The organism is Streptomyces sp. CB01373 (genome assembly GCF_002803075.1).
Classification (GTDB): Bacteria; Actinomycetota; Actinomycetes; order Streptomycetales; family Streptomycetaceae; genus Streptomyces.
The window spans coordinates 1-91701 of record NZ_NNBK01000027.1; the positions used below are offsets into that span (position 1 = coordinate 1).

Below are 91701 nucleotides of genomic sequence, written 5' to 3' on the forward strand. Positions count from 1 at the left end.
ACAAATTGTGAGAAAACCCCCGTGCCATGGCACGGGGGTTTTCTGCGTTTACGGCCGGCCGGCACTCGCTTAGGCTCGTACGCATGCGCTACGACCTCGTCATCTTCGACAACGACGGCGTCCTCGTCGACAGTGAGCCCATCTCCAACCGGCTCCTCGCCGCCTACCTCACCGAGTTGGGGCACCCCACCTCCTACGAGGACTCCATCCGTGACTACATGGGGTCGGCGATGCACCGAATCCACGATCTGGTCATGGAGCGGACGGGGAAGCGGCTTCCGGACGACTTCGACGACGTCTTCCACGCCCGTGTGTTCGCCGCGTTCCAGCGCGAGTTGAAGCCGGTGGCCGGTGCCGCCGACGTACTGGAGAAGCTCGCGGTGGACGGGACGCCGTACTGTGTCGCGTCCTCGGGGGGTCACGAGCGGATCCGGGTGGGGCACCGGGCGACCGGCCTGGACCGGTGGTTCGGCGAGGAGCGGATCTTCAGTTCGCAGGACGTGGGCCGGGGCAAGCCGGCGCCGGACCTGTTCCTCCACGCAGCCGACCGGATGGGAGTGGCCGCCGAGAAGTGCGTCGTCGTCGAGGACTCCCCGCTGGGCGTCCAGGCCGCCGTCGCGGCCGGGATGGACGTCTACGGCTTCACGGCGATGACCCCGGCCGCCAGGCTCGCGGATGCGACCCAACTCTTCTCACGCATGGAGGAGTTGGCCGACCTGCTGACATGACGCCGGCCACCGGCGTGGCACTGACAATTGTCATGCGGAGCTCCGGACGATCGTTTCTACTGGCGGGCCCCCCTCGCCCGCGAAGCTTTGAGCATGACGACGAACACGAAGCGCGCGAGTCTCGCCCCCCTGCTCGTGGATGTGGCGGTTCCGGTCAGCGGGTACTACCTGCTCAAGAACGGGTTCGGGATGAGCACGCTGGCAGCCCTGGGGTGGAGCAGCGTGGTCCCCGCCCTGCGCACCGGCTGGGCCGCGGCCAGGGAGCGCAGGGTCAACGCGCTCGCCGCGCTCATCCTGTTCGTCAACGTGGTGGGGCTGCTGCTCAGTCTCGTCGCCGGTGACCCGCGGCTGATGCTTGCCAAGGACAGCGGTGTCAGCAGCGCGATCGGCATCGGCATCCTGGTGTCCGTGGCGCTGGGCAGGCCGATGATGACCGCGGCCATGAAGCCCTGGCTGGTGAAGGGCGACGCGGGCCGGGAAGCCGCCTGGGCCCGACTGGCGGCCGGATCCGCGGACTTCCGGCGGGCGGAGAAGGTGTTCTCGCTGGTGTGGGGCGTGGTGCTGCTCGCGGAGTGCGTGGTGCGGGTCGTGGGTGCCTACACGGTGCCCGTGGACACCATGGTGTGGCTCGGCACCGTGATCCTGGCGGTCACCATGGTGCTCGGGTTCTTCCTGAGCGGTGCTCTGGCCGCCGGGCCGATGGCGCACATGCTGATCGCCGAGACGAACGCCGCAGCCGGGGGTTCCTCGCAGGTCCAGGAGCCCGCGCCGGCCCGGAAGGCCGCGAAGTCCCCGAACGGACTCGCCCTCGTTGGAAGCTGAGCCGAATTCACCTTTCACCGGACCTACCCACAGGTAGCCCAGGGCCCTACGCTCGCCGCCATGACTGATGTGCTGCGGCGCGGTAGGGCCTCGCTGGCGTTCAGCTTCTTCGCACAGGGCGTCGCCTTCGCTCTCCTCGTGACGCGCATCCCGGCCATCCAGGGCCGGTACGGGGTCTCCGACGCGCTGCTTCCGGTCTTCCTGGCCGCCGTGCCGATCCTCGCCGGTGTCGGCAGCACGGCCACCGAGCAACTGGTGAAACGCGTCCGGCCCAGCCGGCTGCTGCGCTGGTCCCAGCCCGTCGTCCTCCTGTCCCTGCTCGGTGTCGGGGCGGGCGACCGGGTCGCCGAACTGGCCGTCGCGCTGGCCGCGTTCGGGCTGGCCGTGGGGATGCTGGACGCCTCGATGAACATGCTCGGGGTGAGCCTCCAGCGGGCGTACGGCCGCAGCATCATGCTCGGCTTCCACGCCGTCTACAGCCTCGGCGGGATCCTGGGTGCCTCGCTGGCCTGGGCCGGGGCGCACTGGCACCTGGCCCTGTGGGTGTCGTACCTGCCGGTGGTGGCGGTGCTGCTGCCGGCGGTCCTCGTGGGCAGCCGGTGGTACGTCGACGCGGACTCACCCGCCGCACCGGAAAAGGCCGACGGGAAGGCCGCTGGCGAAGGCGGCGGGACCGTCGTGTTCCGGCTGCTGCTGCCGCTCTGCCTGGTGATGACCTTCGCGTACATAGGCGACTCGACCGTCTCCAACTGGAGCGCCAAGTACCTCCAGGACACGCTGGGCAGCTCCGAGCAGCTCGCTACGGTGCCGTACAACGTCTACATGGTCACCACGCTGCTGGGGCGGGCCCTCGGGGACACCGGGGTGCGGCGGTTCGGCGCCGTGGCCGTCGTGCGGCTGGGCGCGCTGGTGGCGGCGCTGGGGTTCGCGGTGGTCGCCGGGGCGCCCGGTCCCTGGGTGGGCATGCTCGGGTTCACGCTGCTGGGGCTGGGTCTGTGCGTGCTGGTGCCGCAGACCTTCGCCGCGGCCGGGCGTCACGCTTTTGACAACTACGGCCCGGGGGCGTCGGACCAGGCCGTCGCACGGCTCAACATCTTCAACTACGTGGGTTTCCTGGTCGGCTCCCCGCTGGTGGGCGCGCTGGGCGACGCGTGGAGCTACCGGGGGGCGATGCTGGTGCCCATGGCTCTGGTGCTGGTGACGTCGGTGTGCGCCGGGTCGTTCGCGCCGCGGGCGGACCGATACGGTGACGGGCATGAGCGGCCGCGCACAGCTGATGTGGGACGAGGCAGTAACGGGCTATGACTTCGGCCGGGACCACCCGATGGACCCGATCCGCCTCGTCCTGACCCGGAAACTGGTCGACGCGCTCGGACTCGACCGGGAGGCGCGGCTGGTGGCGGCCAGGCCGGCCGGCGACTCGACGCTGCGGCTGGTCCACCGGGACGACTACATCGCCGCGGTGAAGGCCGCGTCGGCGGATCCGGGATCGGCGGACGCGGCGTACGGCCTGGGGACGCCGGACGATCCCGCGTTCGCCGGGATGCACGAGGTGTCCGCGCTGATCGCGGGGCAGTCGGTGGCGGCGGCGGAGGCCGTGTGGCACGGGGACGCCCTGCACGCGGTGAACTTCGCGGGCGGACTGCACCACGCGATGCCGGGCGCCGCTTCGGGCTTCTGCGTCTACAACGACGCCGCGCTGGCCATCGCCCGGCTGCTGGAGCTGGGCGCCGAGCGGGTCGTGTACGTCGACACCGACGTGCACCACGGGGACGGGGTGCAGACCGCGTTCTGGGAGGACCCGCGGGTACTGACGATCTCGCTGCACGAGCATCCCCGGACGCTGTTCCCGCAGACGGGTTGGCCGCAGGAGACCGGGGCACCGTCCGCCGAGGGATCGGCCGTGAACGTGGCGCTGCCGGCGGGGACCGGGGACGCCGGGTGGCTGCGGGCGTTCCACGCGGTGGTGCCGGAACTCGTCGCCGACTTCCGGCCGCAGGTGCTGGTCACCCAGCACGGGGCCGACACGCACTTCGAGGATCCGCTGGCGCATCTGACGGTGTCGCTGGACGCGCAGCGGGCGGTGCAGATGGCATGCCATGAGCTGGCCCACGAGCACGCCGAAGGACGGTGGATCGCGCTGGGCGGCGGCGGATACGAGGTGGTGGACGTCGTCCCCCGGTCGTGGACGCATCTGGTGGGGATCGCCGTGGGGCGCCCGGTGGAGCCGGAGACGGTGATTCCGGAGAGCTGGCGGCAGGTGGTGTACGCGCGGACGCGGCGGTTGGGCCCGATGCGGATGACCGACGGGCGGTGGCCGGTGTCCTGGGCGGACTGGGAGGCGGGATACGACCCGGCGGACCGGCTGGACCAGACGATCCTGGCGACCCGGCGGGCGGTGTTCCCGCTGCGGGGTCTGCTGCCGTAGCACCGGCCCGGTTTTTTGGTTAGGCCGACTGTGCGGTGTTCCCGGGTTCCCGGGACGACCGCGGAGGCCGTGCGTCAGCATCGCTCGGGTGTTGAGCATCGCGGCGCTGCGCGCCCATCTGGTGAGGGCCCGTCTCGCCGGGGTGGTGGCCACGACGCGGGAGGCCGGTCTGCGCAGCTACCGGCTGTTCGCGGCCCGGGATCCCCGGGTGCTGATCGGAATCGACCCCGAAGGGCCCTGGCAGCAGCGGGACTTGATTGAGCTGATGGCGCGCAGGTGCGGCGTTTCGGCCGATCCGCTGCACACTCTCGGCCCGGACGTCATCGACCCGGATCTGACGCTGGCCGGGCTGGACGCCTTCGCGGACCGGCTCGGTGCGGCGGCGCGACGGGGTGCCCCGGTGCTCCTGGGCACCGGGCATCCGCACCGGCTGCTCGGTTTCTACGCCGCGCTGGCGGACGCCCTGTCGGCGGCGGGATGTACCGTCCTCACCCCCGCGCAGGGTCGCTCTGTCGACATAACGACCCGGTTCGGTCTACGCACGTACCGCCTCGAGTACGTCCGGGGAGTCGCCCTGGTCCGGCTTCCCGGCGCCGAACGCTCCGGTGGTGAGCCCGGCGCGCACACGCATTCACCGCTGCCGGTTCGGCTGGCGCTCGCGGCGGCGGCCGACGCCGGCGGACCGCTGCCCGGTCTGGTGATCGGGGATCACGGCTGGGTCTGCGGCGCAGGTCAGCTGGGGTTCGAGGCGATGGGCCCGGCCGACACGAACGACCCCGCGCTCTTCGTCGGGCAGGCGGAGGGGTGCGTGTCCGTCGTCGTTCCACTTGATGACGGCGTACGGGCCGCCTACTACCGCCCGCTGGCCCGCTACGTACTCAATCGCGCCTGTCTGTCACAGTAGGCCGCCGATGGTCCACCTCTTCCCCACTCGCATCACACGCCCCTACCCTGGGGAGTGAGCACGCAGCGACGAAGAGTCACCGGAAGGGGAAGCCGGTGGCCGTCGAGTGCGGAAGGTTCAGGTGTGTCATGGCTGCAGCTGGCGAAAGGCCTCTGAACGAGGTTCAGTTCCTTACCGTGGCGGAAGTCGCCTCGGTCATGCGAGTGTCGAAGATGACCGTGTACCGCCTGGTGCACAGCGGTCATCTGCCCGCGATCCGGGTGGGGCGGTCGTTCCGCGTCCCGGAGCAAGCGGTTCACGAGTACCTCCGCGAGAGCTACGTGGGGGTGGACACCGCCTGACGACGATCGGGAGGGGTCCGTGAAGGACAGTACGGAGCACTTCCGGATCCCTCCGGACACCTCGATTACGACCTCAGCCCTCGGGCGGGTAGGCTAGCCCCTCGTAGGTCGTGTGGGCCCATGGCGCCCAAACACCGAGTGATGAGAAGTGAGCGAGGGTAGTCGTGGGCTCTGTTATCAAGAAGCGGCGCAAGCGGATGGCCAAGAAGAAGCACCGCAAGCTGCTCAAGCGCACCCGCGTCCAGCGTCGCAACAAGAAGTAGACGCCGGTCGCGCGCGGTACGCGCCAACGCGAAAGCGTGTCTGTGACCCCCCACCATCCGGTGGGGGGTCGCGTGCGTTCGGGGCCGGCCGCCGTGGTGGCTCGATCCCGTTCGCACGCACGTACCTTGCGTCACGCGCGCATCGAGCCCCGCCGTGGCGCGGGCCCGACCCGATAGGTTGGCCGCACATGGGGAACCCGGCGGGAATCCGGGCGGGAAGGAAGGCGCTGATCTTGGGACAGGTCGTGCTCGTGACCGGAGTGGCCCGCCAGCTCGCGGGCCGGTTCGTGCGCCGTATCCAGCGTGACCCGCAGGTCGACCGGGTGGTCGCCGTGGACGCGGTGCCGCCCGAGCACCATCTGGGCGGCGCCGACTTCGTCCAGGCGGACATCCGGCAGCCCACGATCGCGCGGGTGCTCGCCGAGACGTCCGCCGACACCGTGGTGCACATGGACGTGACCGGCACCGCGCTGGCCAGCGGCAGCCGGGCCCTGGTCAAGGAGACCAACGTCATCGGCACCATGCAGCTGCTGGGCGCCTGCCAGAAGTCCCCGTCGGTCAAGCGTCTGGTGGTCAAGTCCAGCACCAACGTCTACGGCTCCGCTCCCCGCGACCCGGCGGTGTTCACCGAGACCACCCCGGCCAAGTCCCTGCCGTCCGGCGGCTTCGCGAAGGACACGGTCGAGGTCGAGGGGTATGTGCGGGGCTTCGCCAGACGGCGGCCGGACGTCGCCGTGTGCGTGCTCAGGTTCGCCAACATCCTCGGCCCGACCGCGGACACCCCGCTCGCCTCCTACTTCTCGCTGCCGGTGCTGCCGACGGTGTTCGGATACGACCCGCGGTTGCAGTTCGTGCACGAGGACGACGTGATCGAGGTGCTGCGGATCGCCTCGCACGAGCCGCGCCGCGCCACCCTCAACAGCGGCACGTTCAACATCGCCGGCGACGGCGTGCTGCTGCTCTCGCAGTGCTCCCGGCGGCTGGGACGTCCCACGGTGCCGCTGCTGCTGCCCGCCGTGACGTGGGCGGGCTCGCTGGTGCGTACGCTGGGAATGACGGACTTCTCACCCGAGCAGATCCGCCTGCTGACCCACGGCCGGGTCGTGGCGACGGACCAGATGCGCGAGACACTCGGCTTCGCACCCAAGTACACGACCGCGGAGACCTTCGCGGAGTTCGCCCGCAGCCACGGCCCCGGACTGCTGCCGCCGGAGGCCCTCGCGGGGGCCGTCGACCGGATCGCCGCGCTGTCCCACCCGGGCAGCGGCCACCCCCAGACGCAGAGCGCCAACTGAGGAGCGCAGCACCATGGCGGACGCCAAGGTCATTCCGTTCGACGACGACCGGTCCCGTGGGAGCGCCGGACAGCGGCCGTCGCGGCGCCGGGGCACGGGGAGCCGCCGCACCGGCGCGGAGCCGGCGGCGGTCGGCGAGGTGCAGCCCCTGCCCGGCATGGGGGCCGCGCAGGAGGACGTCCCTGTGACCGGTGAGGAGCAGCCGCCGAGCGGGCCGGCGGAGGACGGCGGCCTGGAGCGGCGCATCGCGAGCGGTCTGGCGTTCCTGCGCCGCCGTCTCACCGGGGACTACGACGTCGACGACTTCGGCTACGACGCCGAGCTCACCGACCAGCTCCTGATGTCCCTGCTGCGGCCGCTGTACGAGAAGTACTTCCGGGTCGATGTGAGGGGCATCGAGAACATCCCCGCCGAGGGCGGCGCCCTGATCGTCGCCAACCACTCCGGCACGCTGCCGCTGGACGGGCTGATGATGCAGGTCGCCGTCCACGACCGGCATCCCGCGGGCCGGCATCTGCGGCTGCTCGCGGCCGACCTGGTGTTCGTGCTGCCGGTGGTCAACGAACTCGCCCGCAAGCTCGGCCACACGCTCGCCTGCACCGAGGACGCCGAGCGGCTGCTCGGGCAGGGTGAGCTGGTCGGGGTGATGCCGGAGGGCTTCAAGGGCATCGGCAAGCCGTTCAGCGAGCGCTACAAGCTGCAGCGGTTCGGCCGGGGCGGCTTCGTGTCGACCGCGCTGCGCCAGGGCGTGCCGATCATCCCGTGCTCGATCGTCGGGGCCGAGGAGATCTATCCGATGATCGGCAACGCCAAGACCCTGGCGCGGCTGCTGGGCATCCCGTACTTCCCGCTGACGCCCACCTTCCCGTGGCTGGGTCCGCTGGGCGCGATCCCGCTGCCGACGAAGTGGACGATCCAGTTCGGCGAGCCCATCGCGACGGACGGGTATCCGCCGGAGGCGGCCGAGGACCCCATGCTGATGTTCAACCTGACCGACCAGGTCCGCGAGCAGATCCAGCACACCCTGTACAAGCTGCTGGTGCAGCGCAGGTCTGTGTTCTTCTGAGTTCTTCCGACGGTGCCACGACGGCGGGGGCGTCCCTTGGTGAGGGACGCCCCCGCCGCCGTGGGGCCGGCACCGCCTACTTCGTGTCCTCCGCGTTGATGCCGAGGCCGGGCAGCAGGCCGGGCAGGAGCGGCGGGATCGTCACGTCCGGGCCGCTGGGCGGCGACTTGGCCGCGGACGGCGAGGCGCTGCCGCTGGGCTTCGGCGGGTCGAGCAGGTCGCCGGTGGAGCCGCCGAGGAACCCGTCGCCCTCGCTGCCGGAGCCGGCCGAGGCGCTGGGCTCGTCGGCTCCACCGGAGTGGGGGCTGCCGGAGGATGCGTCGGCGCCGGTGCTGGGCTGGGCCGAGTGCCCGGCTCCGGGCGAACCGGCGGACGGCGTCGGCCGGGGGACGTGCTGCTTGCCGTCGCCGGCCGGGGCGGAGGGCTGGGGGAGCATCGACTGCAGCGGGGCGACCTCGTCGTCTATGGCGTCGAACACCGACGACACCTGCTGACTGACGTCGCCGAGCTGCACGGGCAGCCGGTCCCGGAGCGCGCCCCAGGCCTCACGGTGGGACCGCGAGAAGGTGGAGAGGGCCTGGATGGGACGCAGGGAATCGGGGTCGCGCTCGTACGCCTGGTGCAGCAGCCGGTGGCCCTCGGCGGCGTCGTGCTGCATCCCGGACAGGGTGCGGCGGATCTCGCCGATCGACTCGTGGTCGAGCTGTCCGCCGCGGCCGCGCTCCATCAGCCGGCGGGCCTCGCTCAAGCGGGTCGAGGCCAGATCGAGGTAGGCCTGGCCCTGCTCGTCGGCGCCGTCGGTCAGGTAGGTGAGCTTGAAGTCCTCGATGCCGCGCTTGAGCCCGTACAGCGAATCACCGGGGAGGGCGCCGGAGCTTGCGGCGGCCACTCCGCCGAAGGCTCCCGCGGCCACCCCCACGCTGAGTCCGCCGGCGGCCAGCGACTTGCTCAGCCGCGTGCGCGGCCGCAGTTTCCCCAGGCCGCTCGCCCGGTGTGCGCCGCGTCGCCTGGGCACTGGTGGGTCACTCGCCTCGCCCGCCGCGGTGCTCTCCTGGAGCATGGCCTCCATCGCGGCCACCAGGCGGGCCCGCTGGACGACCTTGACCTCGGGGTCCAGTTCCGGCCGCGGCAGCGCGTCCAGACCGGTGGCGAGGGCCAGCATGCGGCCCTGCTCGGTCCGTTCCGCGGCAGCCGGGGCCGGTGCCGGTCCTTCGGCCTGTTCGGCCGCCGTGCCCCGGTCGGACAGCTCTTCCAGGGCCTGGGCGAAGGCGTTCGCCCGCCGGTGCGCCGATACTTTCGCGATCACTGGCGGCACCTCCTCTCGTCATCACGGTCGACTCCCCGGGGGTCCTGAGGGTGCACGTCCACAGCCGCTTCTCCCGATCGGTCGATCAGGATTGGCCAGGGCGTGACCACAGGGAGCCTCTATCCCGCACAACGAGCGGCGCGGCACTTGGGTTACGGACCCGGGCGGATCGGATCGAGAAGTCAACGCGCCTCGACGGAGCGTGAGTTGAACGTCGCGGAGCGTATGTGCGGCTCAGCGCGCGTCGTCGGGGAGAAGCCGGGCCAGGGTGCGCACGGCCCGGTACTGGAGTGTCTTGATCGCACCCTCGTTCTTGCCCATCACCCGAGCCGTCTCCGCGACGGACAGGCCCTGGAGGAAGCGGAGCGTGACGCACTCCTGCTGCTGCGGGTTGAGCCGTCGTACGGCGTCCAGGAGGGCGGCGTTGGACAGGGATTCGAGGACGGAGTCCTCGGGGGAGCGCTCGACCTCGTTGGCGTCGAGCATCTCGCCGGTGGTGACCTCGAGCCGGAACCGGCTGGACTTGAAGTGGTCGGCAACGAGATTGCGGGCGATGGTGACCAGCCAGGCGCCGAAGTCGCGGCCCTGCCAGGTGAAGGTCCCGATGCGGCGCAGGGCGCGCAGGAAGGTCTCACTGGTGAGGTCCTCGGCCGTCGCCTTGCCGCCGACGCGGTAGTAGATGTACCGGTACACGGTGTCGCTGTACTGGTCGTAGAGCCGTCCGAAGGCGTCGGTCTCGCCGGCCTGGGCGCGCTCGACGAGCTCCATCATCCGGGCGCTGTCGCTGTCCGCGGCCGGGCGGCGGACGGTGGCCGCCGCGGCCGAGCGTCCTCGCCTGCCGGTCGCCCGCGCGTCGCCCGTCCGCCGCCCCTCGACCACGGCGCTGCGAGTCGGCACCTGCTCCATGCCGTCGGCCAGCGCGTAGCACGGGCCGACCGGCGTGGCGGTGGCGAATACGGGGCCGGCGTACGCGGTGGGGACGAGACCGCGCAGCAGGTCCAGGACCGTTGCGCGGAGCGTAGCCAGGCCCGAGGCGTCAACCCCGACGTGTGGGTACACGGGACTCCCAGAGGCAGAGCTTCCATCACGTGCAGTGCGGAACCGTTCACCCGTCGTAGCGACGATGGGGGACCGGTTTGCGTCTGAGGAGAATAACGCTTCGTATAGGCACTGCTACACCGAGTTGCTCAAATCATCGATTCCGTCGCTTCCCTGACCGATTTGCATGCCTTCGGGCGTCGCAGAGTGACCGTTTGCTGACCGGTCTGTTCCGTCTTCGGCTCATGTTGGGGGTGTTTCCTGGCGATGCACCGCCAAGTCGAATGGCCGGAACGGTATGGGCGTACGTTCGGTCAATTGCCCGCGGTTCCGGTGCGCCGCACGAACGTGATCGCCGAAGGCCCGTGCGGCCATTGGGCGGCACGGGCGCGTGCGGGGATCCGGGGGGAGAGAGAGCCGGCGGCGTGCCGGTGTCAGCGGCGGCGGCGGTGCAGGGCGATGGCGGCCGCGGTGCCGCCGGCCACGGCGCCGACGCCGGCCGCCGCGGGAATGCCGACCTTGGCCGCCTTGCGGCCGGTGCGGTAGTCGCGCAGGCGCCAGTCCATCTCGCGGGCGTGGCGACGGAGTTTGGCGTCGGGGTTGATGGCGTAGGGGTGGCCGACCAGGGACAGCATGGGGATGTCGTTGTGGGAGTCGCTGTAGGCGGCGCAGCGGCTCAGGTCCAGGGCCTCGGCCGCGGCCAGCGCGCGTACCGCCTCCGCCTTCGCCGGGCCGTGCAGCGGCTCGCCGACCAGGCGGCCGGTGTAGACGCCGTCGACGGACTCCGCCACCGTGCCGAGCGCGCCGGTCAGGCCCAGGCGGCGGGCGATGACCTGCGCGATCTCCACCGGCGCGGCTGTGACCAACCACACCTTCTGGCCGGCGTCCAGATGGGCCTGGGCGAGCGCGCGCGTGCCCGGCCAGATCCGCTCGGCCATGTACTCGTCGTAGATCTCCTCGCCGATCGACTTCAGCTCGGCGACCCGGTGGCCCTTCACGATCGACAGCGCCGAGTCGCGGGCGTCCTGCATGTGCTCGGGGTCCTCGACCCCGGCCATCCGGAACCACGCCTGCTGCCAGGCGAACTTGGCGAGGTCGCGCGTGTCGAAGAACTTCCGCTTGTACAGGCCCCGGCCGAAGTGGAACAGCGCGGCGCCCTGCATGACGGTGTTGTCCAGGTCGAAGAAGGCGGCGGCCCTCTCGTCCCCGGGCACCGGGAACTCCGAGGCCTCCTGCGCGGAGGGCGGGACGCCCTCTTCCTGCGAGGATTTGCGCGCTGCCTCCGCCGAGGCCTCGCCTGCCAACACGCTTCGCGCCGTGGCGGAGCGCCTACGGGAAGTGAGCCATCCGAGAGCGGCCATGGCGTGAGCATAGCCAGTTGGCGGGGTGCTTCCGGAGTCGAGAGGTTTCGCGGGCGGTGAACTCCGCGCGACGGCGGCGTTGCGCCGGCCCGCGCCGACCGGGTCCCGCCGCCCCGCGCCGACGGGGTTCCGCGGCGGCGTGCCGGAGCGACAATGGCCGACATGAGTCCCATCTTCCGCCGCAAGTCCCCCGGGCCCCAGGGGCGGCTCGTCACCCTGGTCCGCAAGCCGGGCTGCCATCTGTGCGACGACGCGCAGGCCGTCGTGGAGAAGGTCTGCGCCGATCTCGGCGTCGTCTGGGAACAGAAGGACATCACCCAGGACCAAGAGCTGTACGACCGGTACTGGGAGCAGATCCCGGTCGTACTCGTCGACGGTGAACAGCACACCTTCTGGCGTGTGAACGAGGAGCGACTGCGCAAGGAGCTCGGGGGTTGATCGAAGACTGACCGATGAGTTCAAAGTGGCCGGAAGTCGCCTAGGATCGATGGCGTCTTGGTCTCGGGGGCGGGGATCGTAGAGGAGAGTGTGCGGTTTTGCCCCCAACAAGAAAGGCGCGGCGGTGTGGATGCGACGGCTCCGGGCGTCCGCGTCGGGCATGCGTGACCCCGGTCACGTTGGCCGGGCAAATCGGACACCATCTTTGTGCACACGTTCACAAAGACATAGCCTGCTGTCGACGGGGCGGTCTGGGGACATATGACCGCCCGCAGCCCCGCTCTACCCGCAGGAGCACCGTGGCAACTGGCCGAACTCACCGACCGGCGACCCGTAGCCGAGGGATTCCCGAGGCCACCGTCGCCAGGCTTCCGCTGTACCTCCGAGCCCTGACCGCACTGTCGGAGCGCTCGGTGCCCACGGTTTCCTCCGAGGAGCTCGCGGCTGCGGCGGGGGTCAATTCCGCCAAGCTGCGCAAGGACTTCTCCTACCTCGGCTCCTACGGGACCCGCGGGGTGGGTTACGACGTCGAGTATCTCGTGTACCAGATCTCGCGTGAACTCGGCCTCACCCAGGACTGGCCGGTTGTGATCGTCGGCATCGGAAATCTCGGCGCCGCCCTCGCCAACTACGGTGGCTTCGCCTCCCGTGGCTTCCGCGTCGCCGCGCTCATCGACGCCGACCCCGCGATGGCCGGGCGGCCGGTCGCCGGCATCCCGGTCCAGCACGCCGACGAGCTGGAGAGGATCATCCGCGACAACGGCGTCTCGATCGGCGTGATCTCGACTCCCGCGGGCGCCGCCCAGCAGGTCTGCGACCGGCTGGTGGCCGCCGGTGTCACCTCCATCCTGAACTTCGCGCCGACCGTGCTGTCCGTCCCGGACGGCGTCGACGTGCGCAAGGTCGACCTCTCCATCGAGCTGCAGATCCTCGCCTTCCACGAGCAGCGCAAGGCCGGTGAGGAAGCCGTGGCCGACCGCGCGGTCCCGGCCGCCGCCGCGGTCCGTGACGAGTCCGCCGACCAGGGCCCGGACGGGGATGTCCCCGCCGTGATGCCGGCATGAGCCTTCTCGTCGTCGGACTGAGCCACCGCAGCGCCCCGGTCAGCCTCCTGGAGCGCGCCTCGCTGAGCGTGGACGGCCAGGACAAGCTGCTCCAGGACACGGTCGCCGCCGAGCCGGCCACCGAGGCCGCCGTGCTCGCCACCTGCAACCGCATCGAGCTGTACGCCGACGTGGACAAGTTCCACGCCGGTGTCGCCGAGCTGTCCACGCTGCTCGCGCAGCACAGCGGGGTCGGCCTCGAGGAGCTCACCCCGTACCTCTACGTGCACTACGAGGACCGGGCCGTCCACCACCTGTTCTCGGTTGCCTGTGGCCTGGACTCGATGGTCGTCGGCGAGGGCCAGATCCTCGGCCAGATCAAGAACTCCCTGGCCCGCGCCCAGGAACTGCACACCGCCGGGCGTCTGCTGAACGACCTGTTCCAGCAGGCCCTGCGGGTGGGCAAGCGCGCCCACTCCGAGACCGGCATCGACGGCGCCGGGCAGTCCCTGGTCACCTTCGGCCTCGAGCAGCTGTCCGCGGGCGCGGACGTGCGGACCTGGGCGCGCGGCAAGAAGGCCCTGGTCATCGGCGCCGGTTCGATGTCGTCGCTGGCCGCGGCCACGCTCGCCCGGATCGGCGTCGGCGAGATAGTGATCGCCAACCGTACGCAGGACCGGGCCGAGCGCCTCGTCCAGATCCTCACCGAGGGCGACGACACGGACGTGTCGGCCCGCGCGGTACCGATGGACGCGGTGCCGCTCGAGCTGACACGTGCAGATGTCGCCGTCTCCTGCACCGGCGCGACGGGACTCGTGCTGACCGCCGAGACGGTCACCGCCGCGGTCGAGGGCCGCACCGGGGCGCCCGTCACCGTGGGGCGGGCCGCCGGAGAAGAGCACGGCAGCGCTCGTACGGCGGTGCGGACGGACGTCCGTGAGACGCCCGTGCCGCTCGTGGGCGCCGCCGGTGCCGACGAGAACTGCCCGCTGGACCTCGCGGAGCCCGGATTCTCCCTGATGGGCGAGTCCGCCGTGGCCGGCATCGACGCCGCCACCCTGGAGCAGCACGGCACCTGGGTGGATGGGGGTACCGCCCTGCTCGAGCGGAGCCGGGAGCTTGGGGGAGGGACCGTCGACCGCCGCGGGTCCGCCCGTGCCGGGGCCGACCCGGAGACCGAGGCCGAGCTGATCACCGCGCTCGTCGCGACCGCGGCCAGCGCCGGCCGGGTGCCCGAGCACCGCAGGCCCGAGCCGGTCGCCGTCGCGCCGCGCCCCGAGCCGGTCCTCTTCGTGCTGGACCTCGCCATGCCGCGCGACGTCGAGGCGGCCGCGCACCGGCTCGCCGGGGTGCGCCTGGTGGACATCGAGTCGCTCGCGGAGGCCTCCGCCGACGCTCCGATGGCCGCCGACGTCGACCAGGTCCGCCGTATCGTCTCCGACGAGGTCGCCGCCTTCGGGGCGGCCCTGCGGGCGGCGCACATCACGCCCACCGTCGTCGCGCTGCGCACCATGGCCGCCGACGTCGTGAGCAGCGAGATCTCCCGCCTGGAAGGGCGGCTGCCCAGCCTCGACGACAAGCACCGGGCTGAGATCACCCAGACCGTCCGGCGGGTCGTGGACAAGCTGCTGCACGCGCCGACGGTCAGGGTCAAGCAGCTCGCGGCCGAGCCCGGCGGCGCCGGGTACGCGGACGCGCTGCGGACCCTGTTCGACCTGGACCCCGAGACGGTCGCCTCCGTCTCCCGGGCCGACCGCGATTCCGACGACTCCGAGAAGCACAGCAAGAACCGAGGGCCAGCATGACTGAGAAGGCACTGAGGCTCGGGACCAGGCGGAGCAAGCTCGCCATGGCCCAGTCCGGGTTGGTGGCGGACGCCGTGAGCCAGGTGACCGGACGGCCTGTCGAGCTCGTCCCGGTCACCACCTACGGCGACATCTCCCGTGAGCAGCTCGCACAGATCGGCGGCACAGGTGTGTTCGTGGCCGCGCTGCGCGAGGCGTTGCAGCGGGGCGAGGTGGACTTCGCGGTTCATTCGCTCAAGGACCTGCCCACCACGCAGCCCGAGGACCTGGTCCTGGCCGCCGTGCCCGAGCGCGAGGACCCGCGTGACGTGCTCGTCGCCCGGGACGCGCTGAAGTTCACCGACCTGCCCCGCGGGGCGCGCATAGGTACGGGCTCGCCGCGCCGCATGGCCCAGCTGAACGCGTACGCCCGCGCCCACGGCCTGGACATCGAGACGGTCCCGATCCGGGGCAACGTCGACACCCGCATCGGCTTCGTCAAGAACGGCGAGCTCGACGCGGTGGTCCTGGCCGCCGCCGGGCTGAACCGGGTCGGCCGGAGCGACGAGGTGACCGACTTCCTGTCGGTCGACACGATTCTGCCGGCCCCCGGCCAGGGGGCCCTGGCGGTCGAGTGCAGGGCGGGGCACACCGCCCAAGACGCTGCTCTCGCCGCCGAGCTCGCCGCGCTCGACGACCCGCACACGCGGGCCGCCGTGACCGCCGAGCGGTCACTGCTCGCCGCCCTGGAGGCCGGCTGCAGCGCCCCGGTGGGCGCACTGGCCGACCTCGCCCCGCTGGGCGACGAGCAGATTGTCAAGGAAATGCGCCTGCGGGGCGTCGTCGGCAGGCCCGACGGCTCCGCGCTGGTGCAGCTGTCCACCACTGGTCCCGTGCCCCAGACGCACGAGCAGGCGATGGCACTCGGTCGCGAACTCGCCACCGAGATGCTCGCCCAGGGCGCGGCCGGTCTGATGGGGGAGCGAGCACAGTGAGCCCCACCACCCTTCCCGCCTGTCCCGAACACGGGCACGTCACCTTCCTCGGTGCCGGACCCGGAGATCCGGGACTGCTCACACTGCGCGCCGTGGAGGCGCTGGCCAACGCGGATGTCCTCGTCGCCGAGCACGAGGTGCTCGACGTCGTGCGCACGCACGCCAGGCAGGGCGTCGCCGTCGTGCACACGGACCCGGGTCCTTCGGCGGACTCGCATCCGGGCACGGGCACGCCCCAGCTCACGGTTGTTGACGGCACGTCAACAACCGCTGGGATCCCCGCGGTGCGGGATGCCGCACATCTTGTCATGGAGGCCGCGCGGGGCGGCAGGCGGGTCGTCCGTGCGGTGTCCGGGGACCCGGGACTCGACACGTACGCCACGGAGGAGATGCTCGCCTGCGCCGCCGCGGGCGTTCCCTTCGAGGTCGTCCCCGGCATCGCGGCCGCCGTCGGCGTGCCCGCGTACGCCGGGGTGCCGCTGCGTGACGCCCACGGCACCGACGTACGGTTCGTCGACGCGCGTACCGCCTCCGACCGCTGCTGGACCGAGATCGGTGCCTCGGACGGCACGGTCGTGGTGTCGACCACGCTCGACTCGGTCGCCGCGGCGGCCGGCGAGCTGGTCTCGGCCGGCCGCAAGCCCGACACCCCGCTGTCGGTGACGGTCGCCGGTACGACCACCCGCCAGCGCACCTGGACGGCGACGCTCGGCACGATCGCGCAGACCCTGAAGCAGGCCAAGGTGCTGCCGTCCCCGGACGGCGGGCGCCCGGTGATAGCCGTGGTCGGCGAGCGCAGCGCGACCGCCCAGCGGGACCAGCTCTCGTGGTTCGAGTCCAAGCCGCTGTTCGGGTGGAAGGTCCTCGTGCCGCGCACCAAGGAGCAGGCGGCCTCGCTCTCCGACCAGCTCCGGTCCTACGGTGCCGTGCCGCACGAGGTCCCGACGATCGCCGTCGAGCCGCCGCGCACGCCCCAGCAGATGGAGCGCGCGGTCAAGGGCCTGGTGACCGGCCGCTACGAGTGGATCGCGTTCACTTCGGTCAACGCGGTGAAGGCGGTGCGGGAGAAGTTCGAGGAGTACGGCCTGGACGCCCGTGCGTTCGCCGGCATAAAGGTGGCCGCGGTCGGCGACCAGACGGCCAAGGCGCTGATCGCCTTCGGCGTGAAGCCGGACCTGGTGCCGAGCGGCGAGCAGTCGGCCGCGGGCCTGCTGGAGGACTGGCCGCCGTACGACCCGGTCTTCGACCCGATCGACCGTGTCTTCCTGCCCCGCGCGGACATCGCCACGGAGACCCTCGTGGCGGGTCTGATCGAACTGGGCTGGGAGGTCGACGACGTCACGGCCTACCGCACGGTCCGCGCCTCTCCGCCCCCGGCGGAGACCCGCGAGGCCATCAAGGGCGGCGGCTTCGACGCGGTGATGTTCACGTCGTCGTCCACGGTGCGGAACCTGGTCGGCATCGCGGGCAAGCCGCACAACGTGACGGTGATCGCCTGCATCGGCCCGGCCACGGCGAAGACCGCCGAGGAGCACGGCCTGCGGGTGGACGTGATGGCTCCCGAGCCGTCCGTACACAAGCTGGCCGAGGCCCTGGCCGACTTCGGCGCACGGCGCCGCCTCGCGGCCCTGGACGCGGGCGACCCCGTGACCCGGCCGAGCGAACGGCGCCCCGGGGCGCGGAGGCGCCGCTCGTCGACGTGAGATCGACGTGAGTGCGTCGGCGCGGCCCGCACCCGGGAAGCCGGGTGCGGGCCGCGCGCATTCGTCAGGTCAGTGACCGGCGGCGTACGGCAGGAAGTCCGCCCAGGTGGTGGGGGGCAGGGCGAGGCGGGGGCCGTCCGGGTTCTTGGAGTCGCGGACGAGGATGTGGTCGGGCGCGGCGGCCACCTCGACGCAGTCGGGGCCCTCGTCTGTGCTGTAGCTGCTCTTTATCCACTCCAAATCGGCAGTGGCTCGGCCGTAGGGCTTGAGGGTCATGTCTCTCCAAGCACTTTCTCGATGAGGGCCATCGACTCTCGGGGGCTGAGAGCCTGCGCGCGGATGGTCCCATAACGCATGTCGAGGAGTTGCACTTCTTTCGGATCGACGATCACACGGCTGATGTGCTGCACTTCGACGTGCCCGACCGTGGTGCCGTCCGTGAGCCTGAGCAACCTGAACGATCCGGCGAGGCCGGGGTTCTCCTCGTGACCCAACGGAAGCACTTGTAGATCGACGTTGCAGAACTGAGCGACCCCCAACAGGCGTTCGAGCTGTCCGCGCATGACCATCTTGCCTCCGATGGGCCGACGGAGCGTCGACTCGCACTGGACGAAACTGAAGACGGGCCGAGCCGTCGTATCGGTGACGATCTCCTGACGCGCTACACGGGCTGCTACCCGCTGCTCCAACTCGTCCGCGGTGTAGGGCGGCCGACGCGCACTGAATACCGCCCGCGCGTATTCCTTGGTCTGCAACAACCCATGAATCACGGAGTTGTTGTAGGCGCACAGCTCGACCGCCTCCGCCTCCAGCTTCTTCAGGTCCCGTACCTTCTTCGGGTACCGGGCCTCCGCCACGTCCCCCTTCATGGCCGCGATCCTGCCGCCCGCGTTCAGCACCTCGTCCGCCGCGTCCAGGTACTCGGGCCGGGGGATGCGCCGCCCCCGTTCCACGGACGAGACCAGCTCCTGCCCGTACCCGATCGCTGTCCCGAACTCCGCCTGGGTCATGTCTGCGGCCTCGCGCCACAGCTTCAACTGCCGGATGACCGCACGCATGACGGCCCCGGCCTCGTCGTCCTCCGGCTCCGCGTTCCAGTCGCTCACGTCCGCCACCACCCTTCGCCGCGCCTCTGTGCTCAACTGCGGCCGACGCGGGCCGTCACTGCGGACGAGCCGGACGGAAACCGGGCGTGTCCGGACGATCACCGTCCGCCCGGACACCGACTCTTCGCAGGCTACGCACACGCGAACACGCTGGGTGACGTGAATCAGGAAATCGCCACCCCGCGCACCTCGCTGCACCAGTTCTCCGTGCCACTCTGCGCGACCCGTCGCGGCGCCCGTCTCGCGGCCCGGCTGATCGTGGCCGAACTCGCGGCGAACGCCGCCGTGCACGGCCGTGTCCGCGGCCGGAGCTTCCGCCTCGCCCTCGTCGTCAACGAACCGGGGACGCCGCGCATCGAGGTCACCGACACCCGGGGAGCGCCCGCCGCAGCACGACGCCCCGAGCGGCGCCGACGGGTTACGCCCGTCCGTTGTGACGCCATGGCCGTCTCAAGGTGCCCAAAGCGGGCTCTGCGTCGCACTCGTCGGGATCACGGGAGGCCCAGGGCCCGGCGGAGGGGGAGCAGGATCAGCGGGGGGTGGTGGGTGTCGGACCAGGTGAAGCGGAACAGGGTCAGGCCGGGGAGGAGGGTGGTCAGGCGGTTTTGGCGGTGGCGGTCCTGGTAGAGGGCCTGGGGGGTGCTGTGGGGAGCCTCGCCGTCCGCCTCGATGCCCACCAGGTGGGCGGGCCAGCCCAGGTCGATGCGGTAGGAGCGGCCCTGCTCCGGGTCCCGGATGCGCCACTGCAGGACGGGTGGGGGCAGGCCGCCGTCCAGGCAGATGAGGCGCACTCGGGTCTCCAGGGGGGATTCGGCCCCGCCGTCGGCCAGGCGCAGCCACTCCCGGGCCCTGGGCGCGTGGGGACGGCCGGACAGCAGGGGCGGGATGGTGAGGAGGTCGGGCTCGGACAGCAGGCCCTGGTGGAGGGCCGAGTCCAGCACGCTCACCGCCTCGGTGCGCGGGAGTTGGAGTAGGAGGTCCGCGCAGGTGCGAACCGGGATGGTCACAGGGATGCCACGCAGTGTCATGCGGGCACTGGGAGGAAGGGCGCTCCGGTGGACGCGGATGCCTGGGCGGCTGCGGATCTCGTGACCCGGTGGAGCGGCCAGGTGCACAACACCGTCCTCCCGGGGGAGGCCCTGCATGCCCAGCAGGCGGGCGGCCGTGGGGCCTGCGGCCGCCACCTGGGGGCCGCAGGTGAGGAGGACACCCTGGACCCGGGACCGCAGTGAGGGGCCCCGGTCGTCCCGTCCCACCCAGTAGCTGCCTCGGGTCAGCGGAACCCACCGGCCCGACCTGACCATCCGCCGTACGGTGTTCCGGTCGACGTCGGCCGACCTGAGCTGCGGGGCCGTCACCACCCAGTCCTGCCGGGAGGCGGTGGCACGGACCCTTTGGAGGGCTTCGCTTTCGCTGGTGATCGTCATGCCGCACTATGGCGCGCGGCGCGGACGGTTTGCGTGGGGCTGTGGATAACTCCTGCTCCGCCCCACGTCAGGCGCCCCGGAGCCGCCGCCCGGGATTGCTGGATCCGGTGGGCCTGCGGCCGGGGCTGCGGGCGGTAAAAGACCAAAGAACCCTGGGGAAAAACCCACCCAACCAACCAAACCTTGCCGCGGTCACTCTGGCGGGTGAAACCGGTCGGTACGGGTGGCGTTCGGGTGGTTCGGACGGGCAGTCTCGGGCCGAGGCGACTCCACGTCGCCTCCACAACCCCACACATGCATCGGCCCCCGCCGGGACTGGCATCCCAGTGCGAGGGCCTGACCAACAAGGAAGAGAGCAGATCTTCCCCATGGCTGAGCAGAAGCCTAGCGCTGCCGTGCGCCCGAGTCAGGGTGTTCGACGGACCACCACCCACTCCGGTGTCACACACGTACGGACGTACCAGTCGGGCCGGTACGTGGTCGTGGGCAACCACCTCGCCCAGCACCGTGAGCTGTCGCTGACCGCGATCGGACTGGCCACACACGTCCTGTCGCTGCCCGAGGGCGCGCCGGTCGACATCCGCAGCCTCGCGGACCGCTTCCCCGAGGGGCGGGACCGGATCGCTTTCGCGCTGCGGGAGTTGGAGGCCCAGGGCTATCTGGAGCGGGTGCGTGAACGGACGGACGCCGGGCGTCTGTTCACGCGGACCTACGCCCATCACACGCCGGCCCGGACAGACACGGACCCCGGCTGCGGCCGTACCGCGGCGGCCCGCCCTCGGGCGGACGCCCAGGAACCGCCCCAGGAGCACGACCGGGCCCGGAAGCAGCCGCCACCGCCCCCGCCGACCGAGCCCACGCCCTCGGACGTACGGGAGGACGGCCCCGAAGCACCTGAAGCGCCCAACCCGCCCGCACCGCCGGAAGGCGACGGCACGCCACGCGATCGGCACTTCGACGAGGCCGTCACCCTCCTCGCGGGGCTCCGCCGCACCGACGCCCGTCTGACCCTTTCCCTGCGAGACGTGAACAGGTTGGCCCCGACTGTCATCGCCTGGTTCAAGGCGGGTGCCACGGCCGCCGTCGTCCACCGGGCCCTGACCATCGACGTGCCGGCAGACCTGCGGCACCCGGCCGGCCTGGTGGCCCACCGTCTTCGCGAACTTCTGCCCCCGCCGCTTCCTCCGGTCCCCACGCTTCCTCCGCCGACATCAGCGACCACCGGGACCCGCCACCGCTCCCACCCGCTCCAGAACTGCGACGGCTGTGAGCGAGCATTCCGCGCCCCCGAGCCAGGCCGCTGCCGCGAGTGCCGAACCGCTTCGAGGGCAACGGCCGAGTTGGCAGGAGCGGCCTGAGTGTGTTCATGGCTCGGTGTTCACGGAGGTTTTCTCAAGGGCCAGTACGCGCAGGATGCGGGCCAGGTCGGCGGGTTCGGCCGCGAGGCGGACCGGTGTGCCGGCGTCGTCGAGTTCGGCGACGTCCCAGTGTCTGTCCACGGGGTCGGTGTGCCGGGCGCGCCGTACGTTCCTGAGGGTGAGCCGCTGCACCGGTATCGGTTTCGCCGCGAACCGTCCGGGACCGGGCGCCACCGCGGGAGGACCGCCGTCCAGGACGATGTGGGTGCCGAAGCCGCGCGGGTTGTAGTCGGTGTCCTCCAGGAAGCGGGCGGGCAGGAACTCCTCCTCGTCCTCTTCGGCGGCGGACTTCTCGGTCGCCGCTCCTGGCGAAGGGGCGCAGGTGGTGTGCCAGGCCCCGGCGAACAGCCCCAGCGTGACCAGAGAGCCCACGGCCAGCCACGTGATCGCCACGGGCGACGAGAACAGGGTCGTGGGGTGGAGGTAGCAGAGCGGCAGGAGCCACAGGGCGGTGGCTGCGAGCGCGCACGCGAACGGGATGACCGGCGGGAGCTCTTTGTCGTCGCGCAGTCGGCGCCCGAGCAGGCTCAGCAGTGAGTGGGCCGCGGGGCAGCCCGCGGCGAGGAGGAACGCGGCCGCCCAGGCGGCCGTGCTCCCGGCCGTGGTGATGTCCTGGCGCCACACGTGGTTCTTTCCGGAGACCTTCATCAACCGGCCGCGCCAGAGGGTCAGTTCGACACTGCCGCCGCCCTCGAATTCCACGGCGGCCTCGTGCGGGACCGCGATCCGCTCCACCGGCCGGCCGTCGGTGAAGTACAGCCAGCTGCTCCGCTTGGGAAGTTCGGCCTCGGTCCGCGAGATCACGGCCGGCGTCGTGGTCAGGCACTCGTGGCGCTCAGCGGCGGGCGTCCGGGCGGTGCACGCGGTGGCCGACTTCCACGCCTGTTCGTCCGACGCGGTCCCGGACACGGACCCCGCGGCCGCGGCCGCGCACGCGAGCAGCACAGGGCACACGACCAGCAGCCCCACCCAGCCACGCCGGGGGGTGCGGTACGACACGACGGGGACCTTGCTCGGCTGCGCGGCTCCGTGGCGGCGGTGCAGCGTGCGCAGCGCTTCCACCTCGGCGTCGAACTCCGGGTCGTCGGACGACCGGCTCCGCGGCAGGGGCAGGAGCCGTTCGCGTCCGTTGTGCAGCAGCAGGCTGACGCGACAGGGGGTTCGCGCGGATTTCCGGTGCACGCGCAGTTCGGCGATGTCGCCCCATGGCACGCTCCGGCGGCGCAGCGGCGTCCGCAGGTGCAGACCGCGGGCGTCGGCGCTCACCCGGACGAAGGGCCACAGGACGCGTCTCCAGCGGGGACGGCGGGTCACGCTCCACACATCGGCCATGCACGGCATCCTGCCATCGGCCGGGCCGTGCGAGCCGGCGCGGAGGTCCGGGCTCCAGCCGGAGGCCCGGACCCGCTGACGAGCCGTTACGCCACGGTGCGGATGAGCTTCTTGTTGACGAACTCCTCGATTCCAAGGCGGCCGAGTTCGCGGCCGAAGCCGGAGCGCTTGATGCCGCCGAAGGGCAGTTCCGCACCCTCGGCGCCGACGCCGTTGACGAAGACCATGCCGGCCTCGATGCGGTCGGCGACGCGCTCGGCCTGCGCGGGGTCGGTGGTGAAGAGGTAGGACCCGAGGCCGTAGGGGGTGTCGTTGGCGATGCGCAGGGCGTCGTCCTCGTCGGCGGCGGGGAAGACCATCGCGACCGGTCCGAAGAGTTCCTGGCGGGCGGCGGTGTGTTCGGTGGTGAGCCCGGTGAGGACCCCGGCCGGGAAGTACGCCCCGCGCCGCTCGCCCTCGCTGTGGAGCGTGGCGCCCTGGGCGACCGCCTCGTCGACCTGCCGGGCGAGGTTCTCGGCGGCGGCGGCCGACGACAGCGGGGCACCGGTCTCGCCCGCGAGCAGCCGGGCGGTGAACTTCTCGACGAACGCGTCGTAGAGGTCCTGGACGACGACGAACCGCTTGGCGGCGTTGCAGGCCTGGCCGGTGTTGTCGAGCCGGGCGGCGACGGCGGCCTCGACGACCGCGTCGAGGTCGTCGGTGGACAGCACGATGAACGGGTCGGAGCCGCCGAGTTCGAGGACGACGCGCTTCAGGTTCCGTCCGGCGATCTCGGCGACGGCGGCACCGGCGCGCTCGGAGCCGGTGAGCGAGACGCCCTGGACCCGCGGGTCGGCGATCACCTCGGCGATCTGCTCGTTGGTGGCGTACACGTTGACGTACGCGCCGGCCGGGAAGCCGGCGTCCGCGAACAGCTTCTCAAGGAGCGCGGCGGTGGCCGGGCACTGGGGGGCGTGCTTGAGGACGATGGTGTTGCCGAGCGCGAGGTTCGGGGCGGCGAAGCGGGCCACCTGGTAGGCCGGGAAGTTCCACGGCATGATGCCGAGCAGGACGCCGACCGGGCCGCGCCGGACGACGGCGCTGCCGGGGCCGGAGGTGACGTCGAGCGGCTCGTCGGCGAGGAACTGCTCGGCGTGGTCGGCGTAGTAGTGGTAGATGTCGGCGCAGAAGCCGATCTCGCCCTCCGCCTCCGCGAGCGGCTTGCCCATCTCGCGCACGATGCTCGCGGCCAGTTCGGCCTGGTGCTCGGTGTGCAGATCGCCGAGCCGGCGCAGCAGCGCGGAGCGCTCGGCCACGGTGCTGCCACGGCCCCAGGCGGTGGCAGCGTGGGCGGCGGCGACGGCCGTCTCGATCTCGGCGTCGGTGGCGGTCGGGTAGGTCTCGACGACCTCGCCGGTGGTGGGGTCGGTGACGGCGTACATCGGGCCTCCGGAGGGCGGTCGGGTGCGGGGCGGCTGCTGCAGCCGAGGATACGTTTCTCCTGGTCGGTGAGGTCGAACAGGTCGGACGAACCGGCCGACTCCCCGTCGGCAAAGGCACCGGGACGGCGGGCGTAGCGTAGAGGGCATGACGAAGTACGGATCCTTTCCCGGTACGCGTCCTCGCCGGCTGCGCACCACCCCCGCCATGCGGCGCATGGTCGCCGAGACCCGGCTGCACCCGGCGGACTTCATCCTGCCCGCGTTCGTCCGCGAGGGCGTGAGCGAGCCCGTGCCGGTCTCGGCGATGCCCGGCGTGGTCCAGCACACGCGCGACAGCCTGAAGAAGGCGGCCGCCGAGGCGGTGGAGGCCGGGGTCTCCGGGATCATGCTGTTCGGGGTGCCGGAGGAGGACAAGAAGGACGCCCTCGGCACGGCGGGTACGGACCCGGACGGGATCCTCCAGGTCGCGCTGCGCGATGTGCGCGCCGAGGTCGGCGACGAACTGCTCGTCATGTCCGACCTGTGCCTCGACGAGTTCACCGACCACGGCCACTGCGGCGTCCTCGACGCCGAGGGACGGGTCGACAACGACGCCACGCTCGAGCGGTACGCCGAGATGGCCCAGGTCCAGGCCGACGCCGGCGCCCATGTCGTGGGTCCCAGCGGCATGATGGACGGGCAGATCGGCGTCGTCCGGGACGCGCTCGACCAGATCGGGCGGGACGACGTGGCCGTCCTCGCCTACACCGTCAAGTACTCGTCCGCGTTCTACGGGCCCTTCCGGGAGGCGGTCGGCTCCTCGCTGGAGGGTGATCGCAAGACCTACCAGCAGGACCCGGCGAACCTGCGGGAGTCGCTGCGGGAGCTGGCCCTCGACCTGGAGGAGGGCGCCGACATGGTGATGGTCAAGCCGGCCGGTCCCTACCTCGACATCCTCGCCCGCGTCGCCGACGCCGTGGACGTGCCGGTCGCCGCCTACCAGATCTCCGGCGAGTACGCGATGATCGAGGCCGCCGCCGAGAAGGGCTGGATCGACCGCGACCGGGCCATCCTGGAAGCCCTGACCGGCATCAAGCGGGCCGGGGCGCGCACCATCCTCACCTACTGGGCCACCGAGGTCGCGCGGAAGCTGCGCTGACGCGGAAGCCCGGCGCAGTGGCTCGGTCCGGGTCCGTGCTCAGTCGTAGCCCTGCGACTTGATGCGCGCACCGCCCGCGGCCGTCCCCTCCGGTACGGCAGGGACGGGGTCCGGCCCGGGGGCCGCGTCGAGGATCGAGTGGGCCTCGTTCAGCAGGGCCGCCAAGTCCCGGACCAGGCCGAGTTGCAGGGCGCGCCACGCGTCCGCGTCGCTCTCCGGCGGAGCGTAACTACCGGTGTGCTTCTGGATGATGACGCCCGCGATGCGGTTGTGCTCCGCGCGCTCCTCCATGTCGCGGTCGTGATGGTAGAAGTTCCGCAGCTCGTGCAACTGCGCCATCCGGCCGTCCCAGAACGGCATCGACAGCGCCGGCAGGTCCAGCACCGCGGGGTCCTTCCTGGGACGGCGCAGCGGAGCGTGCAGGCGCTCGTTGAAGACCTGGTACGTGACCGACAGCCAGGCCGTGAAATCGGCGCGGTCGGCGCACTGCCGGCGCAGCCGGGCGAAGTCGTCGGGGGGCGACGAGCGCAGCAGCTGGTAGCCGAGGCGGGCCCGGGACGCCTCGCACACCCTGCTGTAGGCGATCAGCGCCTCCTCCACCGCCGCCTCCCAGGTCCGCCGCTGCCGCGGGTCGGAGGTCGCGCGTCGCGGTGGCCCGGCGGCCAGTTCCCGGGAGGTGAGCTGGAGCCTGGGCAGGCGGGGGCGCGCGGGGCGGCCCACGGCGCGTACGACGCCGCTGCCCAGCTCGGCGAAGTACTCCTCCAGGACGTCGAGGCCGCCGATGCGCTGCCGGTCGCCGCCCGCGACCGCCACGAGTTCGCCCAGCATCCGGTGGTTGGGCACCATGCTCTCGTGAGCCTGCGGCGTCCAGCCGGGGTGGTGCCGCTGCGCCTGCCACCAGCGGTCGAAGAGGGAGTCGTCGCTGATTCCGACGGCGTGCAGCCGGATGTCCAGGCCGGAGTGCAGGTCCTCCATCAGCGACACGGGGTCCTGTGTGCCGGACAGGGACTCGCCGCTGCGTTCCTCGGGCAGCGGCGCGAAGTGAGCGCCGTCGCTGACCAGGACGACGAGCCGGTCGTTGCCCGGGACGCCGTAGCGGTGCAGCAGCTCACCGGCCTTGTGCAGCGCCCTGCCGATGTCCGTGCCCGACTGGCGGAAGTCCAGCAGCGACACGGCCCCGCGCAACTGCTGCACGGAGTGGGCGTCCGCGACCTCCTCCATGCCCCATCGCGCCGGGAACACCGGTTCCTGGTCGTGGTCGAAGCGCACCAGCGCGAAGCGGGTGCCCACCCCGTCGTACCGCGTCCGAGCGTCGATCATGGACCCGAGCGCGTCCTTGAGCGCGTTCATCCGGGAGATCGTGGAGCCGGCCGAGCCCGAGCGCAGCCGGCCCAGCCACTTGCCCTCGTCGCGTGCCGCCGCCGGGATGTCGTCGATGCTCATGGAGCCGCTGCAGTCCGCGAGCACGACGATGTCCACGCCACTGCGCCCGCCCGGTGCGAACAGTGTGAGCCGGGTCTCCGCGCCGATGCGCAGCAGACCGCGGAGCACCTGGCCGCCGTGGTCGAGGGCCTGCCGCACCCGGAACAGGGTTCCCGACGCGTCGACCCACGCGTCGGGCAATGCCTCCGAGCCGTGCGCGAAGACGTGCCCGCACAGCAGGGGGGCTTCCCGCAGAATCGCCGTCGCCTCGTCGAGCGAGGGACCCGACGGCAGTTCCAGCTCCAGCACGGCGGGTGTCAGCGCGTCCGCCGACACCAGTTCCCAGCCCTCGTCGGGTGTGAGGCGATGTTCTTGCACGAGGGCGGCGGGTGCAACGACGACATCAGCGGGCACCCCGGGCGCGGGCAGCAGCCGTACCGCCACCGACCGGGCGGGCGCGCCACCGGTGCCCTGCACCTGGAGGACGCCCGCCGACTCGGTGGTCAGCCGTGCCTCGGACACCGCGAGCCGGTTGTCGCCGACCAGGCCGTCCCCGGTCGCCCTGAGGAGCCGGGTGTCGGCCGCCGAGTGCTTGAAGGCAGTCATCCGCGCTCCAGTTTGATTTCCACGCCCACGCGCTGCCGCAGGCGCTTGATGGTCGCACCGCCGGTGCCGATGAAGGAGCCTTGGAGCTGTTGCGGCACCTTGACGAACAGGATCCGGCTGCGCGGGCGGAAGTCGGAGAACTCCACAGCGTCGGCGAGTTGGTGCCGGCCCGTGAGACGCAGCTCCTGCACCAGGCGGTCGAAGTGCCCGCGCCCCTCGATGTGCTGCTCCCGGAACCGCTTGATGTCCTCTTGCCGCGACGGGCGGTGTCCGGCGAGCAGTTCCAGCGCCGCCGAGACCGTGGCGTCGCGCGGTGTCCGGTCACGCAGCCGTTGTTCGAGGCCGGTGAAGAGGCGGTCGATGGCCTCCATGTCGAGCACGGTCCTCCGCGTGTTGATGAGGATGTGCCGCACGATGCTGATGCGCGGCAACTGCACCCGGCGGCGGCTCGCCGACTGCCCGCGGTGGCCTTTCGCCCGGGCCACGGTGCCGGCCAGGACGATGTCGATCAGGCCCTCGGGCGGGGTCGACCTCAGCTCCTGGTGATGGAGGGAGCACAGGGCGACGCCACGGCTGTAGGGGCCGTACACCTGCCAGCGCTGGGCGTGCTCGACGCAGACGCGCCGACCGCACGCCTTCATCGCGGACAGGGTGCGGTGCTCGCAGCGGATGTAGCCGGTGCCGCGGCACCCGTCGCGCTCGCAGACGGGGAAGCGCTCGTCGTAGCAGTCCGCGCAGTAGGAGACGGTGGCGTCGGCGGGGTGCCCGCGCAGATGCGTCCGGCACCAGGCCCTGCGCCCGCGGCACCGCACCCCGCTGCACCAGGCGGCGGCCTTCGTGCCGCACCGGCACTCGGGCACGTGGTGAGGGCAGGAGGCGCGCAGGCCGCCGTCCAGGAAGACGGCGTGCGCCTCGCAGACCCGGCCCGTACGCCGGTCCTCGTCGCACCCGGCGCAGCGGTAGGGCGCATACGTCGTGGTCCCGGCCGCGCGGCAGCTGGTACAGGCGTGCCGGACCTCGGGCGGCTCCAGGACGCCCCGGATCGCGAACCGCGTGCCGGCCCCGAGCGGCCTCGGGGCGGTGGCCGGATCCAGGAACCAGATGCCGACCTCGCCCTCGTCCCCCAGATCGATCCGCACCCGCGGGCCCGCCAGCGGGTCGACCGTCACCACGGCCGGTTCGAGCCGGTCCCACAGCGCGACGCATTCGTCCGTCGACCGGGGAACGCGCTGGAAGTCCCGCAGGTCCAGGGTGACGGGAACGACCGGATGGGCCGGAGCGGGCAGGGTCATCGGTCGGCCTCCTCACGCGGAGCCACGAGCAGCACCTCGACCGTGCCACGGCGCTCGTCCCCGCTGCCGGTGTAGGTCGTGTCGGTCAGCAGGACGTGCCGCATCCCGTCCGGCGCCCGGCCGACGCTGCGCAGGCCCTCGCGCACCCGGGGACGGTCCTGCGCGGGCAGGTCCCAGTGCAGCAGTGCCACACCCTGCTCGCCCGCCATGCGTACGGCCCGGTCCGCCGCCCCGTCGTCCCACGACGACAGCGGCTCCTCGCACCGCACACGCTGCCCGGCGCGCGGTCGTAGCGCGCGTCGCAGCGCCCGCGCCTCGTCCCGCCCGCGGGTGCGCAGTGGACGGGTCAGGTCCAGGGCGCCCCTTGTCAGACAGTAGGAGCGCAGCGCCTCCAGCACCTCGGGGACGCGGATGTCCGGCTTGCCGACCAGATCGAGGAGCTGGTCGGCGGTGAGTGGCGCCGGCCGTCCGGTTCCGGGCTGTCCGGTGCTGGACCGCCCGGCGTTGGACCGCCCGGCCTCGGGCGGGGCCTCCTGGCGCGGCCGGGGTGAGGACGGGCCCGTGACGCGCTCCGTCAGCCAGATCCGCGCCGCGGCCCAACTTCCTCTTGCGATTGCCTGGTTGGCGGCGCTCAGATGGTCGGTGGTCAGCCAGTCGGGCGTGGCGACGCCCTGCGCGAGCCGTTCGGGGGCGAGGGCGCTCGCGTCGTCCGCCCGCCACCGGGCCAGCAGGTCGTTCTCGTTGCGTACGAAGGCGGAGGCGGTGGCCGAACCGGCGAGTTCCATGCCGATCAACAGCGGGGCCAGTTCGTCGACCGTCGCATCCAGCTGCCGGAAGTACGGCATCAGTTCGTACAGCAGTCCCAGCAACGCGCGCCCGGCGGACCGCGGTTTCGCAGGCCCGTCGCCGCGCTTGCCCTGCTCGACGTGCAGCTCCGCGGCGAGCCCATGGGCGACGGCTCGTGCGCGGTCCTGCTCGATCAGCGGCTGCGGCACCTGGCGTACCCGTCGTCCGGTGCGCTCCAGGTCGCGGGACCACATCGACAGCGCCTGCACCAGCAGCGCGTGCGCCAGGGTGGTGGCGACGGTGACCTGCGCGTCGAACAGCCGCAGTGTGACATCGCCCTCGGCCCCCGCCTCCGGCTCCCCGAGCGGATTGACGTCCATGGCCTCCAGGCGGCTGAGCCGTTCCTCCTGCCGCAGTCTGGTGCGCACCCGCTCCAGGTGCTCCGGCGCGTACGACTCGATGTAACGGGTGCTGACCTGATCGACGGAGCGCGAGAGCCGGGCCGAACCGCCCGGTGACACCCCACCGGGACCATAGAGCTGACGGCCCGTCAGTGCGATGAGAGGCGCTGTGTGTTCGCGTACGAGATTGCCGAACAACTCCCGCTGCACCGGTCCCAGTACTTCGGCGGAGTGCAGATCGGCGCACAACCCGGCGGTCGGATCAGGCTGCCGCTGCCAGCCGGTGGGCAGCAGCAGCCCGCCCTTGCGGCGTACCTCGGCGGCCACCTGGGCGATCGCCCCGGCCAGCACACCGGCGACATGTTCCCGGGTCTCGGGGCCGTGCAGCGAGACGCGGCCGGTGTCGACCCACAGCGCCGCCGGCGTGCGCGCGCTGCCCCGCAGGGCGAACGGCGGGCCCGCCGGTCCCGGGGGCAGCGACGGCGGGGCGGCCAGCAGCGCGGCGACCAGCTCCGCGGCACCACGGCCCGGGCGCGGCTCGGGAACGTACACGCTGTAGCCCTTGGCGATCCGCTGCCTGAGCGGACCGGAACGGCTGAGTGCCACCAGGACCATGGCTCAGTCCTCCGTCCTGTCCCACATCGTGTTGGACCACAACCCCCGCAGTGGTGGGAGCAGTACGAAGAGCACGACGGTGACCAGTACCGCCACGGCGGTGGTGACGAGCAGAGTCCATGGCCCCGAGCCCCAGAGGGCCCCGGCCGCGTACGCCACACCGAAGGGCAGCCCCACCGACGACAGCAGACCGAGTGCGACCGAGATCCGCCGGGAGCGCGCCGCCTCCACATGGCGCGCCGTGTCGGCGAGGCCCACTGCGGTGTGTGACAGCAGCTGATCCAGGCAGAGCTGCTCCTGGAAGCGTTCGAGCAGTTCGTTGCCCTTGCCCTGGGAGGTGATGTGCGACGACCACAGGGCGCGGCGCAGGTCGGTCAGGCGTCCTTCGAGGCGCACCAGCCGGCTCGCGTCGGACTCCCGCGCGGTCAGCGCGGACACGGCGTTGGCCAGAGCGTTCGCACCGAGGTACTGAAGCCGGGCCAGCAGGAACACGTCGAGGTAGATGGTGTGGACGTGGTGGGCGGCGGTGGCGTGGAACGTCTCCTCACCGCCTGGGTCGGGGGAGGTCCCGACGAAGGCGGCCCCGTCCCGCAGTACCAGTGCCTGCCAGTCGGCGGAGAACCGCACCCTCCCGGCGAACAGGGCGGTGTCCTCGGGATCGGGCGCGAAATGCTCCAGCGGGCTTCGGGAGGCCAGCAGCCACAGCCACTGGTCGCGCGTGCTCCACGACGCGTACGCGGTGGGCATCACCGGAGGTGGCCGGCCCTGCTCGAACGTCACGTGCGCCAGGGTCCAGGCGCGTGCCGTACCGGCGGCGGCCTCCACCCCGCTCGGCAGGATCTTCGCCAGACGGGCGTGGTCGGTGGGGAGTGCGGCGAGCTCGGCCAGCTCCGCCACCGGATCGTCCCCGAGGCGTACGTGCAGCACCGCCAGCGCCGCGCGCCGGTCGTCCAGACCCGCCGCGGCGGGTAAGCGGAGCAACTCCACTGCCTCGACGGCCGGTTCGTCCGCATCCGGAGGGCGCCGCAGGTGCCAGCGGGCCGGACGGCCCGGATCGCCGAAGAGGGACGTGCCGACACGGGGTTCGAAGTACGTCAGCCGCCGCTCACGGTCGGCGGCCGTCCCGTCGGCGAGTAACGCGGGCAGGGGGCCTTCGGCCCACTCCTCGGGCAGCGGCTCCGCGGCGGCCAACCCGACTTCGAACACGACACATGACGAACTCCGCCGCACCGGCCGTCCCCCCGGACCATGAGCAGTCGTTCCTGACGATGCCTAACAGTCTCAAAAGTAACAGCACGGACGTCGCTGGGGGTTCGCCTGTGGAAACTGGTGGCAACGAGCAGCCGGCTGTCGCTCGTCGCCACCGAATGGTGGGGGCGCCGGGCTCCCCCACCACGCTCCGGGAGCGGCTCCTCAGAGGCGCTCGGGCGTCCGGATGCCCAGCAGGGCCATGCCCTGGTGCAGGGTGCGGGCCGTGACGTCGCACAGGAACAGGCGGTTCTCCACCTGCTCCGGCGTCTCGGCCTTCAGCACCGGGCACTTGTCGTAGAAGGACGTGTACAGGGACGCCAGCTGGTACAGGTACGCGGCCAGCTTGTGCGGGGCGTACTCCTCGGCGGACTCCCGCACCGTCTCCGCGAAGGCGTCGGCGTGCAGCCCCAACGCGCGCTCCGCCTGCGTCAGTTCCAGCTCCGGGTGGGCGGCGGGCCGCACCTCCCCGGCCTTGCGCAGGATCGACTGGATCCGGGCGTAGGCGTACTGGAGGTAGACCGACGTGTCGCCGTTCAGCGAGACCATCTGGTCCAGGTCGAACTTGTAGTCCCGGTTCGCCGAGGTCGACAGGTCCGCGTACTTCACCGCGCCGATGCCCACCTGGGCACCCCGCTCGGCGATCTCCGCCTCCGTGAGGTCCTGCGCCTTCTCCCGGACGACCGCGGAGGCGCGCTCGATCGCCTCGTCGAGCAGGTCGACCAGGCGGACCGTCTCGCCCTCACGGGTCTTGAACGGCTTGCCGTCCTTGCCGAGCACCGTGCCGAACGCCAGCTGGTACGCCGTCACGTCGTCGTTCAGCCAGCCGGCCCGCCGCGCGGTCTCGAAGACCATCTTGAAGTGCAGGGACTGGCGGGCGTCCACCACGTACAGCAGGTTGTTCGCCTTGAGGTTGAAGACCCTGTCCCGGATCGCCGACAGGTCGGTGGCCGCGTAGCCGTAGCCGCCGTCGGACTTCTGGACGATCAGCGGGACCTTGTTGCCGTCCGGGCCCTTGACGTCGTCGAAGAAGACGCACAGGGCGCCCTCCGAGCGGACCGCCACGCCGGACTCCTCCAGCAGGCGGCAGGTCTCCGCGAGCATGTCGTTGTAGCCGGACTCGCCGACGATGTCCGCGTCCCGGACGTCCATGTCCAGCTTCTCGAAGACGGAGAAGAAGTAGATCTTCGACTCGTCCACGAACTTCTGCCACATGGTGACCGTGTGCGCGTCACCGGCCTGGAGGTCCACCACCCGGCGCCGGGCCCGCGTCTTGAACTCCTCGTCGGAGTCGAACAGCCTGCGCGCGGCCTTGTAGAGGCGGTCGAGGTTCGACATCGCCTCCTCGCCGCTCACCGCGGACGCCTTGTGGTCCAGCTCGTGCGGGTGCTCGTCCAGGTACTGGATGAGCATGCCGAACTGGGTGCCCCAGTCGCCGATGTGGTGCCGGCGGACCACGTTCTCGCCGGTGAACTCCAGCAGCTGGACGACGGAGTCGCCGATCACCGCGGACCGCAGGTGGCCGACGTGCATCTCCTTCGCCACGTTCGGCTGGGCGTAGTCGATCACCGTCGTGCCCGGCTGCTCCGCGTACGGCACGCCGAGGCGGCCGTCGGCGTCGGCCGCCCGCGCCGCGAGGTTCTCCGTGATCGCCCGGTCGGTGACCGTGACGTTGAGGAAGCCGGGTCCGGAGACCTCGATGTCCTTGATCACGTCACCGGTGACCACGTGCCCGACGACCTGCGCCGCCAGCTCCCGCGGGTTCGCCTTCGCCCGCTTTGCCAGCGCGAGGATCCCGTTGGCCTGGAAGTCCGCCCGGTCGCTTCGTCGCAGCAGCGGGTCCGCGGCGCCGGTCTCCGGCAGGGTGGCCGAGAGGGCGGACGCGAGGCGCTGGTGGACGGAAGCGGTGAGGGACGTGACCGAGGCCATAGGAAAGGGTGCCGTTCTCCTCGTGGGGATGGATAGACAGGCCCAGTATCCCACGCGGGGTAAAGCGAATTTTCCGGTCGCCCGGCGAACCCCGGGCCGCCCGCGCCCGTCCAACGCGTTGAAAAGGCGTTTTCACGGATGCCTACCCGCCTGGGACAATGGAGCGGTCAGCCGTGCGACCGTAGCGGCTGCCCACGGAGAACCTTCAGAGAAACTTCAGGGAAAGAGGACGTGCCGATCGTGGCTCAGAGCAACGAGACCGCCGACTGGGTCTCCCGTTTCGCGGACGACGTCATCGAGGAGTCGGAGCGTCGGGCCCCGGGCAAACCGGTCGTCGTCGCGTCCGGCCTGTCGCCGTCCGGCCCCATCCACCTGGGCAACCTGCGCGAGGTCATGACCCCGCACCTCGTCGCCGACGAGATCCGCCGCCGGGGCCACGAGGTACGGCACCTGATCTCCTGGGACGACTACGACCGGTACCGCAAGGTCCCGGCCGGTGTCGCCGGCGTCGACGAGTCGTGGGCCGAGCACATCGGCAAGCCGCTGACCTCCGTCCCGGCCCCCAAGGGCTCGGAGCACGCCAACTGGGCCGAGCACTTCAAGGCCGCCATGGTCACCTCGCTCGCCGAGCTGGGCGTGGAGTTCGACGGCATCAGCCAGACCGAGCAGTACACCTCGGGCGTGTACCGCGAGCAGATCCTGCACGCGATGCGGCACCGCGGCGACATCGACGCGATCCTCGCCCAGTACCGCACCAAGCCCAAGGCGGCCAAGAAGCAGCAGAAGCCCGTCGACGAGGCCGAGCTGGAGGCCGAGGAGGGCTCGGGCGCCGCTGCCGAGGACGACGGCAGCTCCGGCTCCGCCGGCTACTTCCCGTACAAGCCGTACTGCGGCAACTGCGAGAAGGACCTCACCACCGTCACCGCCTACGACGACGACTCCACCGAGCTGACCTACGCCTGCACCGCGTGCGGCTTCTCGGAGACGGTCCGGCTCAGCGAGTTCAACCGCGGCAAGCTGGTCTGGAAGGTCGACTGGCCGATGCGGTGGGCGTACGAGGGCGTGATCTTCGAGCCGAGCGGTGTCGACCACTCCTCGCCCGGGTCCTCGTTCCAGGTCGGCGGGCAGATCGTCGGGATCTTCGGCGGCAAGCAGCCGATCGGCCCGATGTACGCCTTCGTGGGCATCTCCGGCATGGCCAAGATGTCGTCCTCGCGCGGTGGCGTGCCCACCCCGGCCGACGCGCTGCAGATCATGGAGCCGCAGCTCCTGCGCTGGCTGTACGCCCGGCGCAGGCCGAACCAGTCCTTCAAGATCGCGTTCGACCAGGAGATCCAGCGCCTGTACGACGAGTGGGACAAGCTCGCCGCCAAGGTCGCCGACCGCTCCGCCCTGCCCGGTGACGTCGCCGCGTACACGCGGGCCGTGGGCGCCGCCGGCGCGGAGCTGCCGAGGACGCCGCGCCCGTTGCCGTACCGCACGCTCGCGTCCGTCGCCGACATCACCGCCGGCCACCAGGACCAGGCGCTGCGCATCCTGTCCGAACTCGACCCGGCCAACCCGCTGGGCTCGCTGGACGAGGCCCGCCCGCGGTTCGACAGGGCCGAGGCGTGGATCAACACCCATGTTCCCGCCGACCAGCGCACCATCGTCCGCGAGGAGCCCGACACCGACCTGCTGAAGTCCCTCGACGAGCCCTCCCGGCAGTCCGTCGGGCTCCTGCTCGACGGCCTCGGGGACCACTGGTCGCTCGACGGGCTCACCCACCTCGTCTACGGCGTGCCCAAGGTCCAGGCCGGCTTCTCCGCCGACGCCACGCCCAAGGAGCTGCCGCCGGAGATCAAGACCGCCCAGCGGTCCTTCTTCGCGCTGCTCTACCACCTGCTCGTCGGCCGCGACACCGGTCCGCGCCTGCCCACGCTGCTGCTCGCGGTGGGGCAGGAGCGGGTGCGGGCCCTGCTCGGGCAGTAGCGGAGCGCCGCGGAACGACACGACGAGGGGCCCTCAGGCGAGGGCCCCTCGTTCGTGTTCCGCGGATCGCGGTTCAGGCGATGTGGTCGTCCTGCAGTTCCGCCGTGTGGCGGTTCGTGAAGCGATTGACCATGCGGTCCGCGTCGCGCTGCGTGAGTGTGACGCCGTACGTCGCCTCCACGTCGTCCTTCAGCTGGCCCGAGGTGGGGTAGCTGCCGTCTATCGACTTCTTGAAGACCAGGTAGAAGTCCTCCTCGGTCGGCTCCGGGGCGCCGCCGCCCTCTCCGAGCTCACGGGTGCGGCCCGGGCCCGAGGGGATGGGGAAGCTGCCGGTCGTCTCCGACGGGGATTCCTCGGGGAAGGGCTGCTGCTCCTCAGGGAACCGGTCCTGGGGGAACCGGTCCTGGGGGAACGGATCCTGGGGGAACTGTTCCTGCTGGTACTGCTCCTGCTCGTACCAGGCCCCGTAGTGCTCCTCGGCGTAATGAGGGTCGAAGGGCGGCTCGTAGGTGGGGTCGTAGTCGCCCTGGTACTCGATCTGCTGGGGGCTCCTGGCGTGCAGCCAGGGGTTCGCCTCCGGATCGGGAGCCGGCACCGGCGCGGGTGCGGGTGCGGGCTGTTCGGCGCGGGGAGCGGGGGCCAGCTCGGGGCGCTGCTCGCTCTGAGGCGCCGCCGGGACGGGGGCAGGGGCGGGAGCGGGTGCCGGCAGAAGCACCGGGAGTTCTATGCCCGCCGCCGCCAGGCCCTCCGGGGCCGTGGCCGACAGCGGGACGCCGTACCGGGCGAGGCGCAGCGGCATCAGGGACTCCACCGGGGCCTTGCGGCGCCAGGCGCGGCCGAAGCGGGAGCGCAACCGGGCCTGGTAGACGAGGCGTTCCTGCTCCAGCTTGATGACCTCGTCGTAGGAGCGCAGCTCCCACAGCTTCATGCGCCGCCACAGCAGGAAGGTGGGCACGGGGGAGAGCAGCCAGCGGGTCAGGCGGACGCCCTCCATGTGCTTGTCCGCCGTGATGTCCGCGATCCGGCCGATCGCGTGCCGGGCCGCCTCCACGGCGACCACGAACAGCACCGGGATCACCGCGTGCATGCCCACGCCCAACGGGTCCGGCCAGGCGGCGGCGCCGTTGAAGGCGATCGTGGCCAGCGTCAGCAGCCACGCGGTCTGACGGAGCAGCGGGAAGGGGATCCGGATCCAGGTCAGCAGCAGATCCAGGGCGAGCAGTACACAGATGCCCGCGTCGATGCCGATCGGGAACACATAGCTGAAGTTCCCGAAGCCCTTCTTGATGGCGAGTTCACGGACGGCCGCGTACGAACCCGCGAAGCCGATACCGGCAATGATCACGGCGCCCGCGACGACCACGCCGATGAGAACGCGGTGCATCCGGGTCAGCTGTGGCGTGGCCACCCGTAACTCCCTCCCCTTGCCTGTTGTTGCGCGCAACAGGGTGGCACATCTGTGCGAGGGATGGGGTACCGGTCCGGTTGCTTGCCCTACGGGCCGTCCGTGGGCCGTCCGTGGGTCAGCCGTTGGACGCGGACTTGGACGGCGAGGCCGACTTCGCGGGGGACTCGGACGCCGAGGGGGAAGAGGAGGGCGAGGAAGAGGACGACGAAGTACTCGGCGCCGCGCCGCCGGACGCGCCGTTCGCCGTCGCCACCGCGGTCACCGCCTCCTTGGCGGCCTTTTCCGCGGCCTTCGCCAGGCCGTCGGCGTCCGGGGTCCTGTCACCGGCCAGACCCGCGCCGTTGTAGTCGAGGGTGACGACCACGTTCTCCACCCGCGCCACGACCGTCTGCTGCTTGAAGTCGCCTTCCTTCTTCTTCAGGTCGTAGCGCACCAGCGTGGCCTCGTCGCCCGTCCCGCCCGCCGGCTCCGACTTGACGTTCCGCGCGTCCTCCGCGTGCTGCGTGTCCTGCACCTGCCGCTGATAGAACTCCTGCGCCTGCTTCTCGCCGGAGCCGCGGGTGACGTCGGACTCGAAACGCAGCAGCGAGACGTTCAGCCAGCGGAACTGAGAGCCCTTCACCCCGTTGTTGTCCAGGCTGTTCCAGGCGCAGCCGGCCCGCGTGGAGAGGTCGCTCGACGCGCTCTCCTTGCCCTTCGAGCCCTTCGGGACCAGTTCACCGAGGGTCTTGTCCGACAGCACCTTGCACGGCTGGGGCAGCTTCCCGTACACCGCGGCCTGCACCGTCGGCGACGGGCTGGCGCTCGCGCTCGCGGAGCCGTTCACGTCGCCCGCCGTGGTCTTCCCGGCATCCCCACCGGAACCGGAGTCCGAGGAGGAGCAGGCCGCGGCGAGCAGCATCACGGGGACTGCCATCGCGCAGACAAGGGCGCGGTGCGGACGCCCTCCTCGCGGGGTACGCGGGGCTCGGTCTTCTCGCTGGGCTGCTCGCTGCATGGTTCCTTCGCTCATGACGCTCGTGGTTCCTGCGGTCGGATCGGGTCCGAGGGGCCACCGTACGCGGTAGGAAAGCCGTACAGTCCCACTTGTCCCACTGAGCGCGGCGGCACCGGGTGCCCCACGAGAGTCGTCAACCACCCAGAGAATCGGCCAGCCGAGCCGCCAGTTTCCTTGCGTTGTCCTGCATTTCCTTGCTGTCCGGGACGATTCCGGCGGTCGCCGGCTGCTCCTCGTAGACGATGGTCACGACCACGTTGGACGTGCGGAACGCCACAGTCACGGTGCGCTGCCTGGCGGTCGAACCGGCGTTGCCGAGCGCGTCGTCGACGAACGCCTCGTCGCCGAGGTCGCTCAGGACCCGGGGCTGGAGATCGGGCGGGGTGGCATCGCCGGAGGCGGACGCGGAGGAGGAGGGGGAATCGGGGGACGACGACGAGGACGTCGAGGACGACGGGGAAGGCGAGGAGGACGAGGAGGACGACGGGGTGCTGCCGGAGCCGGCGTCGGAGCCGGACTGGGACTCGCTCGTGGAGGCGGAGCTCTCGGTGGCGGTCGGCTCGGGAAGGTGCGCGGCTTCCCGCTTGGCGGCGAACACCGACTGCGCCTGGTCGTCGTCGCTGACGGTGTTGTTGTAGGAGACGACGCGCTCGAAGTCGACGTAGAGGTGGTCGGTGGCGTCCGAGGAGTCCACCTTCCAGCGGCATCCGACCTTGCGGTCGGTGTCGTAGGTGAGCGTCGCCTGGCCCTCGTAGGCCTTGTCCCGCTGGTCCACGTCCATGATCTGCTTGATGCCGGGCAGCAGCGAGTCGAGGGTGTTGTGACCGACCGCGTGGCAGGCCTCCGGAAGCGTCCGGTACCGGCCCGGCTGGGCCGCCGCGGTCGTCGGCTCGGAGCCGCCGGGGTTGGCGTTGTCCGCCCCGCCGTCACTCGACGAACCACCGGTGCAGCCGCCCAGCAGCAGCGCCGCGAGCGCGGCAGCGCCGGGTACGTACGCCTTCCGCAGCACGGTCAGGCTCCTCTCGTTCTCGACGGCCCCGCTGGTTATTCGCTTGCCGGGCGGGGGCGCACTCCGGAGACAATGTGTATCGCACGCACTGCCGTGGACGCCGGTCCGTTGCCCTGTTTCGTAGACCTTGGCGCCGGTATTGCGTTTCCGTACTTCCATGCTGTTTTCCGGGGGATGAGGCCGATATGTCGTATGTGGAGATGCCGGGCGCGAAGGTCCCGATCCGCATGTGGACCGACCCGGCGACGGTCGAGAACGTGGCGATGCAGCAGCTCCGGAACGTCGCGACCCTTCCCTGGATCAAGGGCCTCGCCGTCATGCCGGACGTGCACTACGGCAAGGGCGCGACGGTCGGCTCGGTCATCGCGATGCGGGGCGCGGTCTGCCCGGCGGCGGTGGGCGTGGACATCGGCTGCGGAATGTCGGCGGTGAAGACGTCACTGACGGCGAACGACCTCCCCGGCGACCTGTCCCGCCTCCGCTCGAAGATCGAGCAGGCGGTCCCGGTGGGCCGCGGCATGCACGACGACCCCGTCGACCCGGGCCACTTCCACGGCCTGCCGACCGCGGGCTGGGACGGGTTCTGGGAGCGTTTCGACGGGGTGGCGGAGAGCGTCAGATTCCGTCAGGAACGCGCCGCGAAGCAGATGGGGACGCTTGGCGGGGGCAACCACTTCGTTGAAGTCTGTATCGACGGGTCCCAGTCGGTGTGGCTCATGCTGCACTCCGGCTCCCGCAACATCGGCAAGGAACTGGCCGAGCACCACATCGGCGTGGCCCAGAAGCTTTCGTACAACCAGGGCCTGGTCGATCGCGACCTCGCTGTCTTCGTGGCGGACACACCGCAGATGGCGGCGTACGAGCACGACCTGTACTGGGCCCAGGAGTACGCGAGGTACAACCGCGCGATCATGATGGCGCTCCTGAAGGACGTGATCCGCAGGGAGTTCAAGAGGGCGAAGGTGACCTTCGAACCCGAGGTGAGCTGCCACCACAACTACGTGAACCGTGAGCGCTACGAGGGCATGGACCTCCTCGTCACGCGCAAGGGAGCGATCAGTGCCAGGGCTGGGGAGTACGGCATCATCCCGGGCTCCATGGGCACCGGCTCGTACATCGTCAAGGGCCTCGGGAACGAGAAGTCCTTCAACTCCGCGTCCCACGGCGCCGGCCGGCGCATGAGCCGCAACGCCGCCAAGCGCCGCTTCTCCACGAGGGACCTGGAGGAGCAGACGCAGGGAGTGGAGTGCCGCAAGGATTCAGGCGTCGTGGACGAGATCCCGGGCGCCTACAAGCCGATCGAGCAGGTCATCGACCAGCAGAGGGACCTCGTGGAGGTCGTCGCGAGGCTGAAGCAGGTCGTCTGCGTGAAGGGCTGAGGCGCGGCCGCACGACTACTCCGCGTGCCGGACCGCGTAGATCATGACAAAGGCGACCACGTGGATGCCGAAGAGGAAGTAGCCGAGGTAGTACCAGACGTAGCGTTCGCGCTTCTTCTCCAGGGCGAGGCGGGCGCGTTCCGGGTCCTGGTCGCCGTCGTCGGCCATCAGTGCTCCCGGTGGACCTTGGTGTTCGACGCCTGGGCTCGGGGGCGGACGACCAGGAGGTCGATGTTGACGTGGCTGGGGCGGGTGACCGCCCAGGTGATGGTGTCGGCCACGTCGTCGGCCGTCAGGGGGTCGGCCACGCCGGCGTAGACCTTGTCGGCCTTCTCCCGGTCGCCGCCGAAGCGGGTGAGGGCGAACTCCTCCGTCCTGACCATGCCGGGGGCGACCTCGATGACCCGGACCGGCCTGCCGACGATCTCCAGACGGAGGGTCTCGGCGAGCACATGGGCGCCGTGCTTGGCGGCGACGTAACCACCGCCGCCCTCGTAGGTGCCGTGGCCCGCGGTGGAGGAGACCACGACCACCGTGCCGTCGCCGCCGGCCTCCAGCTTGGGCAGCAGGGCCTGGGTGAGGTTGAGGGTGCCGAGGACGTTCGTCTCGTACATCGTGCGCCAGTCGGCCGGGTCGCCGGTGGCGACGGGGTCGGCGCCCAGTGCCCCGCCCGCGTTGTTGACCAGGACGCCGACGGACTTGAAGGCCGTGGCGAACTCGTCCACCGCCGCGCGGTCGGTGACGTCGAGCTGGTAGGCGGTGGCGGAGTGGCCCGCCGCGTCGATCTCCTCGGCCAGTGCCTCGATGCGGTCCTTGCGGCGGGCGGTCAGGACGACCCGGTACCCGGCGGCCGCGAGCTGCCGGGCCGTGGCGGCGCCGATGCCGCTGCTCGCACCGGTCACGACGGCGATGCGGGAGGCGGCGGACGGGGCGGCGGTGGCCATGACTGCTCCTCGGGGCGGAGTGTGATGCGTTCGCCCCCAGCCTAGGTGAACGTCAGCCGCCGTTCCGTGGCGCCCACATGATCACGGCCATGCCCGCCAGGCAGATCAGCACGCCGGTCACGTCCCAGCGGTCGGGCCGGTAGCCGTCGGCGGCCATGCCCCACAGGATCGAGCCGGCGACGAAGATCCCGCCGTAGGCGGCGAGGACGCGGCCGAAGTGGGCGTCGGGCTGGAAGGTGGCAACGAAGCCGTACGCGCCCAGCGCGAGGACGCCGCCCGCGGCCCACATCCAGCCGCGGTGCTCGCGCACGCCCTGCCAGACCAGCCAGGCGCCGCCGATCTCGAACAGCGCGGCGACGACGAAGAGAGCGGCGGAGCGAAGGATCAGCATGGGGGCAGCCTCGCACGGAGCCCTCCGTGCCCTCCGCGGGGAGGGGGCCGGGCCCGGCGGAATACTTCCGGGGCGGGGACCGTTGGGCGGGTATAGTTGAACCGTCAACAAATGGAGGGTGAGTGGCCATGCAGTTCGGGATCTTCAGCGTCGGTGACGTCACGCCGGACCCCACCACGGGGCGTACGCCGACCGAGCGCGAGCGGATCAAGGCCATGGTCGCCATCGCGCTGAAGGCCGAGGAGGCCGGCCTGGACGTCTTCGCGACCGGTGAGCACCACAACCCGCCGTTCGTGCCGTCGTCCCCGACCACCATGCTCGGCTACATAGCCGCCCGGACGGAGCGGCTGATCCTGTCCACCTCCACCACCCTGATCACCACCAACGACCCGGTGAAGATCGCCGAGGACTTCGCGATGCTCCAGCACCTGGCCGACGGCCGGGTGGACCTGATGATGGGCCGCGGCAACACCGGACCGGTCTACCCCTGGTTCGGACAGGACATCCGCCAGGGCGTCAACCTCGCCATCGAGAACTACGCCCTGCTGCACCGCCTGTGGCGCGAGGACGTCGTCGACTGGGAAGGAAAGTTCCGCACGCCGCTGCAGGGCTTCACCTCCACGCCCCGCCCGCTGGACGGCGTACCGCCCTTCGTCTGGCACGGCTCCATCCGCTCCCCGGAGATCGCCGAGCAGGCCGCGTACTACGGCGACGGCTTCTTCCACAACAACATCTTCTGGCCGGCCGACCACACCAAGCGGATGGTCGAGCTGTACCGGTCCCGGTACGCGCACTACGGGCACGGCACGCCCGAGCAGGCGATCGTCGGGCTCGGCGGCCAGGTGTTCATGCGGAGGAACTCCCAGGACGCGGTGCGCGAGTTCCGCCCCTACTTCGACAACGCGCCGGTCTACGGCCACGGGCCCTCCCTGGAGGACTTCACCTCCCAGACCCCGCTGATCGTCGGCTCCCCGCAGCAGGTCATCGAGAAGACCCTGTCCTTCCGCGAGTACGCCGGCGACTACCAGCGCCAGCTGTTCCTGATGGACCACGCGGGCCTGCCCCTGAAGACCGTGCTGGAGCAGATCGACATGCTCGGCGAGGAGGTCGTTCCGGTGCTGCGCGAGGAGTTCGCCAAGGGCCGCCCGGCGGACGTGCCGGACGCGCCGAACCACGGCTCCCTGTCGGCCGCCGACCGCTCCGGGAACGAGGAAGAGGTGACCACCGCGTGAACGAGCACCGCATGAACCTCGTCGTCGTCTCGGCGGGACTGAGCGTCCCGTCCTCCACGCGGCTGCTGGCCGACCGGCTGGCGGCCGCGACCGCCGAGCACGCCGCGGTGGACACGCGCGTGATCGAACTGCGGGACCTGGCCGTGGAGATCGCGCACAACTTCACGGGCGGCTTCCCCGGCCCGGCCCTGGCCAACGCGCTGGACGCGGTCGCGGAGGCGGACGGGCTGATCGTCGTCACGCCGGTGTTCTCCGCCTCCTACAGCGGACTGTTCAAGTCCTTCTTCGACGTGCTCGGGGTACGGGACCCGAACGCGCCGGCCGGCAAGCCGGTGCTGATCGCCGCGACCGGCGGCACCGCCCGGCACTCCCTGGTCCTCGACCACGCGCTGCGCCCGCTCTTCGCGTACCTGAAGGCCGTCGTCGTCCCCACCGGCGTCTACGCCGCCTCGGAGGACTGGGGCGCCGAGGGCCTGCCCGAGCGGATCGGGCGGGCGGCGAAGGAGCTGGCGGCGCTGATGACGGGGCTGTCGGCGGTACGGCGGCCGGAGCGGATCGCCGTGCCGAAGCAGACCGCCGTGCCGGAGCAGGCCGCGCCCCCGCAGGCCGCGCCCGCGCAGGCCGGCGGTTTCACGGTCGTGCCGTTCGAGGAGCAGCTGGCCGCGCTGCGGAGGTGACACGTATCCGCTGCTCGCGAGGGCCGCGCCCGGACCGGCCCGCCGACGACGGGGACGACGGGGACGAGGGGTGAGAGGACGATAGGCGGCCCGTCGCGTTGACTCCGAGTCGGTGAGAGGCGGGTAAAAAGGGTGATCGTAGGCCCATTCGTCTCGGCCGCGGGCCCGCGGCCTTGGCAGACTGGACGGGTGCCTCAGACTGTGCTCCTCGCCGAAGACGACCGTGCCATCCGTCACGCCCTCGAGCGTGCCCTGACGCTGGAGGGCTACGACGTGACGGCGGTCGCCGACGGCGTCGAGGCACTCGCCCACGCCCACAAGAGTCCGCCGGACGTCCTCCTCCTCGACGTGATGATGCCGGGCATCGACGGACTCCAGGTCTGCCGGGTGCTGCGCGCCGAGGGCGACCGCACCCCGATCCTCATGCTCACCGCCCTGGTGGAGACCGCCGACCGGATCGCCGGCCTGGACGCCGGCGCCGACGACTACGTCGTCAAGCCGTTCGACGTCGAGGAGGTCTTCGCCCGGCTGCGCGCCCTGCTGCGCCGCACCAGCCCGGTCGCGGTGGGCGCGGGTGGCGCGGGGGACGTACCGGCGAAGGAGCCGCAGGTGCCCGAGCGGCAGATCGAGGCGGCCGGGATCCGCATGGACCTCCAGGCCCGCCGGGTGTGGCGGGGCACGCGCGAGCTGGAGCTGACCCGCACCGAGTTCGAACTCCTCGAACTGCTCGTCCGCAACGCCGGGATCGTGCTGGACCACTCCACCATCTACGACCGCATCTGGGGCTACGACTTCGGCCCCGGTTCCAAGAACCTCGCCGTCTACGTCGGCTACCTGCGCCGCAAGCTCGACGAGCCGAACGCGCCGCAGCTCATCCACACCGTCCGAGGCGTGGGCTACGTGCTCCGGGAGGACTGAGTGGGCCGCCTCGCGCGGCTGCTGGACAGACCGCGGCCCCGGCTGTCGTCGCTGCGGACCACGTTCGCGGTGTCGTTCGCCGCGGTGACCGCGGCTGTCACCGTCCTTGTCGGCATCCTGTCGTACAACTCCGCCGCCCGGCTGGTGCGGGTGGACCAGCAGTCGGTGTTCACGCAGGTCGTGCAGGACGTACGGGACGAGGTGCGGCGCTACCAGCTGATGCCCGCGGACTTCACCTCCTCCCGTCCCGGGCACGAACTGGTCCGGCCCAACCGCACCAACGTGCAGGTGCTCGGCGCCCACGGCGAGATCGTCGACCACGGGACTCCGCCGCTGCCCGTGACCGCCGGGGACAAGTCCGTCGCCGCCGCCGCCAAGGCCGGCAGGGTCGTCGAGTACAAGGACGTGCACGTCGAGGGCGAGGTGTACCGGGTCGCGACGGTCGCCCTCGGCAGCGGCCACGGCGCCGTGCAGGTCGCCCAGGAGTTCAGCGACACCGAGGACCTGCTGCACGCGCTTCAGCAGCGCACGCTGATCCTGATGGTCGCCGTGGTGGTCGCGGCCGGTCTGTGCGGCTGGTGGCTGGCCCGCCGCATCACACGCCGGCTGGTGATCCTCACCTCAGCCGCCGAGGGCGTCGCCCGTACCCGGCGGCTCGGCGTCGAGGTGCCCGTCACCGGCTACGACGAGGTGGGCCGCCTCGGCCGCTCCTTCGACCGCATGCTGGGCCGGCTCGCCCAGTCCGAGGAGGACCAGCGCCGCCTGGTCCAGGACGCGGGCCACGAGCTGCGGACCCCGCTGACCTCCCTGCGCACCAACATCTCCCTGCTGCGCCGCATCGACGAACTGCCGCCCGCCACCCGCGAGGAACTGGTCGCCGACCTGACCCAGGAGGCCCGCGAGCTGACCGACCTGGTCAACGAACTGGTCGACCTCGCGGCCGGTCAGTCCGACTCCGAGCCCGTGCAGCGGGTCGACGTCGCCGACATCGCCTGGGACGTCGCGGGACTGGCGCGTCGGCGCAGCGGACGCGACATCGTGGTCCGCTCCAGCGGCGACACCACGATCCAGGGCCGGCCGGGCATGCTCCAGCGGGCCATCTCCAACCTCGTGGAGAACGCCACCAAGTTCGACAGCGAGGGCAAGGCGCCCATCGAGATCGCCGTCGCCGGGCCCGCCCTCCCCCAAGCTCTCGGCTTCGCTCGAGCAGGGGGGACCCCCATGGGCCTGGTCCGCGTCGAGGTCCTCGACCGCGGGCCCGGTATCGCCGCGGCCGACCTGATACGTGTCTTCGACCGTTTCTACCGCGCCGCCGACGCCCGTTCCCTGCCCGGTTCCGGCCTCGGTCTGTCCATCGTCCGTGAGGTGGCTCTGGCTCATGGCGGCGCGCCGTTCGCCTTCCGCCGTGAGGGCGGCGGATCGGTGATCGGGTTCACGGCGGGAGCGGAACGGGGCCACCAGGACAGGGGCGGAACGGCGAACGGGTCCCACGGCCCGGGCCGGGGCGGGGGCCGCGGGGCCTGAGACGGGACACCCGCGGGGGACAGGGCCGGCCGACGGGATCCGACCTCCGGAAGGCGCGCCGCCCGGGAAGTCGCGCCGGCCGGGAAGTCGCGCCGGCCGCGTGTCTGTCAGGAAGGCGTGTCGGCGTACTCTCCGGCGGGCCGGGACTCCCTGCGGCGGGTGAGGGACGGCAGGGCGGGCGGGGTGAGGAAGCCCTCGGCGCGGGCGCTGGCGAGGCCGATGCGCGGGATGTCGCTGCTCTTGGCGAACAGCAGGAAGCGGGGCTCCCAGACCGGCCGGTACTTGGCGTTGGCGCGGTACAGCGACTCGATCTGCCACCAGCGGGAGAAGAAGGTGAGCACCGAGCGCCACAGCCGCAGCACCGGCCCGGCGCCGAGCCGTGCCCCGCGTTCGAAGACCGAGCGGAACATGGCGAAGTTCAGCGACACCCGCCGCACCCCGAACTCCCCGGCGCGCAGCAGTAGTTCGACCACCATGAACTCCATCAGGCCGTTCTCGCCGTCGCGGTCGCGTCGCATCAGGTCCAGCGAAAGCCCGTGCTCGCCCCACGGGACGAAGCTCAGCAGCGCCCGCGGCACCCCGTCGGCGTCCCGGCACTCCAGCATCACGCAGCGGCCGTCGGCCGGATCGCCCAGCCGTCCCAGCGCCATGGAGAAGCCGCGCTCGGTGGCGCCGTCGCGCCAGCGGTCGGCGCGTTCGACGAGCAGGGCCATCTCCTCGTCGGGGATGTCCTCGTGCCGGCGGACGCACACGGTGTAGCCGGCCCGGCGGACCCGGTTGTGGGCCTGCCGCACGACGCGCATGGCGCGGCCCTCCAGGCTGAAGTCGGCGACGTCGACGACGGCCTCGTCGCCGAGTTCGAGGGCGTCCAGGCCGTGCCGGGCGTAGATCGTGCCGGCCTCCTCGCTCGCGCCCATCACGGCGGGCGTCCAGGCGTGCCGGCGGGCCTCGGCCAGCCAGGCGTCGATGGCGCCGGGCCATGCCTCCGGGTCGCCGATGGGGTCGCCGGAGGCCAGGCTGACCCCGCCGACGACGCGGTAGGCGACGGCGGCCTTGCCGGTGGGGGAGAAGATCGCGGCCTTGTCGCGGCGGAGCGCGAAGTAGCCGAGGGAGTCCCGTTCGCCGTGCCTGTCGAGCAGTTCGCGCAGCCGCTTCTCGTCCTCCTCGCCGAGCAGGGCGCGGCCGCGCGGGGAGCGGAAGCAGGCGTACAGGACGAGCAGGAAGGTCGCCGCCATCGAGACGTTGATGGTGATGTCGACCCAGTGGGGCACGTGCACGGCCGGGACGCGCTCGGCGAGCGGGCCGACGCTGACGCCGCGCAGCAGGACGTAGACGATCCGCTGGGCCAGGGAGGCGCCGCCGTGTGCCTTGTTGGTGGCGTCCACCAGCAAGGTGCCGAGGCCCGCGCTGACGAGGAGGCCGCAGGCGCCGACGGCGAGGGCGAGTCTCGGGTTGGAGCGGTCGCCGACGGCGTGGAACTCGCGCCGGCCGATCAGCAGCGCGGTCACGAAGAGGCCGGTGAGCGCGGCGGAGACCCAGTTGAAGACGTGGTCGTTGAACCGGTCCTGGGTCAGCGCGAGGACGTAGAGGGCGAACAGGGGCCCGGCGAGAAGCATGTTGAACGCCCAGGCGGCCCGTTTGCGGCGCCGCATCACCACGGCGAGGAACAGCGCGAGGGCCGCGGAGACCAGGCCGGCGGTGGCCAGGTACGGAGTGAAGAACTCACCGCCGTTGTGCTCGTGGACCTCCTCGCGGAACGGCAGCGAGAGCACCGCGACGATGTTGAGCACCGCGAGCAGCCGCAGGTACCAGACGGTGGCGGCGGCGGCCCGCTCCCGTGGCCGGAGGCCCGGCGAGGGACGTGCGGAGGCGTCGGCGGCACGCTGGGCGGGAACGACGGGAGACTGCGGCTGCTGTGCGGTCATGGGTGACACGTCACCTCGGAGCGGGCCGGGCAAACCGGCGGGTACGGAACCGGCGGGGGCCAGGGGACCCAGGGGGACAGCCGGACGGACGAGCGGCCGTACGTCCATGGCGATGGCGCCGACCCTACGGTCTGTAGGGTAACGGGGCCGGGTCGGCTCCTTGTCCGTTGTGCGTACGGAAAAGGTAAGGAAAGGGAACGAAGACGCGAGGCGGTGCGGGACCGGGTCCCGCTCGGTGGCGATCGGGGCGCGGCCGGTCCCTAGGGCCTCTCGTTTGGATCAGGCCTGATCCAAACGAAAGACCCTAGTCGGTGGGGAGCGAGGCCCGTGTGCGCCGGGCCTCGGCGGGAGAGCGGCGCGGTCCGCCGCCCGCGGCCGCGCGTCTGCGGGACGCCGTCAGCAGCCACGCCAGGTTGCCCACCGCCGCACCGGCCGCCACCGTGGCGACAATCACCCCGGCCGTGGCGAAACCGGCCCGGAACAGCCGCGGCCGCGGGTTGAGGCTGTGCAGCCCGAAGCCGCACAGCAGATAGACCCCGACGGCGGCGGCGGTGAGACTGACGACGAGCAGGACGACGGTCGGCCCGAGCCCGCCCTGCGCGTTCTCCCCGGGCGAAGCACCGGGCCGCCCCGTAGCGCGTGCTTCCTGCATGGGTCCCCCGTCGATGGTTGAATGGCGAGCCGACCCCCTACAGTACGTAGGGCCGCTGCCGGAGGGAAACCCGTTCGGTCACCGGCCGTGTCCGGCCGCAACGCCATCGTCACCTTCGGCCGTGCCTCGCTGCCCCGGCAGGGGTCCGCCGGACTGTGCTACCGTTTTGGTGTTGCAGTTGTGGTACCCATGAACCTATGTGCGCCTGACGGGAATGTTTCTCAGAGGCGCATTATTTGTTTTTCCGGCATCTCCGGATGGGGCCTCTGCCTACAGAAGGAGAAAGTCATGGCACAGGGAACCGTGAAGTGGTTCAACGCCGAAAAGGGTTTCGGCTTCATCCAGCAGGACGGCGGCGGCCCCGACGTCTTCGCCCACTACTCGAACATCGCGACCCAGGGCTTCCGTGAGCTCCAGGAGGGTCAGCGGGTCTCGTTCGACGTCACGCAGGGCCAGAAGGGCCCGCAGGCGGAGAACATCGTCCCCGCCTGATCGCCGGGCGCGTATCTGCTCACCGGGGTCGGCACCGACATGGTGCGGACCCCGGTTTGTGCTGTTTCGAGGAAGGCAGACTCCACCGCATGTCCCGCAGACCCCAGAAGCCGAACAACCGGCGAGCCTCGTCCCGTCCGTCGTCGCCCTCGTCGCCGTCCGCGCCGAGGGAGTTCCGGCTGCCGGAAAATACGACACCCGCTCTTCCCGCCGTCGAGGACTTCGCCGCTCTGGACATGCCCGAGGAGCTGCTGAAGACCCTCACCGCGCAGGGCGTGACCACGCCCTTCCCCATCCAGGCCGCCACGCTCCCCAACTCCCTCGCGGGACGTGACCTCTTGGGGCGTGGGCGCACCGGCTCCGGCAAGACGCTCGCGTTCGGGCTGGCGCTCCTCGGGCGTACGGCCGGACTGCGCGCGCAGCCCAAGGCGCCCCTCGCGCTCGTGCTGGTGCCCACCCGTGAACTCGCCCAGCAGGTCACGGACGCGCTGACCCCCTACGCGGCGGCGGTCGACGTCCGGCTCGCCACCGTGGTCGGCGGGCTGTCCATCACGAAGCAGGCCGGTGCGCTGCGGCGCGGCGCCGAGGTGCTCGTGGCGACCCCCGGCCGGCTCAACGACCTCGTGGAGCGCGGGGACTGCGTACTCGACGGCGTACGCATCACCGTGCTGGACGAGGCCGACCAGATGACCGACATGGGCTTCCTGCCGCAGATCACCAAGCTGATCCAGCAGGTACGGCCCGACGGGCAGCGCATGCTCTTCTCGGCCACCCTGGACCGCAACATCGACCGCCTGGTGCAGCGGTTCCTGACCGACCCGGTGGTGCACTCCGTGGACCCGTCTGCGGGCGCGGTGACGACCATGGAGCACCACGTGCTCCACGTCCAGGACGAGACCGACAAGAAGGCGGTCACCACGCGCATCGCGGCCCGTGACGGCCGGGTCATCCTCTTCCTCGACACCAAGAGGTCCGCCGACCGGCTGGCCAAGCGCCTCCTCGCCGTCGGTGTCCGCGCGGCGGCACTGCACGGCGGCCGCTCCCAGCCGCAGCGCAACCGCACCCTGGAGCAGTTCAAGAACGGCCAGGTCACCGCGTTGGTGGCGACGAACGTCGCGGCCCGGGGCATACACGTCGACGACCTCGACCTCGTGGTGAACGTCGATCCTCCGACCGACCACAAGGACTACGTCCACCGGGGCGGCCGCACGGCTCGCGCCGGCGGTTCCGGCAGCGTGGTCACGCTCGTCCTGCCCGACCAGAAGCGGGAGGTCACCCGGCTCATGTCGGACGCGGGCATCCGCCCCCGGACGGCGAGCATCAAGTCGAGCGACGCGGAGCTGGCCACCCTCACGGGCGCCCGCGAGCCGTCCGGCGTGGCCGTCACCATCGAGATCCCCCAGCCCACGACGCCGGCATCCGGCGCCGACCGCAAGTCCGCCGCGGAACCCGGCAGGCGGCCCAGCCGCCGACGCCGGAACGGCGGCGGGAGCGGGTCGGGCCGGGGCGGTGCCGGCGGTGCGGGCGGCCGTGCCTCGGCCGGTGCGGCCGGTGGTGCCTCCGCGTCGGGGTCGGGCGGACGCGGTGGCGCCGGCCGCCGGGCGGGAGCAGGCGCGGCCAAGGGCGGCGCCGCCGGTACGGGCGGTCGCGGTTCCTCCGCCGCCGGTGGCCGCGGTTCCGACCGCCGGACCGCGACCGGCTCCGGTTCAGGCTCCGCCTCCGGTACGCCGGCCCGCGGTTCCGGCCGCCGCCCGGCAGCCGGCGGGAACACGCGCGGCTCGTCCGGCACCGGCGGCCGGGGCTCCGAGCGCCGGGGCTCCGCCACCTAGTACGACGCCTCCCGCCGGCCGTCGATCCCGGCGACCAGTGCCTCGACGCGGACCTCGGTCCCGCCACCGCGCGAGCGGTCACCGTGCGAGCCCGCGGTGCCCGGCCCATGCTGTATGGGAGGGGGTGCCGCGACAGAGGGAGTGGTGGGGATGCGAACCGTTGTGGACCTCACACGCTGTCAGGGCTACGCACAGTGCGTGTTCCTCGCACCCAGGATGTTCGAGCTGCACGGCGAGGAAGGACTGCTGTACACCACGGCCGTCCCCGACGACCAGGCCGAGCGCGTGCGCCAGGCCGCGGCGGCCTGTCCGGTCCAGGCCATCCTCGTGGGCGAGGAGGTGAGCCCTGATGGCCGCCGGTGATCTCCGGGACGGCCGCATCGTCGTCGTCGGTGCTTCGCTGGCCGGGCTGAGGGCCGCGGAGACGCTGCGCGAGGAGGGCTTCACCGGTTCACTCACCGTGGTCGGGGACGAGCCCCATCCGCCCTACGACCGGCCACCACTGTCGAAGCAGGTACTGCTCGGCCAGGCGACGGCGGACACCACCGAGCTGCCGATGCGCCGGAACCCGGACGCCGAGTGGCGGCTGGGAGTTGCCGCCACCGGCCTGGACCCTCTGGAGAAGCGGGTACTGCTGGCCGACGGGGAGTCGTTGCCGTACGACCGGCTGCTGATCGCCACCGGGACCCGGGCGCGGCCCTGGCCCAATCCGGCAGAGGGCGCCCTGGACGGGGTGTTCACCCTGCGTACGCGTGAGGACGCCGCGGGACTGGCCGAGCGGCTGGCCGCCGGGCCGGAGCGGGTGCTGGTGATCGGCGCCGGCTTCACCGGCTCGGAGATCGCCTCGGCCTGCCGGGAGCGGGGCATCGAGGTGACGGTCGCGGAACGCGGCCCCGCGCCGCTGGTGGGCGCCCTCGGCGGCACGCTGTCGAAACTCGCGGCCGTCATGCACCGCAACCACGGCGTGGACCTGCGCACCGGGGTGACGGTCACCGCCCTGCGCGGAAACGGCAGCTTCACCGGTGCGGACCTGTCCGACGGCACACGTGTCGACGCGGACGTGTGCGTCGTCGCGCTGGGGGCGGTCCGCAACATCGAGTGGCTGGCGGAGTCCGGGCTGGCGGCGGGCCCACGCGGGATCGCCTGCGACGCCGGATGCCGCGCCTTCAACATGTACGGAATCGTCACCGACGACGTCTTCGTGGCCGGCGACGTCTCCCGCTTCCCGCACCCCCTGTTCGGCTACCAGCTGCTCTCCCTGGAGCACTGGGGGAACGCGGTCGAGCAGGCCGGGGTGGCGGCCCACAACATGGTCAGTCCCGGCCCTCTGCGGCGCCCGCACCTGGCCGTCCCGACGTTCTGGTCGACCCAGTTCGGGCTCAACATCAAGTCGGTGGGCGTACCGACCTACTCCGACCACGTGGTCATCGCCCAGGGCTCCCTGGAGGCGCGCCGTCTGGCGATGGTCTACGGCTACCAGGGCCGGGTCACCGCCGCGGTCACCGTCGACATGGCCAAGTCGCTCGACTACTACCGGCACCTGATCGAGACGGCCGCTCCCTTCCCGCCCCCGCCCGGTGCGCAGGACCGTGCGATCGCGGCCGACGTCCCGATTCCGTCCGACGTGCCGGACCCGAAGGGGCTCTCCCACGGCCCCACCGTGGCGCTCACCGGCTACCTTCCCGACCGCCGGCTGACCGTGGTGTAGCCACGGGCTGACGCACGTCCCGTCCAACGACGAGGAGCCATCATGGACTCCGAGACCTTGCTGGCACGGATCACCGACTACGCCAGCCGCCCCGACCCCTACCCGCTGTACGCGGAACTCCGCGAGGCCGGACCCGTGGTGCGGCAGGCGGACGGCAGCTACCTGGTCGGCACCTACCACGAGCTTGCGGCTCTGCTCCACGACCCGCGGATGAGTGTCGATCCCCGCCTCCGCGGCGAGACGACACACAAGCCGCCCTTCCTGCGGCTCGACGACCCGGAGCACCACAGGCTCCGCACCCTGGCCATGCGGCCGTTCGGACCGCCGCACAGCCCGGACCGGGTCGACGGCATGCGTGGTGAGATCGACCGGATCACCAAGGAACTGACGGAGCCCTTCGAGGCCGGCCGGCAGATCGACGTCGTCGACGATTTCGCCTACCCACTGCCCGTCGCGGTGATCTGCCACCTGCTGGGCGTGCCGCGCGAGGACGAGCCGCTGTTCCGGGCCTGGTCCGACGCTCTGGTCACAGCCGCCGACGTCAGGCCCGGGGAGGACACCACCGAGGCGGACAAGGCGGGCGAGCAGGCGCGGATCGAGATGGGCGGGTACCTGGTGAACCTCGCCGAGCAGCGCCGTGGCCGCCCGGGCGACGACATGCTCTCCGCCTTCGCCAACGAGCCGGATCCGGCCCTGCGGCTCACCCAGGAGGAGCTCGCGGAGACCGCCGTGCTGCTGCTGATCGCGGGACACGAGACCACGGTCAACCTGATCACCAACGGGGTGCTCACCTTTCTGCGCCACACCGAGCATCTGGACCGCCTGCGCGGCGACCCCGGCCTGCTGCCGCGAGCGGTGGAGGAACTGCTGCGTTACGAACCTCCGGTCCACATGCGCGAGCGCATCCCCCGCGACGACATCGACGTGGCGGGCACCGTGCTCCCCAGGGGCACGTCCGTCGTCCTCGCGCTGGCCTCGGGCAACCGCGACCCCAAACGGTTCCCCGACCCCGACCGGTTCGACCCCGCACGCCCGGACGTCGAGCACCTCGGCTTCGGCGGTGGCATTCACCTGTGCTTCGGCGGCCCCCTGGCCCGTCTGGAGGCCCAGGCCGCGCTCGGCGCGCTGATCCCCCACCTGGGCACGGCGCGCCTGCTCGAGGACCCGCCCCCCTACCGGCAGAGCGCCATGCTCCGCGGTCCGCGCCATCTGTCCGTCCAGCTCTGACCAGCTCTGACCGGACCTGTCGAGGAGGAGAAGCGGCGTGAGCGTGTCCCAGGGAGCCCCTCGGGGTGTCATCCCCGCGCATCTGCTGAAAGGCCAGAAGGCACTGGTCACCGGCGCGAACTCGGGCATCGGCAAGGCGACCGCCATCGGCCTGGGACGCGCCGGAGCCGACTTGGTCGTCAACTACGTCGCCGGGCGCGAGGAGGCCGAGCAGGTGGTCGAGGAGATCTCCGGGTTCGGAGTGCGCGCGATGGCGTACGAGGCCGATGTGTCCCAGGAGAACCAGGTCGTCGCGATGGTCGAACGGATGGTCCAGGAGTTCGGGACCATCGACATCCTCGTGGCCAACGCCGGGCTGCAGCGCGACGCTTCGTTCACCGAGATGACGACGGCCCAGTGGCAGAAGGTGCTGGACGTCAACCTCACCGGCCAGTTCCTGTGCGCCCGGGAGGCGACGAAGGAGTTCCTGAGGAGGGGGGTCGTCCCCGAGGTGTCGCGAGCCGCCGGGAAGATCATTTGCATGAGCTCGGTGCACCAGCTCATCCCGTGGGCCGGGCACGTCAACTACGCGGCCTCCAAAGGCGGCGTGCAGATGATGATGGAGACGCTCGCCCAGGAGCTCGCACCCCGCAGGATCAGGGTCAACGCCATTGCTCCGGGAGCCATCAGGACGCCCATCAACCGCAGCGCCTGGAGCACTCCCGACGCCGAGAAGGATCTGCTGGGGCTGATTCCGTACGGGCGCGTCGGTGATCCGGAGGACATCGCCCACGCGGTCGTCGGGCTCGCCTCGGACCTCATGGACTACGTGGTGGGCACCACTCTCTACGTGGACGGCGGCATGACCCTCTTCCCGGGCTTCGCCACCGGCGGCTGAACCGCCTCTTGCCCTCAGTCGCGCTGCTGGTCGAGGGCGTCGTCGAGCGTGGTGGCGGCCATGATCAGCGACAGATGCGTGAAAGCCTGCGGGAAGTTGCCCAGTTGCTCGCCACTGGGGCCGATCTCCTCGGCGAACAGGCCGACGTGGTTGGCGTAGGTCTGCATCTTCTCGAAGGCGTAGCGCGCCGGACGGATCCGCCCGGCGCGAGCGAGCGCGTCCACATAGAGGAAGGTACAGAGACTGAACGTGCCTTCGGAGCCCCGCAGACCGTCCGGGGAGGCCGCGGGGTCGTAGCGGTAGACGAGGCTGTCCGACACGAGCCTGCGCTCCATCGCGTCCAGGGTCGACAGCCAGCTCATCGTCCGGGGAGCCAGGAACCCGGCGCGCGGAACCAGCAGCAGCGAGGCGTCGAGGACATCGCTTCCGTAGTGCTGGACGAGGGCCTGCTCCTTCTCGTTCCAGCCCCGCTCCATCACCTGTTCGAGGATCGCGTCGCGAGCCGCGGTCCAACGAGGGGCGTCGGCGGGACGGCTGTGCTCTCTCGCCAGGCGCAGCCCCCGGTCGAAGGCCACCCAGGACATCACCCGGCTGAAGGTGAAGTCCTGGCGCCCGCCACGGGTCTCCCAGACGCCCTCGTCGGGGCGGTCCCAGGAATCGGCCAGCCAGTCCAGCGTCCGCGCGACGTTCTTCCAGCCGTGGTAGCTGCCTCCCATGGCGACCTCGTGCCCCTCCGACAGGGCGTAGAGCGCCTCCCCGTAGATGTCCAGCTGCAACTGATCGGCCGCTGCGTTCCCCACCCGCACCGGATACGAACCCCGGTAGCCCTCGAAGTGCGTAAGGACCTCTTCCGACAGCTCGGGATCCCCGTCGACGCGGTACATGATCTGCAGCGGCTCGCCGTCGACGCCCTCCCGGGCCTGGAGGCGGTCGCCCATCCAGTGCGTGAACTGCGCCGCCTCCTCGGCGAACCCCAGGTCGAGGAGAGCGCGCACGGACAGGGAGCCGTCGCGGACCCAGGTGTAGCGGTAGTCCCAGTTGCGTTCACCCCCGATCTGCTCGGGCAGACCCATGGTGGCGGCGGCGACGGGAGCACCTGTGGGGGCGTAGGTGAGCAGCTTGAGCGTGATGGCCGAGCGGTGCACCACACCCGGCCACCGGCCGCGGTACCGGGAGTGGCGCAACCAGCCGTGCCAGAAATCCACCACGTCCCAGAACTGTTCCATCGCCCGGTCCGGGGTGACCGGCGGCGGGGTGTCGCCATCGGGCCCACCGACGGTGAACACCGCCGCGGCCACTTCACCCGGCCTCAAGGTCACCGCACCCCGCACGTCCCTGCCGTCCTGTCGCAGGGGGAAGGTGCTTTGCAGATGGGCGGTGACGTCCGGCGCGTGGAACGTGGCGGTGCCGTCCCGCACATCGAGATGGTGGGTGGCACGGCCGTAGTCGAAGCGCGGACGGCACTCCAGAGTGAAGTGCACCGTGCCGCGCACCGCCCGCACGCCGCGCATCAGCACATGCCTGTCGGTGGGGGTGCCGGTGCGATCCGGTGGCATGCAGTCGAAGACCTCGCCGACTCCGTCCGGCGACATGAACCGTGTGACCAGGACCGCGGTGTCCGGGTAGTAGAGCTGCTTGTAGACGGTGTTCCGGCTCTCCGGCGCGAACAGGAAGTAGCCGCCGCGATCGTGGTCGAGCAGGGCGGCGAAGACGGTGGGCGAGTCGAACCGGGGAGCCGCGAACCAGTCGACCACCCCCTGGGACGACACCAGAGCGGCGGTCTGCAGGTCGCCGACGAGGCCGTGGTCGGCAATGGGCGGGTAACGATCCATGGTCATCTCGCTTCCCTGATGCCACTGCTTCCACTGTCCGCCCTGTGCGACGAGGCCGCCACGGGATGTGGCACGAGGGGCGAGGGAACGCGACGGCCGCCGTCAGGGTGCGAGAACACCGGCACATGACGAGGGCGGGACCCGAAAGCCCCGCCCGAACCGTATAGAACCCCAGGTCAGGGCCACACCAGGCAGTACGGCTGGTGCCCCGCCTCATGCAGCCGGTGGCTGAAGTCCTGCCACTCGTGCAGCAGCTGGTACACGTTGAACGCGTCGCGGGGGCCGCCGCGGTCCGGGACCGTGGACCAGATGAAGGCGGCCGCGCCGACCGTTTCCTCGCCGATGTCGCGCAGGGGGTCCACCGCGGTCGTCGGGAGTTTCACGACCGCGTAGTCGGGGTGCAGGACGACCAGCTCGAGCGGCGGCACCTTGTGCAGCGGCACGCCCTCGATGCCGGTCAGCACCATGGCGGCCATCGTCTCCGGTTTGATCTTGGTGAACATGCCGCCCATGCCGAGTTCGTCGCCACCGAGTTCCTCGGGGCGCATCGAGATCGGGACGCGGGCCGCCGTCGCGCCGTCGGGCGCGCCGAAATACTTGTACGTCACCCCCACCCGACCACCATTCCCGCTCCCTGCCCCCAGCAGCTCGGCCCGGCGGTCGCCCCGCCGGTCGCTCCGCTCGGACTCACCCGGTACATCCCGTGCCTGGCCTGCTTCGCTCGCTTCCTCAGCGTCGCGTCGGTGCCTTCCCCGCCGGGCACGTCGAGGACCCAGGCCGTCAGTCCCCTCGCCCAGTCCGCCACCGCGATGCATATCTCCACCCGACCGCTTTCTAGGACGCGTCGCCCCCGCCGCGCAACCCGATCATCGTGTCAGTGACCTCCCCCGCGGCTGCTCGCCGAAACGTGCGCCGAAACATCTGCCCGCGGGATCTTGGCGGCCCCGACACGACCCTTCGCTTGTTCATACGTACGCGGAGCCCAGTTTCGCAGATGGGCCGCCGGGAATCCGCGAATCCACCGCTCGTCGTACCCGGATCCGGCCGGGCCGGCCGCTCCGCCCCCGGTCCGCCGCCGTCGCTGGCCTACCCTGAACAGGTCACAGCCCACCGTATTCCGGAGAACCCCCGAGAAGTCGGAGAAGTCGCAGGTCATGAGCGAACTGCCCTATCCCTACGAAGCCCCTGTCTCGCAGGCGCTGTTCGACCGTGCGGCGGCCGTCACGCCCGGCGGCGTGAACTCGCCGGTGCGCGCCTTCCGCGCTGTGGGCGGCACGCCCCGGTTCATGGTCTCCGGCAGCGGTCCGTACCTGAAGGACGCCGACGGCCGGGAGTACGTCGACCTCGTGTGCTCCTGGGGTCCGATGATCCTCGGGCACGCGCACCCCGAGGTGATCGCCGCCGTGCAGGAGGCGGTCGCGCACGGCACCTCCTTCGGGACGCCCGGTGAGGGCGAGGTCGCTCTCGCCGAGGAGATGGTGAACCGGGTCGGCCCGCTGGAGCGGGTGCGGCTGGTCTCCAGCGGCACCGAGGCCACCATGTCCGCGATCCGGCTCGCCCGCGGGTTCACCCGGCGGTCCAAGGTGGTCAAGTTCGCCGGGTGCTACCACGGGCACGTCGACTCCCTCCTCGCCGCGGCCGGGTCGGGGCTCGCCACCTTCGCCCTGCCCGACACCCCCGGCGTCACCGGTGCCCAGGCCGGCGACACGATCGTGCTGCCGTACAACGACGCCGACGCGGTGCGCGCCGCCTTCGCCGCGCATCCGGGCGAGATCGCCTGCGTGATCACCGAGGCCTCGCCGGGCAACATGGGCGTGGTGCCGCCGCTGCCCGGGTTCAACCAGCAGCTCAAGGACCTCTGCGCCGCGAACGGCGCCCTGTACATCTCCGACGAGGTCATGACGGGCTTCCGCACCAGCCGCGCCGGGTGGTACGGCGTCGACGGGGTCGAGCCCGACCTGATGACCTTCGGAAAGGTGATGGGCGGCGGGTTCCCGGCCGCCGCGTTCGGCGGGCGCGCCGACGTCATGGCGCACCTCGCCCCCGCCGGGCCCGTCTACCAGGCCGGCACCCTCTCCGGGAACCCCGTCGCCACGGCCGCCGGACTCGCCCAGCTCCGCCTGCTCGACGAAGCCGCGTACAGCACGGTCGACTCCGTCTCGCGGCAGATCCAGGCCATGGTCTCCGAGGCGCTGACCAAGGAGGGCGTGGCGCACACCCTGCAGAACGCCTCCAACATGTTCTCCGTGTTCTTCACGGACCGCCCGGTCCGCGACTACGAGGACGCCAAGGCGCAGGAGTCGTACCGCTTCACCGCGTTCTTCCACGCGATGCTGGCGAACGGCGTGTACCTGCCGCCGTCGTCCTTCGAGTCCTGGTTCGTCTCCACCGCGCACGACGAGACGGCACTCCAGCGGATCGCCGACGCCCTTCCGGCGGCGGCCCGTGCGGCGGCGGAGGCGACGGCATGAGCGAGACCCCCGAGAAGAACGGCCAGGACGACATCACCGTCGTCCATCTGATGCGGCACGGCGAGGTCGAGAACCCGGACGGGATCCTGTACGGGCGGCTGCCCGGCTACCACCTGTCCGAGCTCGGCCGGAAGATGGCCGAGCGGGTCGCCGAGCACCTCGCCCCCCGTGACATCACCTACGTCGTCGCCTCCCCGCTGGAGCGGGCGCAGGAGACGGCGACGCCGATAGCGAAGGCGCACGGACTCGATCTGGCCACCGACGAGCGGCTGATCGAGGCGGACAACGTCTTCCAGGGCAAGACCTTCGGCATGGGCGACGGCGCGCTGCGCCGGCCCGGCAACTGGAAGCACGTGGTCAACCCGTTCAAGCCGTCCTGGGGCGAGCCGTACATCGACCAGGTGGTGCGCATGATGGGCGCGCTGAACGCGGCGAAGGACAAGGCGCGCGGGCACGAGGCGGTGCTCGTCAGCCACCAGCTGCCGATCTGGATCGTGCGCTCCTACGTCGAGCGGAGGCGGCTGTGGCACGACCCGCGCAAGCGGCAGTGCACGCTCGCCTCGCTGACGACGTTCACCTACCGGGGCGACCGGATCGTCTCCGTCGGCTACACCGAGCCGGCCCGCGATCTGGTGCCCGCCCATCTCCTCGCGGGCGCCAAGCCGGTGAAGGGGCAGGGCAAGGCGTTCGGCGCGTAAGAACGCCCCTGCCTTTGCCTTTGTTGTGAATTTCATATTGGTTCGCGGAACCCCTGCGTTCGTCACTGCCTCTGAGTGAGTGACCATCGGCGGCAGTGACGAATCGGGGATCTTTCATGCGCACCTTCTCCCGAAGGGGAATACTCGGCCTCGGCGCGGGCGCCGCGGCCGCCGCCGGGCTGGCGGGCTGCGGCTCCGTCAAGTCCCCGCACCCCGCCCGCGCCACCGGATCCCCCAGCGCGAGCACGCCCACCCCGAGCGCGCCCACGACACCTCCCGCGCGCCCCATCGGCGACGGCTCGACCTCGTTCACCGGCAAGCAGCCGCTCCAGCCGGCCGCGCCGGTCCCGCTGGAGCCGGGCGAGACCCCGCCGCAGTTCGTCGTCTTCTCCTGGGACGGGGCGGGCGAGGTCGGCAACGGCCTCTTCCCGCGCTTCCTCGACCTGGCCAAGGAGCACGAGGCGCACATGACCTTCTTCCTCTCCGGGCTCTACCTGCTGCCGGAGTCGAAGAAGCGCCTGTACGACCCGCCGAACAACCCGCGCGGTGCCTCCGACATCGGCTACCTGACCGACGACCACGTCAAGGCCACGCTCACCAACGTCCACCGCGCCTGGCTCGAAGGCCACGAGATCGGCACCCACTTCAACGGCCACTTCTGCTCCGGCCACGGCACGGTCGCGAACTGGACGCCCAAGCAGTGGCGCAGCGAGATCGACCAGGCCAAGTCCTTCGTCAAGGAGTGGCGGACCAACACCGGCTGGACCGATCTGCCCGCCCTGCCCTTCGACTACGACAAGGAACTCGTCGGCGGCCGCACCCCCTGCCTGCTCGGGCAGAACCAACTGCTGCCCACCGCCCGCGAACTCGGCTGGCGCTACGACGCCTCCTCGCCCGGCGGCCGCCAGACGTGGCCGGACAAGCGGCTGGGCATCTGGGACCTGCCGTTGCAGCAGATACCCTTCCCCGGCCGCCGGTTCGAGGTCCTCTCGATGGACTACAACATGCTGGCCAACCAGTCCATCAACTCCACCAAAGCGCCCGCCCACAACTACCCGGGCTGGCGCAAGCAGTCCGCGCAGGCCTACATCCAGGGCTTCAAGCGGGCATACGAGACAAACCGGGCGCCGTACTTCATAGGCAACCACTTCGAGGCGTGGAACGGCGGCATCTACATGGACTCCGTCGAGGAGGCCTTCCGGCACATCGCGCGGGAGAAGGAGAAGGGCGCCGACGTGCGCATGGTCTCCTTCCGGCAGTTCGTCGACTGGATGGACGTGCAGAAGCCGGAGGTGCTCGCCAAGCTGCGCACCCTCGACGTCGGACAGCGGCCGACGGGCGGCTGGAAGGAGTTCCTCGGGGACGCTCCCGGCGCCGGCACGCCCGGCGCGGGGGACCCCTCGAAGGCCGCCTGAAATGCGGTTTTCCGGCCGTGAGGGGGGTGTGCAAGATCCCCGGAAGGGGCATGCGAAACTTTTCACATGAGTGCCGTCAGTCGTGCCCCCCAGTGCTCGAACCGGGCGAACCGCACACCCCGTCCGCACCGCACGCGTCCGAGCCGCGTCCGTGGCCGCGCCGCCCTGCTCGCCGCCGGGAGCGCCGCGCTGGCACTCACCCTGTCCGCCTGCGGCTCCGGTGGCACCTCCGGCGGCTCGGGCAACACCAACTTCATCACCGGCGCCGACGGCATCGCGACCGTGCCGAAGGCCGACCGCAAGCCCGCCCCCGACCTGTCCGGCAGGACTCTCGAGGGCAAGCAGCTCGACATGGCCGCGTACAAGGGCAAGGTCGTCGTCCTGAACGTCTGGGGCTCCTGGTGCTCGCCGTGCCGGGCCGAGGCGCCCAACCTGGTGAAGGTGGCCAAGGACACCGCAGGCAAGGACGTGCAGTTCGTCGGCATCAACACGCGCGACACCAGCACCCAGCCGGCCCTCGCGTTCGAGAAGCAGTTCGACGTGCCGTACCCGAGCCTGTACGACCCGGCCGGCAAGCTCATGCTCCGCTTCCAGAAGGGCACCCTGAACCCGCAGATGATCCCCACCACGATCATCGTCGACCGGGACGGGAAGATCGCCGCGCGCGCCCTCCAGGCACTCAGCGAGAACAAGCTGCGCAAGATGCTCGACCCGGTCATCGCGGAGAAGTGAGCCGCCGTGCTACTGGCCGCAGTCGCTGATCCCAATCACACGGTGTCCAGCGGAGCCCTCCTGCTCGCGCTGCCCATCGCCGTACTCGGCGGGCTCGTCTCCTTCTTCTCCCCGTGCGTCCTGCCGCTCGTCCCCGGCTATCTGTCGTATGTGACAGGTGTCACCGGAACCGACCTGGCCGAGGCCCGGCGCGGACGGATGGCCGCCGGCGCCGCCCTCTTCGTCCTCGGCTTCACCGTGGTCTTCGTCTCCGGCGGGGCGCTGTTCGGCTTCTTCGGGCAGACCCTCCAGGAGTACAAGGGCATCCTGTCGAAGGTGCTGGGCGTGCTCATGATCCTCATGGGCGTCTTCTTCATGGGCCTGATGCCCTGGCTGACCCAGCGTGAGTTCCGCTTCCACACGCGTCCCACCACGGGCCTGGTGGGCGCACCCCTCCTCGGGGCCCTGTTCGGGGTCGGCTGGACCCCGTGCATCGGTCCGACCCTCGCCTCCGTGGTGGCGCTCTCCTCCGCCCAGGCCAGCGCCGGGCGCGGTGCCCTGCTGACCGTCGCCTACTGCGCCGGCCTCGGCATCCCGTTCGTGCTCACCGCGATCGCCTTCCGCAAGGCGCTGGGAGCCTTCGGCTGGGTCAAGCGCCACTATGTCTGGGTGATGCGCGTCGGCGGCACGATGATGATCGTGACCGGCGTGCTGCTGCTCACCGGCGCCTGGGACCGGCTGGTGCAGGAGATGCAGACGTGGTCCACCGGCTTCACTGTGGGGATCTGATCCATGAGCAAGACGCCAACCAGTACGACGGCCGACGAGACCCCGGCGGTGCCACCCGGCGACGAGGACCTCGGAGCCGCCGGCTCCCAGCTGTCCACCGCCCCCGCCGAGACGGCCGTCCCCGGCTCCTTCGGCGGCAACCGGGCGCCCGGACTGGCCGGCCGGCTCGCCTGGACCGGGCGGGAGGTCCTCGGCTGGGTCCGCTGGTTCTGGCGGCAGCTCACCTCCATGCGGGTCGCGCTGATGCTGCTGTTCCTGCTCTCCCTCGGCGCCGTCCCCGGTTCGCTGATCCCGCAGAGCGGCACCGACGCGCTGAAGGTCGACGCCTTCAGGAAGGCGCACACGACGCTCGCGCCCCTCTACGACAAGCTCGGCCTGTTCCATGTCTACAGCTCGGCGTGGTTCTCCGCGATCTACATCCTGCTGTTCGTCTCCCTCATCGGCTGCATCGTGCCGCGCACCTGGCAGTTCGTCGGCCAGCTGCGCGGCCGGCCGCCGGGCGCCCCCAAGCGGCTGACCCGGCTGCCCGCGTACACCACCTGGCGCACCGCCGCCTCCCCCGAGGAGGTACGCGAGAGCGCGCTGAGGATCCTCAAGCAGCGCCGCTTCCGCGCCCACCTCGCCGATGACGCCGTCGCCGCCGAGAAGGGCTATCTGCGCGAGGCCGGCAACCTCGCCTTCCACGTCGCGCTGATCGTGATGCTGATCGCCTTCGCCTGGGGCCAGTTGTACAAGACCGAGGGCAACAAGCTGATCGTCGAGGGCGACGGCTTCTCCAACACCCTCACCCAGTACGACGACTTCAAGTCCGGCAACCTCTTCAACGACGACGACCTGGTGCCGTTCAGCTTCAACCTGAAGAAGTTCACCGGCACCTACGAGCGCACCGGCCCGCAGAAGGGCACGCCGCGCGTGTACCGGGCGGACATCACCTACAGCCTGGGCGCCCACGGCAAGGAGCGGAAGGCGAGCATCTCGCCCAACCACCCGCTGACCGTCGACGACGCCCGGGTCTACCTCGTCAGCCACGGCTACGCCCCCACCGTCACCGTCCGGGACGGCAAGGGCGACGTGGTCTACCACCAGGCCGTGCCACTGCTGCCGGTCGACTCCAACGTCACCTCGCAGGGTGCGATCAAGGTGTTCGACGGTTACAAGAACCCCGAGGGCAAGTCCGAGCAGCTCGGCTTCTCCGCGTTCTTCGTGCCGACCTTCGCCGGGGCCGGCAAGGGCACGATGTTCTCCCAGTTCCCGGCGCTGGACTTCCCCGTCCTCGCGCTGACCGGCTACCACGGCGACCTGGGCGTCGACGCGGGCGTGCCGCAGAACGTCTACCAGCTCGACACCAAGAACCCGAACCTCAAGCAGTTCAAGGACGCCAAGGGCAGGATCGTCGCCGCCCGGCTGCTGCCCGGCGAGACCATGACGCTGCCGAACGGCGCCGGCTCCATCACCTTCGACAAGGACATCAAGGAGTGGGCCGGCTTCCAGATCGTGCAGGAGCCCGGCACCGGCTGGGCGCTCACCGGCGCGCTGGCCGCCATCGCCGGACTGGCCGGCTCCCTGTTCATCCAGCGGCGCCGCGTCTGGGTGCGTGCCGTGCGGGGCGCCGACGGCGCGACCGTCGTCGAGATGGCGGGCCTGGGCCGCAGCGAGTCCGCGAAACTCCCCGAGGAGCTCGGCGACCTGGCCGCGCTCGTCCATGACAAGGCGCCCGCGCAGGCCGACGCCGATCCCGACCGGGAGCCGGACGCCGGCGCCCCCGTACCCGCCGAAGGGGCTGAGGAGAAGTGACTCTCGCCGCCGCAACAGAGCTCGCCACGGCGACCAACGAGAACCTGGCCAACATCAGCAACACGCTGATCTACTCCGCGATGGCCGTCTACACCCTGGCCTTCTTCGCGTACATCACCGAATGGCTCTTCGGCAGCCGCAGCAAGGTGGCCCGCACGGCCGCCGCGCTGACCGCCGAGGTCGGCGCGGCCAAGGCGCAGGGCCCGGCCGTCACGGTGAAGTCCGCCGGCGGCACCGCCGTGCTGGAGCGCCCCCAGGTGGTCGTACGGTCCGCCGCCGGCGCCCGTGACGTGCCCGACGGGCCCGGCGCGCACGGCGGCGACGAGAAGGGCGACCTGTACGGCCGCATCGCCGTGTCCCTCAGCGTGCTCGGCTTCCTCCTCGCGCTCGGTGGCGTCGTCGCCCGCGCGGCCTCCGTGCAGCGGGCGCCGTGGGGCAACATGTACGAGTTCAACATCACCTTCTCCACGGTCGCGGTCGGCGTCTACCTGCTGCTGCTCGCGCTGAAGAAGAACGTGCGCTGGCTCGGCCTGTTCCTGACCACCACCGTTCTGCTCGACCTCGGCCTCGCGGTCACCGTGCTCTACACGGCGAGCGACCAGCTGGTCCCCGCCCTGCACTCGTACTGGCTGTACATCCACGTCTCCACCGCGATCTTCTGCGGCGCGGTCTTCTACGTCGGCGCGGTCGGCACCCTGCTGTACCTGTTCAAGGACTCCTACGAGAGCAAGCTCGCCTCCGGCGGGAAGCCCGGCCGTTTCGCGACCTCCGTCCTGGAGCGGCTGCCGGCCTCGGCGTCCCTGGACAAGTTCTCCTACCGCATCAACGCCGCCGTCTTCCCGCTGTGGACGTTCACGATCGTCGCGGGCGCCATCTGGGCCGCGTCCGCCTGGGGCCGCTACTGGGGCTGGGACCCCAAGGAGACCTGGTCCTTCATCACCTGGGTCGCCTACGCCTGCTACCTGCACGCCCGCTCCACGGCCGGCTGGAAGGGCCGCAAGGCCGCCTACATCGCGCTGATCGCGTTCGGCTGCTGGCTGTTCAACTACTACGGCGTGAACATCTTCGTCAGCGGCAAGCACTCGTACGCGGGCGTCTGACCGGCCCCTCGGTGACACTGGTGTCATGACCGGTTCCATCGAACAGGGCATCAGCCAGATCCACGGGAACACCCACCTGCTCACCTTCCTGGTGCGGCTCCCCGGGCCCATGGAGCGGGTCTGGCCGGAGCTGACCACACCGGAGGGGCTCGCGCGCTGGTTCACCGACGTCGACGAGCTGGAACCCCGGCTCGGCGGCGCGGTCGGTCTGCGCGGCCTCGGCAGCGGGCGGATCACCGCGTGGGACGTGGACCGGGTCGCCGAGTACACCCTGGAGGGCGGCGGCCGCATCCGCTTCCACCTGGAGCGCGACGGCGCGGACGGCTCCGTGCTCCGCCTCACCCACGAGTTCCTGGGGGAGACGGAGTCGGAGCCGCGCTGGCGGACCCGCTTCGAATGCCTGATCGAGGTGGTTGCGGGCCGAGGTCCCCGTTCCACGGATCAGGACGCTCCCCGATGAAGCACCGCATCCACGCGGCGACGGCCTGTGCCCGCCCCCCGAAACCGCGCGCGCCCCACTCTGTACCCTGACCCGATCATCGCCGCACGTGCGGCAGTCGGGCCCGGTGGGTGGGAGGAAACGGTCATGGGTGCTGCTCCGGTCCTGGAGGAGCTGCGGGAGGTCTGCCAGCCGCAGGCGAAACTGGCGAGCCGCAACGGCGAGCACTGGGCGGGCCGCCTGTACATGCGGAGGGTCTCGCTGCGGTTCACCCGGCAACTGGTGCGCACTCCGGTGACCCCGGACCAGCTGACCTGGACCATGGTGGTGTGCGGGATCGCCTCCGGCGCCGCGCTGCTGATCCCGGGCCTGACCGGGGCCGTCCTGGCCGTCGTGCTGATGCAGCTGTTCCTGCTCTTCGACTGCGTGGACGGCGAGGTCGCCCGCTGGAAGGGCCAGAACAGCGCGTCCGGCATCTACGTCGACCGGCTCGGCGCCTATCTCGCGGACGCCGCCCTGATGGTGGGCGCCGGGTTCCACGCGGCCCGGTCCGGCTTCGGCGGCTGGGTGTCGCTGGGCCTGGCGACCGCACTCGGCGTGGTCCTGCTGAAGGCGTCCACCGACCTGGTCGACGTGGCGCGGGCCCGGCGCGGGCTGGCCGTCGCCGACGACGAGTCGACCCGGCCGCGCTCGCAGGGCGTGGCCACGGTGCGCCGGCTGGCCGCCGCGTTCAAGATCCACCGGGTGACCAACGGCATCGAGGCGTCCCTGCTCCTGCTGGCCGCCGCCGTCGGCGACACCGTCACCGGCGGAGCCGACGTCACCCGCTGGGCGCTCATCGCACTGGCCGCCATCACCTGGGTGATGGTCCCGGCGCACCTGCTGTCGATCCTGTCCTCGTCCCGGCTGCGCTAGGACCGACCCGCCGCCGGGGCCGCCGGGCGCCGCTCAGCTGCTCTTCGGCTCCTCGCCGTTCTCCTTGCGGCGCAGTTCCTCCTCGCGGCGGCGGAGGTCGGCCTCCCAGTTCTTCAGCAGGTCCTCGTCCTTCTTGTTCTCCTCGGCGAGGGACTGCAGGAACGCGGGGTTGTCGTCCGGGGCGACGTACTCGAGCCGCTGGTTGCGGTGCCACTCCGAGGGCGTGCGGCCGTTCGCCGGAGGGCGCCGGTCCTTGCCCGCGGCGAGCCAGGCGATCGAGCCGACGATCGGGAAGAGCAGGATGATGAAGACCCAGGCGACCTTGGGCAGGTGCTTGGCCTCGTCCTCGGGCGTGTTCAGGCAGTCGATGAAGGCGAAGATCATCAGTGCCAGCGGCACGACGTAGTACAGCAGCACCCTGAGCATGTCGAGAAGCCCCCTGAAAGCGGTGGAGGGGCCCTGCACCGGCCCCGTGACGGGGCCAGGGTAGCCGCTCGGGGATACTGGACCCCATGGCGTACGACGATCTTCGTTCCCTGCTCAGGGCGCTGGAGCGCGAGGGCGACCTCAAGCGCATCAAGGCCGAGGTCGACCCGTATCTGGAGGTCGGTGAGATCGTCGACCGGGTGCAGAAGTCGGGCGGCCCCGCACTGCTCTTCGAGAACGTGCGCGGCTCCGCGATGCCCCTGGCCATGAACGTCTTCGGAACCGACCGGCGGCTGCTGAAGGCCCTCGGCCTGAAGTCGTACGGCGAGATCTCCGAAAAGATCGGCGGGCTGCTGCGGCCCGAGCTGCCGCACGGCTTCGTGGGCGTGCGTGAGGCGTTCGGCAAGCTCGGCGCGATGACGCACGTACCGCCGAAGAAGGTGAAGTCCGACAGCGCGCCCGTGCAGGAGGTCGTCCTGCACGGCGACGACGTCGACCTCGACGCCCTGCCGGCCCTGTTCACCTGGCCGCAGGACGGCGGCTCCTTCTTCAACCTGGGACTCACCCACACCAAGGACCCGGAGAGCGGCATCCGCAACCTCGGGCTCTACCGCCTTCAGCGTCACGACAAGCGCACCATCGGCATGCACTGGCAGATCCACAAGGACAGCCGCAACCACTACCAGGTCGCCGCCCGGCGCGGCGAGCGGCTGCCGGTGGCGATCGCCTTCGGCTGCCCCCCGGCCGTCACGTACGCCTCGACCGCGCCGCTGCCCGGTGACATCGACGAGTACCTGTTCGCCGGGTTCATCGCGGGCCGGCGGATCGAGATGGTCGACTGCAAGACCGTCCCGCTCCAGGTCCCGGCGAACGCCGAGGTGGTCCTGGAGGGCTGGCTGGAGCCCGGCGAGATGCTGCCCGAGGGGCCCTTCGGCGACCACACCGGCTTCTACACCCCGCAGGAGCCCTTCCCGGCGCTGACCATCGACTGCGTGACGATGCGCAGGCGGCCCCTGCTCCAGTCGATCGTCGTGGGCCGCCCCCCGACGGAGGACGGACCGCTCGGCCGTGCCACCGAGCGCTTCTTCCTCCCCCTGCTGAAGATCATCGTCCCGGACATCGTGGACTACCACCTGCCCGAGGCGGGCGGCTTCCACAACTGCGCGATCGTCTCGATCGACAAGAAGTACCCCAAGCACGCCCAGAAGGTGATGCACGCCATCTGGGGGGCACACATGATGTCTCTGACCAAGCTGATCGTGGTCGTCGACGCCGACTGCGACGTGCACGATCTGCACGAGGTCGCCTGGCGGGCCCTGGGCAACACGGACTACGCCCGCGACCTCACCGTGGTGGAAGGCCCCGTCGACCACCTCGACCACGCCTCCTACCAGCAGTTCTGGGGCGGCAAGGCGGGCATCGACGCGACGCGGAAGCTGCCCGAGGAGGGCTACACGCGGGACGGCGGGTGGCCGGAGATGGTCCTTTCGGACCCGGAGACAGCCGAACGGGTGACGCGACGCTGGAAGGAGTACGGACTCTGATGGGCACCTATTCGTTGGTGTGTGGCAGCGCGGAGACGGGGTTTCCCCGCCGCCGCGGAGGTGAACCGGAGTACGGCCTGTGAGCTCCGCGTCCGCCGCGATCCCGCAGCCGGGACGCACCAAGGCCTTCCTGCGCCTGGTCATGATCGAGCACTCGATCTTCGCGCTGCCCTTCGCGTACATCGCCTCCCTGACCGCGATGTACGAGTGGGACAGGACCATCCACTGGGGCAGGCTGCTGCTCGTCACCGTGGCGATGGTGGGCCTGCGCACGTTCGCGATGGCCGTCAACCGGATCATCGACCGGGAGATCGACGCCCGTAACCCGCGCACCGCGCACCGCGAGCTGGTGACCGGCGCGATGTCGGTGCGGCACGCCTGGACGGGCGCGCTCGTCGCGCTCGTCGTGTTCCTCGCGGCCGCGGCACTGCTCAACCCGCTCTGCCTGGCCCTCGCCCCTGTCGCGGTGGTCCCGATGGTGGTCTACCCCTACGGCAAGCGGTTCACGAACTTCCCGCAGGCCATCCTGGGCCTGGCCCAGGCGATGGGCCCGATCGGCGGCTGGCTGGCGATCTCCGGCAGCTGGTCCTGGGACGCGGTGATCCTGGGCCTGGCCGTCGGCGTCTGGATCGGCGGCTTCGACCTCATCTACGCCTGCCAGGACGTGGAGACCGACCGCGAGGTCGGCGTGAAGTCGGTCCCGGCCCGCTTCGGCGTCCCCGCCGCCATCCGGGGAGCACGGGCCTGCCACCTCGTCACCACCGCGCTGTTCGTCTGGTACGCCCTCGCCACCGGCGCCGGCGCCTTCTTCTGGCTGGGCCTGGTCGTCGTCGCGGGCGCCTTCGTCTACGAGCACACGATCGTCCGCCCGAACGACCTGTCCCGCCTCAACCGGGCGTTCTTCAGCGTCAACGGGTTCATCGGCATCGCCCTTTTCGTGTGCGCGCTGCTCGACCTGCTGGTGCGCGGTCTCACGGTCTGATACCTCGCAGTTTGGATCATGAGCGCCGACGGATAGGCTCGACACATGAAGCCAGGAGAAACGCGGCGGGCACCTTGGATCGTGGGGGTGTCCGGAGCGTCCGGCACGCCGTACGCGGCCGCTGTGCTGCGTGCGCTGCTCGACGCCGGACAGAGCGTCGACCTGGTGGTCAGCCGGGCCTCGCGGCTCACCCTGCTCGACGAGACCGGCATCTCCTTCCGGGACGCCCATTGGCAGGACGACCTGCGCGAATGGCTGTCCCTCGGCGCCGACGGCAAGCCCGGCAGCTTCGACGTGGACCTCACGGGAGTACGGCACTGGAGCGCCGGTGACCTGGCGGCCGGACCGTCCTCGGGGTCGTACCCGGCGAAGGGCATGCTGATCGTGCCCGCCTCGACGGCCTGTGTGGCGGGCGTCGCCCTCGGGCTGTCCAAGGACCTGCTGCAACGGGCGGCGAGCGTGACCCTCAAGGAGGGCAGGCCGCTGGTCGTCGCCGTACGGGAGACCCCGCTGAACGGCCGGACGCTGCGGCACCTGGTGGCACTGGACGACGCGGGCGCCACCGTCCTGCCCGCCTCGCCCGCCTTCTACGCCGGGGCGACCCACATCCAGCACCTCGTGGACTTCGTCGCCGGCCGGGCCCTGGACGCGGTGGGCGTACCCCACGGTCTCTACCGTCGCTGGGAGGGCGAACTGGGCGGCTCCCGGCCCGCGTGAGCGCTGCGCGGCGCTCTCCAGCAGTACCAGCACAGCACCACTCGGCACTTCAGGAACTTTCTTCAGATCTCTCGTCGGATCTCTTCAGCGGAAGGCTTCGATCGCATGGACGCGGTGGACAGGCAGCTCATCCAGGCCCTGAGGGAGAACGGCCGGGCCTCGTACGCGGAGCTGGGGCGCCTCGTCGGCCTGTCGGGACCGAGCGTCACCGACCGCATCAACCGGCTGGAGGCGGCCGGTGTCATCACCGGCTACCGGGCCACCGTGGACGCCGCCTCGCTCGGTCTCGGCGTCACCGCCCTGATCGGCATCTCGCTCTCCGACGCCGCCGACCACGAGGACGTGGCGCAGCGGGTGAAGGACCTCTCCGAGATCGAGGACTGCTGGTTCATCGCCGGCGACGACTCGTTCATGCTCAAGGTGCGCGCCTCGGACGTCGACGGACTGGAGAGCATCATCCGGCGGCTGTCCGGAACCAAGGGCGTCTCCCGGACCCGTACCACCATCGTGCTGTCCACGAAGTGGGAGAACCGGGTGGGTGAGCTGCCCGAGGAGGTCTGATCCTCCGGGCGTACGGTGGTCGCAGTCTTCAGGAAAGAGGTAGGGGCATGGACGTCGGGCTCAAGCGCGAGCTGGAGGAGAAGGTCAGGACGGGCGTCCGCCTGACCCGCGAGGACGGCATCGCGCTGTACGAGTCGGACGACCTCGCGTGGCTCGGCGGCCTCGCCCACGAGGTGCGCACCCGCAAGAACGGCGACGTGGTGCACTTCAACGTCAACCGGCACCTCAACATGACGAACGTGTGCACCGCGTCCTGCGCGTACTGCTCCTTCCAGCGCAAGCCGGGCGAGAAGGACGCGTACACGATGCGCATCGAGGAGGCCGTGAAGCTGGCCAAGGCGATGGAGTCGGAGAACCTGACCGAGCTGCACATCGTCAACGGCCTGCACCCGAACCTGCCGTGGCGCTACTACCCGCGTTCCCTGCGCGAGCTGAAGGCCGCGCTGCCGGACGTGTCGCTGAAGGCGTTCACCGCCACCGAGATCCACCACTTCGAGACGATCTCCGGGCTGTCCGCCTCCGAGATCCTCGACGAGCTGGTCGACGCCGGTCTCGAGTCCCTCACCGGCGGCGGCGCGGAGATCTTCGACTGGGAGGTCCGGCAGCACATCGTCGACCACCGCACCCACTGGGAGGACTGGTCGCGCATTCACCGGCTGGCGCACGAGAAGGGCCTGAAGACCCCGTGCACCATGCTCTACGGGCACATCGAGGAGCCCCGCCACCGCGTGGACCACGTGCTGCGGCTGCGTGAACTCCAGGACGAGACCGGCGGGTTCCAGGTCTTCATCCCGCTGCGCTACCAGCACGACTTCGTCGACATGCAGGACGGCAAGGTCCGCAACCGCCTCCAGGCCCGTACCACCATGGCGACGGGCGCGGAGGCGCTGAAGACCTTCGCCGTCTCGCGGCTGCTCTTCGACAACGTCCCGCACGTCAAGGTGTTCTGGGTGATGCACGGCGTGCAGACCGCCCAGCTCGCGCTCCAGCACGGCGCGGACGACATGGACGGCTCCGTCGTCGAGTACAAGATCACGCATGACGCGGACAACTACGGCACCCCGAACAAGCTGACCCGCGATGACCTGCTGGACCTGATCCGCGACGCCGGCTTCCGCCCGGTGGAGCGCAACACGCGCTACGAGATCATCCGGGAGTACGACGGCCCGGACCCGGCGCGCCGCGAGTCGCCGCAGCCGATGCGGGTGTGAGCCCGCGCGCTCAGGGCCTGTCGGCACATTCCCCTCCGCGCTTCCGGCGACGACGGGAGGACGGGCCCTGGCGCACCCCGTGAGGCCGCGTGCCGGGCGGGTACCCGTCCGGCATGGCCACCACGAAGGCGCCCGAGGACGCCTACACCGCCGCGCCCTTCGTCCCCGAGCGCGCGGACCTGGCCGACCTGCGCGAGGCGGCCGCGGGCTGCCGGGGCTGCCCGCTGCACCGGGACGCCACACAGACCGTGTTCGGCGCCGGGGACACCGGTGCCCGGGTCATGCTCGTCGGCGAGCAGCCGGGGGACCAGGAGGACCGGCAGGGCCGGCCGTTCGTCGGGCCCGCCGGGAAGCTCCTTGACCGGGCGCTGGCCGAGGCGGGCATCGACCCGCGCGAGACGTATGTCACCAACGCGGTCAAGCACTTCAAGTTCACCCGCTCCGGGCCCGGCAAGCGCCGTATCCACAAGACGCCGAGCCTGCGCGAGGCGGTGGCCTGCGGGCCCTGGCTGGCGGCCGAACTCAGGCTGGTGGAGCCCGAGCTGATCGTGGTCCTGGGCGCGACGGCCGGCAAGGCGCTGCTCGGCTCCTCGTTCCGGGTCACCGAGGTGCGCGGAACGGTGCTGGAGGAGGAGATCCACGGGCGACGGGAGCGGCTGGTGCCGACGGTGCACCCCTCGTCCGTGCTGCGCGCGGACGACCGGGAGGGCGCCTACCGGGGGCTGCTCTCCGATCTGAAAGTGGCTGCGCGCACTCTGGTGTAATAGATACGATCGCCAAATGCCCCTTACTTTCACCCTTGATCCCGCCGTCGACCCCGCCCTGCGCGACGGCATCCTCGACCTGTGGACCGATGTCACGAACGCGGGCGGAGCGGTCGGGTTCCTGCCGCCCGCGACGCGGGAGGAGATACGTCCGGAACTGGTCAGGCAGCTGCTCGCGCTGACCGAGCGCCGCGCACGGCTGCTGGTCGGCCGCGACGAGGAGGGCCGGGTCGCCGCCACCGCCTTCCTGACCTTCAACACCCACCGGCTGATGACGCACTGGCTCTGGCTCTACACGGTGATGGTGCACCCGCGCCACCAGGGCCGGGGCCACGGACGGGACCTGCTGGCGGCCGCCGCGGACGCGGCCCGCGGCTTCCCCGGCATCGAGGCGATCCGGCTCACCTGCCGCGGCGGGCTCGGCCTGGAGCGGTTCTACGCCTCCTGCGGCTACAAGGAGGTCGGACGGGTGCCGGGCGCCATCCGGGTGGAGCCGGGTGACGACCGGGACGACGTGATCATGCTGCTGCCGCTGACCTGAGGCTTTACCGGTCCTTCGCACCCCCATGAGTGATCGGGCATCCGGCGTGCTTCACTGGACGGTGCCCCTTTGGGAACCTTCGGAACGGAAGAGTGGATTGAGATGCTCCGCTACACGCTGATGCGCCTCGGAATCTTCGTGGGCTGCCTCGTGGTCGTCTGGGGCCTCGTCCACTCCGGGCTCGCCCCGCGCGGCCTCGGCGGCTCCAACGGCCTGTGGATCGCCACGCTCGCCCTGGTGATCTCCGCCCCGGTCAGCTTCGTCGCCCTGCGCAAGGAGCGGGACCGGGCGTCGGTGCAGGTGGCCCAGCGGGTGGACCGCATGAAGGCGAACTTCGAGGCCAACGCGGGCCAGGAGGACCTCGCCGACGACCGGGCGCGGTCCCAGGCGCAGCCGCGGGAGCAGGCGTCCTGACGTCTGATGCGGGGAGCAGGCTCAGGGCGGCGTCCTGACGTCTGATGTGGTCGGGGCAGGTGCCCTGGTGGCCTGATCAGGGCCGGGTGGATGTCCTGACGGCCTGATCCGGCCGGTACGGCGTCCTCGCGGCCGTCGGGCCGGTGCCCGAACCGTGGGCTTGCCGCCATGGGTGCCGTGAGGACCGGGCGGATGCCGAGAGCGGTGCGGGAGCAGCAGATGCTCGACGCCGCCGTCCAGATCTTCGGGCGACGCGGCCACACGGCCGCGTCGATGGACGAGATGGCCGAACTGGCTGGCGTCTCCAAGCCGTTGGTCCATCTGTACCTGAACTCCAAGGAAGACCTCTTCACCGCCTGCATCCGCCGTGAGGCCGTCGTGCTGACCGGGGCGGTTCGCGACGGAGTCCGCCCGGGACTGTCCGCCGACCGTCAACTCTGGGAAGGGCTGCGGGCGTTCTTCACACACACCGTCCGGCACCCGGAGGGCTGGGCGGTGCTGCACTTACAGGCCCGTACGCACGCGAGTCGTTCGCGGCCGAGATCGCCGCGATGCGCGCGGAAATCGTGGCGTTCGTCGCCGAGTTGATCCTCGTCGCCGCCCGTGAGGCCCACCACGACCCCGCCCTGCCCGAGCGGGATGTCGCCGGGCTCGCCGAGGCCCTGGTCGCCGCCGCCGAGTCCCTCGCCGCCTGGGCCAACGCCACCCCGGGCGTCACGTCCCGCCAGGCGGCGGCGACCCTGATGAACTTCGCGTGGGCGGGCCTGGGCGACCTCATGGAGAACCGCCCCTGGAGCCCGCCGGTGGAGCCGGCCCGAGGACAGGGCCGGGGGTAGGGCCGGGGTGCCACGAGTCCCACGTCGTGGGCTCGTCCTGTTCGACCCGGTGCGCTGAGAGACCGGTGAGGGCACAGCCCTGTTCCCGGACCGTCTCCGGACCCTTCCCGAAACCGCACGAACTCCCCATCCCGGCCCCGTACGATCACGTATGCAACCGGCGGTAACACCCCGAGAGCGCGCACCACCGGTGAACGACCGGTGAGCGCAGCGCGTACCACCGCAGCAGAGCAGCGTGAAGCTGCAGGCACCAGGAGCCGCCATGCCCCTCTCGTACTCGTCGCCCTCGTCCCCGTCGTCCCACGGCGGTCCGGCCCCGTCACCTTTGGCGGGGTTCGACTACGACCCCGACGCGGGCCCGGCGTTCGTGGCGCCGCAGACCCGGCGGCTGGACGGCGAGGTGCGCGAGGCGTACGCACCCCCGCTGGTCCCGCCGGTGACGCACGGCTCGCTGGCCGACCTGCCGTTCGAGAACGCGAGCGCGGACCCCGGGCGACGGGTCATCAGCCGCCCGGACGCCGACGGCGGCTGGACGCATCTGACGGCCGCGCAGTTCGCCGAACAGGTAAGCGCGGTGGCCAAGGGCCTGATCGCGGAGGGCCTGGCACCGGGCGACCGGATCGCGGTCATGGCGCGCACACGGTACGAGTGGACCCTCCTGGACTTCGCCGCGTGGGCCGCCGGCCTGGTCACGGTCCCCGTCTACCCCACGTCCTCCCTCTTCCAGGTCCGCTCGATCCTCCAGGACTCCGGCGCGGTCGCCCTGGTGACGGAGAAGGCCCGGCAGGCGGCGGCCCTCGGCCCGGAACGTGAGCGCCTGCTGGACCTGCGGCATGTGTGGGTCATGGAGCAGGGCCACCTCGACCGCCTGGCGGAGTGCGGAGCGGGCGTACCGGACCACGAGGTCACCGTGCGCCGGGGCGTCCTCGGGCCCGACACGCTGGCCACCCTGGTCTACACCTCGGGCACGACCGGCCGCCCCAAGGGCTGCGCGCTGAGCCACGGCAACTTCCTGGCGGAGGTCGACAACGCCATCGAGGTCCTCTACCCGGCCTTCAAGGCGAAGACGTCGGAGGAGGCCTCGACACTCCTCTTCCTGCCCCTCTCCCACGTCTTCGGCCGGATGGTCGCGGTGGCCTGCGTCCGCGCGGGCGTCAGGCTCGGCCACGCGCCGAGCCTGAAGTCGGAGCATCTGCTGGCGGACCTGGCGAGCTTCCGGCCGACGTTCCTGCTGGCCATCCCGTACATGCTGGAGAAGGTCTACAACAACGCGCGCGCCACCGCCGAGCGCGGCGGCCGGGCCTCGTCCTTCGACCGCGCGGCCGACGTGGCCTGCCGGTACGGCGAGGCGGCCGAGGCCCGCCGGCACGGCACGGGCCCCGGACCCGGCCGCGCCCTGAAGACGGCCCGCGCCTTCTACGACGCCCTCCTCTACCGCCGTATCCGGGCCGCGCTCGGCGGCCGTCTGCGCTACCTCATCTGCGGCGGCTCCCCGCTGGGCCGCCGTCTGGCCGCGTTCTACGAGGGCGCCGGCGTCGAGGTCTACGAGGGCTACGGCCTGACCGAGTCGACGGGCGCGGCCACCGTGACGCCCCCGCAGAAACCCCGCCTGGGCACGGTCGGCTGGCCGCTGCCGGGCACACGGATACGCATCGCGGCGGACGGCGAGGTGCTGCTGGCAGGCGGCCAGGTCTTCCGCGGCTACTGGAACCCGCACGCGGGCGGGGTGGTACCGGCGACGCACGACGGCTGGTTCCCCACGGGCGACATCGGACGCCTGGACGACGACGGCTACCTGACGATCACGGGCCGCAAGAAGGAAATCCTGATCACCGCGGGCGGCAAGAACGTCGCCCCGGCCCCGCTGGAGAACTGGCTCCGCGCCCATCCGCTGATCTCCCAGTGCATGGTGCTGGGCGATCGCCGCCCCTACATCTCCGCCCTGATCACCCTGGACCCCGAAGGCATCGCCCACTGGCGGCAGATGAACGGCCAGCCGCCCGTCCCCGCCGAACTCCTTGTCGACGACCCGGGCTTGGCGGCGGTCCTGCAGCGTGCCGTGGACGAGGCGAACAAGCTCGTCTCCCGTCCCGAGTCCATTCGCCGCTTCACCGTGCTCCCCGTGGACTTCACGGAACGGGAGGGCCACCTGACCCCGTCGATGAAGCTTCGCCGGGAGGTGATCCTGCGCGACTTCGCGCGGGAGGTGGAAGGGCTGTACGCCTAGGGTCCGCTGTATTCACGGGAGCGTTCGGAGGGCGTTTCGAGGGCGTTCCGAGGGTCCGGGGAAAGAGTTCGCCGGGAATTCACCGGGCGTTATGTCCGGGGTTCGGCCGCCCCGGCCGGAAAGGCAGGAGCCCCGTCGCCTGACGGCGCGGGGCTCCTTGGGTACTGCACTCAGAACGGATACTGCGCGCGAACGCTCAGACCGGGGTGACGTTCTCCGCCTGCGGGCCCTTCGGACCCTGAGTGACGTCGAAGCTCACCTGCTGGTTCTCTTCGAGGGAGCGGAAACCGGTCGCGTTGATTGCGGAGTAGTGGACGAAAACGTCGGGGCCGCCGCCTTCCTGGGCGATGAAACCAAAGCCCTTTTCGGCGTTGAACCACTTCACGGTTCCGGTAGCCATAAGCCCTCCTTGGGCTCAAAGGGTCGCCCTGCTCCAGAACCTGCAAGTGTGATAACGAAATCGCCGCACAACTGCATACGTCTGAAAACGACCAGAGCCCGCGGTCACATGCTCCGCAGGCTCTGTACTGCAAGGGAAACCAAACTGCAACTTGCTGGCGAGCCTAGCATGTGGGCCGCCGAATGCAATAGAGGTCAAGATCACTTCACCCGGATGTTTGAAGGTTCTGGTGAGAGGTTGACGCACCGAGATCGACTGGCCCTCACAGAAGGCCGGCGGGGACTGCGCCAATCGGGGTCGTCGGGTCGTCGGGGTCGTGGGTGGGGGTCCGGGGCGGGCCGGGTCACGGGGTGGCGGCGCGGGTGTCCGGGGCGGGCCGGCCAAGGAGTGCGGCCAAGGAGTGGTCATGACGGAGGCGGCGGGGGCGGCGGGGGGAGTGTGCCGCGCAGGGTCTAGCCTCCCGATGTGGACATTTCTCGCACCCGGCCGCGCGTCGGCCACATCCAGTTCCTCAACTGCCTGCCCCTTTACTGGGGGCTCGCGAGAACCGGCACGCTCCTCGACTTCGAGCTGACGAAGGACACCCCGGAAAAGCTCAGCGAACGGCTCGTGCGGGGAGAACTCGACATCGGCCCGGTCACCCTCGTCGAGTTCCTCAAGAACGCGGACGATCTGGTCGCCTTCCCCGACATCGCCGTGGGCTGCGACGGCCCGGTGATGTCGTGCGTGATCGTCTCGCAGGTCCCGCTGGACCGGCTCGACGGCGCCCGGGTCGCCCTCGGGTCGACCTCCCGCACCTCCGTACGCCTCGCCCAGCTGCTGCTGGCCGAGCGGTACGGGGTCACCCCCGACTACTACACCTGCCCGCCCGACCTGAGCCTGATGATGCAGGAGGCGGAGGCGGCGGTGCTCATCGGCGACGCCGCCCTGCGCGCGAACCTCCACGACGGCCCGCGCTACGGACTCGACGTGCACGACCTCGGCCAGCTGTGGAAGGAGTGGACGGGACTGCCGTTCGTCTTCGCGGTCTGGGCGGCCCGGCGCGACTACCTCCGGCGCGAGCCGGACATCACCGGCAAGGTGCACGAGGCCTTCCTGGCCTCCCGCAACCTCTCCCTCGAGGAGGTCGGCAAGGTCGCCGAACAGGCGGCCCGCTGGGAGGCGTTCGACCAGGAGATTCTGGAGCAGTACTTCACCACCCTCGACTTCAGCTTCGGCGCCCCGCAACTGGCCGCCGTCGCCGAGTTCGCGCGGCGCGTCGGTCCGACGACCGGCTTCCCGGCGGACGTCAAGGTGGAGCTGCTGCGGCCGTAGCGCACTACCCTGCTGTGAGGCGTACGGGGGAGGGGGAAGCGCCATGCAGCCGCTCGAAGAGGAAGAGCCCGCCACCGTGGGCCCCTACCGGCTGCTCGGCCGGCTGGGCTCCGGCGGCATGGGCCGTGTCTACCTGGGCCGCAGCGCGGGCGGCCGCACGGTCGCGGTGAAGATCGTGCACCCGCACTTCGCGCTCGACGAGGAGTTCCGCGCCCGGTTCCGCCGCGAGGTCGAGGCTGCGCGCAGGGTGGGCGGCGCCTGGACCGCGCCGGTCCTGGACGCCGACCCCGGGGCGCCGGTGCCGTGGGTGGCCACCGCCTACGCGGCCGGCCCCTCCCTCGCCGCGGCGGTCGCGGACGCCGGCCCGCTGCCCGGGCACTCCGTACGGGCGCTGGGGGCGGGCCTGGCCGAGGCGCTGGCGGCGGTGCACGAACTGGGCCTGGTGCACCGGGACGTGAAGCCGTCCAACGTGCTGCTCACCCTCGACGGCCCCCTGCTGATCGACTTCGGCATCGCCCGTGCCACCGACGGCACCGCGTCCCTGACCTCCACCGGCGTCTCGGTCGGCTCGCCCGGCTACATGTCGCCCGAGCAGATCCTCGGCAAGGGCGTCACGGGCGCGGCCGACGTCTTCTCTCTGGGCGCGGTGCTGGTGCACGCCGCGACGGGCGAGCCCCCGTTCCGGGGCGACTCCTCGGCGGCGCTCCTGTACAAGGTCGTCCATGAGGAGCCCGAACTGGGTTCACTGAGCGGGGACTTGCGGGACCTCGCGGCAGCCTGCCTGGCCAAGGACCCCGCCGCCCGCCCCGGCCCCGGCGAGGTGGCCCGCCGCCTCGCCCCCGAGGGCGCCTCCCGCCTGATCGTGGCCGGCTGGCTCCCGTCCCGCCTGGTCGAACAGGTCAGCCGCAGCGCCGTGTCGCTCCTGAACCTGGAGGCAACGGCACCGGACCCCCCGGCCCAGCCACCGTCCGGCCCGCTGAATTTCAGCAGGATCTCGGTCCCGGGCCCGTCCCCGAAGGCCACGGACGATCGCCCCCAGCCCACGGAGGCCGTACCCGACGGCGGATTCGGCCCATCCCTGCCCGGCCCTTTCCCAGGAGCCGCCACCGGTGAGCGCCCGCGGCCCGCGGAAGCGGGACTCGGCGGTGGGTTCGGACCCCCACCCTCCATGCCGGCCTCGCCGCCCCCATCCCTCCCCGCGCGGGAGGACACGCCCCCGCAGGGGACCACCGCACCGGTCACCGCCCGCGGCCGGTTCTCCGTCACCGTGGCCGACGGTGCGGCGCCCGGCGCCGAAGGCCGGGGCCGCCGCCTGAGCTGCACCATGGTTCTCGTGCTCGCCGGTGCGCTGGCGGTGGTGACCGCCGGTTCGGTCCTGTGGCTGCTGCCGTTCCGGGACGGCGGCGAGGACAGCGCCGGCGGGACACCGCCACCGGCCGCCACCGCGAGCGGCGACCACCGCTCCACCGGACCGACCACCACCGGCTCGCCCGTCCCCGCCCGCTACCTCGGCACCTGGGAGGGACAAGGCACCGCCCTCGACGGCACCCTGCCCCTCGGCGACTTCCGGCTGACCGTCCACCAGGCCGCCGTGGGCCAGGAGTTGGGCACCCTCCACCAGACGGACCAGCTCGGCGGCGTCTGCGACGACGTACTCACCCTGAAGCAGGTGACGAGTACCGAGCTGGTCGCCGTCTCCCGGGGCGCGAAGACCAACCACGCGGGCTGCAACCCGGCCCCCCACACGGTCCGCCTCGCACCGGTGGGCGAGGACATCAAGTACACGGCGGACAGCTCGGCGGAGGGAAACCCGGTGGCGCGGCTGTCGAAGGTCAAGTAGCGGCGGGGGAGGGGACGTCGGCGGTCCCCCCGTCTGTTTCGTCGTCCCTGGCCACGTACTTGACGATCAGGACGATCAGGAGCGCCGACACGACCAGCGTCGTGACCAGTCCGACGGCCCAGACGAACGGGTAACGCACGTGGACCCAGCAGGTATCGCCCTCGGCATAACAGGCGGAGTCCCAGTCCCGGCGGTGTTTGGGCCGCATGACGCCGGCGATCACCACGGAGATCGCCTCACCCCAGACCAGTCCCGGCAGCGCGGCGGCTGCCCAGCCGAGTGTGCGTGCCTTGCTCCTCCTCCAGTCCATGCGGGTCAACGGGGCGATCAGCGCGGCCAGCGCGAACGGCACCATGGCGCCCACCGTGGCGGCGAAGCCGTAACCCCCACCGGGCCAGGCGGGAGCGAGCCCACCCCACACCTTCTTGCCCCAGGCCTGCGCCGCGATGGCCGGAAGCACCAAGAGCGCGGCCATGACGACCGCACTCAGGCAAGCGGCTCCGCAGGACCCGTCACTCCTGTCCGTCTCCGCTCCCTCCGGCCGTTCCCGCCGGTGCTCGTACCGCAGAGCCGCTGCCGCCGCCTTCCGACGCTTCGGTTTCGCCGATCCCGTGCTCATGCCGTCCCCTACACCGGCGTCGTCACGGTCATGTGCTCACCGCTGCCCAGGTGGAGCATCCCCTTGCCGGGGGTGATCGGGCCGCCGACCATGCTGCGGGTCGTGCGGATGCCGATCAGCTCGCCCGCGGAGCTGTCCTGCGGGGAGAGCAGGATGCCTCGGCGGGCCTTCTTCGCGTCGACCTGCCAGCCGGAGAAGCCGTCGCAGATCTCCTCCTCGTCACCGGCGATGACGACGGCCAGACCCTCCTCGCCGCCGCGCTCGACGATGCGCTTGAAGACGTCCTCCGCGTCGCAGTCGTCCAGCACCTCGGCGTCGTCCACCAGGACGGCGACCGGCTCCTCGGGCGTGGCAGGCTTGATGGCCTCCTCCAGCTCGTCCTCGTCGATTTCGCGGCCGGTGAAGACCCGCAACACGCCCTCCTGGCCCTCCAACTCACGCAACGGCGACGAGCGCGGCGCCGCGACGACCAGCCGTACGCCCTGGGCCAGGTAGGACCGTGCGAAGTTCATCAGCGCCGTGCTGCGGCCCGACTTGGCCGGACCACCGATCACGAACGCCGGTACGCCCTCGGCCAGATCGGGCCCGAACGCGGTGAGCTCGTCACCACCGACACCCACCAGGGCCCACAGCGGCGAGGATGTCGCCGCCGGGTCGCGCATCGCCCAGGCGTCCGCGAAGGAGATCCGGCCGGGCAGGACGTCCACCCGGAACGGCCGCCGCGAGCGCGGCACGTCCGCGTCCCGGGCCGCCGCCGCGTCACCGATGGCGATCAGCGCGGCCGCCTGGCCCTGACCGGTGGTGTCCTCGCAGAGCAGCGCGAACTGTGTCTCCGCGGCGGTCTCGGCGCGGAAGGCCCGGCCCGGGGGGATCTCCTCGGGAACCTTGCGGGCGTTGATGTCCAGCATCGAGAAGTCGCCGCGGTCCGCTAGCCGCAGACCGTATTTGTCCTCCGTGAGGGAGGAGATCCGTCCCGACAGCACCTGCCGGTCACCGGTGAGCACCACATGCAGACCCACGCTCGCGCCCTCCCGCATCATCGCGAAGAGCTGATCGGTCAGGTCCCCGTGGTCGTACTCGCCCAGTGTGGGCAGCCAGCCCTCCCAGCGGTCGAGCAGCAGCACGATGTGCGGCAGCCGCTCGTCCTCGGCGACCGCGGCCCGCTGCTCGCCGATGTCGGCGAAGCCCTTCTCAGCCAGCAGGTCCTGGCGCTGGTTGAGTTCGCCGCTCAGCCGCGAGAAGAGCCTTACGACACGCTCCAGTTGGTTGCGCCCCACGACCGCGCCGCAGTGCGGCAGCCGGGTCAGCGCGTTCAGGGCGCCGTTGCCGCAGTCGACGCCGTACAGGTGGACGTCGGCGCAGGAGTGCGTCCGGGCCAGCGACCCGGCGATGGTGCGCAGCAGTTGCGACCGGCCGGTGCGCGGCGCACCGCCGACGAGCAGGTGCCCGAAGGTGGCGAAGTCGACGGCCACCGGTCGGCGGGCCTGGTCGGCGGGTAGGTCCTCCACACCGTAGGGGGCGGCGGGCAGCGCGCCCTGGGCCCGCACCGCCGGAATGTCGTCGAGGAGCAGGGTGTCCTCCAGGGCGGGCAGCCAGGGGGAGTGCTGGGCGGGGATGCCGAGCGCCCGGTTGGCCTCCCGCACGGCATCGACGAGCACCTTCAGGTCGGTGATCTCATCGTCCTCGCGCGCCTCGGACTTGGGCTTTCGCAGCGCAGTGCGCCCCAGGTCCGCCCAGTTCAGTGGGCCCGCCCAGGGGGCCAGTGCCTGCGGGTCGGCCGCGCCGGGCCGGCGTCCACCGACGCGGCCGGACTGGAAGGGGACAAGGGATGCGTGCCCCAGGCGGACGTATGCGCGACCCGGTGTGCTCTTGGAGATGTGCCCGGCCTCGGGCGCGTCGATGACGTCCGTGGACTCGCCGGCGTCGGTCACGCGCAGCGCGATGCGCAGGTTGGTGTTGGCGCGGATTTCGGGGGAAACCACGCCGCTGGGCCGCTGCGTGGCCAGCAGCAGGTGGATGCCGAGGGACCGGCCGCGCTGGGCGATGTTGACCAGTCCTGTGACGAAGTCCGGCAAGTCGCGCACCATGGACGCGAACTCGTCGATGACGATGAGCAGTCGGGGTACTGACGCGTGCGACGGATCCCGGCGCACCAGGTCCTGGTAGTCCTCGATGTCCTTGGCGTCGGCGGCGGCGAGGATGTGCTCGCGCCGCTTCAGCTCGGCTCCCAGCGACTCCAGGGCCCGTTCGACGAGGTGCGCGTCGAGGTCGGTGACCATGCCGACGGTGTGCGGCAGCTTCACACAGTCCTTGAACGCCGAGCCGCCCTTGTAGTCGACGAGCACGAACGTCATGTTCTCAGGCGTGTTCGCCACCGCGAGCGCCGCCACAATGGTCTGGAGCAGCTCCGACTTACCGGAACCGGTCGTACCGGCGATCAGGCCGTGCGGGCCGTCGCGCCGGAGGTCGATGCCGAACGGGCCGTCGTACGACTCGCCGATGACCGCCATCGTCGACTGCCCGCCCATCCGCCAGCGCGCGGCGATCGCGTCCCGCGTGGGCGGTTCGAGTTGCAGCACGTCGAGCAGCCGACTGGCGGCAGGCAGGGCGGAGTCCTCGGTCTCGCCGCTGATGTCGCGCAGCGACGACAGGGCGCGTGACACCCGCGCGCACCAGGCCGGCGAGACGAAGTCGGGCCGTACGTCGCGCCGGCGCCGTGCATCGGTCTGCTCCACGCGCAGCCGCAGTTCGAGGGTCTTCTCGGTTGCCTGTTCACTCGGCTGTGCCGTCCGGTGCCAGGCCTGGAAGGAGGGAAAGCCGCCGACAGCCGCCTGCGGGGCGGAGGTGGGGAGGGTGGCGCCGTCGTCGCCACGACCGTCGCGACGACGCGGTTCGGCCAGCACGACCGCCTGGCACTCGCCCGGCAGGAACCGTTCCTCCTCGTCGAGGCAGATCGCGTACAGGGAGACGGCCGGCCCTTCGCGCAGCAGCCGGACCACCCCGGGTAGCGAGCGCAGCCGGCGGGAGCCGTCCCAGACCACGACGATGTCGGGGTCGGAGAAGGCCGGCCCGTCACTCCGGTTGCCCTTCTCCTTCAGTGCCTTCTGCCGGGCGTCGAGCACCTGGGTCAGCTCACCGACGCGGGCGCCGACGGTCTCGGAGTCTGTCCCTACCAGTACGTTGACGTCGTGCCCGCCCGAGGGGCGGGCGTGCGGCAGCCAGCGCACCCAGTCCCAGCGGGAGTGGGCGTCGTTCTCGGTGAGGACGTAGAACTGCACGTCCATGGGACTGTGCAGCACCGCGGTCTGCGCGACGGCCCATCTGCCCAGCGCCTGCGCGGAGTCACCGGGGCCGGCGATGCCGACGACGCCGAGGTCCTTCAGCGGCAGCGCGACCGGCGAGTCCTCGATGCGCCAGGTGACCTCACGCCTGTGCTCGTCCTGCTCGGGGTCGTCGAGTACAACCTCGGAGCGCACCTGGCCGGTGCCGACGCGGATCAGCAGGTGGTCGGCGTCGGTGCGCCGGCGCTCCCACAGACGGGTACGGGGGCCGGTGGCGAAGGTGAGGACGGCGGCCGGGTCGGGGATGGCGTCCCTGCGGTCGAGCCGCTCCGTGCGCAGAGCCTTCCGGGCATCCTCCTCGATCCGCTCCTTGTGCTCCTTGTACTCCTTGACCTGTTTCGCATGGGACTTGCGGCCCTGCTTCTTGTCCATGAAGTAGTTGGCGATGAGCATCAGCGGGCTCATCAGGGCCATGATCATGTAGTACCAGCGGTGGAAGATCATGACCGAGACCACGGCGCCCACCAGCGGCATCAGCGCCATCAGCCATGGCAGCGGACGTGCCTCGTACTCGCCGGGCGGATTCGGCAGGCGGAAGTGCGTCTTGCGTTCGGCCGGACGCAGCCGGGGAGGCCGGTTGTAGTCCAGTCCGGCACCGTCGTCCGACCACTTCAGGGCGGCGTTCGGCGGGCTGTAACGCGTGAGCTCCAACAGGCTGTTGCCGATTGCGAGCTGCGCGTCGAGGGGCCAGTCGCCACCGTCGAAGCTCTCACCGCCGAGCCGGCCGGGGGACGGACGGCTGTCCTCATCACTGCCGTTGCCTGCCGTGCTGCTTCTGTCGTTCTTGCCGCCCTTGCTTTCCTTGGCGTCCTTGGCAGCGGTCCTGTGGTGCTCGGCGTGGAGGGCGACTTCGCAGGTGCCGTCGATGGCGATGGACAACGTGGCCGCACGATCGACGAGTTCGGGGTCGTCGATGCGCAGGTGGGCGGTGGTCCCGCGGCCGATGTCGTACCGCCCCACGCCAAGCCGGTGCACGGCGCCGGCTCCGGGCCCGCCGGCCACGCGGAACTCGACGATTCCGGTTGGCTCTCCGAGCAGGCAGCCCGCGGGATCGTGCAGACTGACGACGGCGCCCTCGCGCAGCGGCGAGCCGACGATGGTGGAGCCGGGATCGAGGGGATAGCCGTCGACGTACGCCTGCGGGGCGCCATTGGGTCGGTGTTCGACGCCCTGCTGGTGTCCGGTGAGGGAGATGATCTGTGCGCCGCCGCCGAGGCCGAGGTGCTCGGCCAGTTCCCGGGTGACATCGCCGACCGACGACTCCGGATCGGCGTCGAGTACGACGTCGGCACTGGTGCCGCCGAGCGGGTCGACGACGGTCAGACTCAGGCGCACACTCGTCCTCCTCGCAGTGCTCGGGCCGCCCCCGGAGCGCAGAACACAGTCGAAGTGACCTTATCCGCCGGGTGGTTCCCCGGTGCACGGCATGTGCACCGGTTCACGGTTCCTCCAACTGGCATCCCTGTATCCCCACTGGCCCCACCCGTAAGATCTTTGCTCATGCGGACGGGCGGAGGTGGGCTGCCGACCCAAGCAGCCGCCGCAGCCGAGGCATCCGCGCCACAGAGCCACGGGGGCGGTCCCTGCGGCGAACACAACGGGAGGGAGCCGTCATGGGCAAGAGCGGCAAGGACACAGACCTCACTTACGCCGAGATGGAGAAGACCGCAGGCGATCTTCTCAAGGACATGCACCACCTCGAGGACCAGATCAAGTCCGTCGAGAAGCGCGTCAAGCAGCTGGTGGAGAACGGCTTCACCACGCAGAAGGCCTCCGGCGCCTACGAGGACTCCATGAAGGACTTCGCTAAGGGCGCCGTCAAGACCATCCAGGGCCTCCACGGCCTCTCCGAGTTCCTGAAGAAGGCCAAGCAGGCCTACGAGAACCTGGACGAGGAGCTGGCACGGAGCCAGCGGGGTTAGTGGCCTCTTGGGTTACCGGGGGGTGGGGTGGGGCGCACGAGCTGTGCCCCACCGCTCTCCGCTGTTCCTGCACGGAGACGAATGTGCACGTCACTGGAGGAGGGGCCGCTTCCGAACCATGAGTGATCTGACCGTCGATGACGATCTGTTGAAGAAGTCGGGCAAGGCGCTTAAGAAGATCCAGTACGAGTTCGAGCACACGGAGAAGCATCAGAAGGACTTGCGAGGCATCTGGGGCTCCAGCCAAATCACCAGCGCGATGGACGCGTTCGCGGACAACTGGGACTACCACCGCAAGCAACTGCTGGAAGCCATCAAGAGTGTCGGTGGGTTGACTGAGGAGTGCCACAAGGCATTCAAGGACCTGGATCACGAGCTGGAGAAAGCCACGAAGGGCAAGAGTGAAGCCCGGAAGGGATCGGGGGAGTAACACCTATGGCACGACCGACCGGCTGGAGTCCGCTGGCCGATGAGGACCCGGTTCCCGGGGACGTGGAGGAGGTACGCCGGGAGTCGCGACGGCTTGGCAAGCTGGCGACGATGATCGGTGAGCAGGTCGAGCGGCTCCGGGCGATCGGCCGGGACACCGACGCGCTCAAGGGCAAGTACGCCGGTACGCTGCGTGACAAGGCCGACGACTTGGCGGGCAAGCTCGGCAAGACCCACCATCGGTACAGCCATGTCTCCGGATATCTCGATCATTGGGCTGACGACCTCCAGGCGTGCCAGAAGCAGGCCGACGCCGCGTTGGAGGACGCCCAGGAGGCGAAGCGGCGGGTGGATGCCCACCAGCCCCCTCATGAGCAGCACAAGAATTCCGACAAAGAGCTGACGGATGCCGAGCGGAGAGCGGAGACGACGCGGCTGCACGCGCTCTCACGCGCCGAGGACGACCTCAGCGCGGCCCGGAGCAAGCTCGACAAGGCTGTCAGTCACCGTGACGAGAGAGCTGGGCACTGGGCGGGGAAGATCAAGCGTGCGATCAGCAAGGATGGGCTGCACGACAAGGGCTGGGACAAGTTCAAGAACTGGATGAGCGACCACTCCCGGCTGCTGAACGACTTGGCGAACATCCTGTGCTGGGTGGCGACCGCCTGCGCGGTCATCGCTCTGTTCATTCCCGGCCTGAACATCATCGCCATGATTGCGTTGGGAGCGACGATCGGCGCTCTGTTGCTGCACAGCGCCTTGGCGGTGGCGGGCGAGGGCAGCTGGATCGACGTGGGGCTGGACGTTTTCGCACTGGCAACCATGGGGTTGGGGCGCGTCGCCGGGCAGGGCATGAAGGCGACGGAGTGGGGGGTCCGGACAGCCATGCGTAGCGCCGGGGCAGTCAAGCTCGGGAAGGCGGCCCGGAACGCGGCCAGGGTGGAGTGGCTCCCCGACATGTCCAAGGCTGGGCGCATTTTTAAGTCCGGGGTGAAAGGCAGTAAGGACTGGGAATGGGCCCGGAAGGTGATGAGCGAAGGCAACAAAGCCATGTGGGCCGCGAAGAAGGGTGCGCTGGCGGATGCCAAAGCTCTGGCCGGGCAGCCGTTGCCCAAGCTGAGCGCGCTGAAGAACCTCCTGGGCGGTGGCTCTGAAGCTGCCGCGCTGAAGCCGTATCTCGCGGAAGCCGCGTCACGGTTCCCGGACTCCGCCAAGATCACTGGGTTGATCGACAAGGGGGCGGCGGCCATGCGCCTCGGCCAGGGGACATTCTACGCAGGGACCGTGGTGGACACGTTCGACAAAATCGAGGGCTCGACAGTTCCTTACGTAAGCGGGTTGGTGGGTGGCAGTGGTACCACGTTCTGGTCCGATACGAAGGCGTGGGCGACAGCAGAGACAGGATCCACGTGGTGAGTGCTTTCCATCGTTCGAGGCGGTCAGCGGTGAGCGTGACTGGAGACTCGCTGATTGAAGCGGAACTCCGACGACGAGCCGCACAACAGCATGCGGTGAGAACAGGGCGACTCCGTTCCCTGCCACCACTCATCCGCGTCTATGCGTATGTGATCTTGTCCTTCAGTTTTCTGGGATTCTGGCTGTGGACCGGAGTGGGGTGCCTTTCCCTGTGGCTCTTGGACCCGGGCCACAGGAAGTCGATGGGGTTGCCCATCCTGCTTGGAGGGTGGGTCGTCTGCATGACCTTGCTGCTTCCCGCCACGCTTCTATGGCACATGCCCGAGCTGCTGAAGCGGGAACTCGGGCCGCAGCCGAAGTCAGCGAAGGGCTTCGTCGGCTATCTGCTGCGCAACTCCGGCAAGGGCGTATTCGACGGCTCTCTGTCGCTTGTTCTCGACAGGAAAGCACCGCCGGCGCACTTCTGGCTGGTTACGGGGCTGTTCACATTCCTCAGTGCGCAAGCGGCACTGTCAGGCCTCGCGGGGTTGGTATCTGGCTCTTGGGCACCACCCTTCTGGGTGGCTTTCGCGGCTTGCGTCGTCTCTCTCGGCATCCTCATCCACGGAGCCCTCACCCGCAGCGCGTCCCGCAGCCGAGTGGCCGCAGAGTGGCGCGACGGGTCGGGTGATGCACGGTGAACGTAGCACCGGAAGCAACGACGCCGGCGACCTCATACGCCCTCGTACTACCCCCGGGCTGGCGACAGATCCCGCTTCGACGGGGGACCGAACTCGCCGTGAGGCGGGTGCTCGACCACGCCTTCGAGGGCTTGCCGCGCGATGAGGTGTTCGCCTATCGGCGTGATCTCGAGGCGAGGTTGTGGCAGCGCATCGAGGATGCCCGGAAGGCCGACGGACTCGACCTCTACCTGCCGGTCGAGCTGATGCACGGCATCTCCGTGCCCGCCTCGATCCTGGTGTCCGAGACCCGCCTGACTGGCGAGGGTCTCGATCCTCAGGAGGCGGCCCTTCTCATGGCCGGTTCAGAGGACGGAAGGGAAGTGGTGGATCTCGACGGCGCGCCCGCCGTACGTGCCGAGCGGACCGCGCAGCCCGACCCGGAGAGTGGCATCGAGTTCCCGTCGCGGCGCGTCGACTACCAAGTACCGGTACCGGGGCAACCGTGGCGCTGGCTGACCGTCGCCTTCTCGACCGTCGGCGCCGAGGACGTGAACGGTGAACTGTCCCTGCTGCTCGTCGACCTCTTCGACGCCGTGATGACCACATTCCGCTGGAGAACCCCCAGCGACTCCCAGCCGTCACAGCGAGACCAGAACACTCGGGGTGTCCGATGACCGACCTTCCCTCGCCGATGCCCTCTCTGCTGCCGGAGTCCGGAGAGTGGCCGCATACGACCTCCCACCAGGGACTGGAGGTCAGCGACCCGGGCCCGGAGTGGGTCGCACTACCAGCCGCCTTCGAAGGCACCGCGTGGGCGGACGCCTCCGAGTATGCCGAGCAGATGGCCTCTGCTCTGGTCATGCGGCAGCAGGAGCTCGTCGGTGGCCGGATCAGCGACGACCTGCAGGAGCGGGTGGCGGCCCAGATCCTCGACGTCTACAACCAACTGTTCGGTCTGCTCGACGCCCACTACCACCTGCTGTACTGGCCCGATCTGCGCAAGCCGCCGGTTCCGGTCTTCCTGGGGATCTGGGAACTGGTAGGGGACGACGCGTCGGCCGAGGTGCACTATGCCGGGTCGTTCTACCATCTCGAGACGGGCGGGAAGAGTTCGATCGAGGAGGAGTTCGTCGGGGACTCCTTGGGCTCCGGACTGCGCAGCCTGGCGTTCGTGCCGCTCAAGCAGGAAGCGCCGGAGGATCCCGACGGCTTGGTGGGCGTCCTCACCTACTACTGGCGCGTAAAGCCCAGTGCAGCGGACGTACGGCTCGTAGCCTTCACCAACGAACTGGGCCGGCTGTATGCCGCCCTTCCCGACCTGGACGCCTTCGCCCGGCGCATCGCGATCACCGACGTGCGGTCTGACTGAGCCGAACCCCTGCCCATTACGGCGTAATAGCGAACCGACCCCGAGCATGTGAGGCCGGCGTCGACGATCGACTCGACGAAGTCCTGGCTGACGGGGAGAGCGGTCCCCGCCCGGTAGAACGCCAGCGCCATGCTGAGTCAGCGATTGACCGCCTGGATCTCCTGGACGGTGATGTCCTGTGTCGCCCCGAAGGTGCCATCGGGCAGGTCGCCTCCGGTGCCGCCGGTGCCGGTCCAGTTGATCTGCCACGTGATGGTCGCTCTGAGTTTGTACGTCCCGCCGCCCGAGGATCGGAGGTACTTGATACCGCAGGGGGGTGCTTCGTCTGCCTTGCCTTTGACGTACGGTTCGCCGATTGAGCCGTCCGTGTTGAGCGTGCAGTCTCCCGAAGCCGGGTAGGTCTGCGCATCGGCTGTGCCGGGTTCGAGTTTGAGAGAGACGGGCTTGGCTGTGGTCGTCGCCTGGATGTTGATGCCGGCGACGTTGAGAGAGGCGGTCACGGACACCTCCTTGAACTCGGCCTTGTCGAGCCACGCCCAGGTGGGGAGATTCACCTTGGTCACCTGGAGCGGGGCCAGCGTGACCTTGGTGTCCGGGAGTCGAATCCGGTTGTAGGCGGATTCCGCCAGAACCTGTGGAGTGACGGCCTGGTCAACCCCGGGGTCTTCGTTGTTCGGCACCCAGAAGGGAAGCCGGCTGCACTGCATACTGGCGGGGTCGTCCACGCGGTCGGGGTTCTGGACGGCGACCCACCAGTTGCCGTCGTCGGCCTGGTCGGCGTTGTAGTCCTTGTACTCGCCGTCCTTGTAGAGGTTCCGGAACTCGCCGACCGCGGCCTTGGCGTAGTTGGCCTGGCCGGGCGTGTTGATCGTCTCCTCATACATCGTCTCGACGTACTTCTTGAACTCCGCCACGGAACGGGGCTCGTACCAGCACGCAGGAGGTGTCCAGTTCGTCACCGGCTGGATCGCCGTTCTGCTGCCGCTCGGGTGCACGGATCCGGAGTAGGTCACTCTGGAGGTCAGGGTGCCTGCCTCGGAGCTCCCTGTCTGCTTGGTGCTGCCCTGCGTGCCCTTGCTCGGTGGCCAGTCCGCGAAGGCTGCTCCGGGAGTGGCGAGGGCAAGCGGATGGTGTCCCACCGAGTGGTGTAACAGCGATCTCTGCATAGCCCCTGGCCATGGGGCGG

General features: G+C 70.9%; 82 protein-coding genes and 1 pseudogene. 55 read left to right on the plus strand and 28 right to left on the minus strand.

What is annotated here, in order from left to right; translation table 11 throughout:
* Window positions 1–83: 83 nt before the first annotated feature.
* The 9 genes from CG719_RS32865 to CG719_RS32905 all read left to right on the plus strand — a co-directional run bounded on the left by CG719_RS32865 (window position 84) and on the right by CG719_RS32905 (window position 7847).
* Window positions 84–728 (plus strand): HAD family hydrolase, encoded by a 645-nt coding sequence (locus CG719_RS32865; RefSeq protein ID WP_100572359.1) that lies wholly within the window; start codon window positions 84–86, stop codon window positions 726–728.
* Window positions 729–821: 93 nt separating this feature from the next.
* A complete protein-coding gene (locus tag CG719_RS32870) occupies window positions 822–1550 on the plus strand; it encodes a VC0807 family protein (protein ID WP_199836876.1) in 729 nt (242 codons plus the stop codon).
* A gap of 60 nt (window positions 1551–1610) precedes the next feature.
* On the plus strand, window positions 1611–2855 hold the full coding sequence (locus CG719_RS32875) for an MFS transporter (RefSeq protein ID WP_100572361.1): 1245 nt from the start codon (window positions 1611–1613) through the stop codon (window positions 2853–2855).
* The gene (locus CG719_RS32880) at window positions 2806–3978 is read left to right on the plus strand and encodes an acetoin utilization protein AcuC (protein ID WP_100572362.1); all 1173 of its coding nucleotides are present in this window, start codon (window positions 2806–2808) and stop codon (window positions 3976–3978) included. Before CG719_RS32875 ends, CG719_RS32880 begins: the two co-directional genes overlap by 50 nt.
* Before the next feature lie 88 nt (window positions 3979–4066).
* Window positions 4067–4882, plus strand: coding sequence for a phosphatase (locus CG719_RS32885; protein ID WP_100572363.1), 816 nt, complete (start codon window positions 4067–4069; stop codon window positions 4880–4882).
* A gap of 128 nt (window positions 4883–5010) precedes the next feature.
* Window positions 5011–5223, plus strand: a complete 213-nt coding sequence (locus tag CG719_RS32890; protein WP_157842153.1) for a helix-turn-helix domain-containing protein — start codon at window positions 5011–5013, stop codon at window positions 5221–5223.
* 164 nt (window positions 5224–5387) lie between these two features.
* Window positions 5388–5486 (plus strand): 30S ribosomal protein bS22, encoded by a 99-nt coding sequence (locus tag CG719_RS32895; protein WP_003948845.1) that lies wholly within the window; start codon window positions 5388–5390, stop codon window positions 5484–5486.
* A 233-nt stretch (window positions 5487–5719) separates the two neighbouring features.
* Window positions 5720–6781 carry an NAD-dependent epimerase/dehydratase family protein gene (locus CG719_RS32900; protein WP_100572364.1) on the plus strand — a complete coding sequence of 354 codons (1062 nt, stop codon included), beginning with the start codon at window positions 5720–5722 and terminating at the stop codon, window positions 6779–6781.
* Window positions 6782–6794: 13 nt separating this feature from the next.
* A complete protein-coding gene (locus CG719_RS32905) occupies window positions 6795–7847 on the plus strand; it encodes a lysophospholipid acyltransferase family protein (protein ID WP_100572365.1) in 1053 nt (350 codons plus the stop codon).
* 76 nt (window positions 7848–7923) lie between these two features.
* Here the strand turns inward: CG719_RS32905 and CG719_RS32910 are convergent, their stop codons facing one another.
* The 3 genes from CG719_RS32910 to CG719_RS32920 all read right to left on the minus strand — a co-directional run bounded on the left by CG719_RS32910 (window position 7924) and on the right by CG719_RS32920 (window position 11552).
* Complete coding sequence (locus CG719_RS32910) at window positions 7924–9153, minus strand: DUF5667 domain-containing protein (RefSeq protein ID WP_100572366.1); 1230 nt, start codon at window positions 9151–9153, stop codon at window positions 7924–7926.
* 234 nt (window positions 9154–9387) lie between these two features.
* Window positions 9388–10212, minus strand: coding sequence for an ECF subfamily RNA polymerase sigma factor, BldN family (locus CG719_RS32915; protein WP_100572367.1), 825 nt, complete (start codon window positions 10210–10212; stop codon window positions 9388–9390).
* 413 nt (window positions 10213–10625) lie between these two features.
* Window positions 10626–11552 (minus strand): HAD family hydrolase, encoded by a 927-nt coding sequence (locus tag CG719_RS32920; protein ID WP_100572368.1) that lies wholly within the window; start codon window positions 11550–11552, stop codon window positions 10626–10628.
* A gap of 153 nt (window positions 11553–11705) precedes the next feature.
* Here CG719_RS32920 and CG719_RS32925 point away from each other — a divergent pair, with 153 nt between their 5' ends.
* The 5 genes from CG719_RS32925 (at window position 11706) to CG719_RS32945 (ending at window position 17515) form a co-directional block, all read left to right on the plus strand.
* The gene (locus CG719_RS32925) at window positions 11706–11990 is read left to right on the plus strand and encodes a glutaredoxin family protein (protein WP_199836877.1); all 285 of its coding nucleotides are present in this window, start codon (window positions 11706–11708) and stop codon (window positions 11988–11990) included.
* 299 nt (window positions 11991–12289) lie between these two features.
* On the plus strand, window positions 12290–13054 hold the full coding sequence (locus CG719_RS32930; RefSeq protein WP_100572369.1) for a redox-sensing transcriptional repressor Rex: 765 nt from the start codon (window positions 12290–12292) through the stop codon (window positions 13052–13054).
* Window positions 13051–14838, plus strand: coding sequence for a glutamyl-tRNA reductase (locus CG719_RS32935; protein ID WP_100572370.1), 1788 nt, complete (start codon window positions 13051–13053; stop codon window positions 14836–14838). The genes CG719_RS32930 and CG719_RS32935 overlap by 4 nt, the downstream gene beginning before the upstream one ends.
* Window positions 14835–15812, plus strand: a complete 978-nt coding sequence (gene hemC, locus CG719_RS32940; RefSeq protein WP_100572371.1) for a hydroxymethylbilane synthase — start codon at window positions 14835–14837, stop codon at window positions 15810–15812. Before CG719_RS32935 ends, hemC begins: the two co-directional genes overlap by 4 nt.
* Window positions 15809–17515 carry a uroporphyrinogen-III synthase gene (locus tag CG719_RS32945; protein WP_100572372.1) on the plus strand — a complete coding sequence of 569 codons (1707 nt, stop codon included), beginning with the start codon at window positions 15809–15811 and terminating at the stop codon, window positions 17513–17515. The genes hemC and CG719_RS32945 overlap by 4 nt, the downstream gene beginning before the upstream one ends.
* A 69-nt stretch (window positions 17516–17584) precedes the next feature.
* Here the strand turns inward: CG719_RS32945 and CG719_RS32950 are convergent, their stop codons facing one another.
* The 3 genes from CG719_RS32950 to CG719_RS35610 form a co-directional block, all read right to left on the minus strand.
* The gene (locus tag CG719_RS32950) at window positions 17585–17791 is read right to left on the minus strand and encodes a DUF397 domain-containing protein (RefSeq protein ID WP_100572373.1); all 207 of its coding nucleotides are present in this window, start codon (window positions 17789–17791) and stop codon (window positions 17585–17587) included.
* Window positions 17788–18573 (minus strand): helix-turn-helix domain-containing protein, encoded by a 786-nt coding sequence (locus tag CG719_RS32955; protein ID WP_442802764.1) that lies wholly within the window; start codon window positions 18571–18573, stop codon window positions 17788–17790. Before CG719_RS32955 ends, CG719_RS32950 begins: the two co-directional genes overlap by 4 nt.
* A 539-nt stretch (window positions 18574–19112) precedes the next feature.
* The gene (locus tag CG719_RS35610) at window positions 19113–20048 is read right to left on the minus strand and encodes a type IV toxin-antitoxin system AbiEi family antitoxin domain-containing protein (RefSeq protein ID WP_159025007.1); all 936 of its coding nucleotides are present in this window, start codon (window positions 20046–20048) and stop codon (window positions 19113–19115) included.
* 368 nt (window positions 20049–20416) lie between these two features.
* Between CG719_RS35610 and CG719_RS32975 the strand changes: the two genes are divergently transcribed.
* Entirely contained in the window at window positions 20417–21406 is a 990-nt protein-coding gene (locus CG719_RS32975) for a helix-turn-helix domain-containing protein (protein WP_100572375.1), read from the plus strand.
* A gap of 6 nt (window positions 21407–21412) precedes the next feature.
* Here CG719_RS32975 and CG719_RS32980 read toward each other — a convergent pair whose 3' ends face one another.
* Both CG719_RS32980 and CG719_RS32985 read right to left on the minus strand, forming a co-directional pair.
* Entirely contained in the window at window positions 21413–22798 is a 1386-nt protein-coding gene (locus CG719_RS32980; RefSeq protein WP_100572376.1) for a PH domain-containing protein, read from the minus strand.
* An 86-nt stretch (window positions 22799–22884) separates the two neighbouring features.
* Window positions 22885–24219, minus strand: a complete 1335-nt coding sequence (locus CG719_RS32985) for an NAD-dependent succinate-semialdehyde dehydrogenase (protein WP_100572377.1) — start codon at window positions 24217–24219, stop codon at window positions 22885–22887.
* Between the two features lie 145 nt (window positions 24220–24364).
* Here CG719_RS32985 and hemB point away from each other — a divergent pair, with 145 nt between their 5' ends.
* The gene (hemB, locus tag CG719_RS32990; protein ID WP_100572378.1) at window positions 24365–25357 is read left to right on the plus strand and encodes a porphobilinogen synthase; all 993 of its coding nucleotides are present in this window, start codon (window positions 24365–24367) and stop codon (window positions 25355–25357) included.
* Between the two features lie 39 nt (window positions 25358–25396).
* On the opposite strand, the gene CG719_RS32995 is transcribed toward hemB, so the two are convergent.
* The 5 genes from CG719_RS32995 to argS form a co-directional block, all read right to left on the minus strand.
* Window positions 25397–27385, minus strand: coding sequence for a vWA domain-containing protein (locus CG719_RS32995; protein WP_100572379.1), 1989 nt, complete (start codon window positions 27383–27385; stop codon window positions 25397–25399).
* Window positions 27382–28677, minus strand: coding sequence for a KH domain-containing protein (locus tag CG719_RS33000; protein WP_100572380.1), 1296 nt, complete (start codon window positions 28675–28677; stop codon window positions 27382–27384). Before CG719_RS33000 ends, CG719_RS32995 begins: the two co-directional genes overlap by 4 nt.
* Complete coding sequence (locus CG719_RS33005; protein ID WP_100572381.1) at window positions 28674–30479, minus strand: hypothetical protein; 1806 nt, start codon at window positions 30477–30479, stop codon at window positions 28674–28676. The genes CG719_RS33000 and CG719_RS33005 overlap by 4 nt, the downstream gene beginning before the upstream one ends.
* A 3-nt stretch (window positions 30480–30482) precedes the next feature.
* Window positions 30483–31685 (minus strand): hypothetical protein, encoded by a 1203-nt coding sequence (locus CG719_RS33010; RefSeq protein ID WP_234375881.1) that lies wholly within the window; start codon window positions 31683–31685, stop codon window positions 30483–30485.
* A 207-nt stretch (window positions 31686–31892) separates the two neighbouring features.
* On the minus strand, window positions 31893–33656 hold the full coding sequence (gene argS, locus CG719_RS33015) for an arginine--tRNA ligase (RefSeq protein ID WP_100572383.1): 1764 nt from the start codon (window positions 33654–33656) through the stop codon (window positions 31893–31895).
* 231 nt (window positions 33657–33887) lie between these two features.
* On the opposite strand from argS, the gene lysS reads away from it, so the two are divergent.
* Window positions 33888–35627: a lysine--tRNA ligase gene (lysS, locus tag CG719_RS33020; RefSeq protein ID WP_100572384.1), complete on the plus strand. Its 1740-nt coding sequence runs from the start codon at window positions 33888–33890 to the stop codon at window positions 35625–35627.
* 73 nt (window positions 35628–35700) lie between these two features.
* Here the strand turns inward: lysS and CG719_RS33025 are convergent, their stop codons facing one another.
* The 3 genes from CG719_RS33025 to CG719_RS33035 form a co-directional block, all read right to left on the minus strand.
* Window positions 35701–37011, minus strand: a complete 1311-nt coding sequence (locus tag CG719_RS33025; RefSeq protein ID WP_100572430.1) for a DUF2637 domain-containing protein — start codon at window positions 37009–37011, stop codon at window positions 35701–35703.
* Window positions 37012–37150: 139 nt separating this feature from the next.
* Entirely contained in the window at window positions 37151–38047 is an 897-nt protein-coding gene (locus tag CG719_RS33030; protein WP_100572385.1) for a DUF3558 family protein, read from the minus strand.
* Between the two features lie 118 nt (window positions 38048–38165).
* The gene (locus tag CG719_RS33035) at window positions 38166–39041 is read right to left on the minus strand and encodes a hypothetical protein (protein ID WP_100572386.1); all 876 of its coding nucleotides are present in this window, start codon (window positions 39039–39041) and stop codon (window positions 38166–38168) included.
* A gap of 185 nt (window positions 39042–39226) precedes the next feature.
* Between CG719_RS33035 and CG719_RS33040 the strand changes: the two genes are divergently transcribed.
* Window positions 39227–40420 (plus strand): RtcB family protein, encoded by a 1194-nt coding sequence (locus tag CG719_RS33040; protein WP_100572387.1) that lies wholly within the window; start codon window positions 39227–39229, stop codon window positions 40418–40420.
* Between the two features lie 15 nt (window positions 40421–40435).
* Here the strand turns inward: CG719_RS33040 and CG719_RS36010 are convergent, their stop codons facing one another.
* From CG719_RS36010 to CG719_RS33050, 3 genes are read right to left on the minus strand one after another with little or no spacing between them, the layout of a single operon-like run.
* A complete protein-coding gene (locus tag CG719_RS36010) occupies window positions 40436–40588 on the minus strand; it encodes a hypothetical protein (protein WP_199836878.1) in 153 nt (50 codons plus the stop codon).
* Window positions 40588–41364: an SDR family NAD(P)-dependent oxidoreductase gene (locus CG719_RS33045; protein WP_100572388.1), complete on the minus strand. Its 777-nt coding sequence runs from the start codon at window positions 41362–41364 to the stop codon at window positions 40588–40590. Before CG719_RS33045 ends, CG719_RS36010 begins: the two co-directional genes overlap by 1 nt.
* A gap of 52 nt (window positions 41365–41416) precedes the next feature.
* The gene (locus CG719_RS33050; protein WP_100572389.1) at window positions 41417–41755 is read right to left on the minus strand and encodes a YnfA family protein; all 339 of its coding nucleotides are present in this window, start codon (window positions 41753–41755) and stop codon (window positions 41417–41419) included.
* A 128-nt stretch (window positions 41756–41883) separates the two neighbouring features.
* On the opposite strand from CG719_RS33050, the gene CG719_RS33055 reads away from it, so the two are divergent.
* The 4 genes from CG719_RS33055 (at window position 41884) to CG719_RS33070 (ending at window position 46106) form a co-directional block, all read left to right on the plus strand.
* The gene (locus tag CG719_RS33055; protein WP_100572390.1) at window positions 41884–42987 is read left to right on the plus strand and encodes an LLM class flavin-dependent oxidoreductase; all 1104 of its coding nucleotides are present in this window, start codon (window positions 41884–41886) and stop codon (window positions 42985–42987) included.
* A gap of 11 nt (window positions 42988–42998) precedes the next feature.
* Window positions 42999–43664 (plus strand): FMN reductase, encoded by a 666-nt coding sequence (locus CG719_RS33060; protein ID WP_100572431.1) that lies wholly within the window; start codon window positions 42999–43001, stop codon window positions 43662–43664.
* A gap of 189 nt (window positions 43665–43853) precedes the next feature.
* The gene (locus tag CG719_RS33065; protein WP_100572391.1) at window positions 43854–44582 is read left to right on the plus strand and encodes a response regulator transcription factor; all 729 of its coding nucleotides are present in this window, start codon (window positions 43854–43856) and stop codon (window positions 44580–44582) included.
* Window positions 44583–46106, plus strand: coding sequence for a HAMP domain-containing sensor histidine kinase (locus CG719_RS33070; RefSeq protein ID WP_100572392.1), 1524 nt, complete (start codon window positions 44583–44585; stop codon window positions 46104–46106). It begins immediately after the preceding gene.
* Window positions 46107–46213: 107 nt separating this feature from the next.
* Here the strand turns inward: CG719_RS33070 and CG719_RS33075 are convergent, their stop codons facing one another.
* Together CG719_RS33075 and CG719_RS33080 are read right to left on the minus strand one after the other, a co-directional pair.
* The gene (locus tag CG719_RS33075) at window positions 46214–48031 is read right to left on the minus strand and encodes a phosphatidylglycerol lysyltransferase domain-containing protein (protein ID WP_100572393.1); all 1818 of its coding nucleotides are present in this window, start codon (window positions 48029–48031) and stop codon (window positions 46214–46216) included.
* Window positions 48032–48335: 304 nt separating this feature from the next.
* Window positions 48336–48683 carry a hypothetical protein gene (locus CG719_RS33080; protein ID WP_234375882.1) on the minus strand — a complete coding sequence of 116 codons (348 nt, stop codon included), beginning with the start codon at window positions 48681–48683 and terminating at the stop codon, window positions 48336–48338.
* 288 nt (window positions 48684–48971) lie between these two features.
* Between CG719_RS33080 and CG719_RS33085 the strand changes: the two genes are divergently transcribed.
* The 6 genes from CG719_RS33085 to CG719_RS33110 all read left to right on the plus strand — a co-directional run bounded on the left by CG719_RS33085 (window position 48972) and on the right by CG719_RS33110 (window position 54816).
* Entirely contained in the window at window positions 48972–49175 is a 204-nt protein-coding gene (locus CG719_RS33085; RefSeq protein WP_023544341.1) for a cold-shock protein, read from the plus strand.
* An 89-nt stretch (window positions 49176–49264) separates the two neighbouring features.
* The gene (locus CG719_RS33090) at window positions 49265–51004 is read left to right on the plus strand and encodes a DEAD/DEAH box helicase (protein WP_100572394.1); all 1740 of its coding nucleotides are present in this window, start codon (window positions 49265–49267) and stop codon (window positions 51002–51004) included.
* Between the two features lie 150 nt (window positions 51005–51154).
* Window positions 51155–51367, plus strand: a complete 213-nt coding sequence (locus tag CG719_RS33095) for a ferredoxin (RefSeq protein WP_100572395.1) — start codon at window positions 51155–51157, stop codon at window positions 51365–51367.
* Entirely contained in the window at window positions 51354–52712 is a 1359-nt protein-coding gene (locus CG719_RS33100; RefSeq protein WP_100572396.1) for an NAD(P)/FAD-dependent oxidoreductase, read from the plus strand. The genes CG719_RS33095 and CG719_RS33100 overlap by 14 nt, the downstream gene beginning before the upstream one ends.
* Before the next feature lie 42 nt (window positions 52713–52754).
* Window positions 52755–53939, plus strand: coding sequence for a cytochrome P450 (locus CG719_RS33105; RefSeq protein ID WP_100572397.1), 1185 nt, complete (start codon window positions 52755–52757; stop codon window positions 53937–53939).
* 37 nt (window positions 53940–53976) lie between these two features.
* On the plus strand, window positions 53977–54816 hold the full coding sequence (locus CG719_RS33110; RefSeq protein ID WP_234375883.1) for an SDR family oxidoreductase: 840 nt from the start codon (window positions 53977–53979) through the stop codon (window positions 54814–54816).
* Window positions 54817–54830: 14 nt separating this feature from the next.
* Here CG719_RS33110 and CG719_RS33115 read toward each other — a convergent pair whose 3' ends face one another.
* Complete coding sequence (locus tag CG719_RS33115; RefSeq protein WP_100572433.1) at window positions 54831–56648, minus strand: glycoside hydrolase family 15 protein; 1818 nt, start codon at window positions 56646–56648, stop codon at window positions 54831–54833.
* 176 nt (window positions 56649–56824) lie between these two features.
* Window positions 56825–57463, minus strand: coding sequence for a hypothetical protein (locus tag CG719_RS33120; RefSeq protein ID WP_100572398.1), 639 nt, complete (start codon window positions 57461–57463; stop codon window positions 56825–56827).
* Between the two features lie 339 nt (window positions 57464–57802).
* On the opposite strand from CG719_RS33120, the gene hemL reads away from it, so the two are divergent.
* The 9 genes from hemL to CG719_RS33165 all read left to right on the plus strand — a co-directional run bounded on the left by hemL (window position 57803) and on the right by CG719_RS33165 (window position 66980).
* Window positions 57803–59119, plus strand: coding sequence for a glutamate-1-semialdehyde 2,1-aminomutase (hemL, locus tag CG719_RS33125; RefSeq protein WP_100572399.1), 1317 nt, complete (start codon window positions 57803–57805; stop codon window positions 59117–59119).
* Window positions 59116–59817: a histidine phosphatase family protein gene (locus CG719_RS33130; RefSeq protein WP_100572400.1), complete on the plus strand. Its 702-nt coding sequence runs from the start codon at window positions 59116–59118 to the stop codon at window positions 59815–59817. The genes hemL and CG719_RS33130 overlap by 4 nt, the downstream gene beginning before the upstream one ends.
* Window positions 59818–59933: 116 nt before the next feature.
* Complete coding sequence (locus CG719_RS33135) at window positions 59934–61232, plus strand: hypothetical protein (protein WP_100572401.1); 1299 nt, start codon at window positions 59934–59936, stop codon at window positions 61230–61232.
* A 66-nt stretch (window positions 61233–61298) separates the two neighbouring features.
* Complete coding sequence (locus CG719_RS33140; protein ID WP_100572402.1) at window positions 61299–61964, plus strand: TlpA family protein disulfide reductase; 666 nt, start codon at window positions 61299–61301, stop codon at window positions 61962–61964.
* Window positions 61965–61970: 6 nt separating this feature from the next.
* Entirely contained in the window at window positions 61971–62732 is a 762-nt protein-coding gene (locus tag CG719_RS33145) for a cytochrome c biogenesis CcdA family protein (protein WP_100572403.1), read from the plus strand.
* Window positions 62733–62735: 3 nt separating this feature from the next.
* Window positions 62736–64526, plus strand: coding sequence for a cytochrome c biogenesis protein ResB (gene resB, locus CG719_RS33150; protein ID WP_100572404.1), 1791 nt, complete (start codon window positions 62736–62738; stop codon window positions 64524–64526).
* Window positions 64523–65626 (plus strand): c-type cytochrome biogenesis protein CcsB, encoded by a 1104-nt coding sequence (gene ccsB, locus CG719_RS33155; RefSeq protein WP_100572405.1) that lies wholly within the window; start codon window positions 64523–64525, stop codon window positions 65624–65626. The genes resB and ccsB overlap by 4 nt, the downstream gene beginning before the upstream one ends.
* Window positions 65627–65651: 25 nt before the next feature.
* Window positions 65652–66086 carry an SRPBCC domain-containing protein gene (locus CG719_RS33160; protein WP_100572406.1) on the plus strand — a complete coding sequence of 145 codons (435 nt, stop codon included), beginning with the start codon at window positions 65652–65654 and terminating at the stop codon, window positions 66084–66086.
* A 126-nt stretch (window positions 66087–66212) separates the two neighbouring features.
* Window positions 66213–66980, plus strand: a complete 768-nt coding sequence (locus CG719_RS33165) for a CDP-alcohol phosphatidyltransferase family protein (protein WP_100572407.1) — start codon at window positions 66213–66215, stop codon at window positions 66978–66980.
* Between the two features lie 33 nt (window positions 66981–67013).
* On the opposite strand, the gene CG719_RS33170 is transcribed toward CG719_RS33165, so the two are convergent.
* The gene (locus CG719_RS33170) at window positions 67014–67406 is read right to left on the minus strand and encodes a PLD nuclease N-terminal domain-containing protein (protein ID WP_100572408.1); all 393 of its coding nucleotides are present in this window, start codon (window positions 67404–67406) and stop codon (window positions 67014–67016) included.
* An 86-nt stretch (window positions 67407–67492) separates the two neighbouring features.
* Between CG719_RS33170 and CG719_RS33175 the strand changes: the two genes are divergently transcribed.
* From CG719_RS33175 to CG719_RS33220, 10 genes and pseudogenes are all read left to right on the plus strand, one after another.
* Window positions 67493–68950 (plus strand): menaquinone biosynthesis decarboxylase, encoded by a 1458-nt coding sequence (locus tag CG719_RS33175; RefSeq protein ID WP_100572409.1) that lies wholly within the window; start codon window positions 67493–67495, stop codon window positions 68948–68950.
* Window positions 68951–69029: 79 nt separating this feature from the next.
* The gene (mqnP, locus tag CG719_RS33180; RefSeq protein WP_100572410.1) at window positions 69030–69932 is read left to right on the plus strand and encodes a menaquinone biosynthesis prenyltransferase MqnP; all 903 of its coding nucleotides are present in this window, start codon (window positions 69030–69032) and stop codon (window positions 69930–69932) included.
* 45 nt (window positions 69933–69977) lie between these two features.
* The gene (locus tag CG719_RS33185; protein WP_100572411.1) at window positions 69978–70649 is read left to right on the plus strand and encodes a UbiX family flavin prenyltransferase; all 672 of its coding nucleotides are present in this window, start codon (window positions 69978–69980) and stop codon (window positions 70647–70649) included.
* Between the two features lie 105 nt (window positions 70650–70754).
* Window positions 70755–71210: an Lrp/AsnC family transcriptional regulator gene (locus CG719_RS33190; RefSeq protein ID WP_100572412.1), complete on the plus strand. Its 456-nt coding sequence runs from the start codon at window positions 70755–70757 to the stop codon at window positions 71208–71210.
* 47 nt (window positions 71211–71257) lie between these two features.
* Window positions 71258–72421 carry an aminofutalosine synthase MqnE gene (mqnE, locus tag CG719_RS33195; RefSeq protein WP_100572413.1) on the plus strand — a complete coding sequence of 388 codons (1164 nt, stop codon included), beginning with the start codon at window positions 71258–71260 and terminating at the stop codon, window positions 72419–72421.
* 113 nt (window positions 72422–72534) lie between these two features.
* Complete coding sequence (locus CG719_RS33200) at window positions 72535–73185, plus strand: UdgX family uracil-DNA binding protein (protein WP_100572434.1); 651 nt, start codon at window positions 72535–72537, stop codon at window positions 73183–73185.
* 16 nt (window positions 73186–73201) lie between these two features.
* Entirely contained in the window at window positions 73202–73726 is a 525-nt protein-coding gene (locus tag CG719_RS33205; protein ID WP_100572414.1) for a GNAT family N-acetyltransferase, read from the plus strand.
* Between the two features lie 102 nt (window positions 73727–73828).
* Window positions 73829–74140, plus strand: coding sequence for a DUF4229 domain-containing protein (locus tag CG719_RS33210; protein WP_100572415.1), 312 nt, complete (start codon window positions 73829–73831; stop codon window positions 74138–74140).
* A 168-nt stretch (window positions 74141–74308) separates the two neighbouring features.
* Window positions 74309–74976 (plus strand): annotated as a pseudogene (locus CG719_RS33215) (TetR/AcrR family transcriptional regulator).
* Between the two features lie 262 nt (window positions 74977–75238).
* On the plus strand, window positions 75239–77203 hold the full coding sequence (locus tag CG719_RS33220; protein ID WP_100572416.1) for an AMP-dependent synthetase/ligase: 1965 nt from the start codon (window positions 75239–75241) through the stop codon (window positions 77201–77203).
* Window positions 77204–77399: 196 nt separating this feature from the next.
* On the opposite strand, the gene CG719_RS33225 is transcribed toward CG719_RS33220, so the two are convergent.
* Window positions 77400–77603: a cold-shock protein gene (locus CG719_RS33225; protein ID WP_004984723.1), complete on the minus strand. Its 204-nt coding sequence runs from the start codon at window positions 77601–77603 to the stop codon at window positions 77400–77402.
* Between the two features lie 465 nt (window positions 77604–78068).
* Here CG719_RS33225 and CG719_RS33230 point away from each other — a divergent pair, with 465 nt between their 5' ends.
* Together CG719_RS33230 and CG719_RS33235 are read left to right on the plus strand one after the other, a co-directional pair.
* Window positions 78069–78917, plus strand: coding sequence for a menaquinone biosynthetic enzyme MqnA/MqnD family protein (locus CG719_RS33230; protein ID WP_100572417.1), 849 nt, complete (start codon window positions 78069–78071; stop codon window positions 78915–78917).
* A gap of 43 nt (window positions 78918–78960) precedes the next feature.
* Window positions 78961–80757, plus strand: a complete 1797-nt coding sequence (locus tag CG719_RS33235; protein ID WP_100572418.1) for a serine/threonine-protein kinase — start codon at window positions 78961–78963, stop codon at window positions 80755–80757.
* Here CG719_RS33235 and CG719_RS33240 read toward each other — a convergent pair.
* Together CG719_RS33240 and CG719_RS33245 are read right to left on the minus strand one after the other, a co-directional pair.
* A complete protein-coding gene (locus tag CG719_RS33240) occupies window positions 80750–81232 on the minus strand; it encodes a hypothetical protein (protein WP_100572419.1) in 483 nt (160 codons plus the stop codon). The two genes, CG719_RS33235 and CG719_RS33240, sit on opposite strands and share 8 nt — an antisense overlap.
* 152 nt (window positions 81233–81384) lie before the next feature.
* Window positions 81385–86052 carry an FtsK/SpoIIIE domain-containing protein gene (locus tag CG719_RS33245; protein ID WP_100572420.1) on the minus strand — a complete coding sequence of 1556 codons (4668 nt, stop codon included), beginning with the start codon at window positions 86050–86052 and terminating at the stop codon, window positions 81385–81387.
* A 278-nt stretch (window positions 86053–86330) separates the two neighbouring features.
* Here CG719_RS33245 and CG719_RS33250 point away from each other — a divergent pair, with 278 nt between their 5' ends.
* From CG719_RS33250 to CG719_RS35615, 6 genes are all read left to right on the plus strand, one after another.
* Window positions 86331–86639, plus strand: coding sequence for a WXG100 family type VII secretion target (locus CG719_RS33250; RefSeq protein WP_100572421.1), 309 nt, complete (start codon window positions 86331–86333; stop codon window positions 86637–86639).
* 118 nt (window positions 86640–86757) lie between these two features.
* Window positions 86758–87069, plus strand: a complete 312-nt coding sequence (locus tag CG719_RS33255; RefSeq protein ID WP_100572422.1) for a hypothetical protein — start codon at window positions 86758–86760, stop codon at window positions 87067–87069.
* 5 nt (window positions 87070–87074) lie between these two features.
* Complete coding sequence (locus tag CG719_RS33260) at window positions 87075–88484, plus strand: putative T7SS-secreted protein (RefSeq protein WP_100572423.1); 1410 nt, start codon at window positions 87075–87077, stop codon at window positions 88482–88484.
* 281 nt (window positions 88485–88765) lie between these two features.
* Window positions 88766–89164: a hypothetical protein gene (locus CG719_RS33265; RefSeq protein WP_159025008.1), complete on the plus strand. Its 399-nt coding sequence runs from the start codon at window positions 88766–88768 to the stop codon at window positions 89162–89164.
* A gap of 107 nt (window positions 89165–89271) precedes the next feature.
* The gene (locus CG719_RS33270) at window positions 89272–89820 is read left to right on the plus strand and encodes a hypothetical protein (RefSeq protein WP_234375884.1); all 549 of its coding nucleotides are present in this window, start codon (window positions 89272–89274) and stop codon (window positions 89818–89820) included.
* Window positions 89817–90515 carry a hypothetical protein gene (locus tag CG719_RS35615; protein ID WP_159025009.1) on the plus strand — a complete coding sequence of 233 codons (699 nt, stop codon included), beginning with the start codon at window positions 89817–89819 and terminating at the stop codon, window positions 90513–90515. The genes CG719_RS33270 and CG719_RS35615 overlap by 4 nt, the downstream gene beginning before the upstream one ends.
* Before the next feature lie 137 nt (window positions 90516–90652).
* On the opposite strand, the gene CG719_RS33280 is transcribed toward CG719_RS35615, so the two are convergent.
* Complete coding sequence (locus CG719_RS33280) at window positions 90653–91429, minus strand: hypothetical protein (RefSeq protein ID WP_324839319.1); 777 nt, start codon at window positions 91427–91429, stop codon at window positions 90653–90655.
* Window positions 91430–91701 lie beyond the last annotated feature (272 nt).

Coding starts and splice junctions, on each gene's coding strand:
- CG719_RS33080 (WP_234375882.1), bottom strand. CDS start 48,683: ATGCAGGAAGCACGCGCTACGGGGCGGCCCGGTGCTTCGCCCGGGGAG.
- CG719_RS33025 (WP_100572430.1), bottom strand. CDS start 37,011: ATGCACCGCGTTCTCATCGGCGTGGTCGTCGCGGGCGCCGTGATCATT.
- CG719_RS33090 (WP_100572394.1), top strand. CDS start 49,265: ATGTCCCGCAGACCCCAGAAGCCGAACAACCGGCGAGCCTCGTCCCGT.
- CG719_RS35610 (WP_159025007.1), bottom strand. CDS start 20,048: ATGACGATCACCAGCGAAAGCGAAGCCCTCCAAAGGGTCCGTGCCACC.
- CG719_RS32865 (WP_100572359.1), top strand. CDS start 84: ATGCGCTACGACCTCGTCATCTTCGACAACGACGGCGTCCTCGTCGAC.
- CG719_RS33200 (WP_100572434.1), top strand. CDS start 72,535: ATGGCCACCACGAAGGCGCCCGAGGACGCCTACACCGCCGCGCCCTTC.
- CG719_RS32925 (WP_199836877.1), top strand. CDS start 11,706: ATGGCCGACATGAGTCCCATCTTCCGCCGCAAGTCCCCCGGGCCCCAG.
- CG719_RS33120 (WP_100572398.1), bottom strand. CDS start 57,463: ATGCATCGCGGTGGCGGACTGGGCGAGGGGACTGACGGCCTGGGTCCT.
- CG719_RS33240 (WP_100572419.1), bottom strand. CDS start 81,232: ATGGCCGCGCTCTTGGTGCTTCCGGCCATCGCGGCGCAGGCCTGGGGC.
- CG719_RS36010 (WP_199836878.1), bottom strand. CDS start 40,588: ATGGCCGACGACGGCGACCAGGACCCGGAACGCGCCCGCCTCGCCCTG.
- CG719_RS32950 (WP_100572373.1), bottom strand. CDS start 17,791: ATGACCCTCAAGCCCTACGGCCGAGCCACTGCCGATTTGGAGTGGATA.
- resB (WP_100572404.1), top strand. CDS start 62,736: ATGAGCAAGACGCCAACCAGTACGACGGCCGACGAGACCCCGGCGGTG.
- CG719_RS33115 (WP_100572433.1), bottom strand. CDS start 56,648: ATGGATCGTTACCCGCCCATTGCCGACCACGGCCTCGTCGGCGACCTG.
- CG719_RS33060 (WP_100572431.1), top strand. CDS start 42,999: ATGAACCTCGTCGTCGTCTCGGCGGGACTGAGCGTCCCGTCCTCCACG.
- CG719_RS32905 (WP_100572365.1), top strand. CDS start 6,795: ATGGCGGACGCCAAGGTCATTCCGTTCGACGACGACCGGTCCCGTGGG.
- CG719_RS33160 (WP_100572406.1), top strand. CDS start 65,652: ATGACCGGTTCCATCGAACAGGGCATCAGCCAGATCCACGGGAACACC.
- CG719_RS33220 (WP_100572416.1), top strand. CDS start 75,239: ATGCCCCTCTCGTACTCGTCGCCCTCGTCCCCGTCGTCCCACGGCGGT.
- CG719_RS33210 (WP_100572415.1), top strand. CDS start 73,829: ATGCTCCGCTACACGCTGATGCGCCTCGGAATCTTCGTGGGCTGCCTC.
- CG719_RS33135 (WP_100572401.1), top strand. CDS start 59,934: ATGCGCACCTTCTCCCGAAGGGGAATACTCGGCCTCGGCGCGGGCGCC.
- CG719_RS33190 (WP_100572412.1), top strand. CDS start 70,755: ATGGACGCGGTGGACAGGCAGCTCATCCAGGCCCTGAGGGAGAACGGC.
- CG719_RS32875 (WP_100572361.1), top strand. CDS start 1,611: ATGACTGATGTGCTGCGGCGCGGTAGGGCCTCGCTGGCGTTCAGCTTC.
- CG719_RS32995 (WP_100572379.1), bottom strand. CDS start 27,385: ATGACTGCCTTCAAGCACTCGGCGGCCGACACCCGGCTCCTCAGGGCG.
- CG719_RS32880 (WP_100572362.1), top strand. CDS start 2,806: ATGAGCGGCCGCGCACAGCTGATGTGGGACGAGGCAGTAACGGGCTAT.
- CG719_RS33265 (WP_159025008.1), top strand. CDS start 88,766: ATGACCTTGCTGCTTCCCGCCACGCTTCTATGGCACATGCCCGAGCTG.
- CG719_RS33185 (WP_100572411.1), top strand. CDS start 69,978: ATGAAGCCAGGAGAAACGCGGCGGGCACCTTGGATCGTGGGGGTGTCC.
- hemB (WP_100572378.1), top strand. CDS start 24,365: ATGACGAAGTACGGATCCTTTCCCGGTACGCGTCCTCGCCGGCTGCGC.
- CG719_RS32935 (WP_100572370.1), top strand. CDS start 13,051: ATGAGCCTTCTCGTCGTCGGACTGAGCCACCGCAGCGCCCCGGTCAGC.
- CG719_RS33175 (WP_100572409.1), top strand. CDS start 67,493: ATGGCGTACGACGATCTTCGTTCCCTGCTCAGGGCGCTGGAGCGCGAG.
- CG719_RS33225 (WP_004984723.1), bottom strand. CDS start 77,603: ATGGCTACCGGAACCGTGAAGTGGTTCAACGCCGAAAAGGGCTTTGGT.
- CG719_RS33170 (WP_100572408.1), bottom strand. CDS start 67,406: ATGCTCAGGGTGCTGCTGTACTACGTCGTGCCGCTGGCACTGATGATC.
- CG719_RS33085 (WP_023544341.1), top strand. CDS start 48,972: ATGGCACAGGGAACCGTGAAGTGGTTCAACGCCGAAAAGGGTTTCGGC.
- CG719_RS33255 (WP_100572422.1), top strand. CDS start 86,758: ATGAGTGATCTGACCGTCGATGACGATCTGTTGAAGAAGTCGGGCAAG.
- CG719_RS35615 (WP_159025009.1), top strand. CDS start 89,817: ATGACCGACCTTCCCTCGCCGATGCCCTCTCTGCTGCCGGAGTCCGGA.
- CG719_RS32980 (WP_100572376.1), bottom strand. CDS start 22,798: ATGGCCGATGTGTGGAGCGTGACCCGCCGTCCCCGCTGGAGACGCGTC.
- hemL (WP_100572399.1), top strand. CDS start 57,803: ATGAGCGAACTGCCCTATCCCTACGAAGCCCCTGTCTCGCAGGCGCTG.
- CG719_RS32955 (WP_442802764.1), bottom strand. CDS start 18,573: ATGCGTGCGGTCATCCGGCAGTTGAAGCTGTGGCGCGAGGCCGCAGAC.
- argS (WP_100572383.1), bottom strand. CDS start 33,656: ATGGCCTCGGTCACGTCCCTCACCGCTTCCGTCCACCAGCGCCTCGCG.
- CG719_RS32920 (WP_100572368.1), bottom strand. CDS start 11,552: ATGGCCGCTCTCGGATGGCTCACTTCCCGTAGGCGCTCCGCCACGGCG.
- CG719_RS33105 (WP_100572397.1), top strand. CDS start 52,755: ATGGACTCCGAGACCTTGCTGGCACGGATCACCGACTACGCCAGCCGC.
- CG719_RS33205 (WP_100572414.1), top strand. CDS start 73,202: ATGCCCCTTACTTTCACCCTTGATCCCGCCGTCGACCCCGCCCTGCGC.
- CG719_RS33095 (WP_100572395.1), top strand. CDS start 51,155: ATGCGAACCGTTGTGGACCTCACACGCTGTCAGGGCTACGCACAGTGC.
- CG719_RS33250 (WP_100572421.1), top strand. CDS start 86,331: ATGGGCAAGAGCGGCAAGGACACAGACCTCACTTACGCCGAGATGGAG.
- CG719_RS33260 (WP_100572423.1), top strand. CDS start 87,075: ATGGCACGACCGACCGGCTGGAGTCCGCTGGCCGATGAGGACCCGGTT.
- hemC (WP_100572371.1), top strand. CDS start 14,835: ATGACTGAGAAGGCACTGAGGCTCGGGACCAGGCGGAGCAAGCTCGCC.
- CG719_RS33235 (WP_100572418.1), top strand. CDS start 78,961: ATGCAGCCGCTCGAAGAGGAAGAGCCCGCCACCGTGGGCCCCTACCGG.
- CG719_RS33040 (WP_100572387.1), top strand. CDS start 39,227: ATGTCGTATGTGGAGATGCCGGGCGCGAAGGTCCCGATCCGCATGTGG.
- CG719_RS33000 (WP_100572380.1), bottom strand. CDS start 28,677: ATGACCCTGCCCGCTCCGGCCCATCCGGTCGTTCCCGTCACCCTGGAC.
- CG719_RS33030 (WP_100572385.1), bottom strand. CDS start 38,047: ATGAGCGAAGGAACCATGCAGCGAGCAGCCCAGCGAGAAGACCGAGCC.
- CG719_RS33045 (WP_100572388.1), bottom strand. CDS start 41,364: ATGGCCACCGCCGCCCCGTCCGCCGCCTCCCGCATCGCCGTCGTGACC.
- CG719_RS32975 (WP_100572375.1), top strand. CDS start 20,417: ATGGCTGAGCAGAAGCCTAGCGCTGCCGTGCGCCCGAGTCAGGGTGTT.
- CG719_RS33100 (WP_100572396.1), top strand. CDS start 51,354: ATGGCCGCCGGTGATCTCCGGGACGGCCGCATCGTCGTCGTCGGTGCT.
- CG719_RS32985 (WP_100572377.1), bottom strand. CDS start 24,219: ATGTACGCCGTCACCGACCCCACCACCGGCGAGGTCGTCGAGACCTAC.
- CG719_RS33165 (WP_100572407.1), top strand. CDS start 66,213: ATGGGTGCTGCTCCGGTCCTGGAGGAGCTGCGGGAGGTCTGCCAGCCG.
- CG719_RS33075 (WP_100572393.1), bottom strand. CDS start 48,031: ATGACCGCACAGCAGCCGCAGTCTCCCGTCGTTCCCGCCCAGCGTGCC.
- CG719_RS33005 (WP_100572381.1), bottom strand. CDS start 30,479: ATGGTCCTGGTGGCACTCAGCCGTTCCGGTCCGCTCAGGCAGCGGATC.
- CG719_RS32870 (WP_199836876.1), top strand. CDS start 822: ATGACGACGAACACGAAGCGCGCGAGTCTCGCCCCCCTGCTCGTGGAT.
- CG719_RS32890 (WP_157842153.1), top strand. CDS start 5,011: ATGGCTGCAGCTGGCGAAAGGCCTCTGAACGAGGTTCAGTTCCTTACC.
- CG719_RS33130 (WP_100572400.1), top strand. CDS start 59,116: ATGAGCGAGACCCCCGAGAAGAACGGCCAGGACGACATCACCGTCGTC.
- mqnE (WP_100572413.1), top strand. CDS start 71,258: ATGGACGTCGGGCTCAAGCGCGAGCTGGAGGAGAAGGTCAGGACGGGC.
- CG719_RS33055 (WP_100572390.1), top strand. CDS start 41,884: ATGCAGTTCGGGATCTTCAGCGTCGGTGACGTCACGCCGGACCCCACC.
- CG719_RS33050 (WP_100572389.1), bottom strand. CDS start 41,755: ATGCTGATCCTTCGCTCCGCCGCTCTCTTCGTCGTCGCCGCGCTGTTC.
- CG719_RS33140 (WP_100572402.1), top strand. CDS start 61,299: ATGAGTGCCGTCAGTCGTGCCCCCCAGTGCTCGAACCGGGCGAACCGC.